We start from the raw sequence: 115,064 nt of genomic DNA on the forward strand, positions 1-115,064 counted from the left end.
TTGTCACTGACTCTGTCGCGAGTCGCAGGCGATGCCTGGGCAGTCGCTGCGTTTGTCGATCCTTGCCGTGACTCTCGGGTCGGACCCAAAGGTCAATGGCGGAGAGGGAGGGATTCGAACCCTCGATGAGGCTATAAACCCCATACTCCCTTAGCAGGGGAGCGCCTTCAGCCACTCGGCCACCTCTCCCTGATCGACGGCGCGTAGGTTACCCATTTCGCCGGGGCTTGTCCAGTCGAAGCCCAAACTTTTTTCCAAAAAAACCTCAAAGGATGAACGGGTTACCGCGAGAGGCGAGGCGTAGCGTGGGATAGAGAGCGTCGAGGAGGATTCCGAGACGAGCCCGAGCCGATAAAGGGGACGACTTCACCAGCCCAGACGGTTCCAGTATGCGCGCTGCGCTATACGCCGGGACCGCCATCTTCGTCTTCGGATTTCTCACGCTGGATGCGCTGATAGATCTCTTCGCGATGGACGGCCACATCCTTGGGCGCATTGACGCCGATGCGCACCTGATTCCCTTTCACTCCCAGGACGGTGACGGTGATATCGTCGCCGATCATGAGAGTCTCTCCCACTCGACGGGTCAGGATGAGCATTGTCTGATCTCCTTCTCAGGGCCTTCTTCCATTCTCGGGTCACGCTCTCGGGCCGCTTGCGGCGGTCGCTCACCGCCCGAGGAGCGATTATGCGTCATAAGGCCAACCAGGCCAATGACGCCGTTCCATGACAACCCTCGGCTACGTTGAAGAAGCGCTCGCTTCCTTTCACTTCGTCCAACTCACCCTAAGCGTAGAACGCCTGAGACATTCTTGAAGGTTTATTCGGTTATTCGCTTTGGATGCTGTCTTTGTCGAGGCCGAAGGCGGTGTGGAGCGCGCGCACGGCGAGTTCCATCGTCTTCTCGTCGATGACCACGGAGATCTTGATTTCGGAGGTCGAGACCATGCGGATATTGATGTTCTCCTCGGCCAGCACACGGAACATCTTGGACGCCACACCGGCGTGCGAACGCATGCCCACGCCGACCAGCGAGACCTTGGCGATGTTGTCGTCGCCGCGCAGCTCACCGCCGCCCAGTGCCGGGATGACGTCATCCTGCAGGATGCGCATGGTCTGCTTGTAGTCGCCCTTGCCCACGGTGAAGGTGAAGTCGGTGTAGTCGCCGGTCGGCGCCACGTTCTGCACGATCATGTCGACTTCGATATTGGCATCGGCGATCGGGCCGAGAATGCGCGACGCGACCCCGGGAACGTCGGGGGTGTTGAGCAGCGTCAGCTTGGCTTCGTTGGCGGTGAAGGCGATACCGGAGATCAGCGGTTCTTCCATCGATTCGATTTCCTCGTCTGCCACGATCAGCGTGCCGGGCCCTTCCTCGAAGCTCGACAGCACGCGAAGCGGTACATTGTATTTGCCGGCGAACTCCACCGAACGGATCTGCAGCACCTTGGAGCCGAGACTGGCCAGCTCGATCATCTCCTCGACGGTGATGCGCTCCAGGCGCTGCGCCTTGGAGCAGACCCGCGGGTCGGTGGTGTAGACCCCGTCGACGTCGGTGTAGATCTGGCACTCGTCGGCGCCCAGAGCCGCGGCCAGCGCCACGCCGGTGGTGTCGGAGCCGCCGCGACCGAGGGTCGTGATGTTGCCCTCTTCGTCGACCCCCTGGAAACCGGCGACCACGACGACCTGACCTTCGGCCAGGTCTTCCTTGAGGTCGTCGGTCTCGATGCGCTGGATACGCGCCTTGGTGTGCGCGCTGTCGGTGCGGATACCCACCTGCGCCCCGGTGTAGGAAGTGGCCGGTACGCCCAGCTGATGCAGGGCCATGGCCAGCAGCGAGATGGTGACCTGCTCGCCGGTGGAGACCAGCATGTCCATTTCGCGCGGAGTGGGGTCCTCGTTGATCTGGCTGGCGAGGTCGATCAGGCGATTGGTTTCGCCGCTCATCGCGGAGACCACCACCACGATCTGGTGACCGTCGTCACGGAAGCGTTTGACCTTCTCCGCGACCGCCTTGATCCGCTCGACGGTGCCCACCGAGGTCCCACCAAACTTTTGTACGTATAGCGCCATGAGTCTGTTCGTCACTCCCTAGCGTTGTGGGCCGCCCTGGGATGGCGGCCACATGTATGTCGGTTCCACCCAAATGCGTATGTCGATTCAGCCCAGCTGTTCGGCCACCCACGCATGCACGCTGTCGAGCGCCTGGGGCAGTTGGCTCGGGTCGCTACCGCCGGCCTGCGCCATGTCGGCACGCCCGCCGCCCTTGCCGCCGACCTGGGCCGCCACGTGGTTGACCAGTTCCCCCGCCTTCAGCCGCCCGGTGAGGTCGTCGGTGACCCCAGCGATGAGGCTGACCTTGCCTTCCTGCGCGGCGCCGAGCACCAGCACGCCGGAACCCAGTTTCTGCTTGAGCTGGTCGTGCAGGCCGCGCAGCTCCTTGCCACCCACCCCTTCGATACGCGTGGCGAGTACGCGCACCCCGGCGACCTCGCGCACGGCGTCGAGCAGCTCGTTGCCGGCCGCGCTGGCCACTTTGGCCTTGAGCCGCTCGAGCTCCTTCTCCAGCGTGCGCTGGCGCTCGAGCACGCTGTCCAGACGCTCGACCACCTGCTCCGGGCGCGCCTTGAGACGTTCGCCCACGGCGTTGAGCTGGCGCTCCTGGGCATCGAACCAGGCCAGGGCCCCTTCCCCCGTGACCGCCTCGATGCGCCGCACGCCGGCGGCGGTGCCGGACTCGGCGACGATATGGAACGGCCCGATATCGCCGGTACGCGCCACGTGGGTGCCGCCACACAGTTCGATCGAGAAGCCGTCGCTGCCGATGGTGAGCACGCGCACGGCGTCGGCGTACTTGGCCTCGAACAGCGCCCGCGCGCCCTTGGCCTTGGCCTGATCGAGAGTCATCTGCTCGGTCTGGGTCGGGGCGTTGGCCAGAATCTCAGCGTTGACGATGCGGGTGATTTCCGCCAGTTGATTCGGCGTCACCGGCTCGAAGTGGCTGAAGTCGAAGCGCAAACGCTCAGCGCTCACCAGCGACCCCTTCTGCTGCACGTGGTCGCCCAGGGTGCGGCGCAGCGCTTCGTGCAGCAGGTGGGTAGCGGAGTGATTGCGCATGGTGGCCTGACGCAGCGAGGCATCGACCTGCGGCGCGAGCGTCTGCCCCACGCTCAGTTCGCCCTCGAGCAGCACGCCCTCGTGCAGGTGGTGACCCGCCTGCTTGCGCGTGTCGGTGACCTGGAAGCGGGCGCCGTCGCCGTGCAGATAGCCGGTATCGCCGACCTGGCCGCCGGACTCGGCGTAGAACGGCGTGCGGTCGAGCACCACCACGCCTTTCTGGCCCGCTTCGAGGCGCTCGCGCTCGTTGCCCTGGGCGTCGACGATCGCGGTCACCCGGGCCTGATCCTCGAGCCGGTCGTAGCCGGTGAACTCGGTGCTGCCCTCGAGATTCAGCGCGGCCTCGTAGTCGCCGCCGAACTGGCTGGCGGCGCGGGCGCGCTGGCGCTGCGCTTCCAGCTCGCGCTCGAAGCCGGCCTCGTCGAGGGTCACACCGCGCTCGCGGCAGACATCGGCGGTCAGGTCATAGGGGAAGCCGTAGGTGTCGTAGAGCTTGAACACGGTTTCACCCGGGAGCACATCGCCGTCGAGATCGGCGAGCGCCGCCTCGAGCAGCCCCATGCCGTGATCCAGCGTCCGCGCGAACTGCTCTTCTTCCTTGAGCAGCACGCGTTCGATCTGCTCGCGCGCCTGACGCAGCTCCGGGTAGGCCTCGCCCATCTCGGCATCGAGCGCTGCCACCAGCTTGTGGAAAAAGGTGCCGCTGGCGCCGAGCTTGTGCCCGTGGCGGATGGCACGGCGGATGATCCGCCGCAGCACGTAGCCGCGCCCCTCGTTGGAGGGCAGTACGCCATCGACGATCAAGAAGGCACAGGAGCGGATGTGGTCGGCGATCACGCGCAGCGACGGCGTGGTGGTATCGGCATGGCCGGTGACCTCGGCGGCAGCTGCCAGCAGCGCCTGGAACAGATCGATCTCGTAGTTGGAGTGCACGCCCTGCATCACTGCCGCCATGCGCTCCAGGCCCATGCCGGTATCGATCGACGGCTTGGGCAGCGGGTGCAGCTCGCCGCTGGCATCGCGGTCGAACTGCATGAAGACCAGGTTCCACACCTCGATGTAGCGGTCGCCATCCTCTTCCGGGCTTCCCGGCGGGCCGCCCCACACTTCAGGGCCGTGGTCGTAGAAGATCTCCGAGCACGGGCCGCACGGGCCGGTGTCGCCCATCTGCCAGAAGTTGTCCTCGTCGAGCCGCGACAGTCGCGCCGGGTCGACCCCGATCTCGTCGACCCAGATGGTCGCCGCCTCGTCGTCGCTGTGGTGCACGGTGACCCACAGCCGCTCCTTGGGCAGCCCCAGCACCTCGGTGATGAAGGTCCAGGCAAAGCGAATGGCATCGGCCTTGAAGTAGTCGCCGAAGCTGAAGTTGCCCATCATCTCGAAGAAGGTGTGGTGACGCGCGGTATAGCCGACGTTATCGAGGTCGTTGTGCTTGCCACCGGCGCGCACGCAGCGCTGGGCCGAGGTCGCTCGCACATAGGGCCGCGGGTCGCGCCCCAGGAACACATCCTTGAACGGCACCATGCCGGCGTTGGTGAAGAGCAGGGTCGGGTCGTTTTCCGGCACCAGAGAGGCAGAAGGCACGATGGTGTGTCCGCGCTCCTCGAAGTAGTTCAGGAAAGCCTGTCTGATAGCTGCGCTTTTCATAAACAATCCGTAGCGAGAGTCCGTGGCAAAAATCCGTGACGACGGATCTTGGCGAAAGTCCGTGACGATAGGCGTGCCCACGGCGGCAAACGGACCACGTGGCGACGCGCAGACGGCCGTCTCGGCAGCGATGCGCTGCTCCTGCGGCCATCGCAAGGCGCGTTAGTATAACGTGGTCGACTGTGAGTCTGTCGAGTGCGACACCCATGTCGCCGACATTCGCCGCCCTCGGGCGGATCGGACCACCCGGCCCGGTAACGCCAGAACGGGTCCGCCAGGGTCGGGTGTCATGGGGAATCCGGAACGAAGGCAAGAGAAAAGAAGAGCTAAGTAAGCGGGATCTGATGAAGAAAGGACGGAAAGGGAGCCGGAAATAGAGAAGCGCGTGCCGCGGGCGCAACGAGGAAAGCGCGGCTGTGAAGCGTCAGGGTGAGAAGTCTCGCGGTTCGGTGCGCTACGCTGACAGCGCGACGCACCAGGGGTGCCGCCAGGCTCGGCAAGGTCGAAGATAAAGCCCGAGAACTCAATCCTCCCAGGCGTGGCGCATGGCGTGGCGCACCTGGTCGAAGCCGAACCCGCGTCCGGCCATGAAGCGTTCGCGCTTGGCCCGCTCGCGGGGCGTGCTGCCGGGCCCGGCGAAGCGCTTGGCCAAAGCCTGACACGCCAGGTCCTGCCAGTCCGGCGCCTCCGCCTCGAGTGCCAGCGCGGCCAGCGCATCGTCGATGCCGCGCTGGGCCAGATCGCCGCGAATCCGCACCGGGCCGTGACCGAGCTGCACCCGGGAACGCACGAAGATCTCGGCGAAGCGGGTATCGGACTGCAGCCCTTCTGCCGCCAGCGCGTCCAGCGTGACGGCGATCTCATCACGCTCGACGCCCTTGGCCGCCAAGCGCTGTTCGAGCTCGGCGCGACTGTACTCGCGGCGTGCCAGCAGGGCGATCGCCCGCTCCCGGGGCGGGATCTCCGCAGCGTCAGCCATGGCGTGTTCTCCTCCTCGGCAACGCCCTGAACATCGGGCGCGTCTTCAACCCAACCGCCTGCCCCGCCTCGCGCTACAGCAGCGAGTCGTTGGCGTCGTCGGCCGCAGCCTCGGCTTCCTTCTCTTTTTCCTTCTCCTTGGGCGCGGCGACGGCCAGCAGCTGGGCGCGAATCTGATCCTCGATCTCGGTCATGATCGCCGGATTCTCTTCCAGGTACTGGGCCGCATTGGCCTTGCCCTGGCCGATCTTGCTGCCCTTGTAGCTGTACCAGGCACCGGCCTTGTCGACCAGGCTGCACTGCACGCCCAGGTCGATCACCTCGCCGGCATGGTAGATGCCCTTGCCGTAGAGAATCTGGAACTCGGACTGGCGGAACGGCGGCGCCACCTTGTTCTTGACCACCTTGACCCGGGTCTCGTTACCGGTGACCTCGTCACCCTGCTTGACCGAGCCGATGCGGCGAATGTCGAGACGCACGCTGGAGTAGAACTTCAGCGCGTTACCGCCGGTGGTGGTCTCGGGGCTGCCGAACATCACCCCGATCTTCATGCGGATCTGGTTGATGAACACCACCATGCAGTTGGCGTTCTTGATGTTGCCGGTGATCTTGCGCAGTGCCTGCGACATCAGACGTGCCTGCAGGCCGACGTGGGAGTCGCCCATCTCGCCCTCGATCTCGGCGCGCGGGGTGAGCGCCGCCACCGAGTCGATGATGATGACGTCGACACCGCCGGAGCGCACCAGCATGTCGCAGATCTCCAGCGCCTGCTCGCCGGTATCCGGCTGCGACACCAGCAGCTGGTCGAGGTCGACCCCCAGCTTCTCGGCGTAGCTCGGATCGAGCGCGTGCTCGGCGTCGATGAAGGCGCAGGTCTTGCCCTGCTTCTGCGCCTGGGCGATCACCGACAGGGTCAGGGTGGTCTTGCCCGAGGATTCGGGGCCGAAGATCTCGACCACGCGGCCGTAAGGCAGACCGCCCACCCCGAGAGCGATATCCAGCCCCAGCGAGCCGGTCGAGACCACCGGGATGGCGGTGCGTGGCGTATCGCCCAGACGCATCACGGTGCCTTTGCCGAATTGGCGGTCGATCTGCGACAAAGCCGCGCTGAGTGCCTTGCTGCGATTTTCGTCCTGTGCCATGAAAGTCTCCTGTGAGTGCGTCGAAGACGAGCCTTGGAAAGCTGGCGTCGTGGGATGGCGGCCGGAAAAGTGAGCCCGCCGCATAGGGCCACCCCGTGGGCGAGGCGTCCTTGGCGACGGGCGAGGCGGCCAGGCCGCCCGATCACTGTATGATTAGCCAGTAGTATGGCGAAAAAAATCGCCCGCGCCTATATCCTCGCGTCGATTTTCCGCCTGCGTCGCTGCATTTTCCGGGATCGCGCCGGGAGAGGCCAGCGCCAAGTGCCGCTCAGGCCTCGGCGACGAGCGATTCGAGCAGCCCCGCCAGGGCGATCGCCACCGCCTGGGCGCGCACCGCGGCACGCTCCCCCGGCAGCCGAAAACACGCCACTCGCTGGGCCTCGGCATCGCCCCAGGCGAACCACACCGTCCCCACCGGCTTCTCGGCACTGCCGCCGCCGGGGCCGGCCACGCCGCTGATCGCCACGCCGAGCTCGGCGCCGCTGTCGCGGCAGGCGCCGGCGACCATCTCGCGCACGGTGGCCGCGCTGACCGCCCCATGCGCCTCCAGCGTCTGCGCCGACACCCCCAGCATGCGCTGCTTGGCGGCATTGGCGTAGGTGACATAGCCGCTGGCGAAGTAGCCCGAGCTACCGGCGATCGCGGTGATCGCCTCGGCCACGCCGCCGCCGGTACACGACTCGGCGGTGGTGACGAAGCAGCCGGCGGCCAGGCACGCCTCACCCAGGCGCCGGGCAAGCACCTGCGGGTCCTGATCGCTGCCAGGGGGCAGCGGATGGTCGGTGGGCAAGTTCATGAAGACTCCTGCGACTTTTGCGCCGTACCGGTACCCTCCCCGGCTGGGCGCGTCCTGTCATGCCGCTGATGGCGCGTCACTGATGGCACGTACGTATCGGCCTGCGAGTGATGGCATAGCGAGGTGGCATATGCGAGGTGCCAGATACGTAGTATGCGAGCTTTGCGCGTCGACGCAACGCGCGCGGCCAATGCACGTCACAAGCGCGCCCCGGCGGGCGACTATTCAGTGTCACGCGGATAAGTGGGCGGCAACGGCTGCGCGTGCCCCCCGGCACACAGATCGGCGACCGCGATCTCGAGCAGGATGACCGCCAGTTCGCTGACGTTGACGTTGCGCCGGTTGGCCTCGATCGAGAGCAGCCTGAACGTGGAGTCGCTGAGGTGATTGAGCACCAGCCGGGCCATGAGGGGGTCCTCGGATGCCGATTTCACCCACTGTAACGATTCGCCCGCCGCGGGCGAGACTGAAAACACTACACCTCGGGCATGAACCGGCGTCACCCCGGCACGGGCGATCGGCGATGCAGCAACGCTGACCCCCGTGGTAACCTTCGGCCTTTCTCCATGTTTCATGTTTCATGCTTCGCCGGCCCCGGCGAGGCGCGTGCCGCCATGATGCCCCACGATACCCAGAGAGCCTCGTAACGCCATGCAGGATACGGCCGCCAGCAAAGCCCAGCAGCATACGCCGATGATGGCGCAGTACCTCAAGATCAAGCGCGAGCACCCCGAGGTGCTGCTGTTCTACCGCATGGGCGATTTCTACGAACTGTTCTACGACGACGCCAAGCGCGCCGCCAAGCTGCTCGACATCACCCTGACCGCACGCGGTCAGTCAGCCGGTTCGCCGATCCCCATGGCCGGCGTGCCCTACCACAGCGCCGAGTCCTATCTGGCGCGGCTGGTGCGCTCGGGCGAGTCGGTGGCGATCTGCGAGCAGATCGGCGACCCCGCCACCAGCAAGGGGCCGGTGGAGCGCCGGGTGGTGCGGATCGTCACCCCCGGCACGCTGCACGACGAGGCGCTGCTCGATGAGCGCCGCGACAATCTGCTGGTGGCCATGCACCGCCACGGCGAGCGCTGGGGCATCGCCTGGCTGGAGCTATCCAGCGGCCGCTTCGCCGTGCTCGAGGTCGACGGCGAGGCCGACATGCAGGCCGAGATCCATCGCCTGCAACCGGCCGAGCTGCTCGCCGCCGAGACCCAGGACCTACCCCCGGCGCTGGCCGAGCGCACCGGGCTGCGTCGCCAGAACGACTGGCACTTCGACCTGGAGACCGCCAACCGCCTGCTGTGCGACCAGTTCCAGGTGGCCGATCTGCGCGGCTTCGGCTGCACTCATCTGGAGGTCGCGCTGGTCGCCGCCGGGGTGCTGATCGACTACGCCCGCGACACCCAGCGCTCGCGCCTGCCCCACGTCAACGCCCTCGGTATCGAGAGCCGCGACGACGCGGTGGTGATCGATGCCGCCAGCCGCCGCAATCTGGAGATCGACATCAATCTCGGCGGCAGCGGCGACAACACCCTGGCCAGCGTGCTCGATACCACCACCACGCCGATGGGTTCACGCCTGCTCAAGCGCTGGCTCAACCGCCCACTGCGCGATCGCGCCCAGGTCAGCGCGCGCCAGGCGGCGGTGCAGCTGCTGCTGGAACAGGACGACCATCTGGCGCTGCGCGAGATCCTGGGCGAGGTCGGCGACGTCGAGCGCATACTCGCCCGGGTCGCCCTGCGCAGCGCCCGCCCTCGGGATCTGGCCCGCCTGCGCGACGCGCTCAATGCGCTGCCCCAGCTGCAAAGCGCGCTGGGCGCGATCGAGGGAGAGAGCGTGCTCGATGATCTGGCCCGGCACATTCGCCCCTACCCGGAGACGGCGGCGACCCTCAGCCAGGCGCTGATCGACAACCCGCCGGTGGTGATCCGCGACGGCGGCGTGATCCGCGAGGGCTTCGACGCCGAGCTCGACGAGTACCGCGGCCTGGCCGAGCACGCCGGCGACTATCTGGTGCAGCTCGAGCTGCGCGAGCGCGAGCGCACCGGACTGGCCGGGCTCAAGGTCGGCTACAACCGGGTCCACGGCTACTATATCGAGATCCCCCGGGCCCAGGCCCGCGAGGTGCCGGTGGACTACATCCGGCGCCAGACGCTGAAGAACGCCGAGCGTTTCATTATCCCCGAGCTCAAGGAGTTCGAGGACAAGGCGCTGTCGGCCAAGTCGCGCGCCCTGGCCCGCGAGAAGCTGCTCTACGAAGGGCTGATCGAGACCCTCAACGCCGAGCTCGACGCGCTGCAGGCCACCGCCCGGGCGCTGGCCTCGCTGGACGTGCTGTGCACCTTCGCCGAGCGCGCGCGGAGTCTCGACTTCGTGCGCCCGCAGCTCGGCGAGACGCCCGGCGTCGAGATCATCGGCGGCCGCCACCCGGTGGTCGAGCACGTCAGCCAGCACCCCTTCGTGCCCAACGATCTGGTACTCGACGACGCCCGCCGCATGCTGGTGATCACCGGCCCCAACATGGGCGGCAAGTCGACCTACATGCGCCAGGCAGCGCTGATCGCCCTGCTCGCGCATACCGGCAGCTTCGTGCCCGCCGAGCGCGCCGAGATCGGCCCGGTGGATCGCATCTTCACGCGGATCGGCTCCAGCGACGATCTCGCCGGTGGCCGCTCGACCTTCATGGTGGAGATGACCGAGACCGCCAGCATCCTGCACAACGCCACCGCCGAGAGCCTGGTGCTGATGGACGAGATCGGCCGCGGCACCAGCACCTTCGACGGCCTCTCGCTGGCCTGGGCCAGCGCCGAGCATCTGGCCCGCGCGCGCGCCTTCACCCTGTTCGCCACCCACTACTTCGAGATGACCGCGCTGGCCGAGCAGCAGGAGACGGTGGCCAACGTCCACCTCACCGCCGCCGAGCACAAGGATGGCATCGTCTTCATGCACCGGGTCGAAGAGGGGCCGGCGAGCCAGAGCTACGGGCTCCAGGTGGCCCAACTGGCCGGCGTGCCGCAGCCGGTAATCGCGCGTGCCCGCGAGAAGCTGGCCAGCCTCGAGCAGCCACCGAGCGCCCCCGCCGAGCGCGGCGCGGCCACCCACGCCACCGCGCCGCAGCAGGCGGACCTGTTCGCGGCCCCGGTGCATCCGCTGGTCGAGGCGCTGGCGTCGCTGGACGTCGACGCGCTCACCCCGCGCGCGGCGCTGGAACTGCTCTACGAGTGGAAGGCCAAGCAGTAGCCCCGCGGCGGGCCGGCCCGGCCCGCCGTGGCATAACGCCATTCCCAGACGTTCCCAGCCTCAACTTGCCGCTGCCGCCGGGCGACGCCTAGAATATGGCGCCATTCCAACGTGGCATCCGCGTGCGCATGGCGGATACCCGGGCACGACCGGCGTGGGTGGTCGTGAGCGGGCAGCAAACGCAAGAACAGCGGCCGGCAGAGGCCGCGACCCAGTGACCGTGACCGAGAAAAAGAGGGGCCAGCCGCGCATCCGCCCCGGCAATAGGAGAGATCACCCATGACGTTCGTCGTCACCGAGAACTGCATCAAGTGCAAATACACCGACTGCGTCGAAGTCTGCCCGGTGGACTGCTTCTATGAGGGCCCGAACTTCCTCGTCATCCACCCGGACGAGTGCATCGACTGCGCCCTGTGCGAGCCGGAGTGCCCCGCCGAGGCGATCTTCTCGGAGGATGAGCTGCCGGCGGGCCAGGAGAAGTTCATCGAGCTGAACGCGGAGCTTTCCGAGGTGTGGCCCAACATCACCGAGCAGAAGGACCCGCCGGAGGATGCCAAGGAGTGGGATGGCAAGCCCAACAAGATCGAGCTGCTCGAACGCTGATTTGCCATTACGCTTGGCCATACTGTGTTGAAATCAATCTCAAAGTGCTCATTTACACCTCGTAAACTCCGCTTTTTCGATTGATTTCGCCTTGTCTGGCCTGCGCTCATGACGCAAATCGGACTCCATCGGACGCTTACTGCCGAAGAACGCAAGAAGGCCGCTCATCGAGCGGCCTTCTTGCGTTGGGTCCTGCGTCGGGCGGACCGTGTCCGATCACAGGCACTGTGGCGAGCCGGGCCGTCCGGAACGTGCCCGGCTGAGGAGCGTTACTGGCCCTTGATCGCCTTCAACCCCGGATAGGCCGCCTTGCCTTCCAGCTCCTGCTCGATCACCAGCAGGCGGTTGTACTTGGCCACGCGGTCGGAGCGGCACAGCGAGCCGGTCTTGATCTGGCCGGCGGCGGTGCCCACGGCGAGGTCGGCGATGGTGGTGTCCTCGGTCTCGCCGGAGCGGTGCGAGATCACCGCGGTGAAGCCGGCGTCCTGGGCCATCTTGATCGCATCCAGGGTCTCGGAGAGCGAGCCGATCTGGTTGAACTTGATCAGAATCGAGTTGCCGATCTGCTCGTCGATGCCGCGCTTGAGGATGCGCGTATTGGTGACGAAGAGATCGTCGCCGACCAGCTGCACGCGGTCGCCGAGCTTCTCGGTGAGGGCCTTCCAGCCGTCCCAGTCGGACTCGTCCATGCCATCCTCGACCGAGACGATCGGGTAGGCGTCGCACAGCTCGGCCAGGTAGTCGGCGAAACCGGCGGCGTCATAGGACTTGCCTTCGCCGGAAAGGTCGTAGGTGCCGTCCTTGTAGAACTCGCTGGAAGCGCAGTCGAGGGCCAGGGTGACGTCCTTGCCCAGGGTGTAGCCGGCGTCGGAGACCGCCTGCTTGATCACCGCCAGCGCCTCGGCGTTGGAGGCTAGGTTGGGGGCGAAGCCGCCCTCGTCGCCCACCGAGGTGGAGAGCCCCTTGGCCGACAGCACCTTCTTCAGCGCGTGGAAGATCTCCGCGCCCATGCGCAGCGCCTCGCGGAAGTTGGGCGCGCCCACCGGCTGGACCATGAACTCCTGGATGTCGACGTTGTTGTCGGCATGCTCGCCGCCGTTGAGGATGTTCATCATCGGCACCGGCATCAGGTAGTGGCCCGGCTGGCCGTAGAGCTCGGCGATGTGCGCGTAGAGCGGCACGCCCTTGGCGATCGCCGCCGCCTTGGCCGCCGCCAGCGACACCGCGAGGATGGCGTTGGCGCCCAGGTTGGCCTTGTTGTCGCTGCCGTCGAGGTCGAGCATGGCCTGGTCCAGCGCACGCTGGTCGCTGGCATCCATCCCCACCAGGCGCTCGCGGATCTGACCGTTGACGGCCTCCACCGCCTTGAGCACGCCCTTGCCCAGGTAACGGCCCTTGTCGCCGTCACGCAGTTCGAGCGCTTCCCGCGAGCCGGTGGAGGCACCGCTCGGCGCGCAGGCGCTGGCGCTGATGCCACCGCTCAGCACGACCTGAGCCTGAACGGTCGGGTTACCTCGGGAATCGAGCACTTCGAGGGCGCGGATATCAACGATCTCAGCCATGTTACGTCGTCCTGTCGGTTGAAAAACTCAAGCAGTGAGCGTGAAGCGTCCGGCACGGCGTGCGCCGGATGCGGAAAAGCGGATTCATGTTACCAGCTTTCGCCGGCGCGACGAGACGCCGCGTGGCGTTTCATGCTCCCGTACGCGTACCGACAAGAATACGCATCCCGAAAAGGCAGCACGGGTCCGGAAAGAAGGCAGCATGGGCCCGGAAAGGCAGCACGAGTCCAGACGAAAGAGTATGAGCCCTGCACAACGAGAGCGGGGGATGAATCGCTTCATCCCCCGCCGTGGTCACTCCTGGTGGCTCGCGCCCTGCTGCCGCTGGCGGCTCGCCTTGTGCTCCAGCGCCGCATTGACGAAGCCGGTGAACAGCGGATGGCCGTCGCGCGGCGTGGAGGTGAACTCCGGGTGGAACTGACACGCCACGAACCAAGGGTGATCGGGCAGCTCGATCATCTCCACCAGCGACTGATCGCCGCTCTTGCCGGAGATCACCAGACCCGCCTGCTCAAGCTCGCCAATGAACTGGTTGTTGACCTCGAAGCGATGGCGATGGCGCTCGGTGATGGTGTCCAGGCCATAGATCGCCTGCGCCCGCGAGCCGGAGGCGAGCTGGCACTCCTGACCGCCCAGGCGCATGGTGCCGCCCAGGTCGGAGGCCTCGTCACGCAGTTCGATCTGACCCTCGGCGTTGATCCACTCGGTGATCAGGCCGACCACCGGGTGCTGGGTATCACGGGTGAACTCGGTGGAGTTGGCATCGGCCCAGCCGGCCACGTGGCGGGCGAACTCGATCACCGCCACCTGCATGCCGAGACAGATGCCCAGGTACGGAATGTTGTTCTCGCGGGCGAAGCGGGCGGTGGCGATCTTGCCCTCGACGCCGCGCTCGCCGAAGCCGCCGGGCACCAGAATGGCGTCCTTGCCGGCCAGGCGCTCGGTGCCGTGGCGCTCGATCAGCTCGGAGTCGATGTACTCGACGTTGACCTTGACCCGGGTCTGGATACCGGCGTGGGTCAGCGCTTCATTGAGCGACTTGTAGGCGTCGAGCAGCTCCATGTACTTGCCGACCATGGCGATGTTGATCGACTTGAGCGGGTTGAGCTTGGCGTCGAGCACGTGGACCCACTCGGCCAGATCGGCGGCCGGCGCGTCCAGGCGCAGCTTGTCGCAGACGATGTCGTCGAGGCCGTGCTCGTGCAGCATCAGCGGAATGCGATAGATGGTGTCGGCATCCTGCAGCGGGATGACCGCGCGCTCTTCGACGTTGGTGAACAGCGCGATCTTGCGCCGCTCGCTCTCCTCCAGCTCGACTTCGCTACGGCAGATCAGGATGTCCGGCTGGATACCGATCGAGCGCAGCTCCTTGACGCTGTGCTGGGTCGGCTTGGTCTTGGTCTCGCCGGCGGTCTTGATGTAGGGCACCAGGGTCAGGTGCATGAACAGCGCACGGCTGGCCCCGACTTCGCTGCGCAGCTGGCGGATCGACTCCAAAAACGGCAGCGACTCGATGTCACCGACGGTGCCGCCGATCTCCACCAGCGCCACGTCGTATCCCTCTCCCCCCTTGATCACACGGTGCTTGATCTCGTCGGTGATGTGCGGGATCACCTGCACCGTACCGCCGAGATAGTCGCCACGGCGCTCCTTGCGCAGCACGTGCTCGTAGACGCGGCCGGTGGTGAAGTTGTTGCCCTGGGTCATCTTGGTGCGGATGAAGCGCTCGTAGTGGCCCAGGTCGAGGTCGGTTTCCGCGCCATCCTCGGTGACGAACACCTCGCCATGCTGGAACGGGCTCATGGTGCCCGGATCGACGTTGATGTACGGATCCAGCTTGAGAATGGTCACCTTGAGGCCGCGGGCCTCGAGAATGGCCGCCAGCGAGGCCGCCGCAATGCCCTTGCCCAAGGAGGACACAACGCCGCCGGTCACGAAGATATATCGTGTCATGGAAAACCTGTCGAATCGTGGTCGTAAAGCCGTGAGAAAGACCCGGGGGAGAAAGTCGGGCCAGGATGGGACGCCAGACTACCAGAGAGCGGCCGCCGGCTCAATTTGCGCTGCGCGAAAGCGCGGCCACCGCAGCGCTCAGCCGTGCACCGCCCGCTGCAGCCGCTCCAGACGATGATCGCGAATGCCCAGGGCGTGGAGATCGCTGACCGTGTTGTCGAGATACTCGCGGCACGAGCCGAGCACACCTCGGCCGGTACGCAGGAGCCGGATCACCGTCTCGTCCGACTGACGCCCGATGTAACGGTCGTGGGCCGGATTGATCACGAAAGCGATGCCCCACAGCGCGCCGATATCGCTGCTCAGGCGCACCCAGCGCGGCTGATAGGCCCCGGTGAGCATCTCACGGCGCCACACCAGGGTCAGCTCGCGCTCGAGATTGGCCGCCGGTACCCGCAGCGCCACCCCGCGGCACGAACCGCCCGGCGCCAGCGCCAGCATCAGCCCCGGCGATTCGGGGGTGCCACGTCCGTGCTCGAGCTTGAGGCAGAAGTCGCGGTGGTAGCCGTAGAGCCGGCAGGTGTGGCGCTCGGCGACCTCGACGCAGGGGTTCCAGATCAGCGAGCCGTAGGCGAACAGATAGACACCGTCGAGGTCGCGGGCGGGCTCGGGCACGTTCGCCAGCATCTCGCGCACGGAGGCGTCGAGCGCCGCCGGCGAGGTCAGCGGCACCTCGGGATAGGTGCGCTCGAAGTAGCGGCGCAGGCGGTCCTGTTCGAGCACCTCGCGGGTCATCGCGAGCGACTGCTCGCCGGACTGCGGGTCGCTGGCTTGGGAATCTCTCATGCGGGTCACCCCTGGCAGTGATCGAGCGGCCGCCGGCAAGGCGGCCGCAGCGGGCCGGCTTGGCGTATCGATTCTAGGACTGGGCGTCGGGCTGGCGTCCGCCCACGCCATAGCGCAACAGCGCATGCAGGGCGATGGCGCCGAAGGTGGCGGTTCCGATGCCGTCCAGGGTAAAGCCCCCCAGGGCCAGCGAGAAGTTGCCCGCACCCAGCACCAGCGTCACCGCCACCACGATCAGGTTGGTGGTATCGCCCAGATCGACCGCGTTCTGCACCCAGATGCGCGCGCCGGCCACCGCGATCAGCCCGAACACCACGATCGAGGCCCCGGCCAGCACCGGCCCCGGGATGGTCTGGATCAGCGCGCCGAAGCGCGGCGAGAAACCCAGCAGGATGGCGAAGCCGGCGGCGGCGACGAAGATCAGCGTCGAGTAGACCTTGGTCACCGCCATCACGCCGATGTTCTCGGCATAGGTGGTGACGCCGGTGCCCCCGGCGCTGCCCGAGACCACGGTAGCCACGCCGTCGGCGAAGAAGGCGCGCCCGATGTAGGGGTCGAGATCGCGCCCGGTCATCGCACCCACCGCCTTGATATGCCCCAGGTTCTCGGCCACCAGGATCACCGCCACCGGGGCGATCAGGACCATGGCGTGGGGGTCGAACTGCGGCGCGCTGAAGCTCGGCAGCCCCAGCCAGGGGGCGGCGCCGATCACCGAGAAATCGATCGGCGTGCCCCAGCCGAAACCGTTGGTGACCAGGGCATAGATCGCATAGGCGGCGATCAGCCCGATCAGGATCAGCAGCCGCTGCAGCATGCCCCGGGTGAGCACCGCCGCCAGGCCGATGCACAGCACGGTCACCAGCGCCATGAGCGAATCGAAGGTGGAGCCGGCGACGCTGGACACCGCCACCGGGGCCAGGTTGAGGCCGATGGTCATGACGATGGCGCCGGTCACCACCGGCGGCAGCAGCACGTCGATCCAGCGCGTGCCCAGCGCCATCACCACCAGCCCGACCAGGGCGTAGAGCGCCCCGCAGGCGATGATACCGCCCAGCGCCACGCCGATATTGGGGTTGGCGCCGCTACCGGCATAGCCGGTGGCCGCGATCACCACACCAATGAAGGCGAAACTGGAGCCCAGATAGCTGGGCACCCGACCGCCGACGACGAGGAAGAACAGCAGCGTGCCGATCCCCGACATCAGGATCGCCAGATTGGGATCGAAGCCCATCAGCAGCGGCGCCAGCACGGTGGAGCCGAACATGGCCACGGCGTGCTGGATCCCCATCAGCAGGGTCTGGGGGGCGGCTAGGGTCTCGTCGGGGGCGACCAGGGCGACGCGCTTGGCGTCGACGCGGCGCCAGTGCGGAAACCAGGATGACATCGGGTTTGTTCTCCAAAGCAGCGGCCGAGGGCGCCGGCGGCGTTCGACCGCGCGAAAGCGATTGTTGTCGGCGTGGCCGGCGAATCGACGGGCCGGCGCGCATTCTAGCGCAGTCGTGGGTCGCTGCCTCTCCCCCGTGGCTTCACGCCAGGCCGGCACAGGTGAACTACGCTGAGGCTATCGGTACCGTCACGCGGCCCGAGCGCGAGTTTCCGGCGTCACCATCGGGGAAGGATGGGACGCCCGCCACCAGCCAACCAGGGAGTGGATATGCAACGCTACGACTATCTCATCGTCGGCGCCGGCATGGTCGCCGCCAACGCCGTCGACGGCATCCGCGAGCGCGACAGCGAGGGCAGCATCGGCATTCTGGGCGCCGAGCCGCGCGGGCCGGTGACCCGCCCGGCACTCTCCAAGAAGCTCTGGACCGACCCCGAATTCGGCTACGACAAGATCTGGATGCAGCCGGAGCAGGACCCCGGCACCACGCTCCATGTCGACACCCGGGTCAGCGCCATCGACCGTCAGGCGCGAAAGGTCACCACCAGTGCCGGCGAGACCTTCGGCTACGGCCAGCTGCTGCTCGCCACCGGCTGCGAGCCGATCCGCCTCGATCTGGCCGAGAGCGAGCGGGTGCGCTATTTCCGCAGCGTCGACGACTACGACCATCTGCGCCGGCTGGCGGGCGAGAACCGTCATATTGCGGTGGTCGGCGGCAGCTATATCGGTAGCGAGCTGGCCGCGGCGCTGATCCAGAACGACTGTCGCGTCACCCTGATCTGCCCCGAGCCGGTGCTGGGCGGCGGCATGCTGCCGCCCGAGGTCGCCGACCGCCTGCACCAGACCTATCTCGACCACGGCGTGGCGCTGCTCAGCGGACGCAAGGTGAAGGCGGGTCGCGAGGCCGATGGCACGGTCACGCTCGAACTCGACGACGGCAGCGAGCTGGCCGCCGACGGCGTGATGTTCGGGCTCGGGGTCGAGCCCTGCACCGAACTGGCACAGGCGGCCGGACTCGAGATCGACGGCGGTATCCTGGTCGACGAGCGGCTACGCACCGCCGACGCCGCGATCTACGCCGCCGGCGACGTCGCCACCTACCCGGATCGCATCCTCGGGCGCTGGCACGCCGAGCACGTCGACAACGCCAACTGTCAGGGCGCTGCGGTCGGGCGCATCATGGCCGGCAGTGACGAGGCCTACACCCACACGCCCTACTTCTACTCCAACGTCTTCGATATCGCCTGGAAAGCGCTGGGGCGGCTGGACGCCACGCTCGACATCGTCACCGACAGCCACGCTGACAAAGGGGTCTACTACTATCTGGAGTCAGGCCGCGTGGTGGCGGTACTACTGCTCGGCTTCGACGAGGCCCCGCTCGACGCCGCGCGCGAAGTGCTCGCCGAACCCGGGCCGCAGGACGCCACCACGCTCAGCGGACGCATTCCGCTGGCCTGAGCGTCGTCGGCGCGCGAGAAGCGCGCCGCGGACTGCCGACGGCTCAGGCCGTCGGCAGGCGAGCGGCCATCACCCGGGAGCGGCGCTCGATCTCTTCGAGCATGCCGGCGCACTCGTCGGACATGCCGCTGTCGCGGGTCTTGCCCAGCGCCAGCAGCGCTTCCAGCTGGCGGCATACCGCGCTCGCCTGCTCGGCATCGTCGACGTCGCTGTCGAGCACGTGATCTTCCAGCGTGCGCATCAGCGTGTTGGCCTGGTCGAGAATGTTGCGTTCGAGTCGGATCATGCGATCACCTCTGGGGTTTGCGATGCAGGGAAAGCGCGCCACTCTAGCGATTCGAGGCCGCCGACACCACCCCATGGGGCCATTCGCCGCGCCGCCGGCGCACGCGCTCTACCATCATACCCTGAGCTCTCGCCATCATACCCTGAGCTCTCGCCATCAGACGTCGAGCTCAGATCTAGAGCTCAGACCTTGAGATAGTCGAGAATCCCCTCGGCGGCCTGACGCCCTTCATAGATCGCGGTGACCACCAGGTCGGAGCCGCGCACCATGTCGCCGCCGGCAAATACCTTCTCATTGCTGGTCTGGTAGGCGAAGCGCTCCATCTGCGCCGGAATCTCCGGCGCCAGCACCCGGCCGCGCTCGTCGACCTCGATCTGGTGGGTGTCGAACCACTCGATCTCGCTGGGCTGGAAACCGAAGGCGATCACCACCGCGTCACACGCCAGAATCTCCTCGGAGCCAGGCACCACCTCGGCGCTGCGACGACCGTTGGCGTCGGGTTCGCCCATGCGCGTGCGCACCAGCTTGACCCCTTCGACCTTGCCCTCGCCGACCACCGCCACCGGCTGGCGGTTGAACAGGAAGTCGACCCCCTCCTCGCGGGCGTTGGCCACCTCGCGCTTGGAGCCGGGCATGTTCTCCTCGTCGCGCCGATAGGCACAGGTGACGCTGGCCGCGCCCTGGCGGATCGAGGTGCGGTTGCAGTCCATGGCGGTGTCGCCCCCCCCCAGCACGACCACCCGCTTGCCGGCCATGGAGACATGGTCCGCGGGGTCCTTCTCGAAGCCGAGGTAGTGGTTGGCGTTGGCGATCAGGAAGTCGAGCGCCTTGTAGACCCCTTCCATCTCCTCGCCGGGGAAGCCGCCGACCATGTACTTGTAGGTGCCCATGCCGAGGAACACCGCATCGTACTCGTCGTGGAGCTGCTCGAAGGTGACGTCGCGGCCGATCTCGGTACCCAGCCGGAACTCCACACCCATCTCCTCGAACACCGCGCGGCGGCGCTCCATCACGTGCTTCTCGAGCTTGAACTCGGGGATGCCGAAGGTCAGAAGGCCACCGATCTCCGGGTAGCGGTCATAGACCACCGCCTTGACCCCGTTGCGCACCAGGATATCGGCGCAGCCGAGACCCGCCGGGCCGGCACCGACGATGGCGACGCGCTTGTCGGTCCAGCTCACCTTGGACATGTCCGGGCGCCAGCCCATGGCGAAGGCGGTATCGGTGATGTACTTCTCCACCGAGCCGATGGTGACCGCGCCGAAGCCGTCGTTGAGGGTGCAGTCGCCCTCGCACAGGCGATCCTGGGGGCACACCCGTCCGCACACCTCGGGCAGCGAGTTGGTGCGATGGGAGAGCTCCGCCGCCTCCAGGATGTTGCCCTCGCTGACCAGCTTGAGCCAGTTGGGGATGTAGTTGTGGACCGGACACTTCCACTCGCAGTAGGGGTTGCCGCAGTGCAGGCAGCGGTGCGCCTGGCTGGCCGCTTCGCTGGGGCGGAACGGCTCGTAGATCTCTGCGAACTCCTTGGCGCGGCTGCGGGCATCCTTTTTCTGCGGATCGCGTCGGCCGACGTCGATGAACTGAAAATCGTTGCTCAAACGGTTTGCCATGATCTCTCTCCTCACTCCCGCTGCCGATAGGGCGGGATCGGGCGCCGCCGCGTCAGGCGGGCGGCGCCGGGGCTTGTTCGGGCTTGCGCCGGCTCACATGCTGGCTGACGCCGCTGCTTATTCCGGCTGGCGCCTGGACTGGGCCAGCAGGCCGTTGAGGCTCGCGGCCTTGGGCTTGACCAGCCAGAAGTGGCGGATGAAGTCGGAGAAATCCTCGAGGATCTCGCGCCCGCGCCGGGAGCCGGTCTCTGCCACGTACTCGGTGATCACCTCGCGCAGATGGCGGCGATAGGCCTCCATCGACTCGGTGTTGATGCGATGGATCTCCACCAGCTCGTGGTTGTAGCGATCGACGAAGCCGCGATCCTCGTCGAGCACATAGGCGAAGCCGCCGGTCATGCCCGCGCCGAAGTTGATCCCGGTCTTGCCCAGCACGCAGACCAGACCGCCGGTCATGTACTCGCAGCAGTGATCGCCGGCACCCTCGATCACCGCGTGGGTACCGGAGTTGCGCACCGCGAAGCGCTCGCCGGCGGTGCCCGCGGCGAACAGCTTGCCGCCGGTGGCGCCGTAGAGACAGGTGTTGCCGATGATCGCCGTCTCGTGGCTGTTGAAGCGGCTGGCGCGCGGCGGCGTGATCACCACCTTGCCGCCGTTCATGCCCTTGCCGACGTAGTCGTTGGCGTCGCCTTCCAGGTAGAGATGCAGGCCGCGGGCGTTCCACACCCCGAAGCTCTGCCCCGCCACGCCGGTGAAGCGCGCCGTGATCGGCGCATCCTCGAGCCCCGCCTCGCCGTAACGCTTGGCGATCTCGCCGGAGACACGGGCGGCCACCGAACGGTCACAGTTGGTGATCGTAAAGCTGAACTCGCCGCCGGACTTGGCCTCGATCGCCCCGATCAGGGCGTCGTAGAGCTCCTGGTTCTTGGCGCCGGGGTCGTGGGGCACGTTGCGGCTGACCTGGCAGAACTGCGGCGCATCCGCGGGGACGAAGTCGTTGGCCAGCAGCGGCGTCAGGTCGAGCTTGCGCTGTGCCGCGGTCTCGCCCTCGAGGCACTCGAGCAGATCGGTACGCCCGATCAGATCGGTGAGCTTGCGCACACCGAGCAGCGCCATCAGCTCGCGCACTTCCTCGGCGATGAAGCGGAAGTAGTGCTTGACCATGTCGACGGTGCCGCGGAAGTGCTCGTCGCGCAGCTCCTGGTGCTGGGTGGCGACCCCGGTGGCACAGTTGTTGAGGTGGCAGATCTTGAGGTACTTGCAGCCCAGCGCGACCATCGGCGCGGTGCCGAAGCCGAAGCTCTCGGCGCCGAGGATCGCCGCCTTGACCACGTCGAGGCCGGTCTTGAGCCCGCCGTCGGTCTGCAGCCGGATCTTGTCGCGCAGGCCATTGATGCGCAGCGCCTGGTGCACCTCGGGCAGGCCCAGCTCCCACGGGCTGCCGGCGTGACGGATCGAGGTGATCGGGCTCGCCGCGGTACCGCCGTCGTAGCCGGAGACGGTGATCAGGTCGGCATAGGCCTTGGCCACACCGGTGGCGATGGTGCCGATGCCCGGCTCGGAGACCAGCTTGACCGAGACCTGGGCCGCCGGGTTGACCTGCTTGAGGTCGAAGATCAGCTGCGCCAGATCCTCGATCGAGTAGATGTCATGGTGCGGCGGCGGCGAGATCAGGGTCACGCCGGGGACCGCATAGCGCAGCCGCGCGATCATCTCGTTGACCTTGCCACCGGGCAGCTGACCGCCCTCGCCGGGCTTGGCGCCCTGCGCGACCTTGATCTGCAGCACCTCGGCGTTGACCAGATAGGCCGGCGTGACACCGAAGCGCCCAGAGGCGATCTGCTTGATCTTGGAGGAGCGGATGGTGCCGTAGCGCGCCGGATCCTCGCCACCCTCACCGGAGTTGGAGCGGCCACCGGTCTCGTTCATCGCCTGGGCCAGCGCTTCGTGGGCCTCCGGCGACAGCGCGCCGAGCGACATGCCGGCGCTGTCGAAGCGCGGCAGCAGCGCCTCGACCGGCTCGACCTCGTCGAGCGCCAGCGGCTCGGGGGCCGGCTTCAGGCGCAGCAGATCGCGCACCGTGGCCACCGGGCGCTCGTTGACCAAGCGTGCGAACGCCTTCCACTGGGTATAGTCGCCCTGCTGCACCGCCTGCTGCAGCTTCATCACCACATCCGGGTTGTAAGCGTGGTACTCGTGGCCATGGACGAACTTGACCAGCCCGCCCTGCTTGAGCCCCTTGCGCGGAATCCAGGCATCGCGGGCGGAGAGCTCCTGCTGCATCTGCAGCTCGCTGAAGCCGGTCCCCTCGATCCGCGACATCATTCCGGTGAAGCAGGTCTGCATCACCTCGCTGCCGAGCCCCACCGCCTCGAACAGCTGCGAGCCGCGGTAGGAGGAGATCTGCGAGATCCCCATCTTCGACAGAATCTTGTAGAGGCCTTTCTGCATCCCCTTGCGATAGTTCTCGCGAGTATCCGCCGGGTTGCCCACCAGCTCGCCGGTGCGGTGCATGTCGGCCATCACCTGATAGGCCAGGTAGGGGTAGATCGCGGTGGCGCCGACACCGAAGAACACTGCCATCTGGTGGGCGTCACGGGCGTAGCCGGTCTCGACGATCAGGTTGACCCGCGGGCGCAGCGCCAACCGCGACAGATGGTGATGCACCGCGCCGGTGGCGAGCAGCGCCTGGATCGGCAGCTTGCCCTGCTCCAGCTCGGCATCCGACAGCACCAGCAGCACCTTGCCGTCGCGGGCGGCCTGCTCGGCGCGCTGGCACAGCGCGTGCAGCGCCTGGCGCAGCGTGGTGGTCTCGGGGTCGTAGTGCAGCGGCAGCCGCACCGCGGCGAATGCCGGGTCCTCCTGCTCGACGAGCGCGGTGAACTTGCGCGGCGACAGGATCGGCGTGGTCAGGATCAGCCGGTTGGCGTGCTCCGGGGTCGCCTCGAAGACATTGAGCTCGGCTCCGCAGCAGGTCTCCAGCGACATCACGATCGCCTCGCGCAGCGGGTCGATCGGCGGGTTGGTGACCTGAGCGAACTTCTGGCGGAAGAAGTCGGTGAGCAGGCGATTGTGGCGTGACAGCACCGCCATCGGCGTGTCGTCGCCCATCGATCCCACCGCCTCCTGGCCACTCTCGGCCAGCGGGCGCAGCAGCTGATCGCGCTCTTCGAAGGTCACAGAGAACATCTTCTGGTAGACGTTGAGCTCGTCGAGGGACATCGGCTGGAAGCGCGCCAGCTCGGTCAGCGCCGACTCGAGATAGTGGGCGTGCTCCTTGAGCCAACGCTTGTAGGGGTAGGCCGACTTGAGCCGCTGGTCGATATCGTCGGTGTGCAGCACCTCGCCGGTCTCGGTATCGACCGCCAGGATCTGCCCCGGGCCCACGCGACCCTTGGCCACCACCGACTCGGGGGCGTAGTTCCACACCCCGATCTCGGAGGAGAGGGTGATATAGCCGTTGTCGGTGATCACCCAGCGCGCCGGACGCAGGCCGTTGCGGTCGAGCATGCACACCGCATGGCGGCCTTCGGTCATGACGATGCCGGCGGGGCCATCCCACGCCTCCATGTGCATGGAGTTGTACTCGTAGAAGGCGCGCAGGTCGCCATCCATGGTCTCCACGTTCTGCCACGCCGGCGGCACCATCATGCGCACCGCGTTGTAGAGATCCATGCCGCCGGTGAGCAGCACCTCGAGCATGTTGTCCATGCTCGACGAGTCGGAACCAGTGGTGTTGACGACCTCGTCGAGACCTTCGATATCCGGCAGCAGCGGGCTGACGAAGTTGGCCTTGCGCGCATTGGCCCAGCCGCGGTTGGCCTCGATGGTGTTGATCTCGCCATTGTGCGCCATGAAGCGGAACGGCTGCGCCAGCGGCCAGCGCGGCGCGGTGTTGGTGGAGAAGCGCTGGTGGAAGACGCAGATCGCCGTCTCCAGCCGCGGATCGCCCAGGTCCTTGAAGAAGGTGGGCAGATCGGCGGGCATCATCAGGCCCTTGTAGGAGACCACCTTGGACGACAGCGAACAGACGTAGAACTCTTCATCGCCGCGCAGCGCCTGCTCGGCCAGACGCCGCGCCATGAACAGCTCGACGTTGAAGGCCGCGTCCGACTGCGAGGGGTCGCCCTCGACGAACACCTGACGGATGCGCGGCAGGCAGTCGAGCGCCATCGGGCCGCACACGCTGGGATCGGTGGGCACGTCGCGCCAGCCTTTGACGGTCAGGCCGCGAGCCTCGAGTTCGCGCTCCAGCACCTGGCGCGCCTCGGTCTCACGCGCATCGTCATCGGCGAAGAACACGCAGCCAACGGCGAAGCGCTCACCCAGCGCCACGCCCAGCGCTTCCTGGGCGACTTCACGCATGAAGCCGACCGGCATCTTGAGCAGCAGACCGCAGCCATCGCCGGTCTTGCCATCGGCGGCGATACCGCCACGGTGGGTCATGCACGTCAACGACTCGATCGCCGTCTCGAGCAGATCGTGACTGGCCTGCCCCTCCATGTGCGCAATCAGTCCGAAGCCGCAGTTGTCGCGGAATTCGCCGGGCTGGTGAAGACCTCTCATCATGGGCGTGCCTCACAGAACAGGGGAACTTGCGTTCGGTAAAATACAGGGAGATAATGCAAGGTTTTTTATTATTCTTAACCGGGCTGAAAGCCGGTTTTCAGCGTCACCCCGCGCCGACGCTGGCGCCACGAAACGGCGTCAAAAGGCCGCCCAGAATAGCCACTCCCCCGCCCCAACGCAATCGCGCCCTGGCCTGACCCAGGCAACAAAACCATTGAAAATCTGTGACTTATATTTATAACTAAAAAAATACCCTGACAGCTCAACGGCTTAGCGAGGCGTTTTAGACCAAAGTCTAAAGCAGGAGCCTGTTACACATTGACACCCCAAAACCGCTCCATCACCCCATGCCGATACGACATAGAGCATGCCAATTACAGGCATACCCCACCCCGACACCGATACCCCAACCGCCACCAACCCTCTCGCGTCGCACGCTTGAGCGCGCTCGTGGCGCGGCGGCACGGACAGCATCGGCTTCAGTCACAACGAGCGTCACGGCGGCAACGGCAGCGCAGCGCAAATTTGGAGCGACGGAGAGCTTGGAGCGGCGAAGCGTTTGACGCGACGGGGAGTTTGACGCGACGGGGAGTTTGACGCGACGAAGACGATAGCGCGATGAACGGGCGCCACCGACGGGGTCGGACCCGAAGCGAACAGGTCGCGGGGTGGCGCGCGTCACAACAGGCCGGGCAACGCCTCGGGCGAGACAGACGCATCGTCGCGGGCGAGACAGACACACCGTCTCAGGCAGACGCCCGCCCCGTCGGACGGGCGCGTGATGCAAGCGCCTGATGGCAGATATGTGGCGTGGCGCCCTCAGGCGCGCGGGAAGCGCGTGGTAGGCGAGGCGTAGGGCTGGCTATTCGTCATGGCGCCCTCAGGCGCGGGGGAAATGCTCGATCAGGCGTTCGAGCATGGCCGGGTCGGTATCGTCGTGGATCGCGGCGCGCCCCAGCGCTTCGAGCAGGATCAGCCGCAGGCGGCTGTCGAGATTCTTCTTGTCCAGACGCATGCGCTCGAGGAAATCGGCGACACCCATGGCGGCAGGCGCGGTCTGCGGCAGCCCCGCCGCCGTCAGTAGCGCCCCGATGCGCTCGACCTCGGCCGCGCTGAGCCAGCCACGCTCGGCGGAGAGCGCCGCGGCCATCGCCATGCCGGCCCCCACCGCCTCGCCGTGCAGCCAGTTGCCGTAACCCTGGTGCGCCTCGATGGCGTGGCCGAAGGTGTGGCCGAGATTGAGCAGCGCACGCACGCCCTGCTCGGTCTCGTCCTCGGCGACGATCTCCGCCTTGATCTCGCAGCTGCGGCGAATGGCATGGCGAATCGCCGCGGCGTCCAGTGCGCGCAGCGCCGGCATCTCGCGTTCGAGCCAGTCGAGAAAGGCCGCATCCCAGATCAGGCCGTACTTGATCACCTCGGCCAGCCCCGCCGAGAGCTCGCGCTCGGGCAGTGTCGCCAGTGTCTGGGTATCGATCAGCACCGCGCGCGGCTGCCAGAAGGCGCCGATCATGTTCTTGCCGCGCGGGTGGTTGACCCCGGTCTTGCCGCCCACCGAGGAGTCGACCTGGGCCAGCAGCGTGGTCGGCACCTGGATGAAGGCGACCCCTCGCTGGTAGCTCGCCGCGGCGTAGCCGGCCATGTCACCGATCACGCCGCCACCCAGGGCGATCAGGGTGCAGCGGCGATTGAAGCCGGCCGCCAGCAGTGCATCCCAGATGCGCTCCACCGAGGCCAGGGTCTTGGTCGCCTCGCCGTCGGGCAGGATCACCTCACAGACCTCGAGATCCGCCCCGCTCAGGGCGTGGCGGAGCCGGTCGAGATAGTACGGCGCCACGGTGTCGTTGGTGACGATCATCACCTGACGCCCGGCCAGATAGGGCAGCAGGCAGCCCGGTTCGTCGAGCAGCCCAGCGCCGATGTGGATGGGATAGGCGCGCTCGCCGAGCGCGACGTCGAGCGACTCCATGGCGGCGGAAGAAGACTGCGTCATGACGGGTAACCCTTTTGCGAGTAAACGAAGCGGCACGCCGATAGTGGCGCAACGGTTGTAGCGACACGACTCTCTTAGCGACACGACTCTCTTAGCACCACGCCTAGCGCGGCGGCGAGACCTCGGCCTGGAGCGGCTGACTGAGCCGCGTGACCCGGCGCACGATGTCCGCCACCACGCTCTTGGGGCTGCGGCGGTCGGTGCGCACGACGAGATCGGCGGTGGCACGATAGAGCGGGTCGCGCAGCGCGAACAGATCACGCAGTACCTGCTCGGGGTTGGCATTGCGCAGCAGCGGGCGGTTGCGGTCGCGGGCGGTGCGCCGGATCTGCTGTTCGACCGTGGTCGCCAGGTAGATCACGGTGCCGCGCTCACGCAGGTACTGGCGGTTGAGCTCGCGCATCACCGCGCCGCCGCCGGTGGCCATCACCACCTCGCTGCGCTGGGTCAGCTCGTCGATCATCGCCGTCTCGCGGTCGCGGAACCCCTGCTCGCCCTCGACGTCGAAAATCCACGGGATATTCGCCCCGCATCGCGCCTCGATCTGATGGTCGCTATCCAGGAATTCACGCTGCAATTCGGCCGCCAGAAGGCGGCCGATCGTGCTTTTGCCGGCCCCCATGGGGCCGATGAGAAAAAGATTGGGAAGCGACCGCATCAGCGAATGGCCAGTCTGTCCTCGATGATCTTGGGCGTAATGAAGATCAGCAATTCTACCTTTTCATTGCTCTCCTGGGTATAGCGGAACAGCTGCCCGATCACCGGGATGTCGCCGAGGAAGGGCGTCTTGAACAGCGTATGCAGCTGTTCCGAGGTGAGAATGCCGCCGAGCACCACGGTCTCGCCGTTGTCGACCAGCACCTGGGTCTGGATCTCGTTGGTATCGATCGCCGGCGCGCCATCGAAGCGGGTGTCCGAGATGTCGTCGTTGTTGACCCGCAGATCCATGATGATGCGGTCGTCCGGGGTGATCTGCGGGGTCACCTCCAGCGACAGCACCGCCTCCTTGAACTCGGTGGTGGTGGCACCGCTGGAGGACGCCTCCTGGTAAGGCACCTCCTGGCCCTGCTTGATCACCGCGGTGCGCTGATTGGCGGTGATCACCTTGGGCTGGGAGATGGTCTGGCTCTTGCCCTCGCTCTCCAGCGCGCGCAGCTCCAGGTCGATCAGCACGTCACCGGAGAGATAGCCGAAGCTGAAGGCGCTGGCGGGCTGAGTGGCGTTGCCCAGATCGACCGCCAGACCGCCGCCATAGGACTGCGGGTCGTCACTGGTGGTGGGCACGCTGGAGGGGTCGCCATCGGCGGCTCCGCTGAGATTGAAACGCCCGCCGGCCGGCGACGACATGCCCCAGTTGACCCCCAGCTCGCGGGTGGCGCTGTCACGCGCGATGACGATGCGCGCCTCGATCTGGACCTGACGCACCGGCACGTCGAGCTGCTCGATGGTGCGCCGGATCGCCTCCAGCTGGTCACGGGTGTCCTGCAGGATCAGGGTATTGGTGCGCACATCGACGGTCACCCGGCCGCGCTCGGACATCAGCCCCACCCCCTCGCCACCGCGCAGCAGCCCGGCCAGGGTGTCGGCCTTGGCATAGCGAATCGGTACGAACTCGGTGACCAGCGGCGCCAGCTGCTGCGACTGCTCGCGGCTCTCCAGGGTCTGGCGCTGCAGGCTGGCCAGCTCGCCCGCCGGCGCCACCACCATGACATCGCCGGTGCGCCGCGCCGCCAGGCCACGACTCTGCAGCACCAGATCGAGCGCCTGATCCCAGGGCACGTCGACCAGATTGAGGGTGACGTTGCCCTGGACGCTATCACTGGCGACCACGTTGAGCCCCGAGACCTGGGCGATGATCGAGAGCACGTCACGCACCGGAATGTCCTGGAAGTCGAGCGTCACCGGCTTGCCGCTGTAGCTCGGCGTCGCGCCGCCGGCGCTGTTGCTGGTCGCGGCGCGCGGGCTCTGCTCTTGCGGCGCGAGCTCCAGGCGCAGCTCGCGTCCGTTCTGGGTCACCAGCGGCTCCACCGCCCGCGTCGCGCTGATCTCGAAGCTCACCCCTTCGGCATCGCGCCGCGGTACGATACGAGTCACCGCGGTGCCGAAGTCGCTCACGTCGAGGGTCTGATACTGGGCGTCCGGCAGCATCACGCCAGGTAAGGTCAGGGTGACCTGACGCCCGCTGCCGGAAACCGAGGCTGCCACCCCGGATCGGTCGAGGGTCACCAGCAGCTCGCCGTGGTCGGTGTCGCTACGGCGAAAATCGAGCGCCTCCACCCGCGGCCGACTGGTAGAAGTAGCGGAAACGTGGCTCACGCCTGGCGCTTCGCGCCCGGCTTCGGCGACGAAACCCGGCGCGGGTGTCGCCGCGTTAGTACTGGCCGCCGGCGCGGCGCCCAGATGCACCACCAGACGATCCGCAAGACGCTCCAGGCGGTAGTCGAGGGCCTCGTCGAGTGCGAACACCAGCCGCGTACGCCCCGGGGCGGCCAGCACGCGCAGCGACTCGACCCCACCACTGGCGAGCGCGAAGCGGTTCTGCGCCAGCGCGCTGGTGGTATCGAGCAGATCCAGCGCCAGCCGCGGCGGCGCGGCAGTCTGGTAACCGTTTACCTGCGGCACCCCGCCGCTGAAGCGCAGCTCGACGTCGAGGCGTCCGGGCCCCCGTTCGGTGAAGTCAAGCGCGGTCAGGCTTGGCGCCGCCCAGGCTGGCGTGGCCAGCCCCAGTAAAAGCCAGGCCAGCAGCCCGCTCATCCACCGCCGTCGACGCGTCATGCTCGTTCTCCTGCTGATCTGCTTGGCTGGCACCGCCTCGGCGGCTGGCGCTCGGCAAAGCACCTGCCTGGCGAACTCATTGCGCCCCCCGTGGCGCGCCGGCATCCTGCGTGGCTGCCAGATTCAACTGGCGGGTACGCTCGCGCCACGCCCCCTGGGTGTCGCGCACACGCTCCACCAGACTCAGGCTGCGCCGCGCGATCTTCACGACGCGGCCTTGGTCGCGCCCCAGATAGTCACCGACGAAGACTCGATAGAGACGCCCGTCCGGTGCCCGAATCAGCCCCGACGGCGTGTCGCCGACGCTCAGCGTGCCCACCAGCGCGAGATTCTCCAGCGCAAATGCCTCGAGCGGCTGACGCTCGCGCTGTTCACGGGGCTCGGCCGGTGGCGGCAGCGCCTCGAGGGCCTGCCCGGCGGGGGCGAAGGGACTGCGCATGGCGCTGCCGTGGTAAGCGGCCACTGCGTAGCTGGGCATCTCCGGCAGCGCCGCAATCTTGCCTTCCGGCTTCTGGCGCAGCGTCTGCAAATGCTGCTCGAGCGCATCCAGATGGGCATCGCTGCAGCCCGCCAGCAGCGCGATACCGGCCAGCGCCAGCCCCAGGCGCACAGGCCACCGCCTCCGTGCGCCCGACGTCATGAGCCAGCCCCCGCGCCGGCGGCGTCATCCGTCTCGCGATAGCGGTAGGTCTTGGCCAGCATCGTCAAACGCAGCGTGGGCGAGCCCGCTACCGGCGCCAGGGTGAAGTCGTGCAGCGTGACGATCCGCGGCATGGCAGCGACCTCGGCCAGGAAGGCAGCGATCTGGTGATAGCCGCCGCGCACCTGGATATCGAACGGCTGCTCGAAGACGAACTCGCGTGCCACCGCCGGCTCGAGCTTGATGCTGTCGATGCTCAACTGCTGTTCGCGGGCGGCATCGCTGATCGCATCGAGCAGCGCGGGTACCTCGGCGTCGCTCGGCAGCTGTTCGAGCACGCGCTGCATGCGCACCTTCAGTTGGCCCATCTGCTGACGCATCATCGGCAGGTTGACCGCCTGATAGGAGAGCGTCTCGAAGCGCGAAAGCGCCTGCGTCTCTTGCGCCACCAGACGCGCGTCCTGCTCCCGCGGCGATGACGCCAGCAGCCACTGCACGGCCAGCAGGGCCAGCGTGAATACCGCCAGCGCGATCAGCGCCTGCAGGCTGGTGGGCCAGGAGCCCGACTCCTTGAGATCCAGCTCGCGCCAGGGCAGCTCGCGCAACTGACGCGCCTGCTCTTGCACCCAGCCACGCAGGCGCTGCCGGCACCACCGCAGCCCTCTCATGGTGCCGACGCCGCGTTCACGTCGGTGGCGTCCGCCGCCTGCTCCTCGACACTCATCTGGAAGCGCCGCGGTGCATCGGCGCCGTTACCGGCGCTGACATCGGACAGTAGCGGTACGCCCAGCGCAGGGCTCGCCGCGAGACGCCGCATCTGTTCGGAGACCTGACGATTGGAGGCGGCCACACCATCGAGCTCGAGCGTGTGGTCGTGGCGCACGAGCTTGGTGTAGTGGACGCCATCGACCAGCGTCGCGGTGAGCTGGTCGAACACCTCGACGGTGAGCGGCCGGCTCGCCTGCAGCTTGCCGATCAGGTCGATCTGCTCGAGCATGCGTTCGCGCAGGTGACGAAAGTCGCGCACCGACTCGATGTCCCGGGTGAGTTGTTGGGTATGGCGTTCGATCATCCCCAGGCGGGCCTGTTGCGCGCGCACCAGCGCCTGCTGGTGCAGGGCGATCAGCCCACCTGCGACCAGCCCCAGCAACAGCGCCAGCAGCACGCCCTTCTGGAAACGCCGGGTGCGCTGCTGGCGCTCGCGCTCACGCCACGGCAGCAGATTGATCTCGATACTCATGCACGCACCCGCATGGCCAGACCGCAGGCGGTGAGCATCGCCGGCGCGTCGGCGGCCAGCGCATCGACATCCAGGCGCGGATGCACGCGCATGCCGCAGAACGGATTGGCCAGTGTCGCCTCCAGCCCACTCTGAGCGCGCAGTCGGTCGACGAAGCCCGGCAGCACGCAGGAGCCGCCGGCGAGCACCAGTTGGCGAATCTCCTGCTGGCCGGCGGCGGTATAGTAGAGCTGCAGCGAACGGCTGATGTGCTGGATCAAGGTATCGATGAAGGGGGTCAGCACCTGCTGGCGATAGTCATCGGGCAGGCCGCCACGCTTCTTGGCCCGCCCCGCCTCCTCGAAGCTGATGCGATAGCGACGGCTGATGGCGTCGGTGAGCTGGCGCCCGCCGCACAGGTTGTCGCGGCTATAGACGATGCGGCCGCCCTTGAGCACGTGGAAGGCGCACAGGTTGGCGCCGATATCGACCAGCGCCACGGCGTCGGCGCTGTCGAACTGGCTCGCCATGTCGCCCCACATGCGCTCCAGCGCGAACCCCTCGACGTCCACCGCCACCGCCTCGAGACCGGCCTCGGACAGGGTCGCGGTGAGCTGCTCGATATCCTGCACCCGACAGGCCACCAGCATCACCTCCTGCTGGTCCTCGTAGCGCCGGTTGGGTCCCAGACGCTGGAAGTCGAAGGCGACCTCGTTGAGCGGGAAGGGGACGTACTTCTCCGACTCCATCTGGATGCGCGCCTCGATATCCTCGTCGCTGAGCGAGGCAGGCAGTGTCAGCTTGCGCGTGATCGCCGCCGAATTGGGCACCGCCACGACCGCCCGACGCGACTTGAGCCGGCCGTGCTCGACCGCCCGCTTGAGGGTATCGACGACCTCGCGCTGATCGCGGATACGCCGCTCGACCACCGCCCCCTCGCGCAGCGGACGCACGGCATAGCTGTCGATGCGCAAGCGCCCGGCGTGGCGCTCCAACTCGAGCAGTTTGACCGTGGCGGAGGTGATATCGACCCCGACCAGGCCTCTCTGAGATCGTTTCAGGCGTAACACTTCAGGGACCTTTTCGGGCGCAACACTGTCTTACCTCGCCAGGAAACCCAATGGAAACGCTGCATAAATGCCTGCGCGAGCGAATCGCTTCGTTGCGTGGTACTCGAAAACTCGCCTAACTTCATGTTATGTCTCGTTTTCTGCGCTCCATGCGCCTCGCGCTTCATCTCGCTCGTCGATTTATTCAGCATTTCCCTAGCGGGCAGCGAAAGTAGGGGACGCGACCATCCTAATCCCGTTTAACGGCGGGTCCGCGGCCGACTTGAGACATTTCGTTACATAGATTGCGCGCTGCTTGCAGGAACCGAGGGGGTGGAAACTGGCCCCGATTCGGTCGCGTCCATATAATGCCCGCTGGATAACGCTCACTGGTTCGACATCCTCAAGGCCAGGGATGGCTGACGCGCGACCGGCCGCACCGACCTCCGTCAAGGAATTGCACTCTGCCCATGAAGCTCTTTACCCGACTCCTGTCCACCGCCTTCTGGCTGCTGCTCTCGCTCGGCGCCGGCGCCCTGCTGGCGGTGGTCGGTGCCGCGCTCTACTTCGCCCCGGGGCTGCCGGATGTCCACCAGCTGCAGAACTACGAACTGCAGACGCCGCTGCGCATCTATACCGAGGATGGCAAGCTGATCGGCGAGTACGGCGAGGAGCGCCGCATGCCGGTGAGCTTCGACCAGATTCCCAAGCCGCTGATCGATGCCCTGCTGGCGGCCGAGGATGCCAGCTTCTTCACCCATCCCGGGGTAGACCCCAAGGGGCTGGCACGCGCCGCCGTCGAGCTGGCCTCCAGCGGCGACATCCAGTCCGGGGGCAGTACCATCACCATGCAGGTGGCGCGTAACTATCTGCTGACGCTCGATCAGACCTTCACCCGCAAGATCCGCGAGATCCTGCTGGCGCTGCAGATGGAGCAGATTCTGAGCAAGGACGAGATCCTCGAGCTCTACGTCAACAAGATCTATCTGGGCAACCGCTCCTACGGCGTCGCTGCCGCCGCCAACACCTACTACGGCAAGCCTCTGAACGAGCTCACCCTGCCGCAGTACGCGATGATCGCCGGCCTGCCCAAGGCGCCCTCCAGCTTCAACCCGCTGGCCAACCCCGAGCGCGCGCTGATCCGGCGCAACTGGATTCTCTATCGCATGCGCGATCTCGGCTTCATCGACCAGGCCGCCTACGACAAGGCGGTCAAGGCGCCGATCACCGCCAGCCGGCATATCGCCCAGACCGAGGTCGATGCGCCCTACGTCGCCGAGATGGCGCGCAGCTACGCGGTCGAGCGCTTCGGCGACAAGGCCTATACCGACAATATCCGCATCACCACCACCCTCGACAGCCGCCTGCAGACCGAGGCCCGTAATGCCCTGGTGCAAGGGCTGATCGACTACGACACCCGCCACGGCTGGCGCGGGCCGGAGGAGAAGGACGTCCCGCCGAGTCTGGTCGAGGCCCAGGATCGCACCGAGCGCAAGGGTCTGGAGGAGGAGCTGTCGGAGTCTCCCGAGGTGATCCAGACCGCACGCCAGGCCGCCCAGAGCAGCCAGGCCACGATCCAGGGCGTCGAGGGTGACGTCAGCAACTGGCTCAAGGTGCTCGAGCGCACGCCGGCCTACGGTCCGCTGCAGCCGGCGATCGTGGTTTCCACCGAAGGCAAGCAGATGCGCGTGCTCGACGCCGACGGCAAGGTGATCACCCTCGACTGGGACGGACTCAAGTGGGCGCGGGAGTATCACAGCGCCAAGTGGCGTGGCGGCGTGCCGGCCAATGCCGCGGCGATCGCCAGCCGCGGCGATCTGGTGCGCATCCTGCGCGATGGCGATCATTGGCGTCTGGGCCAACGCCCGGGTGCCGAGGGCGCGATCGTGGTGCTCGACCCCAACACCGGTGCGATCGAAGCGCTGCAGGGCGGTTTCAGCTTCTCCGCCAGCAAGTTCAACCGTGCCATCCAGGCCCAGCGCCAGGTCGGCTCCAACTTCAAGCCGTTCGTCTATCTGGCCGCGCTGGAAGAGGGCGGCATGACCGCGGCGACGATCATCAACGATGCCCCCATCGTGATGGAGCAGTTCGGCGCCGACGACTGGCGCCCGGAGAACGCCGAGCAGCGCTTCCTCGGCCCCACCCGGCTGCGCGTAGGTCTCTACACCTCGCGCAACCTGGTGACGATCCGCGTGCTGCAGTCGCTGGGACTGGACAACGCGCTCAACTTCCTCGAGCGTTTCGGCTTCTCCCGTGACCGCCTGCCCCACGGCCTGTCGCTGGCGCTGGGCAGCGCCTCGTTGACGCCGCTGGAGATCGCCAACGCCTACGCGGTGCTGGCCAACGGCGGTTTCCAGGTGTCGCCCTGGTACATCGACAAGATCACCCAGGGCAGCCACAACACCGTGGTCGAAGAGGCCAACCCGCTGGTCGCCTGCCGCGACTGCGCCGCCGACGCCACCCAGACCGAAGTCGACGGCGAACCGCGTCGCCTCGCCCCCCGGGTGGTCGAGCCGGATGCGCTCTACATCCTGCGCAGCATCCTGCGCGACGTGATCGAGAAAGGCACCGGGCGCGGCGCACTGTCGCTCAATCGCGCCGACATCGTGGGCAAGACCGGCACCACCAACGATCAGCGCGACGCCTGGTTCTCCGGCTTCAACAACTCGCTGGTGACCACCGTCTGGGTGGGCAAGGACGACAACTCGACCACCGCCGAGTACGGCGCCCAGGCCGCCCTGCCGATCTGGAAGGCGTTCATGGGCCCGGCGCTCAAGGGCACCCCGCAGGTGATCCCCGAAGCGCCGGCGGATATCGTCAGCGTGCGTATCGACCCCGATACCGGCAAGCGCCTGCACGACGACCAGCCCGGTGGCATCAACGAGATCTTCCGCAAGCAGAACGTGCCCGACTACCAGCCCCGCGGCATCAAGCCGGAGCTGGAAGACCAGAGTGGCTCCCAGGGTACCGGCACCTACGAGGCGATCTTCTGAAGCATCTCGGGCGGCGTCACTGCCGCCCCGCCGCAGGCCCCGCCGCGCCCGTCGTGGCGGCCCCCGGGTCGGATCCGAGGGCCGTTTTCAGTGCCACCGTTCGTCGCCCCCATGCCGGGAGAGATGTCATGCCCCTGCCCCGCTGCCGCTGCCGCTGGCTGCTGCTAGCCACCTGCCTGCTGGCCTCGAGCGCGTCCGCCGATCTGTTCTACGCGCCGCCGGCGCCCGATGACGACACGCCCAATTTCAGCGGCAGCGCGGAGCTCGGCTATACCCGTCTGACCGGCAACAGCAATACCCAGACGCTGCTGGCCAAGGGGCGCCTGACCTGGCTGACCGGGCGCTTCACCCACACGTTTCGCGCCGAGACGCGCAGCGTGCAGGACAACGACAACACCACCAGCGAGCAGTATCTGGTCGCCGGACGCGAGCGCTACGAGCTGAGCGACGACAACTATCTGTTCGGCTTCGCCCGCTGGGAGCGCGACCGTTTCAGCGGCTACGCCTGGCAGTTCACCACCATCGGCGGCTACGGGCGCCAGCTGCTCCACGGCCCCACCCACACCCTCTCCGCCGAGGTCGGCCCCGGCTATCGCCACGACGACTACGCCGACAAGAGCAAGGCCAGCGACGACCTGCCGCTGGCCTACTCGGCGCTCGACTACACCTACAACTTCAGCGAGGACATCTCCTTCGATCAGGAGATGTCGGTGGAAGCGACCCATATCAGCGTCACCACGCGCTCGCTCTCGACCATCACCTCGCAGCTCAACTCGCACCTGGCGCTGCGTGTCGCCTACGACGTCAAGAGCAACACCCATCCACCGCCGGATGCCGACGCCCGCACCGACACCACCACCTCGGTGTCGCTGTTGTACAGCTGGTGAGCGCATAGCTGGTGATCGTATAGCTGGTGAGCGCACAGCGGTTCAGCGCATAGCCAGTAGGCGAATGCCCCAAACGACACTGCCGCCCATTGGGGCGGCAGTGATGTCATCTAGAACGCCACGGCGGTCGCGTTCAATCGCTCAACCGTAGATCTCATTGACGCTCTTCAGCGGATAGTGCGCCGGATAAGGCTTGCACGCCACGCCACTGTCGATGGCGGCCTGGGCCACGGCGGCCGGGATGCGTTCGAGCAGGCGAGAATCCACCGGCGTGGGGATGATGTAACCCCGGCCGAAGGAGAGCGCGTCGAGCTCGTAGGCGTCGAGCACCTCCTGGGTCACCGGCTCCCGCGCCAGATCCTTGAGCGCATGCACCGCGGCGATCTTCATCGCTTCGTTGATCGTGGTGGCGCGCACGTCGAGCGCTCCACGGAAGATGAACGGGAAGCCGAGGACATTGTTGACCTGGTTGGGGTAGTCGGAGCGCCCTGTCCCCATGATCACGTCGCTGCGGGTCTGGCGCGCCAGGTCCGGGTGGATCTCCGGGTCCGGGTTGGAGCAGGCGAACACCACCGGATCGGCGGCCATCCGGCTGAGCTGCTCGGCGTTGAGCAGGTTGGGGCCGGAGAGCCCGACGAAGACGTCTGCCCCCTCGATGGCATCGTCCAGGGTGCGGCGATCGGTCGGAGTGGCGAACTGCGCCTTGTAGGCGTTGAGATCGTCACGCCCGGCATGGATCACGCCCTTGCGATCGAGCATGTAGATGTTCTCGGCGCGGGCACCACACTCCAGCAGCAGCTTCATGCAGGCGATCGCCGCCGAGCCGGCGCCGAGACAGACGATGCGTGCCGCGTCCAGGGTCTTGCCGGCGATGTCGAGGGCGTTGAGCAGCCCCGCCGCGGTGACGATGGCGGTGCCGTGCTGGTCGTCGTGGAACACCGGAATGTTGCAGCGCGCCTTGAGCGCAGCTTCGATCTCGAAGCACTCCGGCGCCTTGATGTCCTCGAGATTGATCCCGCCCCAGCTCAGCGCGATGTTGGCGACGGTATCGATGAACTCCTGCGGCGAATCCGCCTCGACCTCGATATCCACCGAGTTGATGCCGGCAAAGCGCTTGAACAGCACGCCCTTGCCCTCCATCACCGGCTTGCTCGCCAGCGGGCCCAGATTGCCCAGCCCCAGAATGGCGCTGCCGTCGGACACCACGGCGACCAGGTTGCCCTTGCCGGTGTAGAGATAGGCATCCTCGGGGTTGGCGGCGATCTCGCGACACGGCTCAGCGACGCCCGGGCTATAGGCCAGCGCCAGATGCTTGGCGGTCTGCGTCGGCTTGGTCAGCTCGACCGAGAGCTTTCCCGGAAAAGGCTTGGCGTGGTAGTCGAGCGCAGCCTGGCGCTTGTCGTCACTCATGGGCTTTTTCTCGTATCCAGGTCATTGGGTGGCGCCAGCCTAACGGAAAACCCCGCCTTGGACAACGCGAACACATTGCTGGAGCTTGGCGACCATTGAATACGTTTTTGGCTCATATCGCAGCCATTTGCTGCAACTTATATCTGGGCGACCAGCCATAGAGCATCCCTTATCAAGACGCGCACGCGCCTTGGGTCGCTGCGTCGGCACCGGCAAAGGGCGCTACACAGAAGGGCAAGAAGAAGGGAGGTGAGAGGCGCAAAGCCAAGCAGAGAGACAACGCCTGCGAAGAGACGCGGATCGAGCCAGGGACGAGTAGAGCCAGGCAAGACAGGTGGGCCAGAACGACAATGCCCCGGCCAGGGCCGGGGCATTGCTGTCGGTCAGCGACGTTTGCGGTCAGCGACCGGGCCGAGCGCGAGCGCTCGGCGTGGCGTCGTTCAGCCGCGACGCACGGCAGCACCGAAGCGCTTGTTGAAGCGCTCGACGCGGCCACCGGTGGTCGCCTGCTTCTGCTTGCCGGTGTAGAACGGGTGGCACTGGGAGCAGACGTCGATATGGAAATCTTCGCTCGCCGTGGTACCGACGCTGTGAGTCGCACCGCAGGAGCAAGTCGCGGTGACCTTCTTGTATTCGGGGTGAATAGCCTGTTTCATCGTGAAGCCTCGCTGGCAGTGTACCGCCACCTGATCGTTTGCCAGGCACCGTACACGGATAGGGATTAGCGGTTGACTCCCGCGCGACCGGAACGCCTGGAATCCCGAAGTTTCGCGGCACCGGACTTGCCCGGCGGCGCCACCTCGGATAAAAGACGCACCCTACGTCGGAAGGCGCAGCATTCTAGCACTGTTCTGGATGGAGGCCAATTGGCAGATTTCAAGCCCGACGCCGCAGCGCCGGCCACGCAGGCGCGCGTGCTGCGGGTCGCCGTACCCACCCCGCTGCGCCGGCTGTTCGACTACCGCCCCGCCGGTGCCCCGCCTGCCGGCGGCTGGCGCGCGGGCATCCGAGTCAAGGTCCCCTTCGGGCGCCGCGAGCTGGTGGGCATCGTCATCGCCTGCGCCGCCGAGAGCGATTTGCCGCAGGGCCAGCTCAAGCCGATCGTCGCCTGCCTCGATGCCGAACCGCTGCCGGCGGACTGGCTGTGGCTGTGCGAATTCACCGCGCGCTACTACCAGCATGCGCTGGGCGACACCCTGCACAACGCCCTGCCGGGCCCCCTGCGCCAAGGGCGCCCGCTGGAAGCGCGCACCCGCGAACGCTGGCGCCTGGAGACCCCGGAGGCGACGGCACTGGAACAGCTCGCCCGCGCGCCGCGCCAGCGCGAGCTGGTCACGCTGCTCGCCCAGCATCGCCACGGCCTGGTCACCAGCGCAGTCAGCGCCCAGGGCTTCACCCGGGCCCAGCTCCAGGGCCTGGCCCGGCGCGGCCTGGTCAGTTGCCACGAAGAGCCGCTGACCGCATCGGCGGCGCCCTCCGGGCCGCTGCTGGCGACCCCGGCACTGACCCTCAACCGCGAGCAGGCGGCGGCCCTGGCGGCCCTGCACGAAGGGCTCGATCGCTACCACCCCTGCCTGCTCCACGGCGTCACCGGCAGCGGCAAGACCGAGGTCTATCTACAACTGATCGAAGCCGTGCTCGGCCAGGGCAAGCAGGCGCTGGTGCTGGTGCCGGAGATCGGCCTCACCCCGCAGACCCTGGCGCGCTTTCGCAAGCGTTTCCGGGTGCCGGTGGTGGCGCTGCACTCCGGGCTCACCGACCTCGAGCGCCTGGACGCCTGGGAGGCCGCGCGCAGCGGCCGCGCGCCGGTGATCATCGGCACCCGCTCGGCGATCTTCACCCCGCTGGCGCGGCCCGGTGCGATCATCGTCGACGAGGAGCACGACGGCTCGTTCAAGCAGCAGGATGGCCTGCGCTACCACGCCCGCGATCTCGCCATCGCCCGCGCCCACCGCGAGGGCATCCCGATCCTGCTGGGCAGCGCCACGCCGTCACTGGAGAGCCTGGCCCAGGCGCGCAGCGGGCGCTACCGCCATCTGCGCCTGACCACCCGCGCCAGCCGCCACGCCCCGGCGCGGCTGGAGCTGACCGATCTGCGCGGCCGCGTGCGCCAGGGCGGGCTGATCCCGCCGGTGATCGAGGCGATCCGCCAGGCCCTGGCGGCGGAGGGGCAGGTGCTGGTGTTCATCAATCGGCGCGGCTTCTCGCCCTCGCTGGCCTGTCATCAGTGCGGCTGGATCGCCGAATGCAGTCATTGCGACTCACGTCTCACCTTGCATCGCCAACCGCCACGCCTGGTGTGCCACCACTGCGAGCACCAGCAGCCGCAGCCGGACGCCTGCCCCAGCTGCGGCAGCGCCGACCTGCGCCCCCTGGGCGCCGGTACCGAGCGCACCGAGGAGACGCTGACGACACTCTTCCCCAAGACGCCGATCTATCGCATCGATCGCGACAGCACCCGGCGCAAGGAGGCACTCGATCAGGTGCTCGGCGAGATCCGCCGCGGCGAGCCGAGCCTGCTGGTCGGCACCCAGATGCTGGCCAAGGGCCACCATCTGCCGCATGTCACGCTGGTGGTGGTGGTCAACGCCGACGCCGGGCTCTATGCCAGCGATTTTCGCGCCCTGGAGCAGAGCGCCCAGCTGCTGATCCAGGTCGCCGGGCGCGCCGGGCGCGCCGAGCGTCCCGGCCGCGTGCTGGTACAGACGCTGCACCCGGACGACCCCAACCTGCGCCTGCTGGCAGACAGCGGCTACGACGCCCTCGCCTACCAGCTGCTGGAAGAGCGTCGCCTGGCCGCGCTGCCGCCCTATCGTCACCTCGCGCTGGCACGCTTCGAGGCGGTCAAGGAGGCCGACGCCCAGGCCACCGCCGAGGCCGCCGGCGAAGCGCTGCGCGAGTGGCTAGCCACACACGGCTCGCCGGTGCACGCCCTGGGGCCGGTGCCGGCACCCATGGAGCGGCGCCAGAACCGCTACCATGTCCAGCTGATGCTGAGCGCCGAGCGCCGCAGCGCGCTGCACGAGGCCGCCGCCTGGCTGGTCGCGCGACTGGAGCAGGAGAGCTCGCGCCGGGTGCGCTGGTCACTGGATGTCGACCCGATGAGCCTGAGCTGAGCGGCCGCGTATTCGCTCGACATCTCGCCGATGGCCGGCGCATCAGGGTTTAAAGCCCGTGCGCAATCATCGATAATGGCGGCCTTTTACCCGCGCCAAGCTCGGGTGACCATGCCCCGGGCGACAGGCCCCACGACTACGAAGCAGGCCATGAAAGAGACGATCATCCAACTGCTCGACGACGCCGTCGCGGCACTCAAACAGCGCGGCGAGCTGCCGGCCGACGTCAGCCCGGCGATCAAGGTCGACCCGGCCCGCGACAAGGCCCACGGCGACTACGCCACCAACCTCGCCCTGGTGCTGGCCAAGCCGGCCGGCCTCAAGCCGCGCGAGCTGGCCGACAAGCTGGTCGCGGCGCTGCCGGCGAGCGACGCCGTGCGTCAGGTGGAGATCGCCGGGCCCGGGTTCATCAACTTCTTCGCCGCCACCGACGCCATCGCCGGCGTGGTCAGCGCCATCCTCGACGCCGGCGACACCTTCGGTCGCAGCCTCAAGGGTGGCGGCGAGAAGGTGCAGGTGGAGTTCGTCTCGGCCAACCCCACCGGCCCGCTGCACGTCGGCCACGGCCGTGGCGCGGCGATCGGCGACTGCTTGAGCCGTCTGCTCGAGGCCACCGGTTACGATGTCACCTCGGAGTTCTACTACAACGACGCCGGGGCCCAGATCGACAACCTGATGCGCTCGGTCAAGGCACGCGTCCACGGCCTCACCCCGGAGGATGCCGAGTGGCCGGCGGACGGCTATCGCGGTGACTATATCGCCGATGTGGCCAAGGCCTACCTGGCCGGCGAGACGGTGACCGCCGACGATCGCGAGGTGACCGCTGCCGCCGACCCCGAGGACGAAGCGGCGATCCGCGCCTTCGCCGTGGCCTACCTGCGCCGCGAGCAGGATCTCGACCTCAAGGCGTTCGAGGTCGAGTTCGACGTCTACTTCCTCGAATCCTCGCTCTACGCCGAGGGCCGGGTGGAGGAGACGGTCGAGCAACTGATCGCCAACGGCCACACCTACGAGGCCGATGGCGCCCTGTGGCTGCGCACCACTGCATTCGGTGACGACAAGGACCGGGTGATGCGCAAGTCCGACGGCAGCTACACCTACTTTGTGCCCGATGTCGCCTACCACCACAACAAGTGGCAACGCGGCTTCACCCGGGTGATCGACGAGCAGGGCGCCGACCACCACTCCACGGTGACCCGGGTGCGCGCCGGGCTGCAGGCGCTCGAGGTCGGCATCCCCCAGGGCTGGCCCGACTACGTGCTGCACCAGATGGTGCTGGTGACCCGCTCCGGGGTCGAGGTCAAGCTCTCCAAGCGCGCCGGCAGCTATGTCACCCTGCGCGATCTGATCGACGAGGTCGGGCGTGACGCCACGCGCTATTTCCTCGCCGCGCGCCGCGCCGATTCGCAGCTCACCTTCGATATCGATCTGGCCCGTTCGCAGACCAACGACAACCCGGTCTACTACATCCAGTATGCCCACGCCCGGGTCTGCAGCGTGCTGCGCAAGGCCGAGCGCGATGGCCTGGCGTTCGACCACGCCACCGCCATGGCCAATCTGGAGCGTCTCGACGCCGAGCAGGAGAAGGCGCTGATGAACCGCCTGGCGCGCTATCCCGACACCGTGGAGCGCGCCGCCGAGGCCCGCGAGCCGCACCAGATCGCCCAGTACCTGATCGATCTGGCGAGCGATTTCCACACCTGCTACAACGCCCAGAAAGTCATGGTCGACGATGCCGGACTGCGCAACGCGCGCCTGGCCCTGGGTCTGGCCGCGCGCCAGGTGATCAGCAATGGATTGGCGCTGCTCGGCGTCAGTGCTCCCGAGGAGATGTAGAGGATGGCCAGACGCCCCGCGCAGAACTCACGTGCCGCGCCCAAGGGCGCGACCACCCGCGCCCGCGCGCGCAGTTCAGGCAATAGCCAGGGGGTCAGCGGTATCCCCGGCTGGCTGTGGGCGATCGCCGGCCTGATCGGCGGTTTCGCACTGTCGCAGTATCTCGACCACACCTCGCCGGAGCCGGTGGCCGCGGTGGTGCCCAAGCCGGCCAGCCAGTCGAGCAGCAGCGCGGCCAGCGGCGGCGGCAGCAGCGAAAGCGGCAAGGCGGGCACCAGCAGCGCCCAGCCGGCCACGCCCACCTTCGAGTTCTACACCCTGCTGCCGGAAACCGAGGTGATCGCGCCGAACAGCAGCAGTGGCAGTAGCAGCAGCCCCGAGGCCAGCGCCAAGGCCAGCCAGGAGGCGGCGGCCGACGACGCCGCCAACCAGACCAAGCAGCCCGCCGCGACCGGCAGCTACATGCTGCAGGCGGCATCGTTCCGCGATATCGCCGATGCCGAACGGCTCGCCAACCGGCTCAAGGATTTCGGTCTGCTGGCCAAGATCACCGACGTGCGCGCCAACGGCAACCAGATCTGGCACCGGGTCCAGGTCGGCCCCTATCGCGATACCCGCGAGCTCAATCGGGCCCAGGATCTGATGGTGACACAGGGTATCGAGCCGCTGATGATCCGGCTGCAGAACTAAGAGGGTGTTTACAAACTGTCTGCGCTCGCCAATACGGCGTTAAAATCGGTCTCAAAATGCTCATTTACCCCGTGTAAACTCCGCTTTTTCGACCGATTTTGCCTTGTCTTGCCTTCGCTCGCCGAATTTGTAAACACCCTCTAAGCACTGCCTGAGAAACGGTGCGCTCGCCTGCCCGGATCGGTCACTCACACCGATCCGGGCAGGCGCCGACGCTTTCGCCCACCCCTCACAGCGTTGCCCCGCGCTTCCTGCATAGCCGCGTGTTTCCTGTATAGCCGCGTGTTTCCTGCACCGCCGAGATCGACGGCCTGTCACCTTAGATAGCCCGCCTCGCTTGATTTCCGTACCGACTGCCCGCACCTCTGCCAGCACGGCGCATCGCGATCTCGCGATGCCGCGCGTCTTTTTCGGCGCCGTCGGGTGGTTGCCGGCCGCCCGACCCACAGCGGTCGCGGCGGATCGTTTCAGATCGGCTCCCGATGGCGCGCCACAAGGAGTAGCTTGATGACCACAATCGTATCCGTGCGCCGTGGCGACCAGGTCGCGCTGGCGGGAGATGGCCAGGTATCGCTGGGCAACACGGTGATGAAGGGCAACGCCAGCAAGGTCCGCCGGCTCTATCGTGGCCAGGTGCTGGCCGGTTTCGCCGGCGGCACCGCCGACGCCTTCACCCTGTTCGAACGCTTCGAGGCCCAGCTCGAGAAGTACCAGGGCCACCTGACCAAGGCCGCGGTGGAGCTGGCCAAGGAGTGGCGTACCGACCGTGCCCTGCGCCGCCTCGAAGCAATGCTGGCGGTGGCCGACAAGAGCGCCTCGCTGATCATCACCGGCAACGGCGACGTGGTCGAACCGGAGCGCGGCATCATCGCCATCGGCTCCGGCGGGCACTTCGCCCAGGCCTCGGCCCGCGCACTGCTCGAGAACACCGAGCTCGGCGCCCGCGACATCACCGAGAAGTCGCTCAACATCGCCGCCGACATCTGCGTCTTCACCAATCACCACATCACGCTCGAAGAGCTGTGACGAGAGCGAGTGCCATGACCCAGGATACCCAGAACGCCCTCCCGGCACCGACCGACACCCAGTCGGCGATGACCCCACGCGAGATCGTCCATTCGCTGGACCAGTACATCATCGGCCAGCACGACGCCAAGCGCGCGGTGGCGATCGCCCTGCGCAATCGCTGGCGCCGCATGCGCCTGGACGCCGACATGCGCGGCGAGATCGTGCCCAAGAACATTCTGATGATCGGCCCCACCGGCGTGGGCAAGACCGAGATCGCGCGACGCCTGGCCAAGCTCGCCGGCGCCCCCTTCCTCAAGGTCGAGGCGACCAAGTTCACCGAGGTCGGCTACGTCGGCCGCGACGTCGAGTCGATCGTGCGCGACCTGATGGAAATGTCGATCAAGATGGTGCGCGAGCAGGCCAAGACCGAGGTCCGCAACAAGGCCCAGGATGCCGCCGAGGAGCGCATTCTCGACGCCCTGCTGCCGCGCCCCCGGGGCAGCGAGTACGACAGCGGCCGCGACGACTCCGGCACGCGCCAGGTATTCCGCAAGAAACTGCGCGAAGGCCAGCTCGACGACAAGGAGATCGATATCGAGGTCACCCCGGCGAGCCAGGGCATCGACATCATGACCCCGCCGGGTATGGAGGAGATGACCAACCAGCTGCAGAGCCTGTTCGCCAACATGGGCAAGCAGAAGACCGAGAGCCGCCGGGTCACGGTCAAGGAGGCGTGGAAGCTGCTGCAGGACGAGGAAGCCGCCAAGCTGGTCAACGAAGAGGAGATCAAGCAGCGCGCGCTGGAAGCGGTGGAGCAGAACGGCATCGTGTTCCTCGACGAGATCGACAAGGTCGCCAAGCGCGGCGAGTCCGGCGGCAGCGGCGGCGATGTCTCCCGCGAGGGCGTGCAGCGTGACCTGCTGCCGCTGATCGAGGGCTCCACCGTCTCCACCAAGCACGGCATGGTGCGCACCGATCATATCCTGTTCATCGCCTCCGGCGCCTTCCACCTCTCCAAGCCGTCGGACCTGATCCCCGAGCTGCAGGGGCGCCTGCCGATCCGGGTCGAACTCACCGCCCTGACCCCGGACGACTTCAAGCGCATCCTGACCGAGCCCTCGGCGGCGCTGACCAAGCAGTATCAGGCACTGCTCGGCACCGAAGGGCTGGAGGTGCAGTTCACCGAAGACGGCATCGCGCGGATCGCCGAGATCGCCTGGCAGGTCAACGACGGCACCGAGAACATCGGCGCACGCCGCCTGCACACGGTGATGGAGCGGCTGCTCGAGGAGGCCTCCTACCAGGGCGGCGACTTCGCAAGCCCCTTGGTGGTGGATGGCGCCTACGTCGACGCCCAGCTCGGCGAGCTGGCGGTGGACGAGGATCTGTCGCGCTATATTCTGTAATCCCGAGCGCCGCGGGCATGCCAAGCGCGTGCCCGCGGAGGCGATCATGACGCTGGTCTCGACGCCCGCTGGACTCGATACACATAGCGCCTATTTCCAGACCCTCTGACGATGGGCACCGGGGGCAGGGTACAGCGAGGGTCCTTTGCCAGGGATGGCAAAGGTAGCGCCCAGGGAGGGGTTCACAGCGCCCTCGCGACGCCCTGCCACCGGATGGGCCCACGTCTTCTAGCGGTTGTGAAAGGCGTTTTATGGCCTGCGACGTCTCGGAGCCTGCGGGCGTCGTGCATCGCGCCGCTCGCTTTCTTCCCATCGGCGCCTGCCCCGCGCCAGGAGGTTTCGCCATGTCCGCCCCCGTCCCCACCCGTGTGCACTACCACAAGCGTAACCGTGAGCTCGAACTCGGCTATGCCGACGGCAGCAGCTACCGCCTGGCGATCGAGCTGCTGCGGGTCTACTCGCCCTCGGCCGAGGTCCAGGGACACCACCCCAGCGAAGCGGTACTACAGACCGGCAAGCGCCACGTCGGGCTGCTCGACGTCACTCAGGCCGGGCGCTATGCGCTCAAGCTGCACTTCGACGACGGCCACGACAGCGGCCTCTATACCTGGGACTACCTTTACGAGCTGGCGACCCAGCAGGAGGCACGCTGGGCCGACTACCTGGCGCGGCTGGCACAGGCCGGGGCCTCGCGCGAGCCGAGCACGATCCAGATCCATCAGGTGTGAAGGCGCGGCGCCGCGGCGCAAAGACAAGGCCCGGGCCAGACGCTACAATGCACCATCGACCGAGTCAGCGAAGACTCGACCCGCCTGCCCTCGCCGCGGCCGCCGTCGACGGCGTTCGCGCAGCGATCTACAGCGTCTTTTCGGGGAGAAGCACATGGACAAGCGCACGACCGACTTCGGCTACGAGCAGGTCGCAGTCGAGGAGAAGGCCGCCCGGGTGGCGGACGTCTTCCATTCGGTGGCCGCGCGCTACGACGTGATGAACGACCTGATGTCGTTGGGTATCCATCGGCTGTGGAAACATCTCACCCTGGAACGCAGCGGCGTCCGTGCCGGCCACCGGGTGCTCGATATCGCCGGCGGCACCGGCGACCTGACGCGCCAGTTCGCCAAGCGTGTCGGCCCCAGCGGCCGAGTGGTATTGGCCGATATCAACGCCTCGATGCTGCGGGTCGGGCGCGACAAGCTGATCGACAGCGGCGTCGGTGACAACGTCGAGTACGTGCAGGCCAACGCCGAGAGTCTGCCGTTCCCCGACAACAGTTTTCACTGCATCACCATCGCCTTCGGCCTGCGCAACGTCACCGACAAGGACGCCGCGCTGCGTTCGATGACCCGCGTGCTTAAGCCCGGCGGGCGCCTGCTGGTGCTGGAGTTCTCCAAGCCGGTCAACGGCCTGCTCTCCAAGGCCTACGACCAGTACTCGTTCCGGGTACTGCCGCAGGTCGGGCGGCTGGTCGCCAACGACGCCGACAGCTACCGCTATCTGGCCGAGTCGATCCGCATGCACCCGGACCAGGAGACGCTCAAGGGCATGATGCAGGCCGCCGGACTCGAACGCGTCGAGTACACCAACATGACCGGGGGCATCGTCGCCCTGCACCGCGGCATCAAGCTCTGAGCATGGCTGGCGTGGTCGACAACTTCACGCTGGTGGCCGCGGAGCGGGCCATCGCGCGTCTGCTGGCGCGGGATCCGGCGACGCCTGCGCGCCTGCGCGCCCTTGACGGCCGCAGCCTGCGCCTGGTGAGCAAGGCACCGCCGCTGGCGCTGCGGGTGAGCTTCACCGACACCGGCATACGCCTCTCCCGTGTCAGCGACTGGCAGCAGCACGACGACCTGGTGATCGGCGTCGACCGTCGCGTGCTCGAGCGCTGGGTCGCCGGCGATTCGCTGGAACGGCTGCTGTTCAACGGCGATCTCGACGTTAGCGGCGATACCGGCATGCTGGCGCCACTACAGGCGCTGCTGCTCGATCTCGACCTCGACTGGGAGGGCGCGCTGGCCCAGGCCCTCGGCGCCACACCGGCCCACGGCCTGGCCCGCGCGCTCGGCTACCTGACCCGCCAGGCGCGAGCCAGCGCCGGCGAGTGGCGGCAGGACTGGCGCGAGTATCTGTTCGAGGAAGCGCGGCTGATGGCCGGGCAGGATCAGCTCGAGGTTGCGCGTGATGCTCTGAGCGCACTGCGGCTGCGCGTCGATCGGCTCTCGGCACGGGTCACCCGTCTCGAGCGCCAACACACGGCCAGTGCCGCACAGGAGCCGCGCCCATGAGTCTGCGGCTTTTGCGTATCGCCTGGACCGTCTCACGCTACCGTCTCGATACCCTGGTGCCCCAGGAGCGCCTGCCGCCGGTGCTGCGCTGGCTGTGGCGCTTCGCTCCGGCGCGGCTCATCCCCACCGGCAGCCACACCCGCGGCGAGCGGCTGCGGCTGGCGCTGGAGTCGTTGGGGCCGATCTTCGTCAAGTTCGGCCAGATGCTCTCGACCCGGCGCGATCTGCTGCCGCCGGACATCGCCGACGAGCTCAAGCGGCTGCAGGACCAGGTGCCGCCGTTCCCCGGCGAGACCGCCCGCGCCATGGTCGAGAAGGAGCTGGGCAAGCCGGTCGCCGAGGCCTTTGCCAGCTTCGATACCGAGCCCATGGCCTCGGCCTCGATCGCCCAGGTACATGCCGCCGAGCTGCACAGCGGCGAGCGGGTGGTGGTCAAGATCATCCGTCCGGGTATCGAGCGCACCATGCGCGAGGACATCGGCCTGCTCTATACCTTCGCTCGGCTGCTGCGCCGGGTGCCGGAGGCGCGCCGTCTGCGCCCGGTCGAGGTGGTCGAGGACTACGAAGCGACGCTGTTCGACGAGCTCGACCTCAACAAGGAGGCGGCCAACACCTCGCAGCTCAAGCGCAACTTCCAGAGCTCACCGCTGCTCTACGTGCCCAGCATCTACTGGTCGCTGACCCATCGTCAGGTGATGGTACAGGAGCGCATCGAGGGCATTCCGGTGGCCGACGTGGAGGCGCTCAAGGCCCAGGGCACCGATCTCAAGAAGCTCGCCGAGCGCGGCGTGGAGATCTTCTTCACCCAGGTGTTCCGCGACAACTTCTTCCACGCCGACATGCACCCCGGCAACATCTTCGTCTCCCGCGAGAACCCCACCGAGCCGCGCTATATCGCCATCGACTGCGGCATCGTCGGCAGTCTCACCCGGGAAGACCAGGACTACCTGGCGCGCAACCTGCTGGCCTTCTTCCGCCAGGACTACTACGAGGTGGCGGTGCTGCACATCGAGTCCGGCTGGGTCGGCGAAGGTACCCGGGCCAACGAGTTCGCCTCGGCGATCCGTGCGGTGTGCGAGCCGATCCTGGAGAAGCCGCTCAAGGACATCTCCTTCGGCCAGGTGCTGCTGGGCCTGTTCCAGACCGCGCGGCGCTTCCACATGGAGGTGCAGCCGCAGCTGGTGCTGCTGCAGAAGACCCTGCTCAATATCGAAGGGCTGGGGCGCCAGCTCTATCCGGATCTCGATCTGTGGAGCACCGCGCGGCCCTACCTCGAGCGCTGGATGCGCGAGCGTGCCGGTCCCAAGGGCTTCTGGGAGACGCTCAAGAAGCACGCCCCGGAGTTGGCCCATCAGTTGCCGGAGCTGCCGGTGCTGGCGCATCAGGCGCTCTCCGAGCGCGACGAGCAGCGCCGCCAGCGGCGCCAGCAGACCGCCGCGCTGAGTGGCCTGCAGCAGCGCTTCGAACGTGCCAGCGCGCGCGCCCGACGGCTGCGCCTGGGGCTCTTGATGCTGGCGCTGGCGCTGGGCTGGCAGCCGATGCTCGGCTGGGCCGAACAGCAGCCGTGGCCGGTGGTGGTCGCCGCCGTGCTGGGGGTGGCGCTGCTCGCCTGGCGCTGAGCGCGGGCCGCCCACGGCGGCCGCGCCTGCGAACCGCTTATTCAGACTCAGGATTGTCATCTCATGAGTGATACTCTCGAACGATTGGCCGCCGTGCTCGCCGAGCGCCGTGACGCCGACCCGCAAAGCTCCTACGTCGCACAGCTTCATCACCGGGGTCTCAACAAGATCCTGGAGAAGGTGGGCGAAGAGGCCACCGAGACGCTGCTTGCCGCCAAGGACGTCAAGGCCGATGATGAGCAGAGTCGGCAGGCACTCGTCGGTGAAGTCGCCGATCTGTGGTTCCACAGTCTGGTCATGCTCTCGCATCTGGAGGTCGACCATCGTGCCGTGCTCGACGAGCTGGCTCGACGCTTCGGCGTCTCCGGCCTGGACGAGAAGGCGGCGCGGCAGCCAAGCCGGTAAGCTCTATCAAGCATCAATCGTGTAAGCGCCTCGGCGCACGCCTCAAGGAGTAAGGTTATGTTGGGTGGTATCAGTATCTGGCAGCTGCTGATCGTGCTCGGGATCATCATCTTGATCTTCGGCACCAAGAAACTGCGCAACGTCGGCAGCGATCTGGGCGGCGCGGTGAAGGGGTTCAAGAAAGCGATGCACGACGAGGACGACAAGGAGAAGGCGGACAGCACCTCTCAGCAGCGCATCGACCACTCCCAGCAGGCGTCCCAGGACAGCCGCTTCGATAGCGACGAGATCAAGTCGGGCGCCGACGACAAGGCCGAGCGCAAGTAAGCGGCGATGTTCGATATCGGCTTTTTCGAACTGCTGCTGATCGGCATCGTCGGCCTGCTGGTGCTGGGGCCGGAGCGCCTGCCTATCGCCGCCCGCACCGCCGGGCTGTGGATCGGCCGCATTCGCCGCAGCGTCACCAACATGCAGCGCGAGATCACCTCCCAGCTGGAGGCGGAAGAGCTGCGTCAGAAACTCGCCGAGCAGCAGCGCAAGCTCGACGAAGGGGTCGGCCGGGTCAGGCAGGAGGTCGAGCAGGGCCAGCGCCAGCTCGACGAGGGCGTGGGCCGGGCTCGTCACGCGGTCGAGAAGTCCCTCGACAGCGGTACAGCTCACCGCAGCAGCGACGAAGCCCGCCCCGGTACGGCACTTGCCACAGCAACCGATTCGACGCCGGCCGACGCCGCGATGCCCCCGGCCGATTCGCCGAGACCCGCCGATCCCTCGCCGCCAGCCGCGGACGAACCGCACCCGCCGGCGAGCGGTACCGAGGACAAGGATTCGAGTAGCCGATGAGTGACGCCTCACGCCCACCGGAGGAAGAGCAGCCGCAGGCCCCGCTGATCGAGCATCTCATCGAACTGCGCTCGCGCCTGATGAAGGCGGTGATCGTGGTGATCGCCATCTTCGCCGTGCTCTACGCCTTCTCCAACGATATCTACCGTTTTGTCGCCGAGCCGTTGATCGCGTTGCTGCCGGCGGGCTCGCGCATGATCGCCACCGAGGTGACCTCGCCGTTCCTGGCGCCGTTCAAGCTCACCATGGTGGTCTCGATCTTCGCCGCCGTACCGGTGATCCTGTATCAGGCCTGGGCCTTTATCGCCCCGGGGCTCTACCGCCACGAGAAGGCCATCGCCTTTCCGCTGCTGGCATCGAGCATCGTGCTGTTCTATTGCGGCGCGGCCTTCGCCTACTACGTGGTGTTTCCGCTGCTGTTCAGCTTCTTTGTCCACACCGGCCCGCAGGACGTGCAGGTGATGACGGACATCAACGCCTATCTCAATTTCGTGCTGAAGATGTTCTTCGCCTTCGGCGTGGCGTTCGAGATCCCCATCGCCACCTTTCTGCTGATCTGGACCGGCATCACCGACGTCAAGAGCCTGACCAAGAAGCGTCCCTACGTGATCCTGATCTGCTTCGTCGTCGGCATGCTGCTGACCCCGCCGGACGTCATCTCGCAGAGCCTGCTGGCGGTGCCGATGTGGCTGCTGTTCGAAGTCGGCATTGTGTTCGCACGCCTGGTACGCCGGCGCCGCGCCCACGTCGACGCAGACGCCTAGCGCCGACCTGGCGGTCCGATCACCGCCCGGGACTCGATGGCCGTGGCCGATGAGTCCCGCGCGGCCGCTCTCTCCGTTTACTTCTCTCCACCCCGTTCTCTCCGTTTCATTCTCTCCGCCCGGTTCTCTCCGCCCTGTCCGGCACAGGGTTGTTATACTGGGCAGACCCCATGATGCTCATGTCATCGTTTTGTCATTCGACGCTGATAGCGTTGCCTTCGGCGTCGCGGGGCGGTGTCACACCCGTCTCGTCGCTTCTGTGGAGATTCCCATGCGTCATTCTCTGTCCCGTCAGTACCCCGCCACCCGGATGCGTCGACTGCGCAAGCGTGAGTTCTCCCGCCGCCTGGCGCGGGAGTCGGCCCTGACCACGGACGATCTGATCCTGCCGGTGTTCGTGCTCGACGGCGAGAATCGCCGCGAGGCGGTCCCCTCGATGCCCGGCGTCGAGCGGCTATCGATCGACGAGCTGCTGCGCGAAACCGAAGAGCTGGTGGCGCTGGGAATTCCGGCGATCGACCTGTTTCCGTTCACCCCGCCGGAGAAGAAGAGCGCCGACGGTGCCGAGGCTTGGAATCCGGACGGGGTCATCCAGCGCGCCATCCGCGCGCTGCGCGAGCGCTTCCCCGAGCTCGGCATCATCACCGACGTGGCGCTCGACCCCTACACCACCCACGGCCAGGACGGCATTCCCGACGAGCACGGCTACCTGCAGAACGATCGCACCATCGAGGCGCTGATCAAGCAGGCGCTGTCCCACGCCGAGGCCGGCGCCGACGTGATCTCGCCGTCCGACATGATGGATGGCCGCATCGGCGAGATTCGCGCCACCTTCGAGCGTGAAGGGCTCCACGAGACCCAGATCATGGCCTACTCGGCCAAGTACGCCTCGAAGTACTACGGCCCCTTCCGCGACGCCATCGGCTCCAGCGGCAATCTGGGTAAGGCCGACAAGTTCAGCTACCAGATGGACCCGGCCAACACCAACGAGGCGCTCCACGAGACCGCCCTCGACATCCAGGAGGGTGCCGACATGGTGATGGTCAAGCCGGGCATGCCCTATCTGGACGTGGTCCAGCGGGTCAAGGAATCCTTCGGCGTGCCGACATTCGTGTATCAGGTGAGCGGCGAATACGCGATGCACATGGCCGCCTTCGAGAAGGGCTGGCTCGACGCCGACAGCGTGATCCTGGAGTCGCTCACCTGCTTCAAGCGGGCCGGTGCCGACGGCATTCTCACCTATTTCGCCAAGCGCGCAGCGCAACTAATCAACGCCTGACCACCGCGGGCGCGTCCGCCCGGGTGCGGGACATCATTGTGGAGAGCAGTCGATGACGGACACCCAGGACACGCCCGGCCCAGGTCGAGAACTCGCCAGCCCCGCCGGGCTGGTCGACGACGGCAGTTCGCCGCCCCTGCGGGTCAACCGCACCCGCAAGGGCATCCATGCCAAGGCGACCCCCTCGCCACAGGCGGACCTGAGCGACCCCACGCTCTATTTCAACCGCGAGCTGTCGCACCTGCAGTTCAATATCCGCGTGCTCGAGCAGTCGCTGGACCCCTCGCATCCGCTGCTCAACCGGCTGATGTTCCTGCTGATCTTCTCCTCCAATCTGGACGAGTTCTTCGAGATCCGGGTCGCCGGCCTCAAGCACCAGCTGGCGCTGGCCAACGAAGAGGTGGGCGCCGACGGCCTGCCCCCGGCGCGCACGCTGGAAGAGATCTCGCGCATCGCCCACGAGCAGGTCGACCGCCAGTACCATATTCTCAACGACGCTCTGGTGCCGGCGCTGGAGGAGCAGAACATCCGCTTCCGCCGCCGTTCACAGTGGACGCCGGCCCAGGCGGCCTGGGTCGCCGACTACTTCGAGGAGGAGATCGCGCCGGTGATCAGCCCGATCGGGCTGGACCCCTCGCACCCCTTCCCGCGGCTGGTCAACAAGAGCCTCAACTTCATCGTCGAACTCGACGGCACCGACGCCTTCGGCCGCGAGGGGGGGCTTGCGATCCTGCCCGCGCCGCGCTCGCTGCCGCGCCTGATCCGCCTGCCCGAAGCGCTGTGCGAGGCGGGCTTCACCGATTATGTGTTCCTGTCGTCGATGATCCACGCCCATGCCCATGAGGTGTTCCCGGGCATGGAGGTGGAGGGCTGCTATCAGTTCCGCCTGACCCGCAACGCCGATCTCTCGGTCGATCCGGAAGAGGTCTCGGACCTGGCCTCGGCGCTGCGCGGCGAGCTCTTGGCGCGGCGCTACGGCAGCGGCGTGCGTCTGGAGGTGGCCGACAACTGCCCGGACAACCTGATCGACTTCCTGCTCAAGCAGTTCGAGCTCGGCGAGGCGGATCTCTATCGGGTCAACGGGCCGGTCAACCTGACCCGGCTGATGTCGGTGCTGGATGACGTCCAGCGCCCCGACCTGCGCTACCGCTCCTTCACCCCGGGGCTGCCCAAGCAGGTGCGTGGCGACGTCAATCTGTTCTCGATGATCAGCCAGGGCGATATCCTGCTGCACCACCCGTTCCAGTCGTTCACCCCGGTCGAGGAGCTGCTGCGCCAGGCCGCCCGCGACAGCGACGTGATGGCGATCAAGCAGACGCTCTACCGCACCGGCGCCGACTCCTCGATCGTCAGCGCCCTGGTAGAAGCGGCGCGTGGCGGCAAGGAAGTGACCGTGGTGATCGAGCTGCGGGCACGCTTCGACGAGGCCGACAACCTGGCGCTGGCCTCGCGCCTGCAGGAGGCCGGCGCCATCGTCATCTACGGGGTGATGGCCTACAAGACCCACGCCAAGATGATGCATATCGTGCGCCGCGAGAAGGGTGAGCTGCGCCACTACGCCCACCTCGGCACCGGCAACTACCACGCCAAGACCGCCAAGCTCTACACCGACTACAGCCTGATGACCGCCAACGAGGCGCTCTGCGAGGACGTCCACCGCGTCTTCCAGCAGCTCTCCGGCATGGGCAAGCCGCGCAAGATCAATACCCTGCTGCACGCGCCCTTCACCCTCCACGACACCCTGGTGGCGATGATCGAGCGCGAGGCCAAGCTGGCCGAGAGCGGCAAGAAGGCGCGCCTGGTGATCAAGTGCAACGCCATCACCGAGCCCAAGCTGATCCGCGCCCTCTACCGCGCCTCCCAGGCTGGCGTGCGCTGCGATCTGATCATCCGCGGCATGTGCTGCCTGCGCCCCGGCGTCCCGGGCATCTCCGAGAACATCAGCGTGCGCTCGATCATCGGCCGCTTCCTCGAACACACCCGGGTCTACTACTTCAGCAACGACGGTGCCCACGAGGTGTGGTGCTCCAGCGCCGACGCCATGGAGCGCAACATGTTCCACCGCGTCGAGACCTGTTTCCCGCTGCTCGACAAGAAGGTCGCCCAGCAGGTGCGCAAGGATCTCGACACCTACCTGCTCGACAACTGCCAGAGCTGGGTGCTCGACAGCGAGGGCCAGTACCACCTGCAGGAGAGTGGAGACGCCGAGCCGATCAGCGCCCAGGAAACCCTGCTCTACGCTTACGCCAGCCAGGCCTGAGACGACAGTCGCCGCGCCCGCCGGCGCGGCGACCGGCCTGCCACAACGCGTCCGCCAGCCAGCCACTCGGCAAGCCTGTCACAGCCGATAGCCGAAGTCGGCTTATCCGGCGCCAGGGGGCGGGGTTGGCAATGGGCGCTCAGCCCTCGCCCGATCCAGCACCATCGATCATCTCTACCGCTCGTCAGATCGATCCGCCTGTGTTCTCACGTCGGTGTCGCCACGTCTGTGTCATCAGGTGTGTGTTCTGGCGCCGCCGTTCCTCTCCGCTGCTGCTCGCGTCGCGAGCACTCAGATCCCGCCTCCCCGGACCATCGGGTCACGCTGAATGCGCGCCCTGAACGAAAAAGGGCCGCGCAGTGCGCGGCCCTGGGCTCGAACGACGAGCGAGTTGCGTGACGGTATCTCCGCAGATCAGACCGCGATCTCGCCGCCATCACGCTTGCGGATCACCACGGTGGCGGCACGCGCGCGCACGCTGCCCGACTCCGGAATGGCGACCGTGGCATCCTGCACGTTGGCGTCAGGATCGGCCGGCCAGTTGCCCGGGTGCTGGATGTTGATGAACAGCGAGGTCTTGTCCGGCGTGGCGAAGATACCGGTCACTTCGCAGCCGTTGGGACCGACGGCGAAGCGCTTGAGCTGGGCCTGGTCGGCGGCATCGATCACCGCCTTGTCCCCCGGGCCGCGGCTGACGTTGCCCGGCACCACCGCCAGCACCTGGTCGTTGGTGTAGTCGGTGACACCCTCGTAGCCGTTGTCGGTCTCGATCCACAGAATGCCGCGGCCATCGCCGCGATCGTCGTACCACAGGCCATCGGGGCTGGCGAACTGGTTGAGCTCGGTGAGCCCCGAGAAGTTGTCGGGATCATTCTCGGCGGCGCCGAACACGAACACTTCCCACTCGAAGTTGGTGCCAGCCGGCGACGGCTCGCGCCAGCGAATGACCTGGCCGCCCTCGTTGTCGGGCCGCGGGTTGGCGGCGTTGACCGGGGCCGTGGCGTAGCCCACGCCGAGCGCCTCGATGTCGCTGCCCCCGTTGGTGTAGGTGGCGGCGGTGCCCTCGGCGGTGCGCTTGGAGTTGTTGGTGAGAGTCATGTAGACCTCGCCCGAGGAGGGGTCGACGGTGCCCCACTCGGGGCGGTCCATCGGCGTCGCGCCCATGAAGTCGGCGGCGTCACAGGTGTTGATGATGACCCCGGCGAGATCGCGCTCGTTGGCCAGATTGAGCGCCTGCCACAGCGGCCGCCCGTTCTGGGTGGTGGCGTCCGGGGTCAGCGGCAGCCAGTCGCCGCTGCCATCGGCGTTGAAGCGCGCCACGTAGAGAGTGCCCTCATCGAGGTACTTGGAGCCGATCGCCAGGCGGTCGTAGTCCTGGCCCGGGCGATTGGCGTCCTGGGGGTCCCACTTGGCCTTGGAGACGAACTTGTAGATGTACTCGTTGCGCGAATCGTGGCCGGAGTAGAACACCACCGGCTCGCCCTCGATCACCTTGCCCGGCCAGCAGCCCTCGTGGCGGAAGCGGCCGATATGGGTGCGCTTGAGCGCGGCAGCCTCGGTGCCCACGCTGGCGGTGTTGCCGTAGGGGTCGATCTCCACCACGTAGCCGAAGGTGCGCGGCTCGTTGCGGTAGTCGCCGGCGGCGGAAGCCGCGCTCGGCGTGGCATTGAAGCGTGCGAATTCACCGTTGGTGCCGCCCTGGGCGGTCTCCCAGCCGTAGCGCCCGCGGCCCTCGGGCAGGCCCAGGCGCTCGTCGTCAGGATAACGGTCGCTCGACTTGGTGAAGACCTCGGGCCAGTTCTCCTCACAGGTGAGGTAGGTGCCCCAGGGGGTGTAGCCGTTGGCGCAGTTGTTGTTGGTGCCGCGGGTGCGGGTGCCGTTGGTGGAGTAGGCGGTGACCACGTAGTCGCTGCCGCGCACCGGGCCGGCGAGTTCGATCGGCGTGGCCGAGGTGATACGACGGTTGTAGCGCGAGCCGCGCTCTTCACGCCACTGGCCGTTGGCATCGAGCATCAGCTTGACCAGGGTCACGCCGTGGGCGTTGATCTCGGTGCGCACCTCGTCGGCCGGGCGCGCGCCTTTATCGGCATTGGTCGGGCCACCCTGAGGCGCCCACAGCGCACCCTGGTCGATGTATTCGTTGTTGAGCGCCATGATGAATTCGCGCGAGGCGCTCTCTTCGCTCAGCGCGAAGTTGTGCATGCCGTCGTGGTTCATGCCCACGCTGGCCGCCTGGTAGTCGGGCGTCACGCGCAGATCGGCCGACCAGGCGCCGACGCTGTTGTCGAGCGGCGTCCCCCAGGGGATCACCACCTGGGCGACATAGCCTTCGGGCACCACCACCCCATTGGTGCGCGAACCGCGAATCGAGGCGAACGCCAGCGCCAGCGGCGTGGCTTCTGAAGAGCCGCCGCCGGCGCTGCCGTTGTCGTTGCTATCGTCGCTGCTGCAACCGGCCAGACCGAAGCCCCCGAGCAGGCCCATGGCGGCCAGCCCGGCGCCCCCCTGCATGATGCCGCGACGCGAGACACGGCGGGAGAGTACCGACGAGAACGGCTCGTTGGTGCTCTGGTTGAGAACGCGATGATCCTCGATTTCCTTGCTCATGGGGTGTCCCCTCTCTGTGAGTGATCCACTAATGACGGTCGACTGATGCCATGGCGCCCGAGCCGGCGATGCGCGCCGCCGGCCACTTGGCGTCCCGGTGAATGCGGTCACCGGGCTGCGTTACCCGGAGGCAACTTAGAGCAGCAACGTGACAACCCCATGACGACTTGGCGGCAGCGCCGCGCCCGCTCCACGGTCACGAAACCGTCATCTCCCAGTCATTAGGATGCCGAGTCCGGCGGCGGCGAAGACCGTGCGCCGCGTTGGATCATTCGCGGGAGCCCCATGACCGATCCCCTCTCTATCAATGCTCCGGCCATCGACGCCCCGGCCATCAATGCCCCAGCCATTGAAGCTCAGGCCACCGGTGGCCGGCGACCCGACCCGGCCCGCCGCCGCTTGATCGGCGCCCTACTGGGCGCGGGGCTCGGTGCCGGTGTGGGTGGCGTGCTGAGCGGCTGCGCCACGCCGCTGACAGGCGCCGCGCGCGCCTCGACACCCGGACGCCAGGTCGAGCTGCTCTATCTCGCCGATACCCTGGAGTGTCTCGGACCCACGCGCATCGTCGCCCCCGCCACCTATCTCGGCCCGGCGGAGCTGCTCGGGGCCGCCCCCTGGGCCACCGCGGACGGCGTGACCACGCTGGCCGGCAGCGCTGGCGCCGCATGGGCCGACCTCTATACCCCACACCGCGCCGCGCGGCGCCATACCGCCGGCTATGGCGGCCTGGCCGCCCAGCTCGCGCGGCTGCGGCGTGAACTCGGCGCCGAGCGCACCCTGACGCTGGAGAACGGCCAGTGCTGGAGCGGCAGCGGCCTGGGGCATCTCGCCAACGGCAGCGCCGGCGTCGCCGCCAGCCGTCTGCTCGCCAGCGATGCCCGGGTCAGCAGCGACGAGCGCGTGCTCTGGCCGCAGCGTGCCCCGGCGCTCTACCGCGACTACGCGCGCCCGGTGCTGGGCAATCTGGCCGCGCCGCCCGCCGGCGTCAGCGCGGCGACCCGCTTCGAGCGCGACGGCGTACGGGTGGCGGTGGTCGGCGCCAGCGACCCCAACGCCCTGGATGAAACCCGCCCGCTCGATCGGTGGTACCAGGCTCTGGCCGAGAGCGTGGCCAAGGCCGCCGAAGGCGCCGATCTGGTGGTGCTATTGGCCGATACCGGCAGCGCCACCGCACGCTGGCTGGCCGGACGCCTGCCGCGGGTCGATCTGGTGCTGGCCGCCCGCGGTCAGGATTTCTGGCCCGCGCTGATCGCGGTGGACAACCCCCACGGCGCCCCGGTGCCGCTGTGTCTGCCCGGCAGCCACGCCAGCGGCTTCTTCCATCTCAGTTGCCGCAGCACCCGGAGCGGCTGGCAGATCGACGCCGAGTTCCAGCGCAACGACGTCACCCCGGACGCCGCGGCTGGCGAGCTGCAGGCGCGCTTCGACGCCCTGCGCGCGCCCTACGCCGGCTGGCTCGACCGCCCGCTGGGCAGTGCCCCCGGCTGGCTGTGGCGCCGCGACAGCGTCGGTGGCAGCTGGGACGGCCTGATCGCCGCCGCCCTCAGCGCGGATAGCGACGCCACCCGCGCGCTGCTCCCGGGGCTGCGCCACGATACCCTGCTGGCCCCCGACGAAACGATCACCCGCGATCATCTGTGGCGCCTGAGCGGCGGCCATCCGGCGCGGGTCGTCGATCTCACGCCGGACCCCGGCGCGCTGAAGCGCCTGCTCGAACGCGCGCTGGACAGCAGTCTGGGCCTGCCGCTGATTCTCAATGACAGCCGCGACCTGCCACGCCTCTCGGCGACCCGTTGGGGTCTCGACTACGGCGCCGCCGCGGGAGAACGTGCGCATCTCGACGCGCTGCCAGCGGGGCTCACCTGGCGCAGCTTCAGCGCCCGCCCCCAGGCCGGCGGCGAACCGCTGTGGCAGCGCCTGGAGCGCTATCTCGGCGACCACGGCGGCACGCCGCCGGCTCCCACGCCGCCGAGCGTCGAGGCGCGCTACGTCGAGGGCCATCCCGGCTGGCATCCGCAGGCGCGCCTGAGCGTATGACGCCCCCGGCCTGGCTGAGTGTCACTACCCGGTGGCTGGCGCTGTGTCTGCTGGCGTGGCTGGCGGCACAGGCGCTGAGCGGCATGGCGCGTCTGCTGGCCCCCGCGGCCCCCGTCGCGGCATCGACATCCTTCATTCTCGACCCCGCCGCGCTGCCACCGCTGCCCGCCGCCTGGCAGCCGCAGGCCACCATGGCGGACCGACGCATCCCGCTCACCGACCTGCCCTACCAGGTGGTCGGCCGGGCGCTGAGCCAGGGCGCGAACTCGCTGGTGGTGCTGGCGACCCCGGACGGCCAGCGCGCGCTGATGCCGGGGGATCGCATCGCCCCGGGCATCAGCCTGGCGCGTATCGATAGCGAAGGCGTGGTGCTCTCGCGCGGCGGGCGCCTGGAGCGCCTGGCCTGGCCCGAGCCTGACGCCCCGCCACGCGGGGCCATCGTCCGCGTCGAGCCGGGCACACCGGCCGCCGTTTCATCCACGCTTTCGGAGTCATCCCCATGAGGCCCCTGCCCTATCGACTGGTGGTCACGCTGCTGCTGGCCCTGCTGCTCCCGACCCCGGCCCTGGCCCAGTCACAGCCCCAGGCGCCCACGGATGACACCAGCGCCACGACGACGGACGCCACGCCGCGCTACGACGTCGACTTCCAGCAGACCAGCCTGCGCGAATTCATCGACAGCGTGGGGCGGATCACCGGCCACGCCTTCATCGTCGACCCGCGGGTGCAGGGCAACATCTCGTTGACCAGCCAGCGTCGGCTGAGCGCCGACGAGCTTTACCGTCTGTTCCAGAACGAACTGCAGATCAACGGCTACGCCACGGTACCGCTCGCCGACGGCCAGGTGCGCATCGTGCCGGCCCAGGCCTCGCGCACCCAGCCGCTGCCGCTCGGCGACAATGCCCAGGGGGCCAATGTCGCCACCAGCGTGATCGCCACGCGCAACCTCGACGCCGCCACCCTGGCCGGCGTGCTGCAGCCGCTGGTCGACAGCCAGGTGGGTACGGTCACGCCGTGGCCGGAGAGCCACCTGGTGGTGGTCACCGACTGGCGCGACAACCTGCGCCGGCTGACCCAACTGGCCGAACGCCTGGACCGCCAGCGCGATCTCCAGGCCGCGGTACTGCCGCTCGAGCACGCCGCCGCCGACGAACTCGCCGGCACCCTGGATACGCTGATGCAGCGCGAGGGTGGCGGCCAGGTGAAGGTGGTGGCCAACCCCCGCGCCAATGCTCTAGTGGCCTACGGCGATCCCGCCGGGCTGGCGCGGGTGCGCCAGCTCGCCGCCTCGCTGGACAAGCCCCAGGCCGAGGCGCAGCAGCGCAACACCCGGGTGATCTATCTCGACAACGTCAGCGCCGAATCGGTGGTCTCGGTGCTCGGCGGGCTGACCGGCGACCGCGCCCAGAACGCGGGCAGTGCCAATCCCCAGAGTCAGGTTCAGCAGCTACTGCAGCGTGCCGGCGGCGGCGGTGGTGGTTATAGCGCGCTGCAGGGCGGCAGCCTCGCCAGCGCGAGCAGCGGCATGGGTAGCCGCGGCGGGCTGCCTGCGCTACCGGACGCCACCAGCCGCAATGCCGCGCTCGCCGGCACCCTCGGCAGCGGCGACGACGCGGTCGGCTTCGCCGTCCATCCCTCGACCAACGCCCTGGTGCTGATCGGCCCGCCGGCGCGGCTCGACGCCTACGCCAGCATCATCAAGAAGCTCGATATCCGCCGCGCCCAGGTGGCGGTGGAGGCGATCATCGCCGAGATCACCGAATCCCGCGCCAAGCGCCTGGGCGTGCAGTGGCTGTTCGGCGATCTCTCCGGCAGCGGCACCGTGCCGGTGGGCGGGTTCAACTACGCCGCCGACGGCCAGCCGGGGATCAACGCCATCGCCGGCGCCGCCGCGCGCAACGACACCAGCCAGCTGGCGCAGTTGCTCGGCAGCATCACCGGGGTCAGCGCCGGCGTCGGCCGGGTCAGCGACAGCGGCGTGAGCTTCGCCGCCCTGCTCGGCGCGCTGCAGAGCGACAGCGAGACCAATCTGCTGTCGACGCCCTCGCTGACCACCCTCGACAACGCCCAGGCCTATATCCTGGTAGGCCAGGAGGTGCCCTTCGTCACCGGTTCCACCACCTTCAACGAGAACCCCTACCAGATCATCCAGCGCGAGGACATCGGGGTCAGCCTGCGCATCCGCCCCTCGATCAGCTCCGACAACACCATCCGCATGGATATCGTTCAGGAGGTGTCGTCGATCGACCCCAACGTCCAGGCCTCCGACGTGGTCACCAACAAGCGCGAGATCGAGACCTCGGTGATCACCCGCGACGGCGGCATCGTGGTGCTCGGCGGGCTGATCAGCAACGCCGGCAACTCGAGCTCGGCCCAGGTACCGCTGCTGGGCGACATTCCGCTGCTCGGCAAGCTGTTCCAGTACAACCGCGACGAGCAGGAGAAGCGCAACCTGATGGTGTTCATCCGCGCCCGGGTGCTGCGCGACGCCGCTCAGATGGACAGCGCCACCGCCGACAAGTACCGCTACATGCGCGCCCAGCAGCTGCTCGCCGGCTTCGACGACGACCAGGCGCTGGCGCCCTGGGAGACGGCCAGCAGCGCATCCGGCGGCACGGCGGCGTCTGGACCGGGGATGGCGAGTGTGGCGCCGAGCACGCCGGGCCAGCCGCGCTGGAGCACCTTCTTCCCCGACCAGCGCAGCCGCCTGGGGAGCCTGGCGCCATGACCGCGACCGCGGCCTTCAGCGCCAGCGACGATCTCGCGCCGCTGCCCTACCGGCTGGCCAAGCGCGCCGGAGTGGCGCTGGCGCCGGGCAAGCATGGCTACCGCCTGCTGTGTCGCGACACGCCGTCGCCGCTGCAGCTTGAGGTATTGCAGGATATCCAGCGCCGCCTGGGCCGCGCCGAGGGCTGCGAGTGGCTCGACGGCGATACCTTCGAGGCGCGTCTGGCCGCGCTGCACGACGGCGAGCGTGCCGACAACGCGGCGCTGCTGGAGGGGCTGGCCGAGCACGTCGACCTCGACAGCCTGATGCAGGAGCTGCCGCGGGCCGAGGATCTGCTCGAGAGCGAGAACGAGGCGCCGGTGATCCGGCTGATCAACGGCGTCTTCTCCGAGGCCCTGCGCCTGGCCGCCTCGGACATCCACGTCGAGCCGTTCGAGCGCGAACTGGTGATCCGCCTGCGGGTGGATGGTGCCATGCGCGAGGCGCTGCGGCCGCCGCGGGTGCTGGCGCCGGTGCTGATCTCGCGGATCAAGGTGATGGCGCGGCTCGACATCGCCGAGAAGCGCCAGCCCCAGGATGGCCGCATCACGGTGCGCGCCGCCGGGCGTGACGTCGATATCCGTGTCTCCACCCTGCCCGGCATCCACGGCGAGCGAGTGGTGATGCGTCTGCTCGACAAGCACGCCGCGCTGCTCGACCTCGACCGCCTGGGCATGCCGCCGGCGGTGCTCGAACGCTATCGCCGGGTGCTCCAGCAGCCCAACGGTATCCTGCTCAACACCGGGCCCACCGGTTCGGGCAAGACCACCACGCTCTATGCCAGCCTCAATGCGCTCAACGACCGCAGCCGCAATATCCTCACCGTCGAGGACCCGGTGGAGTACGCCATTCCGGGTATCGGCCAGACCCCGGTCAACCCTCACGCCGGGCTCACCTTCGCCCGCGGCCTGCGCGCCATCCTGCGCCAGGACCCGGACGTGATCATGATCGGCGAGATCCGCGATCTGGAGACCGCCGCCACCGCGGTGCAGTCGAGCCTGACCGGCCACCTGGTGCTCTCGACCTTGCACACCAACAGCGCGCTGGGGGCGATCGCGCGGCTGCGCGACATGGGCATCGAGCCGTTCCTGCTGGCGACCAGTCTCAAGGGGGTGATGGCGCAGCGCCTGGTACGCCGGCTGTGCCCGGCTTGCAGTGAGTGGCGCCCACGCCGCGCCGACGACGCCCAGTGGCTGCCCGGCCTCGAGACCTTACCGCGGCTGGCCGAGCCCCGGGGCTGCGAGAGCTGCGACCACAGTGGCTATCGCGGGCGCCTGGGCCTTTACGAGTTCATCCCCATCGACGCCCACCTGGCCAGCCTGATCCACGAACGCGCCCCGGAGGCGACGCTGGCCGAGTACGCCTTCGGCCAGGCCGGCGCCCAGAGCCTGGCGCAGGCGGCGCTGGCGCGGCTGGCGGCGGGCGAGACCGCCCTCGACGAGGTACTGCGTGCGATCCACCGCTGAGCTTGCCCCCCGCGCTGACCTCAAACTGCCATCGAGCGTGAGTCAGACTACGGCGCCATCGATGCCCGTCATGACCGTCGCGATGCGTGACCAACGTCATATCGACCTAGCTGCTGGAGCTGGTTCATGCCCACCTATCGCTATGTCGCCCTGAGCCCCGACGGCCGCCGTCAGCGCGACGTGCTGCAGGCCGAGAGCGAACGTCAGGCGCGCCAGCTACTGCACGAACGCGGTCTGTTCCCGCGCCGCCTGGCGCTGGTGCGTGGCGCCGAGGCCCCGGGTCGCAGCGCGGGCCGCGGGCGCCTCGATACCACCAGCCTGGCGCTGCTCACGCGCCAGTTGGCGACCCTGATCGATGCCGGCATCCCGCTCAGCGACGCCCTCGACGCCCTCACCCGCCAGGCCGAGCGCCAGCGCGAGCGCGCGCTGCTGCTGGCGGTGGGCAACCGGGTGCGCGAGGGCCACTCGCTGGCCGACAGCCTGAAGCCCCACGCGAGCTTCGATCTGCTCTACCGCTCGCTGGTCGCCGCCGGCGAGCGCGCCGGGCGCCTGGCGCTGGTACTCGAACGCCTGGCCGACCACCTCGAACGGGTCCAGGCGCAGCGCCAGAAGGCGCGCACCGCGCTAGTCTATCCGCTGGTGCTGGCGGGAGTGTCGCTGGCGGTGGTGAGCGGGCTGATGACCTGGGTGGTGCCGCGCCTGGCACAGCAGTTCGAGCGCTCCGACATGGCGCTGCCGTGGCTGACCCGGCTGATGATCGGCCTCTCCCATCTGATGCTGAGCCTGGGCCCGTGGCTGCTCGCGCTGCTGCTGCTGGGCCTGCCGCTGACGGCGCGGGTACTGCGCCGCCCGGCGCCGCGGGCGCGGCTCGACGCCCTGCTGCTCGGCCTGCCGCGCCTGGGCGAGCTGATCCGGCTGCTCGATACCGGTCGCCTGACCCGCACCCTGGCGATCCTCACGCGCAGCGGCATCGCCCTGCTGGAGGCGCTGCGGGTGAGCCGCGACACCCTGGGCAACCACGGCATGCGCGAGGCGGTGGCGCTGATCGAGCAGCGCGTCGAGAGCGGGATCAGCCTGCACCGGGCGATGCAGGAGTCGGGGCGCTTCTCGCCCTCGCTGCTGCACATGGTCGCCAGCGGCGAGGCCAGCGGCACCCTGGACCGCATGCTCGAACGCATCGCCGACGCCCAGGAGAGCACCTTCAACCGCCGCGTCGACATGGCCCTGGCGCTGTTCGAGCCGCTGATGATCCTGGTCATGGGCGCGGTGGTGCTGACCGTGGTGCTCGCCATCCTGCTGCCGATCATGCAGCTCAACAGCAGCGTGGCGCTGTAGCCCCCGGCAGGCTCGCAAGCCATGACGCAAACGACTGATACGACAACGACGAGAGAGGCAACGGCATGACACGCGCTCCCCGCCCCGGCCACCAGTCCGGTTTCACCCTGCTCGAGATCATGGTGGTGATCTTCATCATCGGTCTGCTGGTGGCGATCGTCGCCCCCAACGTGCTCAGCAACCAGGACGACGCCATGCAGCAGAAGGCGCGCGCCGATCTCTCGACCCTCGAGCAGGCGCTCGACATGTACCGTCTCGACAACTACCGCTACCCCACCACCCAGCAGGGGCTGGCGGCACTGGTCAGCCCTCCCAGCAGCGACCCGCAGCCGGACAACTACCGCGAAGGCGGCTATATCCGGCGTTTGCCCGAGGACCCCTGGGGCCACCCCTACCACTACGCCAGCCCCGGCCAGCACGGGCGGGTCGATCTCTACAGCCTGGGCGCCGACGACCAGCCCGGCGGCGAGGGCATCGATGCCGACATCGGCAACTGGATGCTGTGAGCGCGCGCGCGACCCAGGGCTTCTCGCTGATCGAGCTGCTGGTGGTGATCGTGATCATCGCCCTCGGCGCGAGCCTCGCCGTGGCCTGGCTGGCGGGCACGCGCCCTGGCGAGCGGCTCGAGCGCGAGGCGCGCGACCTGGCCGGCACCTTCCGCCTGGCCGCGGACGTCGCCCGCGCGCGCCAGCGGGTGATCGGCTGGCAGCCGCAGGGCGACGGCTATCGCTTCGTCAGCTGGCAGCCCGGCCACGGCTGGCAGGCCTTCGGCGAGCGCCTGGGACTGGCCGCCCAGCGCTGGGACCCGCCGCTGCAGCCCAGCCGTCAGCCGCCGGCCGCCGATACCACCACGCCCTGGCTGGTGTGGCTGCCCGACGGCGAGGTGGTGGGTGCGCATATCCAGCTGGCCAGCGACGGCGCCCGCCGCACCCTGGCGGTGGACGCGCTCGGGGTCAGCGTGACAGGCCGTGGGCGATGAGCACCAGGCCCGGCGACCACGAGGCCCCATGCCAGCGCGGCTTCACCCTGCTCGAGGTGATGGTGGCGCTGTTCATCCTGGCGCTGATCGCGGCGATCGTCGCCCAGGGGGTGCAGCAGCGCGTACGCATCGCCGAGAGTGCGGCGCGCCGCGCGCCCATGCTGCTGTGCGCGCGGGAGTTCGAAAGCCGTGCGGCGCTCGACCACTACTGGCCGCGCCTGGGGACCCAGCAGGGCGAGCTGAGCCAGGCGGGGCACACCTGCTGGTGGCGGCTGACGGTGAGCGCCACGCCGATCCAGCGGCTGCGTCAGGGCCGCCTGGTGCTCTACGACACCCCGGCCCGCGCACATCCGGTGCTCACCTTCACGCTCTATCTGGCACCGCCATGACAGGGCCGGCCACAACGACGCCGCACCAGCGCGGCTTCACCCTGCTCGAGGTGATGATCGCCATCGCCCTGACCGCGCTGGTCGGCATCGGCGTGGCGGCGCTGGTCGAGCAGTTGGTGAGTGCGCGCGAGCGCTTCGCCGAACCGGCGCCGCTGGACGCGGAGATCGATATCAGCCGCCTGCTCTCGCGGCGTCTGGAGGCGCTGGTGCAGCGCCCGATACACGCAGAGGGTCGTCGGCTGTTCAACCTGCCGCTGACCTATCGTGCCGACCTGGCACGGCTGGAGTGGGTCTCGCTGGGCGCGGTGGCGCTGCCGGTGGGTGATTTCTATACCCGTCTGCGCCGCCAGCGCCTGCAGTGGGATCGCGATAGCGCCACCCTGATGCTCGATTCCAGCGGGCTGCTCGACGCCGCCGGTGAGCCCGAGTGGCAGCGGGTGGCGGCACTCGACGGCGTCGACGCCGTGACGTTCGCGTTCTTCGTCGCCGGGCGCTGGCTCGCCGCGCCGCCGCCGAACGGCATCGCCCAGGGCGTACGCGTGCAGTGGCAGCGCCATGGGCGCCCGGTGACGCTGACCGTGGTCCTGCCGGAGCTGCTGCCATGAGCGTGTCACCGCCAACCCGGCGTGAGCCCGCGTGGGCGCCGCGCCAGCGCGGGGCGGCGCTATTGATGGTACTGCTGGCGCTGGCGCTGGTGAGCATCACGCTGAGCGCGCTGACGCTGCAGGGGCGGCGCGAGCTGACCCGTCTCGAACTGCTGCAGCAGGAGACCCAGGCCGAGTTCTACGCCCGCGGCGCGGAGATCATCGCCCGCCGTGCGCTGACCGATGCCGCGGTGCGCCACGCCGACCTGTGGTGGCAGACCCTGGCCGGGCGGCCGCTGCGCTACCCCACCGACGCCGGCGAGCTGCGTCTGGTGGTGCACGACCTGCGCACCTGCTTCAACCTCAACACCCTGGGCGGCAGCCAGGCGGCGCTGGCCCAGCAACAGCTGCGCTACTGGGTGGCGACCTATGCCAGCGAGCGCCTCGCCGGCATGACGCCGGATACCTTCGTCGCCCGCCTCGCCGACTGGATCGATCCCGATAACATCGCTCGGGTCGGCGGCATGGATGGCGCCGACTATGCGCGCCTCGACCCGCCCCGGACGAGCGCCGACACCTGGCTGCGCGATCCCAGCGAGATCAACTGGCTGGCGCCGCTGGACAGTCGCCGCGCCGGGCGTTTCGACGAGCTCTGCACGCTGCCCGACGACGGCCCCTGGCGGCTCGATCTCAACGCCTTGGGCCCCGGCGATCTGCCGCTGCTGGATGCGCTGTTCGTCGGCCAGGTCGACCGCGGCGCCCTGGCCACGCTGCTGCGCGCGCGCCCGCCGGGGGGCTACACGGACCTCGACGCGGTGCGCCAGGCGCTGGGCGGCGATGCCCCCTGGCTCGAACGCTACGCCAACCGCCTGCGCCTGACCCCGGACTATGTGGCGCTGGATATCCGCATCCGCCTGGCGGATCGCCACTACGACTTCCAGCGCCTGCTGCTGGCCGAGGGCACCAGCGCCTTCTATCCCCGCCAGCCGGCGGCGCGGGTACGGGTGCTGAGCCGCCGCAGCGGCTACCCCAGCGCTCGGCTCGACGCTATTTCGACCGATGCCATCTCTACCAGCGCTGTCTCGACCAACGCCTTCTCCACCGACGCCGCCGGGCCGGCGGCGGACAACGTCTTTACCCAGGAGTCACCCTGATGCGCCGATCCGCACGCCCGGCGCGCGCCGCTACCCGCCTGCTGGTCGCCCCGCGCCAGCGCCTCGCGCCGCTCATCGATGCCAGCGCCGACACAGAGACGGACGCCGACACCCGGCTCCGTGTCGACTGGTGCCTGGAGGGCGCCACGCCGCACACCCTGAGCGACACCAGCCCTCCTGAGGCGTGGCAGGCGCTGACGCGGCTGGCCGCCAGCCACCCGGTCACCCTGCTGCTGGCGGCGGATGCGGTCAGCCACTTCCATCTCGCCGCACCGCGCGGGCTCAAGCGCCGCGAGTGGCCGCTGCTGCTGGAAACGGTTACCAGTGAGGCGGTCGACCAGCTCCACCTGAATCCGCTGCAGCGCGGTCGCGGCCACCTGGAGCTGATCGCCCTGCCGCGGGCCGAGCTCGCCGCCTGGCGCGCCTGGGCGCGGCGCCTCGGCCTAGCGCCGACGGGCTGGAGCTGCGCCTTCCTGGCGCTGCCACGGCCGGCGACGCCGGATCAGATCACCACGCTCGACGACGGCAGCCACCGGCTGTGCCTGGGGCTGGCCGCGCCCGTGGCGCCGGGCGCGCCGGAGGCTCGCCAGTGGCTGGCGTGGCCGCGCGACTGGCCGCTGCCGCCGGCCTGGCGCGAACGCGACTGCCAGGTAGTCGATGGAAATATCGATACCGGTCCCGATACCGATGCCCATGGCGACACCGGCCAGCCACGACAGCACGACGGCGAACGCGGCGATGGCGATGGCGATGGCGAAAGAGACGATGACGAACGGCAAGATGGCGGCGAAGCGGCCGCCGCGCAGGCCCGGCTCCGCAGCCTCACCTGGCTGGCGGATCAGCCCCCCGCCGCGCTGCCATTCGCCGATGACAGCGGCGCGCGCCGGCAAGGGATCACCTGGCAGCCGCAGCGACGTACGCGCTGGCTGGCGGGGGCCATCGCCCTGCTGGCGCTGCTCGACGCCTCGCTGTGGCTGGCCACGAGCTGGCGCGAAGACGCCGCGACGAGCCAGCGTCAGGCGGCGGCACTGGCCGCGCGCTTCGTCGGCCCGCCACCGGCCGACGCCCGGGCGGCGCTGGCCAGCCGCGCCGATGCCATCGACGCCCTGGCCCAACGCAATCGGCAACTCAGCGAGGCCCTGGCAACGGCCACGGCACAGCTAGCCGCCACACCCTGGCAGCTGTCACGGCTGGCGGTCAGCGGCAATCGGGCGACCCTGGCCTGGCGCTACCCCGAGCCGCCGGCGCCGGTGGTGCTGAACCGGGCCCGCCAGGCCCTCGCCACGCTGGGCGAAGCGCAGTGGCAGGCGTTGCCGGGCGAGCTGAGCCTGAACCTCCCCCTCGCCGCCGACACTCCGGAGCCCAAGCCATGAGCCGATTCCCCCCTCGTCTGCCCGCTCGCCTGGTGCCGCTGTGGACGGCGCGTTCGGGGCGGGAGAAGGGGCTGCTGATACTAGCGCTGGTCGGGGTGCTGGCCTACGCCGGCCACGCCGCGCTGACGCATCTGCCTGCGGGTGGCGAATCGTTCATCGCCACGACGTCCGTCACCACGCCCGATCCGGGCCTGCAGCGACTGCCACCAATCTCGCCCGTAAGCGTGGAGCAATGGCGCAGCGCCGCGGTGGAACAGGGTCTGGCGCTGACCCGTATCGAGGTGACGGCGCACGGCGTCACGACCCACGGCGAGGCGGCCTCGCCCGAGGCGTTCAGCGACTTCGCGCGCTGGGCGGCGCAGCACGGCTGGTGGGCGGTGGCGTGGCAGCTCGAACGTCGCGAGGGGCAGAGCCTGGCGCTGGCAGCGCACTGGCGTAGTCAGCTCGAAAGGCCAGGGCCGGAAGCGGGATCAGCGCCGCTGGATACCACCGTGACCGCGACGGAGAGCCGCTGATGCGACGCGCAATCGGTGTGCTGGGCATGCTCGGCGCGGGGCTGACGGTGGCCCTCGTCTTCGTCTCGACGTTGGCCCTGACCTGGCCACTGACGACCCTTGGCCCGCGGGCGGCGGTGGCCCGGGACATCACCCTGGCCGCCCCCTCGGGGACGCTGGCGGCGGGCCGCGTGGCGCGCATCGCCTGGCGCGCCGCTGGCTGGCCGCTGGCCCTGGGCCCCCTCGACTGGCAGCTGGCCTGGCCCGAGCGGCTGACGCTCACCCTCGGTGAAGGCAGCGGCGCCTGGCATGCCCACGGCGTCTGGCACGGCCTCGACACCCACTGGACGCTCAGCGGCGGCGACCTCGACGCGCTCGATCTCTCACGCCTGCCGCTGGCGCTGGCGGGGCGCTGGGAGGGGCAGCTCGAGGTCACCCTGCGCGGCACCCGCTGTCTCGCCAGCCACGGAGCGCTGACAGCCCCCAGCGTGACCTTGCTCGCCCCGACCCGGGTCGAACTGGGTCACGCCAAGCTGCAGCTCAAATGCCGTGGCGGCACCCCCGAGCTGCGGCTCAATCTGGAACAGGGCCAGGCCCTGGCGCTCGCGCTGACGCTCGACCCCGACAGCGGCCAGGGCGAGCTGCGCGGGCGCATCGCCGATAGCCATCCGCTGGCCGAGTGGCGCCGGCGTCTCGACCCCGACGCCCGCGGCGAGCGCATCGAGCAGCGCTTCCGCTGGTAGCGGGTCAGCCGCGCAGACGCTCGGCGGCACGCATGAGCTGCTGCGCGGTCGTCTCCCAGCCCAGGCAGGCATCGGTGATCGAGACGCCGTAGCGCAGCGCGGCCGGGTTGAGCGGCTGCTTGCCCTCGAAGAGGTGGCTTTCGAGCATCACCCCCATCAGCGCGCGCTCACCGGCCAGGCGCTGGTCGACAACGCTGTGCAGCACCTCGGTCTGGCGACGGTGATCCTTGCGCGAATTGGCGTGGCTACAGTCGACCATCAGCCGCGGTGTCAGCCCGGCGGTCTCCAGCGCGCGGCGGCTGGCGGCGATGCTGGCGGCATCGTGGTTGGGTCCGTCCTGCCCCCCGCGCAGCACCAGATGGGTGAAGGGGTTACCCGGGGTCTCGATCATCGCCGGCGAGCCCGCGGCGGTGACCCCGAAGTGGCGATGCGGGTGCGCCGCCGACTGCATCGCCGCCACCGCCACGTCGACATTGCCCTGGGTGCCGTTCTTGAAGCCGACACAGGCGTCGAGCCCGCTGGCCAGCTCGCGGTGAATCTGCGACTCGGTGGTGCGCGCGCCGATCGCGACCCAGCTCAAGAGATCGTCGAAATAGGCCGCGGCCATCGGCTGCAGGAGCTCGGTGGCCACCGGCAGACCCAGCGCGGCGACGTCGCGCATCAGCCGCCGAGCGCTGGCCAGCCCCGCCGCCATGTCATCGCTGCCGTCCAGGTGCGGGTCGTAGGCGAGCCCCTTCCAGCCCACCGTGGTGCGCGGCTTCTCGACGTAGACCCGCATCACCAGCAGCAAACGATCGGCCACGCTGGCCTGCAGCGCGGCCAGGCGTTCGGCGTACTCCAGCGCGGCGTCGGGGTCATGGATCGAGCACGGGCCGACCACTACCAGCAGGCGCTCGTCGCGCCCGGCGAGGACATCACGAATGGCTTCGCGCTGACGCTCGACACGCGCGGCGAGCACGCGCTCCAGGGGGATCGCCGCGCGCAGTTCGGCGGCGCTGGGCAGGGTCAGTTCACGCCGGCGCGGGGCGCTCTCGGCGGCGGGCTTCAGGGCAGATGTCACGGCGTTCATCATCATCTCATTCCAGGGTTGAGGCCTGAAACGCGAGAACCCCCGGAGGGCTGCTCCGGGGGTTCTCGATACGCGGAAGGCAGCCCTGGTGGGGCGTGCCTCGCGGGTTCAGGTCATGTCGACCGACCGACGGGCACGCCAGTCCTAAACCAGTAGCCATAACCGAAACCAAAGCCCGCATACGCGACGACACCGCCGAAGAGATCGGCAGTAGCGGCAGCGTGAATGGCGGGGTTGGCGGTCATGGGCTCTCTCGCGTAGATCGTGCCTCTATCCTAACGCCTCGTCGGCATTTGACAAGCACCGAGTGGGAACACGTTGCACCTGGCGCCGCGAAGAGTCCCTGGCGGCGCGCGAGACACCGCGCGTGAATCTGTGGTAAACCCCGGGCAGGGATCGCACGAGCCAGAAAAATCAAAGGATAACGATGACCTACCCGCCCCCCGACACCCTGGCCAGCCAGCTCGCGGCGTGCGCCCGCGGCGACGACCGCGCCTTCGCCAAGCTCTATCGCGCCACCAGCCCGCATCTCTATGCGCAATTGCTGCGTATCGTGCGTCAGGAGGCCGCCGCGCAGGATTGCCTGCAGCAGGTCTATCTGCGCGTGTGGCAGGCCGCCGGGCGTTATGATGCCAGCCGCGCCCAGCCGATGACCTGGCTGTCGACGCTGGCACGCAACGCCGGCATCGACTGGCTGCGCCGCCAGCGCCCGAGCGCGCCGGACAGCGAGGCCCTGATCGAGGCGCTGCCCAGCGAGGATGACATCGAGCACGCCAGCGACATGGCGGGCCAGGCGGAGTCACTGAACGCCTGCCTCGACGAGCTCACGCCGCAGCAGCGCCAAGCGCTGGAGCTGGCCTATTTCGAAGGCATGACACATCACGAGCTCGCCCAGCAGCTGACGGCACCGCTGGGCACGGTCAAGAGCTGGGTCCGCCGCGGGCTGGAGAGGTTGAAGGCATGCATGACACGCTTCGCTTGAGCGATCCCGAAGCCCGCGAGCTGGCCGCCGGCGAGTACGTACTGGGGACCCTGACCCGACGCCAGCAGGCCGAGTTCGAAGCGCTGCTGGCGGTCAGCCCCGAGCTGCAGCAGAGCGTCGAGGCCTGGCGCGAGCGGCTGCAGGCGCTGAATGCGCGGCTGGCGCCGGTCGACCCGCCCGCGGCGCTGTGGCCGCAGATCGCCGCCCGGGCCGGGCTGGAACGCCGCTGGTGGCGACGCCTGGGGCTGTGGCAGGGGATCAGCGCCCTCTCCACCCTGGCGGCGCTGGTGCTGGCGGCACTGCTGATCGCCGCCCCCGCGCCGCCGATGATGGACGGCGACTATGTGTTCGTCGCCAACGCCGAGGGTGGCCGCCCGGGATGGCTGGTCAGCGCTTCCGACAGCGGCGAGATGCGCATCCAGACCCTGGCCCCGGGTCCGATGCCGGCGGGCATGGCCTGCGAGCTGTGGATGATGGACAACGGCAAGCCGGTCTCGCTGGGCATGCTGCCGAGCAGCGGGCAGAAAAGCATGCGCCTGCCCGAGCCGATGCGCGCCCAGTTGCGCAGCGCCGACCTCGCGGTCAGCCTGGAGCCGCGCAGCGGCGCCCCGGCGGGCAAGCCCAGCGGGACCATGCTCGATCACGGGAAGTTGGTGCCGATGCGCAGCGAGCCGTTCTCGCTCTAGGCTTTGTATGAAAACTACCTGCGCTCGGCAATACGGCGTTAAAAATCGGCTGGAGCGCCAGCCCGGTCAAAAATGCTCATTTACACCCCGTAAACTGGAGCGCCAGCCCGGTCCGTTTTCGCCGATTTTTGCCTTAGCTACGCGCCCCGGTCTGGCCTTCGCTCGCTGACTTTTCGTAAAAACCCTGGACGTTGACGGAATCAGCCCGCGCCCAGGGATTCGCCACCATCCACCGCGATCACGGTGCCGGTGACATAGTCGTTGTCGAGCAGATAGCGCAGGGTCTGGTAGACCACCCCGGGGCCCGGCACCCGCCGGTTGGTGTGGGTAGCCTCGCCGAGCATCACCAGCCCCGGCGCAATGGCGTTGACCTGGATATGCGGGGCGAAGCGCGCGGCGAACGACAGCGTCAGACTCTCCAGCCCGGCCTTGCTGGCGGCGTAGGCGGCCTGCTCTGCGGCGCCACGGCGCACCACGCTGTCGGTGATATGGACGATGTCGCGCTGCGGCTCCTGACACGCCTCGAGCAGCTCGCGCGCCGCCAGATTGATCAGGTACGGCGCCTGCATGTGGACCTGGAACAGCCGTTCGAAGGTCTCCCCCGCAGCCTCGGGGTCGGGGTCCGCCAGCCACTCGCTGGCGTTGTGCACTACCGCGCGCAGGCTGCGCGTCTGGGCCTTGAGCCGGACGATGAACGCCTCGATACCGCCACGGGTGGCGAAATCCGCCTGCAGGGTGAGCGCCCCGCGGGCACGCAGCGCGGCCACCGCCTCGCGTTCGCGACGGTAGGTGACGATCACCGGATGGCCGTCGTCGAGCAGGCGCTCGGCGCAGTGCAGGCCCAGGCGCTGGGCGCCACCGGTGATCAGGATCGGCGACTGGCTCACGGGCGCTCGTTCTCCTCGCCGGGGCTGAGCGGCGCCGTCTCGGGGTCGGCTTCCGGCAGCGGCAGGAAGGGCACGCGGGGGGCGTAGCTGAAGACGTCGGAGTGGACCTGCTCGGCCACCAGCCCCAGCGGCGCCAGGGTGTCGACGCAGGCGTACACCATGCCGGGGGAGCCGGCCAGATAGATCTCGACGCCGTCGAGCGTCTGGATCTCGGCGGCCAGCACCACATCGATGCGCCCGGCGTGCCAGATCACTCCCGGAAGCGCCTCGATCTGATCATCGAGGTTCTCCACCACGGCGTGGAAACTGACGTTGGGGTGCTCGCTGGCCCAGCGGCGGGCAAGGCTCTCGGCGTAGAGATCGCGACGCTCGCGCACCGCCCACCACAGTGCCAGCTCGCGCGCGGGGTTCTCCGCCAGCGCGGCCTCGGCGATCGCCTTCAGCTGGGCGAAGCCGGTACCGGCACCGATCAGCAGTAGCGGCGCGCGACTCTCTGCCGGCAGGGTGCACTCGCCGTGGGGCAGGCGCACCGAGAGCCGCGCACGGTGGGTCAGCATCTCGCGCAGGCGCGAGGAGTGCGTGCGCTCGGGCCAGTGCTGGATATGCAGCTCCAGGCGCCCTTCGCCGTTCTCGGCACAGGCGATCGAGAACGGCACCCAGGTGTCTTCGTCCACCGCCAGCTCCAGATACTGGCCGGGGGCGTGGGCGATCGCCTCGGCCCGCCCCTCGAGCATTACCCGGAACACGTCGGGAGTCAGATCCTCGACCGATTCCACCTGGCAGGTCAGGGTTCTGACCGTCATGTTCACCTCTCTAGTTCGACTGCCCACTATTTTGTATGCCGCTTGTTCGACTGCCGTTCGCTCGCCTACCTATCGCTCGACTACCTATCGCTCGACTACCTATCGCTCGACTGCCGATTGTTCGATGCCCACTGTCTGCCTGGGCGCCGAACCGTAACCTCAGTCGGGTGCCTTGCCCGAGCGCACCGCGGGTGGCGCGATATCGATGCCGTACTCGTCCCAGCGCGCCTCGACCTGCGCCTTGACCGCCGGGTCCATGACGATCGGCTCACCCCACTCGCGGGTGGTCTCACCGGGCCACTTGTTGGTGGCGTCGAGCCCCATCTTGGACCCCAGCCCCGCGGTGGGCGAGGCGAAATCGAGATAGTCGATCGGGGTGTTCTCCACCATCACCGTGTCGCGTGCCGGGTCCATGCGCGTGGTGATGGCCCAGATCACGTCCTCCCAGTTGCGCGCGTCGACGTCGTCGTCGAGCACGATCACGAACTTGGTGTACATGAACTGACGCAGGAAACTCCAGACCCCCATCATCACCCGCTTGGCGTGCCCCGGATACTGCTTCTTCATGGTCACCACCGCCATGCGGTAGGAGCACCCTTCCGGCGGCAGATAGAAGTCGACGATCTCCGGGAACTGCTTGCGCAGGATCGGCACGAACACCTCGTTGAGCGCCAGCCCCAGGATCGCCGGCTCGTCCGGCGGACGTCCGGTGTAGGTCGAATGATAGATCGGATCGCGGCGGTGGGTCAGGCGTTCGACGGTGAACACCGGGAACTGCTCGACCTCGTTGTAGTAGCCGGTATGGTCGCCGTAGGGGCCCTCCGGCGCCATGTCGTCGGGATAGATATAGCCCTCGAGCACGATCTCGCTGGAGGCCGGCACTTCCAGATCGGCATGGCCGCACTTGACCAGCTCGGTACGCGAGCCTCTGAGCAGCCCGGCGAAGGCGTACTCGGAGAGGGTATCGGGCACCGGGGTCACCGCGCCGAGGATGGTCGCCGGGTCGGCGCCCAGTGCCACCGCCACCGGGAACGGCTCGCCAGGATGGGCGGCCTGCCACTCCTTGAAGTCCAGCGCCCCGCCACGGTGCGACAGCCAGCGCATGATCAGCCGGTTGCGCCCCAGCTTCTGCTGACGGTAGATCCCCAGATTCTGGCGCGTCTTGTGCGGGCCCTTGGTCACCACCAGCGCCCAGGTCACCAGCGGCGCCACGTCGCCCGGCCAGCAGTGCTGAATCGGCAGCTGGTCGAGATCCACGGCATCGCCCTCGAGCACCACCTCCTGGCACGGCGCCGAGCGTCGTGTCTTCGGCCCCATGCTCATGACCTGCTTGAAGATCGGCAGCTTGTCCCAGGCGTCGCGCAAGCCCTTGGGCGGGTCAGGCTCCTTGAGGAAGGCGAGCAGCTTGCCCACCTCGCGCAGCGCCTCGACGCTCTCCTCGCCCATGCCGAAAGCGACCCTGCGCGGGGTGCCGAACAGATTGCCCAGCACCGGCATGCGGCTGCCCTTGACGTTCTCGAACAAGAGCGCCGGCCCGCCGGCGCGCAGGGTGCGGTCGCAGATCTCGGTGATCTCGAGGTAGGGGTCCACCTCGACGCTGACGCGCTGCAACTCGCCGCGCGCTTCCAGCGCCGCGATGAAGTCGCGCAAATCGTGATATTTCATGCCGTTGCCCGCATCCTGGCGATCAAGAACGCAAAAAGGGCAGCATAACATGCTGCCCTTTCATTGCATCTGCGCTCGATGTCCCAATACCGACCGTTTGCGGCCTGGCATCGGAACGAGCGCTGGCAGGACAAGGCGAATCGGCGTTCAACGCCTTACTGCCGAGCGCAGATCGATGTTATCTACGCTTCATGGCCTCGAAGAACTCCAGATTGGTCTTGGTATCCTTCAAGCGGTCGATCAGGAACTCGGTAGCCGCCACGTCGTCCATCGGGTTGAGCAGCTTGCGCAGGATCCACATGCGCTGCATCTCGTCCTCGGAGGCGATCAGGTCCTCGCGCCGGGTGCCGGAGCGGCGAATGTTGAGGGCCGGGTAGACGCGGCGCTCGGCCAGCTTGCGGTCGAGGTGCGCCTCCATGTTGCCGGTACCCTTGAACTCCTCGAAGATCACCTCGTCCATCTTCGAGCCGGTGTCGACCAGCGCGGTGGCGATGATGGTCAGGCTGCCGCCCTCTTCGATGTTACGCGCGGCCCCGAAGAAACGCTTGGGCTTCTCCAGCGCGTGGGCGTCGACACCACCGGTGAGCACCTTGCCGGAGGAGGGCACCACGGTGTTGTAGGCGCGCGCCAGACGGGTGATGGAGTCGAGCAGGATGACCACGTCCTTCTTGTGCTCGACCAGGCGCTTGGCCTTCTCGATCACCATCTCGGCGACCTGCACGTGGCGTGCCGGCGGCTCGTCGAAGGTCGACGCCACCACCTCGCCGCGCACCGTGCGCGACATCTCGGTCACTTCCTCCGGGCGCTCGTCGATCAGCAGCACGATCATGTGGCACTCGGGATTGTTGCGCGTGATCGAGGTGGCGATGTTCTGCAGCATCAGTGTCTTACCCGCCTTGGGCGGCGACACGATCAGGCCACGCTGGCCCTTGCCGATCGGCGCGGTGAGGTCGATCACGCGGGCGGTGATGTCCTCGGTGGAGCCGTTGCCGATCTCCATCACCAGACGCTCCTGCGGGAACAGCGGCGTCAGGTTCTCGAACAGGATCTTGTGCTTGGCGTTTTCCGGCTTGTCGAAATTGATCTCGTTGACCTTGAGCAGCGCGAAATAGCGCTCGCCCTCTTTCGGCGGCCGGATCTTGCCGGAGATGGAGTCGCCCTTGCGCAGGTTGAAGCGCCGGATCTGCGACGGCGAGACGTAGATATCGTCCGGGCCGGCGAGATAGGAAGAGTCGGCGCTGCGCAGGAAACCGAAACCGTCCTGGAGAATCTCCAGAACCCCATCCCCGTAGATGTCTTCACCGCTCTTGGCGTGCTTCTTCAGGATCGCGAAGATAATGTCCTGCTTGCGCGAACGGGCAAGATTATCGATGCCCATTTCCCGGGCGATATCCAGCAGCTCAGGAACGGATTTTTGCTTGAGTTCGGTTAGATTCATGAGTTCGGTCAGAAATGGCTCGTGTCGCAGGCAATGGCGGTTGCCGAATGAAGAAAGAAAGGACAAGAGGCGGTCAGTGCATACGCCGCGCGGCGCGTTCAGTCGTCCCAGAAGCCGGGCTGTTCGTCTGGATGGCCGGTCACCGTGACTTGGAGGGACCGGTTGGCCAAAGATGCCGGGAGAGCGGTTCGATTCGCCTGTGATCTTTCGGACGGTCGTCCGATAGACGCAATGTCGATCCGGTGATCGGAACTGGGGTGACTGACGACTTGGGGGACCGCGAGGCGGTCGAGAAGCATTCGGAACAGGCGAACGTCCCGATGGTAGACAAGCCGCCCGGCGAACGCAAGTCATTCGATGGTGGCAAGGAGTGACCGCAGCAGGGTGGCAAGCATAGTGGCAAGTCATGGCGGCGGGCGCCGCTCGGCATTCAGCTGCGCGTGGCCTCGTCGCACAGTTGCGAGAGCTGGCTCGGCGAGAGCGCGCCCACCCGCGAGGTACGCGCCTCGCCGTTGACGAACAGCGTCAGCGTGGGCGTGCCGCGAACGCCGTAGCGCTCGGCCAAAGCAGGCTCGCGGTCGACGTCGATCACCCCCACCGGCTGCTCCAGCCCCAACCCGTCGCCGCTCGTGGCGAGCGTTGCCAACAGGCTCTCGCAGGGCTGGCACCAGGCGGCCACGAACACCGCCAGCCGCGCCCCGCCGGGGCGCTCGCGCCAGGCGTCGAAGGTGTCACCGTCGAGCTTGAGTCTCTGCACCATGGCTGCCTGCCTGAAAGGATCTATGGGGGCAGCATGCAGAGCGGCGGGCCGATTGACAAGCCCGGGAGGGCAACGCAACCTTGCACTCACCTTTTACCGCCGCGGGACGCCGGCGGCCGGCTCTCGAGGGCGCCGGCGGCTACGTCCCGCGCCTTGTTCAGATCGCCGTCGAGGACGCCACGCCATGAGCGGTAAGCCGACCGCCACCGAGACCACCCGTCGCCTGGCAGCCATCGATCTCGGCTCCAACAGTTTCCACCTGCTGGTCGCCAACTATCAGGATGGCCGCCTGCAGGTGGTCGCCAAGATGGGCGAGAAGGTTCAGCTCGCCGCCGGCCTGGATGCCGACGAGAACTTCACCCCGGCGGCGATGGAGCGCGCCCTGGGCTGTCTCGAGCGCTTTGCGCCCTTTCTCGCCGAAGTCGCGCCGGGTGACCTGCGCATCGTGGGGACCAACGCTCTGCGCGCCGCCCACAACGCCCACGCCCTGATCACCCGCGCCGAGGCGCTGATCGGCCACCCGATCGAGATCATCGGCGGCCGCGAAGAGGCGCGTCTGATCTATCTGGGCGCTGCCCACGCGCTGGCCGAAGTGCACGGCCGGCGGCTGATCGTCGATATCGGCGGCGGCTCCACCGAGTTCATCATCGGCGAGGATTTCGAGCCCCAGGCGCTGGAGAGCCTGCACATGGGCTGCGTCGCCTATACCGGCGCCTTCTTCGCCAACGGCGACATCAGCGAGAAACGCTTTCGCCGCGCCGAGATGGCGGCACTCTCCGAGCTCGCCAACATCCAGAATACCTATCGCCGTCTGGGCTGGCAGGACCCGATCGGTTCCAGCGGCACGATCAAGGCCGCAGCCGCGGTCATCGCCGCCCACGGTGAGGGCGATGCCGGGGTCATCGAGCGGGACGCGCTGCTGGCGCTGCGCAAGCGGCTGATCAACTGCGGCCACCTGGACAAGGTCGCCATGGAGGGGCTCAAGGAGGATCGGGCGCGGGTGTTCCCGGCCGGGATCGCGATTCTGTGCGCGGTATTCGAGGCCTTCGAGCTCGAGCGCATGCGCTACTCCGACGGCGCCCTGCGCGAGGGGGTGCTCTACGATCTGATCGGGCGCAACACCCCGGAGGATTCGCGCCGCCACAGCGTCGAACAGATGATGCGCCGCTACAGCGTCGACCTGGCCCACGCCGACAACGTCGAGCGCAGCGCGCTGCACGCCTTCGATCAGGTGCGCAAGGCCTGGGGGCTCAACCCAGAGCAGCGCCTGTTCCTGGCCTGGGCGGCGCGCCTGTGCGAGATCGGCCTGGCCATTTCGCACAGCCAGTTCCATCGCCACGGGGCCTATCTACTGGAGTACTCCGACATGCCCGGCTTCTCGCGTCCGGAGCAGCAGGCGCTGGCGTTCCTGGTGCGCGCCCACCGGCGCAAGTTCCCGCACAAGGAGCTCGAGGCGCTGCCCGAAGCGGCGCGCCCGGCCTACGCTCGGCTGGCGCGGCTGCTGCGCCTGGCGGTGCTGCTCAATCATTCGCGCCCGGAGCAGGCGATCGACGACTTCCAGCTCGATGCCGAGGGCGAGACTCTGAATCTGACGCTGCCGGCGGCACGTCTACATCCGCTGGTGCTCAACGATCTCGAAGAGGAAGCCGGCTACCAGCGCAGCGTTGGGCTGGCACTCAACTACAACGAATAGCGCCGCGGGCTGGCGACACCCCGCACGCTATCACTCCGCCGCGGGCAGCGGCATCTGCCGCCAGCCCGCGGCGGTTGCCACCCCCAGCACCGCTACCAGCGTGTCGTCGTGCCACACCAGCGGCACGCGCTCACGCTCCCACGGCGGCAGGCCGGCCTCCTGCAGCAGCCGCTTGACGTCGCGGCTGCCACGGCCGGCCAGACGCAGGCGCTCGCCGCCGCGGCGCAGGGTCACCCGCAGTGTCAGCGCCTCGTTAACGCTCTCTTCGTTAATACCCTCTTCGCTGACACCCTCTTCGCTGACACCCTCTTCGAGAACCCCCTTCTGGGTAGCGCTCCCCTCGGCAGCGCTTTCATCGGGGTCGGGTTCGCGGATCACGCGATAGCGGTAGGCTCCCCAGGGCGTGACCAGCCCCTCGCGGCCATCCCAACGGGTGCACCACTGCGGGTCCAACGGCACCGGCGTCGGCAACAGATAGAGTGAGCCGCGCCATACCCGCGCCTGCGCCCCGGGCCACACGACCCTGACCATCCGGTCGTGGTTCGCCTGCCACTGGCGGCGCAGCTCGGCCAGGCGCGCCGCCGGCGGTGCCGGCAGGCCCAGGCGAGCCAGGGCGTGGCGCACCAGCAGGCGTTGGCGTGCGGCGCTCAGCGGCGTCAGCAGCGCCAGCGGCAGGCACTCGGGGTCCCCGCCGGCGCGGGCGAGATCGCTCTCGGCCAGCTCGGCGAGCAGCTCATCCGCTTCCGCCAGCCAGGCCGCACTGCGCCCCACCGCCGCGGCCGCCCCGGGCCAGCGCTCGCTCAGCGGCGGCACGACCCGGTGGCGCAGGAAGTTACGGTCGTGCTGGAGCGCGTGATTGGAGGGGTCTTCGCACCAGGCGAGCTCACACTGTTCGGCGGCGGCGCGCAGCGTCGATCGCGACACCCCGAGCCAGGGCCGCACGATCTCCAGGCCCCGCCAGTGCCGCCGTAACGGCATGCCGGCGAGCCCGGTCACGCCGCTGCCGCGCAGCGCGGCGAGCAGGAAGGTCTCGAGCTGGTCGTCGGCGTGCTGCGCCAGCCACAGCAGGTCGCCTGGCGCCAGAGTGGCGGCGAAGGCGGCGTAGCGCGCCTCCCGAGCCGCCGCCTCGAGCCCCTGCCCGATCGGCGTCACCGCAACCGGCACCACGCTCAGCGGCACCGCAAGCGCGGCGCACAGCGCCCGGCAGTGGTCGACGAAGGTCGCCGCCGCAGGCTGCAGGCCGTGGTCGATATGCACCGCGCTCAGGGTAATCCCCTGCGCGCGCGCCGCCGGCGCCGCCCGGCTCAGCAGCAGCGAAGAATCGAGACCGCCGGAGAGCGCCACCCATAGCCGTCGCCCCGGGGCCAGTGGCGCCAGGGCTTCAGTGATGAGGGCATCGAGTACATCGAGAGGAGGACGAGAGTCGGCCACCGGGAGAGCTCCTGAGCGCGCCTCGGTCATGGAGAGCGTGACGCGGCCAGGCGTGACCTTACTGCGGGGCGCCGTAGGACATCAGGCGTTCGTAGCGGCGCGCCAGCAGCGCGTCGGTGTCCATCCCCTGCAGCCGGTCGAGGCTTTCGAGCAGCGCCGCGCGCACGCTCTCCGCGGTCTTGTGGGGATGACGATGGGCGCCGCCCAGCGGCTCGTCGATCAAGGTGTCGACGAAGCCCAGCTCCTTCAGCCGCTCGGCGGTGATGCCCATCGCATGAGCCGCTTCGGAAGCCTTCTCGGCGCTCTTCCACAGGATCGAGGCGCAGCCTTCGGGCGAGATCACCGAGTAGGTGGAGTACTGCAGCATCTGCAGCTCGTCGCAGACGCCGATGGCCAGCGCCCCGCCGGAGCCGCCCTCGCCGATCACGGTGGCGATGATCGGCGTCTTGAGCCGCGACATCACCGCCAGGTTGTAGGCGATCGCTTCCGACTGGCCGCGCTCCTCGGCGTCGATGCCCGGATAGGCGCCCGGGGTGTCGATGAAGGTGAGCACCGGCATCTTGAAGCGCTCGGCCATCTCCATCAGACGGCACGCCTTGCGGTAGCCCTCCGGGCGCGGCATGCCGAAGTTGCGGCGCACCTTCTCCTTGACGTCGCGACCCTTCTGATGGCCGATCACCATCACCGGCTTGCCGTCGAGCCGCGCCACGCCGCCGACCAGGGCGGCGTCGTCGGCGAAGTTGCGGTCACCGTGCAGCTCGTCGAACTCGGTGAAAATGCTGTCGAGATAGTCCAGCGTGTAGGGACGCTGCGGATGCCGCGACAGCTGCGTCACCTGCCAGGCGGTCAGGTCACGGAAGATCTGCTCGGTGAGCTTGCGGCTCTTCTCTTCGAGCTTGCCGATCTCGTCGCTCAGGCTGATGCGGCTGTCGTTCCCGACCAGGCGCAGTTCTTCGATCTTGGCCTGAAGTTCGGCGATCGGCTGTTCAAAGTCCAGATAGTTGGGATTCATAGGGCGTCTACTGTGATGTCCTGGCAACCTGAAGCGTGCGGCGTACGCTGCGGCGAAAACGCGTCATTATCGCACCCTCACGAGTGTTGGCAACCGCCGTCAACCGCCGCGGTAGCGCAGGGCGACCGATTCGTGGCCCTCGACGTCGCGCAGCGCGGTGATCAGCTCGTCGCTGGGCGACACTCGCCACGCCTCGGCGAGCTCGAAGCAGCCGCTGGCACTGGCGTTGCGATAGCGCACCCGCACCGGCAGCCCGCGCTCGCTGAGCCACGGCGTCAGGCTGTCATGGAGCGAGCGCGAGAAGCGCCCATTGAGACGTGCGCCATCGACCGAGAGCTCGATCGCCTCGCCGAAACGGGCACGCGCGTCCGCCATCAGCGTGACCTCCTTGCTGCGCAGGCGCAGACCGCCGGAGTAGTCGTCGCTGGAGACCTCGCCTTCGATGATCAGCACCTGATCGGCATTGAGCTGGCCGCGCACCTGGTCGAACAGCTCGCCGAACAGCGACGCCTCGATGCGCCCGGTGCGGTCGTCGAGGGTGACGAAGGCCATGGTGTCGCCGCGCTTGGACTTCATGGTACGCATCGCCACCACCAGCCCGGCCACGCGCTGCGGCTCCCGCGACGGCTTGAGATCGACGATCCGGGTAGCCACGAAACGCTTGAGCTCGTGCTCGTACTCGTCGATCGGGTGGCCGGTGAGATAGAGCCCGAGGGTATCCTTCTCGCCGGCCAGGCGCTCCTTGTCGCTCCAGTCGCGGGCATGGCGATAGTCGGCGTAGACGTCACCATCGGCGGTATCGACGAAAGCCTCGCCGAACATGTCGATCATGCCCAGGTTCTGGTTGGTCTGATTCTGCGACGCGGCCTTGAGCGCGGCGTCCAGCGAGGCCGCCATCACCGCCCGCGACGGCCCCAGGTTGTCGAGCGCGCCGGAGCGGATCAGCGCCTCGAGGGTGCGCTTGTTCATGCGCTTGCCGTCGATGCGGCGGCAGAAGTCGAACAGATCGGTGAACGGCCCGTCGGCCTGGCGCGCCTCGACGATCGCCGCGATCGGGCCCTCGCCCACGCCGCGGATCGCCCCCAGGCCGTAGACCACCCGAGCGCTGTCATCGACGGTGAACTTGTAGGCGCCGACGTTGACGTCCGGCGGGGTCACCGTCAGCCCGATGTGGCGGCACTCCTCGATCAGCGGCACCACCTTGTCGAGGTTGTCCATCTCGGTGGAGAGCACCGCGGCCATGAACGGCCCCGGATAGTGCGCCTTGAGCCAGGCGGTCTGATAGGAGACCAGCCCGTAGGCCGCCGAGTGCGACTTGTTGAAGCCGTAGCCGGCGAACTTCTCCACCAGGTCGAACAGGTTGCCGGCCAGGTCCTTGTCGATGCCGTTGTTGGCACACCCCTCCATGAAGCCGGCGCGCTGCTTGGCCATCTCCTCCGGCTTCTTCTTGCCCATGGCACGGCGCAGCATGTCCGCCTGGCCCAGGGTGTAGCCGGCCAGGACCTGGGCGATCTGCATCACCTGCTCCTGGTAGAGGATGATGCCGTAGGTGGGTTCGAGCACCGGCTTCAACAGCTCGTGCTGGTAGTCCGGGTGGGGATAGGCCAGCTCGGCACGGCCGTGCTTACGGTTGATGAAGTCATCCACCATGCCCGACTGCAGCGGCCCCGGACGGAACAGCGCGACGAGGGCGATCATGTCCTCCAGCGAGTCGGGCTGCAGGCGCTTGATCAGCTCCTTCATGCCGCGGGATTCGAGCTGGAACACCGCCGTGGTCTCGGCCTTCTTGAGCATGTCGAAGGTCGGCTTGTCATCGAGCGGGATGGTGCTGATATCCAGCGGCTCCTGCCCTTCACGCCCGCGCACCACATCGACCATCTCCAGCGCCCAGTCGATGATGGTGAGCGTGCGCAGGCCGAGGAAGTCGAACTTGACCAGCCCGGCGTCCTCGACGTCGTTCTTGTCGAACTGCACCACCAGCCCGGAGCCATCCGGCTCGCACAGTAGCGGCGAGAAGTCGGTGAGCTTGGTCGGTGCGATCACCACCCCGCCGGCGTGCTTGCCGGTACCGCGGGTGATGCCCTCGAGCTTGAGCGCCATCTCCCAGATCTCGGCGGCCTCCTCATCGGCCTCGAGATACTCCTTGAGCTGCGGCTCCTGCTCGATCGCCTTGGCCAGGGTCATGCCGACCTCGAACGGGATCAGCTTGGAGAGCTTGTCGCCCATCGAGTAGGGCTTGCCCTGGGCGCGCGCCACGTCGCGCACCACCGCCTTGGCCGCCATGGTGCCGAAGGTGACGATCTGCGATACCGCGTTGCGGCCGTAGCGGTCGGCCACGTAGTCGATCACCCGGTCGCGCTTCTCCATGCAGAAGTCGACGTCGAAGTCGGGCATCGAGACGCGCTCGGGGTTGAGGAAGCGCTCGAACAGCAGGTCGTACTCCAGCGGATCGAGATCGGTGATCTTGAGCGCATAGGCGACCAGCGAGCCGGCCCCGGAACCACGCCCCGGCCCCACCGGGATATCGTTGTCCTTGGCCCACTGGATGAAGTCCATCACGATCAGGAAGTAGCCGGGGAAGCCCATCTTGAGAATGATGTCGAGCTCGAAGTCGAGGCGCTTGCGATACTCGGGCTCGTAGTCGGCGAGTACGCGCCCGGGGTAGATCGGATTCTCGCCTGAGAACAGCTGGTTCAGGCGCTCGCTGAGACCGTCATGGGAGATCTTGCGAAAGAAGGTGTCCTGGGTCATGCCCTCGGGGATCGGATACTCCGGCAGGAAGATCTCGCCCAGACGCACCGTGGCGTTGCAGCGCGCCGCGATCAGCACGCTGTTCTCCAGCGCCTCGGGGATATCGGCGAACAGCGCAGCCATCTCCTCGGGGGTCTTGAGATACTGCTCCTCGGTGTACTTGCGCTCGCGCCGCGGATCCTCCAGCGCCTTGCCCTCACCGATCGAGACCCGAGTCTCGTGGGCCCAGAAGTCCTCGCGGGCGAGGAAGCGCACATCGTTGGTGGCCACCACCGGAGTGCCGGTCTCGCTGGCCAGGCGCACGGAGTGGTAGACGCACTCCTCGTCGTACTGGCGCCCGGTGCGCTGCAGTTCGAGATAGAAGCGCCCGGGGAAGTACTGGTTCCACTCCGCCAGCAGCGTGCGCGCGGTGTCGACGTGCTCGGCGATCAGAAAGCGCCCGATCTCACCCTCGCGCGCCCCGGAGAGGGCGATCAGCCCGTCGCTCTGCTCGAACACCCACTGCTTGTCGAGGATCGCCTGGTTCTGGCGCTGGCCGTCGGTCCAGGCGCGCGAGATCAGCTCGGTCAGATTGCGGTAGCCGGTGTCGTTCATCGCCAGCAGCGTGAGCCGATAGGGATGGCTCTCGTCATGGGCGTTGTGGAGCCAGAAGTCGGCGCCGATGACCGGCTTCAGACCGGCCCCCTGGGCCGCCTTGTAGACCTTCACCAGGCCGAACAGGTTGGTGTCGTCGGTGACCGCCAGGGCCGGCATGCCGGCCTCCACGCTGGCATTGATCAGCGGCTTGAGGCGCACCAGGCCGTCGACCAGGGAGTACTCGCTGTGAACACGGAGATGAACGAAAGGTGTAGTCATGACGAACTCGAGATCGGGCGGCGAATGAGTGACCGCGACAGGATACCAGCTTGGCCCCGGGCAAGCAGAGACTCCGGGAATGGGACAGGGTGCCGCTCAGGAGAACAGCGCCAGCTGCTCGCGCACCGGGGCGAACGAGCGCCGGTGGGCCGCCAGCGGCCCCCAGCGGACGAGCGCATCGAGGTGCTCACGGGTGGGGTAACCCTTGTGGCGGGCGAAGCCATACTCGGGATGGCGCGCATCCAGCTCGGCCATCTGGGCGTCGCGCGCCACCTTGGCCAGAATCGACGCGGCGCTGATCGCCGGATGGCGTAGATCGCCCTTGACCACCGCCTGCCCCGGACAGGCGTGGCCCGGCAGGCGGTTGCCGTCGACCAGCAGATACTCCGCGGCCAGCGGCAGCGCATCGATGGCGCGGCGCATCGCCAGATGCGTGGCGTGATAGATATTGAGCCGGTCGATCTCCTCCGGCGTGGCCTCGGCCACCGCAAAGGCCAGCGCTTGGTCGCGGATGCGCCGGTCCAGCGCCTCGCGGCGGGCCGCACTCAGCCGCTTGGAGTCGGTCAGCCCGTCGATGGGGCGCGCCGGATCGAGGATCACCGCCGCCGCCACCACCGCACCCACCAGCGGGCCGCGCCCGACTTCGTCGACACCGGCGAGGCGCTCGCCGGCATAGTCGATCACCAGTTCGGGATAGGTCTGAGGGGCGCGCTTGGCGGGCATGGCTGAACTCTCAAGAGGAGCTGACTTTAGAAGCACTGGCGTTAGAGGCGGTGACACTGAGCGCACCGTGCTCGACCAGTTCGAGCACGGCACTGGCGGCGCGCTCGCTGGCACCGCGCTGCAACCCGGCGTGCAGCTCGACGAAGCGTGTCTCCAGCGCCTCGCGCCGGGTGCTGTCGGCGAACCAGGGTGTCAGCGTCTCGACCAGGCGCTCGGCATCCACCGCGTCCTGGATCAGCTCCGGCACCAGTTCCTCCTGGGCGATCAGATTGGGCAGCGAGATCCAGCGTGTCTTGACCAGCCGCTGGGCCAGCCAGTAGGTGGCCGGCGCCATGCGATAGGCGACCACCATGGCGCGGTGGCAGAGCATGGTCTCCAGCGCTGCGGTGCCCGAGGTCAGCAGCACCGCGTCGGCGGCGGTCATCGCCTCGCGCGAGCGGCCATCGCAGAGCGTGACCCGCTCGGCCAGCTGCGGAAAGCGTTCGAGCAGTGCCTCGAGCTCCTCCCGGCGCTGCGGCGAGGCCGCGGGGATCACCACCTGCAGCTCACCCAGCCGCTCGCGCAGCGCGGCGGCGGCGCGTAGGAAGATCTCGCCCTGGAAGCGCACCTCGTTGCTGCGCGAGCCGGGTAGCAGTGCCAGGGTCGGCGTGGCCGGGTCGAGCCCCAGCGCCTCACGCGCGGCGCCGCGGTCATTGACCAGAGGCAGCTCGTCGGCCAGCGGATGGCCGACATAGGCCACCGGCACCCGGTGCTCGGCGTAGAACGCAGCCTCGAACGGCAGAAAGGTGAGCATGGCGTCGACCGCGCGGGCGATCTTCTTGACCCGGCCCTGGCGCCAGGCCCAGACCGAGGGGCTGACGTAGTGGCAGGTGCGGATGCCGCGCTGGCGCAGCTTGAGTTCGAGGCCGAGATTGAAGTCCGGGGCGTCGATACCGATCATCACGTCGGGCCGCCAGGCGAGCGCATCGCGCTCGAGATGGCGACGCACCTTGATCAGCCCGGGCAGGTGCTTGAGCACCTCGAACAGCCCCATCACCGACAGCGTCTCCAGCGGGTAGAGCGATTCGAGCCCCTGGGCCTGCATGCGCGGCCCGCCGATACCGCGGAACTCGACATCGGGGCGACGCCGGCGCAGCGCCTGCATCAATCCGGCGCCGAGGATGTCACCGGAAAGCTCGCCGGCCACCAGATAGACGCGCATGCTGACCTCGCTCGTCGATTTATTCAGCGCTTCCCTAGCGGATGATGCCGCGCTGGGAAACCTTGAGCGAGTCGACGAAGCGCTGGGTCTCCTCGAGCGCGAAGCGGCTCTCGATCTCGGCGACCGCCTGCTCCAGGGTCAACCCCTTGCGATAGACCAGACGGTACCCTTCGCCGAGGGCCTTGATCGCCTCGGCGGAGAAACCGCGGCGCTTGAGTCCGATCGAATTGAGCCCGTGGGGCGCGGCCGGATTGCCGCTGACCATGATGAACGCCGGGATGTCCTTGGTGATCGCCGAACAGCCGCCGACCATGGCATGCTCACCCATGTGGCAGAACTGGTGGATCGCCGACAGCCCACCGAGGATGGAGAAGTTGCCCAGGGTCACGTGGCCGGCCAGGGTGGCCTGGTTGGCCAGGATGCAGTCGTCGCCGATCAGGCAGTCGTGGCCGACGTGGGAGTAGGCCATGAACAGGTTGCGGCTGCCGATGGTGGTGACGCCGCGATCCTGCACCGTGCCGCGGTGAATGGTCACGCTCTCGCGGATGACGTTGTCGTCTCCCACCTCCAGCCGGGTGGGCTCACCGGCGTACTTCTTGTCCTGGCACTCCTCACCCACGGAGGCGAACTGGAAGATACGATTGCGCTGGCCCAGGCGTGTCGGCCCCTTGATCACCACATGCGGGCCGATCACGCAGCCCGCATCGATCTCGACATCGGGACCGATCACACTGTACGGGCCGACCTCGACGTCAGCGGCCAGACGCGCAGCGGGATCGACGATGGCGGTGGGATGAATCAAGCGATTTTCCTCTCGGCGCAGATGATTTCGCCCTCGCAGGCCAGCTCGCCGCCGACGCTGGCGCGGCAGGCGAATTTCCAGATGCCGCGCTTGCCCTTGATCACGTCGGCTTCGAGCTTGAGCTGGTCGCCCGGCATCACCGGACGCTTGAAGCGCACGTTGTCACTACCCACGAGATAATAGACATAGCCGTCGGCGGGCAGCTTGTTGACGGTCTTGAAGCCGAGAATACCGCAGGCCTGGGCCAGTGCCTCGATGATCAGCACGCCCGGCATGATCGGATGATGGGGGAAGTGGCCGTTGAAGAAGGGTTCGTTGATGCTGACGTTCTTGTACGCCACGATCGATTCGCCCAGCGTGATATCCGTCACGCGATCTACCAGCAGAAAAGGATAACGATGCGGTAGATACTCACGAATCTGGTTGATGTCCATTATCATCAATACGACCTCTGAAATAACGAAATGCCTGCCGAAAAGGCAGGCACACGGAGGTAAAGCGGCGTTCACCCATGTGGGCGGGCATTATACAGGCGCACTACAGGGCTGCCAGCCTTTCGCCCCCGCGCCGGTTGCCGTGCCCCTCCGTTCACGCATCGCGTCGGCCACGCTCGAGTCGCGTCAGACGCTTGGCGATCTCGTCCAACTGCTTGAAGCGTACCGCGTTCTTGCGCCACTGACTATTCGACATCGAGCCCGTTCCGGAGGAGTAGACGCCCGGCTCGAGGATCGAATTGGTGACCAGACTCATGCCGGTCACCTGGACCCCGTCGGCCAGGGTCAGATGGCCCGAGAGCCCCACCCCACCGCCGAGCAGGCAGTGACGGCCGACCTTGGTCGAACCGGCGATGCCGACACAGCCGGCCAGGGCGCTGTGATCACCGATCTGCACGTTGTGGGCGATCTGCACCTGGGAGTCGATCTTGACCCCGTTGCCGATCAGGGTGTCACCCAGCGCGCCGCGGTCGATGCTCGAACAGCTACCCACCTCGACATCGTCACCCAGACGCACGCCGCCGAGCTGAGCGATCTTCTCCCAGGATGCGCCGTCGTGGGCGAAACCGAAACCATCGCCGCCGATCACGCAGCCGCTGTGGAGAATCGCCCGCTGGCCCACGCTGACGCCGTGATAGAGCGTGACGTTGGCGTGCAGGCGCGAGCCCTGCCCCAGGGTGGTGTCGGCGCCGATGAAGCTGCCGGCACCGATCACGCAGTCGTCGGCGATCTCGACTCCGGCCTCGATCACGCAGTGCGCGCCGATCTCGACCCGCGCTCCGATCACCGCATCGGGGGAGACCACCGCACTGGGATGGACACCCTGCGAGTCGCGGTTGTCCAGCGGATCGAACAGCCGCGACAGTCGCGCGTAGCCCAGATAGGGGTTGTCGAGCTCCAGCCGCGGGCACGGGCAGGTCTCGCCGTGGGCCGGGTGCACCAGCACCGCGCTGGCGCGGGTATCGGCCAGATACTTGAGATAGGCACGATTGGCGAGAAAGGCCAGATCGCCCGGACCGGCATCGGTCAGGGTCGCCAGGCCGCTGACGCGGAGGTCGGGATCACCGACCAGGCGAGCATCGATGCGCTCGGCGAGTTCGCCGAGCGTGTAGGAAGCGGGGGCAGCACTCTTCATGAACGGGGGCCGTTCTCGATCGTCAGTTGAGTGAGTTGAAGATCTTGGTCACTTCGTTGGTGATGTCCAGGCTGTCGCCGGAGTAGACCACCGCGTCGCGATCCACGACCATGTCGAGCCCACGCTGCTTGACCACACGCTGGATCGCCTGGTCGAGCTTGGGCTTGGCACCCTTCAGATACTGCTGTTCGGCCTGCTGCTGAGCCTGGGCGATCTGGCCGCGCAGCTGCTGGAACTGGCCGCCCTTCTGGCGCAGCTGCTGGGTCACCGCGTTGCGCTCGGACTCGGACATCACGTCGCCGTTCTTCTGCAGTTTCTCCTGCAGCTGCTGCAGCTGCTGACCGAGCGCCTCGGCCTGCTTCTGCTGCGGCCCGATGCGGTTCTTCAGCTGGTTCATCGACGCCTGCGCCGACTGCGAGGACATCAGCGCCTGACGCCAGTCGAGCACGCCAACGTCGGTGGCCATCGCCGGCAGGGAAACCAGCGTCATGAGTCCTAGCCCGAGGGCACCTATTACCTTGCGCATCCGCGCCTCCTTGAGCATACGCTCTCGATGAATGGAGCTTGATGAGTAGAGCTTGGTGAATGGAGCTTGATGAACCTCACCCCGGCAGATACCACCGTGGCGCTTCGCGGGAGTCGCCCTGCCCCCGGTGCGCCCGCTGAGAGGCGACACCGGGAGCGACGATCGGCGAAAGCCTCCCGTCAGAAGGTCTGACCCAGCGAGAACTGGAACACCTGCGGGTCGTCGCCATCCTTCTCGTTGAGCGGCTTGGCCACGCTGAAGGTCAGCGGCCCCACCGGGGTCAGCCAGGAGAGCCCCAGGCCGACGCTGTAGCGCAGATCGCCCAGATCGACACCGCTCTTGCAGCTCGAGGTCATGCCCTCGGGCACATCGTAGCAGTCGGTCAGGAAGGTATTACCACCGTCCAGGAAGATACTGGTCTGCAGCGAACGGCGATCCTCGACCCACGGGAACGGGTAGATCAGCTCCGCCGACCCTTCGACCAGCACGTTGCCGCCCAGGGTGTCGTCGTCACCGTTTCCACGCTTGGTGGTCTTCGGCCCCAGCGTATTGCCGGTGTAACCGCGTACCGAGCCCAGACCGCCGGCGTAGAAGTTCTCGTAGAACGGATACGGGTCGTTGGAGCCCAGGGTATCGGCGTAGCCCAGGTTGCTGCTGAACTTGAGCGACCAGTCCGGGTTGAGCTCGAACAGCTTCTGGCCGCGATAGCGCAGCTTGTAGTACTCGGCGTCGGAGCCGGGTACCGCGGTCTCCAGCGAGACGCGCTGATAGCTGCCCGCGGTGGGCATGATGCCGCGGTTGAGATTGTTGCGGGTCCAGCTCGCAGTGAGCTTGTAGTTGAGGAAGTCCTCACCCTGGTCATCGACGTACTGGACGATCTCGGCGGGCGTGTCGTCGTAGGTGTCGATCGACAGGTTTTCGAGGCCGACGCCGAAGTTCAACCGCGACAGATCGTTGATCGGGTAGCCGAAGTTGATGTTGCCGCCGTAGGAATCGGTGGAGTAGGTCGAGATATCGGAGTCTTCGTAGTTGGTCTCGCGGTAGAAGACGTTGTAACCGCGCGAGATACCGTCCAGCGTCCAGTACGGATCGGTGTAGCCGAAGTTGACGTTGGTGAAGGTATCACTGCGCTGGGCACCGATATTGACGCGGTTGCCGGTACCCAGGAAGTTGTTCTGGGCCAGCGCCGCACCGTAGATCACCCCGGCGCTCTGCGAGAAGCCGACGCTGGCCGAGATCGAGCCGGAGGGCTGCTCCTGGACGTTATAGGTGACATCGAGCTGGTCCGGCTCGCCGGCCACCGGGCGCGTGTCAACGTCGACCTGCTTGAAGAAGCCGAGCCGTTCGAGCCGCTGACGCGACTGCGAAATCTGGTCGGTGGAGGCCGGCGCGCCCTCCATCTGCACCATCTCGCGGCGCAGCACCTCGTCCTGGGTGGTGGTGTTGCCTTCGAAGTTGATCCGGCGCACGTAGGCCCGGCGACCCGGGTCGACGCGGAAGGTCACGTCGACGGTATCGCTGCCGTCGTGCACCGTGGGCACCGCCTTGATGTCGGCGAAGGCGAAGCCCTCGGCGCCGAGCTTCTGGCGCAGCGCCTCGGAGGAGGCGGTGAGCTTGCTCTGGGAGAAATACTCGCCGGGCTTGGCGGTCACCAGCGAGCGCGCCACCGACTCGTCCATCTTGAGATCGCCGTCGAAACGGATCTGGTCGAGCTTGTAGCGCTTGCCCTCGTCGACGTTGATGGTGACGAAGATGCGCGACTTGTCGGGGCTGATCGAGACCTGGGTCGAGGTGATACGGAAATTGACGTAGCCGCGGTCGAGATACCACGAGCGCAGCGTCTCCAGGTCACCGGAGAGCGCCTCGCGGGAGTACTTGTCGTCGGAGAACCAGCCGAAGAACCAGCCGGGCTTGTCCTCCAGCTTGAACAGATCGCGCAGGGTATCGTCGTCGTAGGCCTGATTGCCGACCACGTTGATCTGGCGAATCTTGGCGACCTCGCCCTCGTTGATGTCGATGTTGACGCGCACGCGGTTGCGTTCGAGCTGCTCGACCGAGGTCTCGATGTTGGAACTGTAGCGGCCCTGGGACTGATAGAGGCGCTCGAGCTCGCGCTGCATCTCCTCAAGGGTGGAGCGCTGCAGCACCTGCCCCTCGGCGATGCCAGCGTCACGCAGCCCCTTGCGCAGGTCGTCGTCGGAGATCTGCGAGTTGCCCTCGATGTTGATCTCGGCGATCGAGGGGCGCTCGACCACGTTGATGATCAGGACGTCGCCGTCGCGCGAGAGGCGAATGTCGTCGAAGAGCCCGGTCTGGAACAGTTTCTGCGCGGCGTCGCCCAGTTGCTGATCGTCGACCCGCTGGTCGGCGCTGACGGGAAAGGCGTTGAAGACCGAAGCCGCCGAAACGCGCTGCAGCCCCTCCACGCGAATATCCGAAATCTCGAAAGGTGCAGCCAGCGCCACAGGCGAGCTGGCCAGCAACAGTCCTGCCAATCCGATGGTCTTGAGTTTCATGCAATCAGTCGCTTCTCTGGGGTCCGCCCGCGTATCGAACAGGCACCTTATACATTTCCCTCAGTGACTGACAAGGCCAGGCCCGTCGATCACCGAGGTCTTCCTTTCGTCGTCCGTCGCCATCCCTCGGCGGGCGCAGTCCTTTTCGGCCATTGCCCAGAGCCGCATCTCGGCCAGCGCCTAGAGCCGCATCAGATCGAAATAGAGCGCCATCACCATCAGACAGCCGACCAGCGCCACACCGATCTTGAGCCCCATGGCCTGGGCATTCTCCGATACCGGCCGCCCGCGCACCAGCTCGATCAGGTAGTAGACCAGATGCCCGCCATCGAGTACCGGAATCGGCAGCAGGTTGAGCACCCCCAGGCTGATCGACAGGTAGGCAAGAAAACCGATGAAGGTCTCGACCCCACTGCGCGCCGAGTCCCCCGCGATCCGCGCAATGGTGATCGGCCCGGAAAGGTTGGAGGGCGAAATCCAGCCCACCACCATCTTGCGAATCGAATCGGCGGTGAGCCAGGTCATCTCGCCGGTCTTGTCGAGCGCCTGGCCCACCGCGGCCAGCGGCCCGTAACGAATCTCGCGGCGGTACTGTGCCGGCCACTCGACCGGCTCGGACGCCGCACCGACATATCCGATACGTGCACCATCCTCGGCCTCGCGGCTGTCCGGCGTCAGGGTCTGCGTGCGCGTCTCGCCGTCCCGCGACAGGGTCACCTCAAGCGGCTGGCCCGGATGCGCGCGCACAGCCTCGACGAAGCCCGCCCAGTCGTCGAGCTCACGCCCGTCGACGCGCAGCAGGCGGTCACCGGGCTGGAGCCCGGCCTTGGCCGCCGGGCCGCCCTCGAGCACCTGCCCCAGCACCGCCGGCGCCGTCGGCCGGAACGGCACCACGCCGAGCGTGGCCAGCGGCTGCGGCGGATCCTGACGCACCAGCCAGCCGCTGACCGGCACGCGATGGTCGGTGGTCGGGCCGTCGGCGCGCTCACGGGTGGTCACGCTCAGCGCGCCGTCGGCGCCGATCGCCGCGATCAGCTGCAGATTGACGTCGTTCCAGGAGGGCGTCGGCTCGCCCTGCACGCTGACGATCTCCTGACCCTGACGCAGCCCGCCCTCGGCCGCCGGCGACCCCGGCACCACCGCGCCCACCACCGGCGCCACCGTGGTGGTGCCATAGACGAACAGCGCCCAGTAAGCGACCACCGCCAGCAGCAGATTGGCGATCGGGCCGGCAGCGACGATAGCGATGCGCGCCCACACGCTCTTGCGATTGAAGGCGTGCTCACGTTCGGCCGAGGCCACCGGGCCTTCGCGCTCGTCGAGCATCTTGACGTAGCCGCCGAGCGGGACCGCGGCCAGCGCGAATTCGGTGCCGTGACGATCGCGACGCGACCACAGCGGCTTGCCGAAGCCGACCGAGAAGCGCAGCACCTTGACCCCGCAGCGACGCGCGACCCAGAAGTGGCCAAACTCGTGAAAAGTGATCAACAGGCCGAGCACGACGATGACGGCCAGCACATTCTGGAGCGCATCCATCACGCCCGTCCCCTATAGCAGGATCCGGCCAGCCGGATCATTGTGGCAGCAGCGATTCGGCGGTACGCCGGGCGCGTGCATCCTCGCACATTATCACGTCGAGCGAATCGGCTGCGCGCACCTCGAGCGCCTCGAGGGTCGCTGCCACCACCCGGGCGATGCCCGGGAACGACAGCCGGCCGGCCAGAAACGCCTGCACCGCGATCTCGTTGGCAGCGTTGAGAACCGCCGGCGCGGTGCCGCCGGCCACCATCGCCTGGCGCGCCAGGCGCAGGCAAGGGAAGCGCTGCTCGTCGGGCGGCTCGAAATCGAGCCGCCCGACCGCGAACAGGTCGAGCGCCGCGACCCCGGCATCGATACGCTCGGGCCAGGCCAGGCCGTAGGCGATCGGCGTGCGCATGTCGGGGTTGCCCAACTGCGCCAGCACCGAACCATCGCTGTAGCCCACCATCGAGTGGACGATGCTCTGGGGGTGGACCACCACCTCGACCTGGGCCGGGCTGGCATCGAACAGCCAGCACGCCTCGATCAGCTCCAGCCCCTTGTTCATCAGGGTGGCGCTGTCGACCGAAATCTTCTGCCCCATCGACCAGTTGGGGTGCGCGCAGGCCTGGGCCGGCGTCACCCTGTCCAGGTCGGCGCTGGCCCATTCACGGAACGGGCCGCCGGAGGCGGTCAGCAGCAGGCGCGAGACGCCGAGACGCTCGAGCCCGCCGCGATGCTGCATAGGAAGACACTGATAGATCGCATTATGTTCCGAATCGATCGGTAAAAGTGTCGCCCCGGCGCGCGCTACCGCCTGCATGAACAGGCTACCGGACATCACCAGCGCTTCCTTGTTGGCGAGCAGCACGCGCTTGCCCGCCTCCACCGCCGCCAGCGTGGGCAAAAGCCCGGCGGCACCGACGATCGCCGCCATCACCACGTCGGCGTCGGGATCACCGGCGACCTCGATCAGCGCCTGCTCGCCGCTGCTCACCTCGGTGGCGACATGGCCGGCGGCGCCCAGCTCGGCGCGCAGCCAGGCGGCGTCCGCGGCACTGCCGATCACCGCCCGAGCCGGCGCCCATGCCAGACACAGCTCGAGCAGCGCCTCGCGCGAGCGCTGGGCGGTCACCGCATGCAGCCGGTAGCGCTCGGGGTGACGCGCCAGTACGTCGAGGGTGCTGCGTCCGATGGAGCCGGTCGCGCCGAGCACGCTGACCTTCAGGGGGGGAGATGCACTCATGCGGGGTTATCCCAGCCAGGGGCTGATCAGCGCGAACAGCGGCACTGCCGCGGTCAGGCTGTCGATGCGATCGAGAATGCCGCCATGCCCGGGAAGCAGACGGCTGGAGTCCTTGAGGCCGCAGAAACGCTTGAGCATGCTCTCGAACAGATCCCCCACCACCGACACCAGTGCCACCAGCAACGCCAGCAGCAACAGACCCAGGGCCTGACCGGCGTCGAGCGGCAGCCACAGCGCGTAGGCCAGCGCCAGCAGCGCCACCGCCACCCAGCCGCCGTAAACGCCCTCCCAGGACTTGCCGGGGCTGACATGCCGGGCCAGCTTACGCCGGCCGAAGCGGCGCCCGGAGAAGTAGGCACCGATGTCCGCCAGCCACACCAGCAGCAGCACGAACAGCAGCCACTCGCTACCCTCCTGGCGCAGCTGATAGAAACCGACCCAGCACGGAAACAGCACCCATACGCCCATGGCCAGGCGCACGCCGGGGCGCTGCCACTCGTGAGTGGCATCCGGGTAGCGAATGACCCAGCGGGCATTGGCCAGCCAGCCGAGCACGCCCAGCCATAGCGGCCAGTGGGCGGACGCCCAGCCGGCGAACCACGCCACCAGCAGCGCCACACCCAGCGCCGCGGTATAGGCCAGACGCGGCGCGGTGGCGGCGAAGCCGGCCAGACGCGCCCACTCCCAGGCACCGAGCAGCAGCACCAGGGCGGTGAACAGCGCAAAGGCGCCGCCGTCGAGCCCGAACAGGCCGGCCAGCGCCAGCGGCGCCAGTACCAGTGCGGTCAGAATCCGTTGCCTAAGCACCATGCGCCTCGACTTGCTGTTGACTCATGCCGAAACGGCGCTGCCGCTGCTGGAAATCTTCCAGCGCGGCATCGAACGCGGCGGCGTCGAAATCGGGCCATAGCTGCGGCGAAAACACCAGTTCGGCGTAGGCCAGCTGCCACAGCAGGAAGTTGGAGATACGCTGCTCGCCGCTGGTGCGGATACACAGATCCACCGCCGGCTCGCCGGCCAGGCAGATCTCGCTATCGAGCAGCGCCTCGTCGATCTCTTCCGGAGCCAGTTCGCCGTCAGCCACCCGCCGGGCCAGCCGGCGCGAAGCCTGGGCGATGTCCCAGCGGCCGCCGTAGTTGGCCGCCACCACCAGATGCAGCCCCGGGTTGTCACGGGTCTGCGCCTCGGCGCGCGCCATCTGCTTCTGCAGCGAACTGGAGAAGCGCCGACGGTCGCCGATGATCGACAGCCGGATGCCGTTGTCGTCGAGTTTCTTGACCTCGCGCTTGAGCACGAGCATGAAAAGCTCCATCAAGGCACTGACTTCGGCCGAGGGCCGGCGCCAGTTCTCGCTGGAGAAGGCGAACAGGGTGAGGGTGCCGACGCCGAGTTCCGCCGCCCGGCGGATCACGCTGCGTAACGACTCGACCCCAGCGCGATGTCCCTGCGCGCTGGAGAGCCCCCGGGCGCGCGCCCAGCGATTGTTGCCGTCCATGATGATCGCCACATGGCGAGGCACCGACGACATCGCCAGGGCGTCACGCGACTGCATGTCTGTCATGATATCTCGCAAGCCGGATGGGCGACGGCGGCACGCGCCTCATGCCCGTGCCGCCGTCGAACCTCACACCTGCATCAGGTCGTGTTCCTTGGATTCCAGAAGCTTGTCGATCTCGCTGACGTACTTGTCGGTCAGCTTCTGGACCTCTTCTTCACCGCGACGCTCGTCGTCCTCGGTGATCTCCTTGTCCTTGAGCAGGGACTTGAGGTCGCTGTTGGCGTCGCGGCGCACGTTGCGTACCGCCACGCGGGCGTTCTCGGCCTCGGCGCGGGCCTGCTTGATGTAGTTGCGACGCGTCTCTTCGGTCAGCGGCGGCATCGGCACGCGGATGACGGTGCCCGCGGTGGACGGATTCAAGCCCAGATCGGAGGTCATGATCGCCTTCTCGATCTTCTGCACCATGGTCCGCTCCCACGGCGTGACGGCGAGCGTGCGCGCGTCCTCGACGTTGACGTTGGCGACCTGGTTGAGCGGCACGTCGCTGCCGTAGTACTCGACCATCACCGCATCCAGAATGCTGGGGTGGGCGCGGCCGGTACGAATCTTGTGGAAGTTGGTCTGGAGCGACTCCAGGCTCTTCTTCATACGCCCTTCGGCGTCTTTCTTGATGTCGTCGATCATGTCCTAAACCTCAATCAATCAGCGTGCCTTCTCGCCCACCGACCACCAGATTCAACAGCGCGCCGGGCTTGGTCATGTCGAACACGCGCACCGGCATGTCATGGTCACGTACCAGACAGATGGCGGTCAAATCCATCACCCCGAGCTTCTGGTCGAGGACGTCATCATACCCCAGGCGCTCGTACTTGACGGCGTCGGGGTGCTTGACCGGATCCTTGTCGTAGACACCGTCGACCTTGGTGGCCTTGACCACCACGTTGGCATCGATCTCGATACCGCGCAGGCAGGCGGCGGAGTCGGTGGTGAAGAAGGGGTTACCGGTACCCGCGGAGAAGATCACCACGTCGCCGGAGGTGAGATAGCGAATCGCGGTGCGGCGGTCGTAGTGCTCGACCACGCCGCTCATGGGGATCGCCGACATCACCCGCGAGCGGATGTTGGAACGCTCCAGCGCATCGCGCATCGCCAGCGCATTCATCACCGTCGCCAGCATACCCATGTGGTCGCCGGTGACCCGCTCCATGCCGGCGGCATGCAGTGCCGCGCCGCGGAACAGGTTGCCGCCGCCGATCACGATACCCACCTGCACGCCGATCCCTACCAGTTGGCCGATCTCCAGTGCCATGCGGTCGAGCACCTTGGGATCGATGCCGAACTCCTGCTCGCCGGTCAGTGCCTCACCGGACAGCTTGAGCAGAATGCGCTTGTACTTCGACTTCTCGGCGGGCTTGTTCGAACGGTCGACGACGTCGGACATGGGGATCTCTCCTGGTAATTGCGGGGCGTGTCGGCAGGACCGGCTGGAGGAACGCGATTCTCATCCAGCGGATACGCGATGGCGTGCGCTTTCGCGCACGCCATCACTGGGAGCAGTCGCGGACGCCTGGCGACCACCGCTCCCGTCGAAAATCACGGGGCTCAGCGGCGAGCCTGTTCCATGACTTCCTTGGCGAAATCGACCTCTTCCTTCTCGATGCCCTCGCCGACCTCGAAACGCGTGAAGCCGATGACTTCGCCGCCAGCGCTCTTGGCGTACTCGGCCACGGACTGGTTCGGGTCCTTGACGAACGGCTGCTCGGTCAGGCTGTTCTCGGCCAGGTACTTCTTCAGACGGCCCTGGACCATCTTCTCGGCGATTTCGCTCGGCTTGCCGGCCATGTCCGGCTGCGCCAGGATGATCGCCTTCTCCTGATCGAGCTGCTCCTGCGGCATCTCTTCCGGACGCGCGACGACCGGGTTGATCGCGGCCACGTGCATGGCGACGTCCTTGGCCACGTCGGCGTTGCCGCCCTTGAGCACGGTCAGCACGCCGATACGGTCACCGTGGACGTAGGCACCGACCACGCCACCTTCCGGCGCATCGACGACCACCGCGCGGCGCACGGAGATGTTCTCGCCGATCTTCTGCACCAGCTGGTTGCGCGCGTCTTCCAGCTCACCGTCCATGATCGCGGCGATGTCTTCGGACTTGGTCTCGAACACCTTGGCCATGACCTTGTCAGCGAAGCCCTTGAAGTTGTCGTCACGCGAGACGAAGTCGGTCTCGGAGTTGACTTCGAGCATCGCGCCGTAGCTGCCGTCGGCGGCCACGCGGGTGACGATGGCGCCTTCGGCGGCGGTACGGCCGGCCTTCTTGGCTGCCTTGAGGCCAGAGTTCTTGCGCAGATCTTCGATCGCACGCTCGATGTCGCCCTCGGCTTCGGTGAGTGCCTTCTTGCACTCCATCATGCCGAGACCGGTACGCTCACGCAGTTCCTTGACTAGAGAAGCGCTGATAGCTGCCATGTGAGTCCCTCTGAAAATCGCTGTTTCGTCTGACGAACGGCGCCCGCGGGGCACCGCTGCGGGTGTAAAAAGGGGGCTCGAAGCCCCCTCTGTCTGCGCGGATGTCGGCGATCCGGTGACCGCCCTGCGGGAGCACGCCCAACGCAGACGCGATTGCCTGCGGCGTTACTCGGCCGCGGCGTCGCTGGTCTCGCTGACTTCGACGAACTCGTCCGGACGGCCTTCCTTCGCCTTGGCGCAGGCATCGGCGATCGCCTGCACGTAGATCTGGATGGCGCGAATGGAGTCGTCGTTACCCGGGATGACGTAGTCGACGCCGTCCGGGTTGGAGTTGGTGTCGACCACGCCGATGACCGGGATGCCGAGCTTGTTGGCTTCGTTGATCGCGATGCGCTCGTGGTCGACGTCGATCACGAACAGCGCGTCGGGCAGGCCACCCATCTCCTTGATACCGCCGATGGAACGCTCGAGCTTCTCCTGCTCGCGGGTCGCCATCAGGACCTCTTTCTTGGTCAGCTTCTCGAAGGTGCCATCTTCACGCATGGTCTCGAGTTCACGCAGACGCTTGATCGACTGACGAATGGTCTTGTAGTTCGTCAGCATGCCGCCCAGCCAGCGGTGGTTGACGAACGGCTGACCGACGCGATTCGCCTCTTCCTTGATGATCTTGCTGGCGGAACGCTTGGTGCCGACGAACAGGATCTTGTTGTTGGAAGCGGCCATCTTCTCGACCACGCCAGTGGCTTCGAGCAGCGCCGGCAGGGTATGTTCGAGGTTGATGATGTGAATCTTGTTACGTGCGCCGAAGATGTACTGACCCATCTTCGGGTTCCAGTAACGGGTCTGGTGACCGAAGTGTGCACCTGCCTTGAGCAGGTCGCGCATGTTGACTTGTGCCATGGTGACTCCTGAAGAATCGGGTTGGGCCTCCACACACCCCATGGATCCGACCGTTCGGCGTTGCCGTCACGGCACCCGGGACCATGTGTCGGTGCGTGTGTGTTTTTTCCGGTGGCGCCTCGAGACGAGTGCACTCACCGCCACTGTCGCGTCGACCGCCTCCACCATCATGTGGGCATGAGACATCGCTGTCTCGCGCCGCGTCAGGACGGGAATTGCAGTCGAGCGCGCGGCTTTATACCATAGAACCCACGCAAGATGAAGTCGCCGGTCGTCGAAGCCAACGCCTCGACGCCGTTTCTGTCGTCTCTTCACCACGGCTCACCACGGCCTGCGACACCCACCGAACTCCGCTGCGAGAGCGCATGAACATTCCACGCAAGACACCCGACGAAATCGAAAAAATGCGCGAAGCCGGCCGCCAGGCCGCCGCCGTGTTCGACATGATCACCCCCCACGTCGTCGCCGGCGTCTCCACCGGCGAGCTCGACCGTCTGTGCCACGACTTCATCGTCAAGGAGCTCGGCTCGACCCCGGCGCCGCTCAACTACCACGGCTTTCCCAAGTCGATCTGCACCTCTCTCAACCACGTCGTCTGCCACGGCATCCCCGACTTCGACAAGAAGCTCAAGCACGGCGACATCATGAACATCGACATCACCGTGAAGACCGCCGACGGCTATCACGGCGACAGCAGTATGATGTTCGTGATCGGCGAGACGATCCAGGGCGAGCGCCTCTGCCGGGTGACTCAAGAGTGCCTCTACAAGGCCATGGCCGAGGTGCGCCCGGGCGTGCGCCTTTCCACCATCGCGCGAGTGATCCAGGCCCACGCCGAAGGCTTCGGCTACTCGGTGGTGCGCGATTTCTGCGGCCACGGTATCGGCGCCGGCTTCCACGAGGAGCCTCAGGTGCTGCATTATGATGGCTACGCGCCCGAGGCCGACGCCGAGCTCGCCTCCGGCATGTGCCTGACCATCGAACCGATGCTCAACGCCGGCGGCTACCGCACCAAGGTACTGCGCGACGGCTGGACCGCGGTGACCAAGGACAAGAGCCTGTCGGCGCAGTGGGAGCATACCCTGCTGGTCACCGACACCGGCGTCGAGGTGCTCACCGCCCGCGCCGACGAAGACCTGAGCTTTCTCTCCGCCTGACCGTCCCCTGCCCGCCCGGGGTCGCCTGGCGACCCCCTTCATCGATCGGGAGCGCTCGCGTTCATGCTGCTGCATCACTATCGGTTCCAGCCCGACGAATCGCTGTTCGACGTCGCCGCGTTCCGTGCCGAGCTCGCCCGTGAGCGCCAGCCCATCCCGGCGTTCAAGCACGCCCTGGCGACCCTACACGAGCGTCTCGATGCGCGCTTCCGCCAGGGCAGCGATATCCGCGACCTGGTGCACGGCCGCGCCTGGTGCCTGGACCGCCTGCTCGAAGTCGCTTGGGAGCGCTTCGACTGGCACGACGACGGCATCGCCCTGCTCGCGGTGGGCGGCTACGGTCGCGGCGAGCTGCACCCCTACTCCGACATCGACCTGCTGCTGCTGCTCGAGCACGACGACGACACCCCCTACCGCGAGGCGCTGACCGGCTTCATCACCTTTTTATGGGACATCGGCCTGGAGATCGGCCAGAGCGTGCGCTCGCTCAACGACTGCGAGCGCGAGGCGCGCGCCGACATCACGGTGATCACCAACCTGCTCGAGACACGCACCCTGGCCGGCCCCGAACGCCTGCGCGGGGCCATGCGCGAGCGCCTGTCGGCACGCCACATGTGGTCGTCGGCGGCCTTCTTCGAGGGCAAGTGGCAGGAGCAGATCACTCGCCACTACAAGCACAACAACTCCGAGTATCACCTCGAACCCAATATCAAGAGCGCCCCGGGCGGGCTGCGCGACATCCAGATGATCGGCTGGGTAGCCAAGCGCCACTTCGGCCCGCTGCGCTACGAGGACGTGGTCGCCCAGGGCTTCATGAACGACGCCGAGCTGCGCATCCTGAGCCAGGGTCAGGCGTTCCTGTGGCAGGTACGCTACGCCCTGCACATGCTCACCGGGCGCGCCGAGGATCGCCTGCTGTTCGACCATCAACGCGCCCTGGCGGCCCTGTTCGGCTATGTCGACACCCGCGAGCGGCTGGCGGTGGAGCAGTTCATGAAGGCTTACTACCGCCACGTCACCGCCCTGGCCGGCTTGAACGACATGCTGCTGCAGCACTTCGACGAGGTGATCCTGCGCGCCGGCGAAGCGCTCGAAGTGAAGCCGATCAACCCGCGCTTCGAGATCAAGGGCGGCTATATCCAGCTGCGCCATCCCAACGTCTTCGTGCGCCGCCCGGGGGCACTGCTCGAGCTGTTCCTGGTGATGGCCCAGCACCCCGAAATCGAAGGCGTGCGCGCCGACACCATCCGCCAGATCCGCGACCATCGCCATCTGATCGATGACGCCTTCCGCCAGGATCTGCGCCACCAGAGCCTGTTCATGGAGCTGCTGCGCAGCGGCGGCGACGTGCCCACCCAGCTGACCCGAATGAACCGTTACGGCGTGCTGGGCAAGTATCTGCCCGAATTCGGCGAGGCGGTGGGGCTGATGCAGCACGACCTGTTCCACATCTATACCGTCGACGCCCACACCCTGCGCCTGCTGAGCTTTCTGCAGCGCTTCCGCGAGGCGCGCGACAGTGACGAGTACAGCGTCGCCATCGAAGTGATCCAGAAGCTGCCCAAGCTCGAACTGCTGTGGATTGCCGGGCTCTATCACGATATCGGCAAGGGTCGCGGCGGCGACCACTCGCAGCTGGGTGCGGTGGATGCCGCCGACTTCGCCACTCGCCACGACCTGTCGCCCTGGGACACGCGCCTGGTGGCGTGGCTGGTGGAGCACCACCTGCTGATGTCGAAGACCGCGCAGAAGCGCGACATCTCCGACCCCGACGTGATCCACGCCTTCGCCCGTACGGTGCGCGACGAGGTTCACCTCGACTATCTCTACGTGCTCACCGTGGCCGACATCAGCGCCACCAACCCCTCGCTGTGGAACGGCTGGCGCGCCTCGCTGATGCGCCAGCTCTATACCGAGACCCGGCGCGTGCTGCGGCGCGGGCTCGACAACACGATCGACCGCCAGGACTGGGTCAGCGAGACCCGCGAGGAGGCGCTCGGCCTGCTGCGCGCCATCGGCGCCTACAGCGAGCGGGTCGAGGCGCTGTGGCAGACCTTCGGCGAGGATTACTTCCTGCAGTACACCGCCAGCGAGATCGCCTGGCAGACCCAGGGCATCCTCGCCCACCAGACGCCGCTGCCGCTGATCCTGGTCAGCGCCCCCAGCGCCGACATGACCGAGGGCGGCACCAAGATCTTCATCCATACCCGCTCGGTGGACGACCTGTTCGCCGCCACCGCCGCGGCGATGGAGCAGCTGGGGCTGTCGATCCACGACGCGCGCATCGCCACCTCCAGCGACGACTGGACGCTCAACACCTTCATCCTGCTCGACGACGACGGCGATGCGATCCGCGATCCGGCGCGTCTCGAGGAGGTGCGCCGCTATCTGGTCGAGGAGCTCGACGACCCCGACGACTATCCGCAGATCGTCAGCCGCCACACGCCGCGCCAGCTCAAGCACTTCAAGGTGCCGATCGAAGTGATCATCGAGCAGGACCCGGCCAACGAGCGCACCTCGCTGGAGCTGATCGCCCCCGACCGCCCCGGCCTGCTGGCGCGGGTGGGGCGCATCTTCATGGAGCAGAACATCGCGCTGTCGGCGGCCAAGATCGCCACCCTCGGCGAACGCGTCGAGGACGTCTTCTTCATCACCGACAAGCAGGGCCGCCCGCTGACCGACCCCGATGCCCAGCGGCGCCTGCGCGAGCGCCTGTGCGAGGCGCTCGACGTCTGACCCGGGTTCCCGGCGCCCCGGTTTGAGCCGGGGTCCCGGGACGCCTATAATCGGCGGCTTTGCGACACTGCGAGCGGCCGGCGACCATGACCACCACCCTGTATGGCATCAAGACCTGCGATACCTGCCGCAAGGCGCGGCGCCAGCTGGCCGACCAGGGCGTCGAGTACCGCTATCACGACCTGCGCGCGGACGGCCTGGATGCCGACCTGCTCGATCGCCTGCTCGCCGCGGCCGACTGGCAGACGCTGCTCAACACCCGCAGCACCACCTGGCGTGGGCTCGACGATCACGCCAAGCAGGACGTCGATGCCACCCGGGCGCGCGCGCTGATGCTGGAGCACCCGACGCTGCTCAAGCGCCCGCTGCTGGCCCATGGCGAGACGCTGATCGTCGGCTTCGACCCGGCACGCTACGCCACCCTGGGCGCCTGACCGGCACCGCCCCGGCACCACCATACATAAAGCCCCACTCACCGCCTTCATGATCAAGAGGATTTCGCGATGCTGAGCTTCGCACTAGGAACCGGCACCCAGAACACTCAGGGCGACTGGCTCGAGGTCTACTATCCGGCACCGCTCCACCAGCCCGCCGCGGCCGTGGTCAGCGCCGCGCGCCAAGCGCTCGGAGACGCCGAGGGTGAAGTGGTGAGCTTTCTGCCCGAGCACTGCGCCGACCTGGCCCAGGCGCTGCGGGAGGCCGGAGCGCCCGAGCAGGCGGAGATCGCCGAGGCGTTCGCCAGCGCCCAGCGGCCGCTGGTCGCGGTGTTCCTGGCGGAAGACCATGCGCCGGAGAGCGTGCCCGAGGTCTATCTCAAGCTGCATCTGCTCTCGCACCGCCTGGTCAAGCCGCACGGGCTCAAGCTCGACGGCATGTTCGGCCTGCTCAAGAACGTCGCCTGGACCAGCGAAGGCGCCATCGACGTCGAGGAGCTGCCCGCGCGTCGGCTCCAGGCGCGCCTGGCCGGTCGCCCGCTCTCGGTCGACTGTGTCGACAAGTTCCCCAAGATGACCGACTACGTGGTGCCCAAGGGTATCCGCATCGGCGACACCGCGCGGGTACGCCTGGGTGCCTATCTGGGCGAAGGGGTCACGGTGATGCACGAAGGCTTCTGCAATTTCAACGCCGGGGCCGAAGGGCCGGGCATGATCGAAGGTCGCATCTCCGCCGGCGTGTTCGTCGGCAAGGGCTCCGACCTGGGCGCCGGCTGCTCCACCATGGGCACGCTCTCCGGCGGCGGTAACGTGGTCATCAGCATCGGCGAGAACTGCCTGATCGGCGCCAATGCCGGCCTCGGCATCCCGCTCGGCGACCGCTGCACCATCGAGGCCGGGCTCTACGTCACCGCCGGCGCCAAGGTGACCGTGCTCGACGACCAGGGCCAGGCGGTGAAGACCGTGGCCGCGCGCGAACTCGCCGGCCAGAGCGATCTGCTGTTCGTGCGCCACTCGGTGAGCGGGCGCCTGGAGTGCCGCACCAACAAGAGCGCCGTGGCGCTCAACGAAGCCCTGCACGCCCACAACTGATCCGGCCGGAGCCACCATGTCTGACGCGTCACCGACGACCGCGCCCTCTGCCACCCAGGCCCTGGCCCTCGAGCTGCTCGCGCGGCCGTCGGTCACGCCGGACGACCACGGCTGCCAGGCGCTGATGATCGAGCGCCTGGCGCGGCTCGGCTTCGACGTCGAACGCATGACCATCGGCGGTATCGACAACTTCTGGGCTACCCGCGGCCAGCACGGCCCGGTGCTGGCCTTCGCCGGCCACACCGACGTGGTGCCCAGCGGCCCGGAGAGCGCCTGGCAGTACCCGCCGTTCGACCCGCGCATCGACGCCGAAGGCTATCTGTGCGGGCGTGGCGCCGCCGACATGAAGGGCAGTCTGGCGGCGATGGTCACCGCGGTGGAGCGCTTCGTCGCCGCCCACCCCGACCACGCCGGGCGTATCGCCTTTCTGATCACCGCCGACGAAGAGGGTCCGGCGATCCACGGCACGCGGGCGGTGGTCGAGCGGCTACGCGAACGCGCCGAGGCGCTCGACTACTGCATCGTCGGCGAGCCCTCCTCGACCCGCACCCTGGGCGACGTGATCAAGAACGGCCGACGCGGCTCCCTCGGCGGCGTGCTCAAGGTGCGCGGCATCCAGGGCCACGTGGCCTACCCGCATCTGGCGCGCAACCCGATCCATCAGGCGCTGGCGGCGCTGCAGGCGCTGGTCGACGAGCACTGGGACGCCGGCAACGAGTTCTTCCCCGCCACCAGCTTCCAGATCTCCAACCTGCACGCCGGTACCGGCGCGACCAACGTGGTGCCCGGGGAGCTGGAGGTGACCTTCAACTTCCGCTACTCCACCGAGGTGACCCATGAGACGCTACGCGAGCGCGTCGCCGCCCTGCTCGATGCCCACGGCCTCGACTACCAGCTGGAGTGGACGCTCAACGGCGAACCCTTCCTGACCCCCGGCGGGCGGCTGCTCGAAGCCGCGCGGGCGGCCTGCGAGCAGGAGGCCGGCATCACCCCCACGCTCTCGACCTCGGGGGGCACCTCCGACGGGCGCTTCATCGCCACCCTGGGTACCCAGGTGATCGAGCTGGGCCCGATCAACGCCACCATCCACCAGGTCGACGAACGTATCCGTGCCGAAGACCTCGATATCCTGAGCCGCGTCTACGAAGCGACGCTGGTTCGGCTGTTCACCTGAGGAAGCCATGCAGCGTTTTCCCGACATCGAGATCTATCTGGCCCAGGCCGACGTCGACGCCATCACCGCCTGGCTGCGCGAGGCGCTGGACGACGCCGCGCTGACGCTGGCGCGCAGCGGCAAGGGCATCTGGCGCGGCAAGGCGACGTGCGCGGCGCGCCCGATCAACATCATGCTGGTCGAGCGCGCCGCCGATCACTTCGCCAGCCTGTGGTTCGACTGCGACGCCACGCCCTGGCCCCGCGACACCGACTGCGCGCGGGACGCCGCGGCCCGGCTGGGCTGCGAGGCACGCTGCTCGCTGGGCGGCTGGCAGCCGGGGGACGACCCGGACCGCTTCTGGCAGGTCCTGCCCGACGGCCAGGAAGGCACCATCGACTGGCCCGACCCCGGCCAGTGAGCCCAAGGCCCCGCCCGGGGCCGCCGGCATCCTCTATACTCGCACAAGCGCTATCGCCACAGCGCCGCACGGCCCCGCCCGTGACGGTGCCTGAGGCGCAGGCAACCTATTCGCGCGCCGGCCCCAGCGGGCCGCGCCAGACCCGGACAAGGAGGTCCGCATGGCAGAATCCAAACCGGTCATCTTCGCGGCCATGGGCGGCAACCTCGCCATCGCCGTGACCAAGTTCGTCGCCGCTGCCATGACCGGCAGCTCGGCGATGCTCTCCGAAGGCATCCACTCGGTGGTCGACACCGGCAACCAGATCCTGCTGCTGCTCGGCATGCAGCGGGCCAAGCGGCCACCCAGCGAGCAGTTCCCGTTCGGCCACGGCAAGGAGATCTATTTCTGGAGCTTCGTCGTCGCGCTGTTGATCTTCGCCGTCGGCTCCGGGGTTTCGCTCTACGAAGGCGTGGTGCACATACTGCATCCCGAGCCGATCGAGTCACCGCTGATCAACTACATCGTGCTCGGGCTCGGCATTCTCTTCGAAGGCGCCTCCTGGGCCTTTGCGCTCAATCAGTTCCGCAAGACCAAGGGCAAGTGGAGCTACCTCGAGGCGGTCCACCGCGGCAAGGACCCGTCGATGTTCGTGGTGGTGTTCGAGGACTCCGCCGCCCTGCTGGGCCTGCTGGTGGCCCTGGCCGGGGTCGGCCTCAGCCAGTGGACGGGGCTGGCCGTGTTCGACGGCATCGCGTCGGTGATCATCGGGCTGATTCTCGGCGGCACCGCGATCTGGCTGGCGATGGAGACCAAGGGGCTGCTGATCGGCGAGGCGGCCAACCGCCACGTGGTCGACGACATTCGCCAGCTCGCCCACGACGCCGAGGGCATCGAACAGGTCAACGAGGTGCTGACCATGCACATGGGCCCGGACTTCGTGCTGGTCAATCTCAGCGTGCGCTTCGCGCGTGACGCCCGCGCCGAACGCATCGAGCGCACCATCGTCGAGCTCGACCGCCAGATCAAGCAGCGCCACGCCGCGGTCAAGCGCATCTTCGTCGAAGCCGAAGCGCGCGCCGGCGTGGACGAGCGGGAAGGCCCGAGCGGCTCCGACAGCAGCGACGGCGAGATGCCCGCCCCCGCCGGCGGATGACAGGCCGGCGTCACGCCGGGTCATGGCCACTGCCAGACATGAAAAACCGCCCCCGGCGTCAGGCGCCGGGGGCGGTTGGGGGCATCGAGACGGTGGCCGAGGCTCAGGTGATGACGGTGACGTCGTCGGCCTGCAAGCCGCGATCGTTCTCGATCACGTGATAGCGCACCTTCTGGCCCTCGGCGAGGGTACGGTGACCCTTGCCGCGAATGGCGCGAAAATGGACGAAGACATCCTCGCCGCTGGCGCGGGTGATGAAACCGTAGCCCTTGTTGACGTTGAACCACTTCACCTCGCCCAGTTCGCGGTCGTCGTTCTCGACGTCTGCCAGCATGGCGGCGGTCACCGCCTTGGGCGTCGCCGGCGACAGCAGCGACACCGTCAGCGTCGCCAGCAGCAGGACGATGAAGACCGCCAGCACCGTGGCCGCATACATCGCCGAGACTCCTTCGACGTTCAGAAACCAGGTGAGATCGGTGGCCAGAACGCTACTGATCAGGGTGATCAGCAGACCGATCAGCAGTGGCGAGGGAATGGAGAGGAGTAGACTGATCAACGTACAGCGTAGAAAGACCTTGCTATTCATGGATTCTCATATCTCTAGACGTCGGGATAGCGGAACGCGCACCGCCCGGGGGCGGGCAGGTAAGGGAAGCGCTGAATAAATCGCCGAGCGAGATGAAAGGCAAGGCGCACGGAGCACAGAAGGCGAGACATAACATGGGGTTAGGCGAGCCTTCGAGTACCGCGCAACGCAGCCATTCGCTCGTGCAGGCATTTATGCAGTGGTTCCTAAGGTTGTGATGCTGACTACTTGTATTACCAATGACCGGCCTAATATTAGCGCCGGCTGACGATCCTCGAACAGACATGCCAAAGGTGCCGTGAATGAATGATGAGACACAGCCTTCGAAGTCTAACACGGCAAATCCCGCCTCGCTCAGCTCCGCCGAGGCGCGCCTGGAGGCGCTGGAGAGCCGCCTGACCTATCAGGAGGACTGGCTGGAAACCCTGGATGCGCAAGTGCGTGAGCAGTCCGCCGAGATCGAGCGGCTGACCCGCATCAACGCGCTGATGCAGCAGCGGCTGCGCGAACAGCGCAGCGCCCTGGATGCCCTGGAGGGCGGCAGCGAGAGCATCGACGAGCGCCCGCCCCACTACTGAGCACAGCGGCCATGCGGGCGCCTATCTGCGCTCGCCGCGGTCGAGACTCGACGAGACGCCCCAGCCCAACGCAAGCGGCCCGGCAGATGCCGGGCCGCTTGTCATTTATCGCCGCGCCGTGCGCGGGGTGGACATCACTCCAGGCCGTCGAGATAGCGCTCGGCATCGAGCGCGGCCATGCAGCCGCTGCCGGCGGAGGTGATCGCCTGACGATAGACGTGGTCCATGACATCGCCGGCGGCGAAAACGCCAGGCACGCTGGTGGCGGTGGCATTGCCCTCGAGCCCGGAGTGGACGCGGATATAGCCGTTGGCCATCTCGAGCTGACCTTCGAAGATGCCGGTGTTGGGGGTGTGGCCGATGGCGATGAACACGCCCATGACGTCGAGCTGCTTGGTCGTGCCATCCAGCGTCGAGCGCAGGCGCACGCCGGTGACGCCGCTGCCGTCGCCCAGCACTTCGTCGAGGGTGTGGTTCCACTCGACCGCCATGTTGCCGTTCTCGACCTTCTCGAACAGCCGATCCTGAAGGATCTTCTCGCCGCGCAGGCCGTCACGGCGATGCACCAGGGTCACCTTGGAGGCGATATTGGAGAGATAGAGCGCCTCCTCCATCGCGGTATTGCCACCGCCCACGACCACCACTTCCTGATTGCGATAGAAGAAGCCATCGCAGGTGGCGCAGGCCGAAACACCCTGGCCCATGAACTGCTGTTCGGAGGGCAGGCCCAGGTAGCGCGCGCTGGCCCCGGTGGCAATGATCAGCGCATCGCAGGTGTAGGTGCCGTTGTCACCCTTGAGCGTGAACGGGCGCTGGCGCAGCTCGACCTCGTGGATATGGTCGAACAGCACCTCGGTCTGGAAACGCTCGGCGTGCTTGCGCATGCGCTCCATCAGCTCAGGGCCCTGCACGCCGGCATCGTCGCCGGGCCAGTTGTCGACGTCGGTGGTGGTGGTCAGCTGACCGCCCGCCTGCATGCCGGTGATCAGCAGCGGCTTGAGATTGGCGCGAGCCGCATAGACGGCCGCGGTGTAGCCCGCCGGGCCGGATCCCAGGATGATCAGACGTTCGTGACGCGCGTCGCTCATGGCTACCTCGGTTGGAAAAACGGTTGGACGATGGATACGCCGACCCTCGGCGTGATAAGGCAAAACGCCCTGTGGGATGATCCGATTAGCGAATCATGCCACAGGACGCCGGTCCCGGGCTCGCCGCGGCAAGCCCAGACGCCGGAGGCGACCCGCTGGGTCGCCTCCGACATGCTACTGCTTACAGGTTGTCGGCGTGGGCGCCGAGGTACTTGGCCACGCCTTCGGCGGTGTCCTTCATACCTTCCTGGCCCTCTTCCCAGCCCGCCGGGCAGACTTCGCCGTGGGTCTGGTGATACTTGAGCGCCTTGACCATGCGCAGCATCTCGTCGACGTTGCGGCCCAGCGGCAGGTTGTTGACCGTCTGGTGCTGAACCACGCCGTCTTCGTCGATCAGGAAGGAGGCGCGCAGGGCAACGCCGGCTTCCGGGTGCTCGATACCATAGGCCTGGCAGATCTCGTGCTTGACGTCGGCCACTACCGGGAAGCCGACTTCACCGATGCCGCCGGCATCCGGGGAGGTCTTGCGCCAGGCGTAGTGGGTGAACTGGGAGTCGATCGAGGCACCGATCACTTCCACGCCGAGCTCCTTGAACTGCGCCAGACGGTTGTCGTGAGCGATGATCTCGGACGGGCAGACAAAGGTGAAGTCCAGCGGCCAAAAGAACAGAACGCGCAGCTTGCCATTGGTGTCGGACAGCCGGAAATCGTCTTTGATGGCACCGTCGGGCATGACCGCAGCGGCTTCGAAATCGGGGGCTTGGCGTCCTACGAGTACACTCATGGGCTTCTCCTGTCGTAGCGTGGGTTGAACGTCGAGAAATCGAAGCGGATTAGACTAACGACTTACTCATTGATGCTCCAATTTAATTGCCGCAATCAGCGACATAGACAATCACTATCGAGAGAGTGCCGTCAACGGGCCTTGGGCCCTGACCTGCGTCTACAGCACGTCGTCGTCCCGGGCCAGTGTCACCGCATCCAGCTCGCCCTCGGCATCCACCTCGACGCGTAGCTGAATCGGCTGGCAGCACACCGCACAATCCTCCCAAGTCACGTGGCCGCCAGCGCTGACATCGAGCAGCAGCGTGAACGGCGCATCGCAGTAGGGGCAGTGCACCGGCCATTCGCGTAGCGCTTCATAGGCCATTACGCCTCCCCGCCTTGAACACTGAGGTTGTCGTCACTGTCTGCATCATCGCTGAGCTGAGCTAAGCTTGAACTGGTGGCGGCAAGCGTGACTTTCAAGACCCATCGCCTTCGCCGCGCAGATCCTCGTCAGGTGCGCGGGATTGAAGGGCGCGCGGGATTGAAAAGAGAAGCCATGGCGCCCATGCTTATTGTCGACAACCTTATATCGACCGCGTCATGTCGCAGAAACGACCCCACGCAAAGATTGGAAAATGTATAGAGCGCGCCGCCATGACGGCCGCCAGCCAGGAGCCCCCCGACGGCCACGTTGCCGTCGGACCGTCGCTAAGGAATCGGACCGGCAGCCACTGAAAGATCCAAGGCCGCGCCGCCCAATGAGGAGGATGATCCATGTCTAAAGCCCCCGGCCAGACGCTGACGTCGCTCGACGTCAACGGCAAGACCTTCCACTACTACAGCCTGCCCAAGGCGGCGGAGAGCCTCGGCAACATCGACAAGCTGCCGATGACGCTCAAGGTGCTGCTCGAGAACCAGCTGCGTTATGCTGACGACGAGAGCGTCGCCGATGAGGACATCGTCGCCCTCGCCGAGTGGCTGAAAACGGGCAAGTCGACCCGCGAGATCGGCTACCGCCCCGCCCGCGTGCTGATGCAGGACTTCACCGGCGTGCCCGGCGTGGTCGATCTCGCCGCCATGCGCGACGCGGTCAAGAAGCTCGGCGCCAAGGCCGAGCGTATCAACCCGCTGTCGCCGGTGGACCTGGTCATCGACCACTCGGTGATGGTCGATCACTTCGGTGATCAATCAGCGTTCAAGGACAACGTCGCCATCGAGATGGAGCGTAACCAGGAGCGCTACGAGTTCCTGCGCTGGGGCCAGAACGCC

At 67.6% G+C, this 115,064-nt stretch carries 98 protein-coding genes and 1 tRNA gene (1 of these 99 only partly in view); 45 read left to right on the forward strand and 54 right to left on the reverse strand.

Translation table 11 applies throughout. From position 1 onward, the window contains the following. Positions 1-96: 96 nt before the first annotated feature. From J0A90_RS07045 to J0A90_RS07080, 8 genes are all read right to left on the reverse strand, one after another. Positions 97-189, reverse strand: a tRNA-Ser gene (locus J0A90_RS07045). A 212-nt stretch (positions 190-401) separates the two neighbouring features. Next, positions 402-599 carry a carbon storage regulator CsrA gene (gene csrA, locus J0A90_RS07050; RefSeq protein WP_035475538.1) on the reverse strand — a complete coding sequence of 66 codons (198 nt, stop codon included), beginning with the start codon at positions 597-599 and terminating at the stop codon, positions 402-404. A 229-nt stretch (positions 600-828) separates the two neighbouring features. Next, positions 829-2,073 (reverse strand): aspartate kinase, encoded by a 1,245-nt coding sequence (locus J0A90_RS07055; RefSeq protein ID WP_035475539.1) that lies wholly within the window; start codon positions 2,071-2,073, stop codon positions 829-831. 87 nt (positions 2,074-2,160) lie between these two features. Beyond that, the gene (gene alaS, locus J0A90_RS07060; RefSeq protein WP_207033024.1) at positions 2,161-4,764 is read right to left on the reverse strand and encodes an alanine--tRNA ligase; all 2,604 of its coding nucleotides are present in this window, start codon (positions 4,762-4,764) and stop codon (positions 2,161-2,163) included. A gap of 523 nt (positions 4,765-5,287) precedes the next feature. After that, positions 5,288-5,743 carry a regulatory protein RecX gene (locus tag J0A90_RS07065; RefSeq protein WP_207033026.1) on the reverse strand — a complete coding sequence of 152 codons (456 nt, stop codon included), beginning with the start codon at positions 5,741-5,743 and terminating at the stop codon, positions 5,288-5,290. A 73-nt stretch (positions 5,744-5,816) separates the two neighbouring features. Beyond that, positions 5,817-6,884 carry a recombinase RecA gene (gene recA / locus J0A90_RS07070; RefSeq protein WP_035475546.1) on the reverse strand — a complete coding sequence of 356 codons (1,068 nt, stop codon included), beginning with the start codon at positions 6,882-6,884 and terminating at the stop codon, positions 5,817-5,819. A 268-nt stretch (positions 6,885-7,152) separates the two neighbouring features. After that, a complete protein-coding gene (locus J0A90_RS07075; RefSeq protein ID WP_207033035.1) occupies positions 7,153-7,680 on the reverse strand; it encodes a CinA family protein in 528 nt (175 codons plus the stop codon). Positions 7,681-7,901: 221 nt separating this feature from the next. Further along, positions 7,902-8,087: a hypothetical protein gene (locus J0A90_RS07080; RefSeq protein WP_207033044.1), complete on the reverse strand. Its 186-nt coding sequence runs from the start codon at positions 8,085-8,087 to the stop codon at positions 7,902-7,904. 244 nt (positions 8,088-8,331) lie between these two features. On the opposite strand from J0A90_RS07080, the gene mutS reads away from it, so the two are divergent. Together mutS and fdxA are read left to right on the forward strand one after the other, a co-directional pair. Beyond that, the gene (gene mutS / locus J0A90_RS07085) at positions 8,332-10,914 is read left to right on the forward strand and encodes a DNA mismatch repair protein MutS (protein ID WP_207033054.1); all 2,583 of its coding nucleotides are present in this window, start codon (positions 8,332-8,334) and stop codon (positions 10,912-10,914) included. Between the two features lie 279 nt (positions 10,915-11,193). Beyond that, positions 11,194-11,517 carry a ferredoxin FdxA gene (gene fdxA / locus J0A90_RS07090; protein ID WP_035475638.1) on the forward strand — a complete coding sequence of 108 codons (324 nt, stop codon included), beginning with the start codon at positions 11,194-11,196 and terminating at the stop codon, positions 11,515-11,517. Between the two features lie 269 nt (positions 11,518-11,786). Here the strand turns inward: fdxA and eno are convergent, their stop codons facing one another. From eno to J0A90_RS07110, 4 genes are all read right to left on the reverse strand, one after another. Beyond that, positions 11,787-13,079, reverse strand: coding sequence for a phosphopyruvate hydratase (eno, locus tag J0A90_RS07095; RefSeq protein WP_207033065.1), 1,293 nt, complete (start codon positions 13,077-13,079; stop codon positions 11,787-11,789). A gap of 294 nt (positions 13,080-13,373) precedes the next feature. Continuing rightward, the gene (locus J0A90_RS07100) at positions 13,374-15,032 is read right to left on the reverse strand and encodes a CTP synthase (RefSeq protein WP_207033067.1); all 1,659 of its coding nucleotides are present in this window, start codon (positions 15,030-15,032) and stop codon (positions 13,374-13,376) included. A gap of 138 nt (positions 15,033-15,170) precedes the next feature. After that, entirely contained in the window at positions 15,171-15,878 is a 708-nt protein-coding gene (locus tag J0A90_RS07105) for a gamma-glutamylcyclotransferase (RefSeq protein WP_207033069.1), read from the reverse strand. A gap of 73 nt (positions 15,879-15,951) precedes the next feature. Next, positions 15,952-17,262: a solute carrier family 23 protein gene (locus tag J0A90_RS07110; RefSeq protein WP_207033071.1), complete on the reverse strand. Its 1,311-nt coding sequence runs from the start codon at positions 17,260-17,262 to the stop codon at positions 15,952-15,954. A gap of 270 nt (positions 17,263-17,532) precedes the next feature. Here J0A90_RS07110 and J0A90_RS07115 point away from each other — a divergent pair, with 270 nt between their 5' ends. Beyond that, entirely contained in the window at positions 17,533-18,720 is a 1,188-nt protein-coding gene (locus J0A90_RS07115) for an NAD(P)/FAD-dependent oxidoreductase (protein WP_207033073.1), read from the forward strand. A 43-nt stretch (positions 18,721-18,763) separates the two neighbouring features. Here the strand turns inward: J0A90_RS07115 and J0A90_RS07120 are convergent, their stop codons facing one another. From J0A90_RS07120 to pilM, 10 genes are all read right to left on the reverse strand, one after another. Then, positions 18,764-19,006, reverse strand: coding sequence for a hypothetical protein (locus J0A90_RS07120; RefSeq protein WP_035475645.1), 243 nt, complete (start codon positions 19,004-19,006; stop codon positions 18,764-18,766). A gap of 182 nt (positions 19,007-19,188) precedes the next feature. Beyond that, positions 19,189-20,619, reverse strand: coding sequence for an FAD-dependent oxidoreductase (locus J0A90_RS07125; RefSeq protein WP_233076577.1), 1,431 nt, complete (start codon positions 20,617-20,619; stop codon positions 19,189-19,191). Positions 20,620-20,736: 117 nt separating this feature from the next. Then, positions 20,737-25,188 carry a glutamate synthase large subunit gene (gltB, locus tag J0A90_RS07130; RefSeq protein ID WP_233076578.1) on the reverse strand — a complete coding sequence of 1,484 codons (4,452 nt, stop codon included), beginning with the start codon at positions 25,186-25,188 and terminating at the stop codon, positions 20,737-20,739. An 880-nt stretch (positions 25,189-26,068) separates the two neighbouring features. Further along, positions 26,069-27,181 carry a 3-dehydroquinate synthase gene (aroB, locus tag J0A90_RS07135; protein ID WP_207033075.1) on the reverse strand — a complete coding sequence of 371 codons (1,113 nt, stop codon included), beginning with the start codon at positions 27,179-27,181 and terminating at the stop codon, positions 26,069-26,071. A gap of 103 nt (positions 27,182-27,284) precedes the next feature. Beyond that, positions 27,285-27,839 (reverse strand): shikimate kinase AroK, encoded by a 555-nt coding sequence (gene aroK, locus J0A90_RS07140; protein WP_207033077.1) that lies wholly within the window; start codon positions 27,837-27,839, stop codon positions 27,285-27,287. Beyond that, positions 27,839-29,956, reverse strand: coding sequence for a type IV pilus secretin PilQ (gene pilQ, locus J0A90_RS07145; RefSeq protein WP_233076579.1), 2,118 nt, complete (start codon positions 29,954-29,956; stop codon positions 27,839-27,841). The genes aroK and pilQ overlap by 1 nt, the downstream gene beginning before the upstream one ends. A 76-nt stretch (positions 29,957-30,032) precedes the next feature. Further along, a complete protein-coding gene (locus tag J0A90_RS07150) occupies positions 30,033-30,566 on the reverse strand; it encodes a pilus assembly protein PilP (protein WP_207033079.1) in 534 nt (177 codons plus the stop codon). Positions 30,567-30,592: 26 nt separating this feature from the next. Further along, entirely contained in the window at positions 30,593-31,264 is a 672-nt protein-coding gene (locus J0A90_RS07155) for a type 4a pilus biogenesis protein PilO (RefSeq protein WP_207033081.1), read from the reverse strand. Then, a complete protein-coding gene (locus J0A90_RS07160; protein WP_207033083.1) occupies positions 31,261-31,836 on the reverse strand; it encodes a PilN domain-containing protein in 576 nt (191 codons plus the stop codon). Before J0A90_RS07160 ends, J0A90_RS07155 begins: the two co-directional genes overlap by 4 nt. Continuing rightward, on the reverse strand, positions 31,833-32,885 hold the full coding sequence (pilM, locus tag J0A90_RS07165) for a type IV pilus assembly protein PilM (RefSeq protein ID WP_207033085.1): 1,053 nt from the start codon (positions 32,883-32,885) through the stop codon (positions 31,833-31,835). Before pilM ends, J0A90_RS07160 begins: the two co-directional genes overlap by 4 nt. Positions 32,886-33,334: 449 nt before the next feature. Between pilM and J0A90_RS07170 the strand changes: the two genes are divergently transcribed. Both J0A90_RS07170 and J0A90_RS07175 read left to right on the forward strand, forming a co-directional pair. Then, positions 33,335-35,857, forward strand: a complete 2,523-nt coding sequence (locus J0A90_RS07170; protein WP_207033087.1) for a penicillin-binding protein 1A — start codon at positions 33,335-33,337, stop codon at positions 35,855-35,857. Positions 35,858-35,985: 128 nt separating this feature from the next. Further along, positions 35,986-36,744, forward strand: coding sequence for a YdiY family protein (locus J0A90_RS07175; protein WP_207033089.1), 759 nt, complete (start codon positions 35,986-35,988; stop codon positions 36,742-36,744). 141 nt (positions 36,745-36,885) lie between these two features. Here J0A90_RS07175 and J0A90_RS07180 read toward each other — a convergent pair whose 3' ends face one another. Together J0A90_RS07180 and rpmE are read right to left on the reverse strand one after the other, a co-directional pair. After that, positions 36,886-38,154 carry a malic enzyme-like NAD(P)-binding protein gene (locus tag J0A90_RS07180; RefSeq protein ID WP_207033091.1) on the reverse strand — a complete coding sequence of 423 codons (1,269 nt, stop codon included), beginning with the start codon at positions 38,152-38,154 and terminating at the stop codon, positions 36,886-36,888. Positions 38,155-38,594: 440 nt separating this feature from the next. Further along, positions 38,595-38,810 carry a 50S ribosomal protein L31 gene (gene rpmE / locus J0A90_RS07185; protein ID WP_035475666.1) on the reverse strand — a complete coding sequence of 72 codons (216 nt, stop codon included), beginning with the start codon at positions 38,808-38,810 and terminating at the stop codon, positions 38,595-38,597. A gap of 210 nt (positions 38,811-39,020) precedes the next feature. Here rpmE and J0A90_RS07190 point away from each other — a divergent pair, with 210 nt between their 5' ends. The 15 genes from J0A90_RS07190 to ppk1 all read left to right on the forward strand — a co-directional run bounded on the left by J0A90_RS07190 (position 39,021) and on the right by ppk1 (position 55,659). Next, positions 39,021-41,270, forward strand: a complete 2,250-nt coding sequence (locus tag J0A90_RS07190) for a primosomal protein N' (protein ID WP_207033093.1) — start codon at positions 39,021-39,023, stop codon at positions 41,268-41,270. A 150-nt stretch (positions 41,271-41,420) separates the two neighbouring features. Next, positions 41,421-43,106 (forward strand): arginine--tRNA ligase, encoded by a 1,686-nt coding sequence (gene argS, locus J0A90_RS07195; protein WP_207033095.1) that lies wholly within the window; start codon positions 41,421-41,423, stop codon positions 43,104-43,106. A 3-nt stretch (positions 43,107-43,109) separates the two neighbouring features. Further along, entirely contained in the window at positions 43,110-43,796 is a 687-nt protein-coding gene (locus J0A90_RS07200) for an SPOR domain-containing protein (protein WP_233076581.1), read from the forward strand. A gap of 507 nt (positions 43,797-44,303) precedes the next feature. Continuing rightward, entirely contained in the window at positions 44,304-44,822 is a 519-nt protein-coding gene (gene hslV / locus J0A90_RS07205) for an ATP-dependent protease subunit HslV (RefSeq protein ID WP_035475675.1), read from the forward strand. A gap of 14 nt (positions 44,823-44,836) precedes the next feature. Further along, the gene (hslU, locus tag J0A90_RS07210; protein ID WP_051896335.1) at positions 44,837-46,210 is read left to right on the forward strand and encodes an ATP-dependent protease ATPase subunit HslU; all 1,374 of its coding nucleotides are present in this window, start codon (positions 44,837-44,839) and stop codon (positions 46,208-46,210) included. A gap of 344 nt (positions 46,211-46,554) precedes the next feature. Further along, positions 46,555-46,938 carry a gamma-butyrobetaine hydroxylase-like domain-containing protein gene (locus tag J0A90_RS07215; RefSeq protein ID WP_207033097.1) on the forward strand — a complete coding sequence of 128 codons (384 nt, stop codon included), beginning with the start codon at positions 46,555-46,557 and terminating at the stop codon, positions 46,936-46,938. 154 nt (positions 46,939-47,092) lie between these two features. Then, entirely contained in the window at positions 47,093-47,839 is a 747-nt protein-coding gene (gene ubiE / locus J0A90_RS07220; protein WP_035475680.1) for a bifunctional demethylmenaquinone methyltransferase/2-methoxy-6-polyprenyl-1,4-benzoquinol methylase UbiE, read from the forward strand. Between the two features lie 2 nt (positions 47,840-47,841). After that, on the forward strand, positions 47,842-48,492 hold the full coding sequence (locus J0A90_RS07225; RefSeq protein WP_207033099.1) for an SCP2 domain-containing protein: 651 nt from the start codon (positions 47,842-47,844) through the stop codon (positions 48,490-48,492). After that, the gene (gene ubiB, locus J0A90_RS07230) at positions 48,489-50,111 is read left to right on the forward strand and encodes a ubiquinone biosynthesis regulatory protein kinase UbiB (RefSeq protein WP_207033101.1); all 1,623 of its coding nucleotides are present in this window, start codon (positions 48,489-48,491) and stop codon (positions 50,109-50,111) included. Before J0A90_RS07225 ends, ubiB begins: the two co-directional genes overlap by 4 nt. 63 nt (positions 50,112-50,174) lie before the next feature. Then, positions 50,175-50,516 (forward strand): phosphoribosyl-ATP diphosphatase, encoded by a 342-nt coding sequence (locus J0A90_RS07235; RefSeq protein WP_035475685.1) that lies wholly within the window; start codon positions 50,175-50,177, stop codon positions 50,514-50,516. A 57-nt stretch (positions 50,517-50,573) separates the two neighbouring features. After that, a complete protein-coding gene (tatA, locus tag J0A90_RS07240; protein ID WP_035475688.1) occupies positions 50,574-50,843 on the forward strand; it encodes a Sec-independent protein translocase subunit TatA in 270 nt (89 codons plus the stop codon). 6 nt (positions 50,844-50,849) lie between these two features. After that, the gene (gene tatB / locus J0A90_RS07245; protein WP_207033103.1) at positions 50,850-51,356 is read left to right on the forward strand and encodes a Sec-independent protein translocase protein TatB; all 507 of its coding nucleotides are present in this window, start codon (positions 50,850-50,852) and stop codon (positions 51,354-51,356) included. Then, positions 51,353-52,120, forward strand: a complete 768-nt coding sequence (gene tatC, locus J0A90_RS07250) for a twin-arginine translocase subunit TatC (RefSeq protein ID WP_207033105.1) — start codon at positions 51,353-51,355, stop codon at positions 52,118-52,120. Before tatB ends, tatC begins: the two co-directional genes overlap by 4 nt. A 271-nt stretch (positions 52,121-52,391) precedes the next feature. After that, a complete protein-coding gene (hemB, locus tag J0A90_RS07255; protein ID WP_207033107.1) occupies positions 52,392-53,399 on the forward strand; it encodes a porphobilinogen synthase in 1,008 nt (335 codons plus the stop codon). Positions 53,400-53,451: 52 nt separating this feature from the next. Beyond that, positions 53,452-55,659, forward strand: a complete 2,208-nt coding sequence (ppk1, locus tag J0A90_RS07260; RefSeq protein ID WP_233076583.1) for a polyphosphate kinase 1 — start codon at positions 53,452-53,454, stop codon at positions 55,657-55,659. A gap of 414 nt (positions 55,660-56,073) precedes the next feature. Here ppk1 and J0A90_RS07265 read toward each other — a convergent pair whose 3' ends face one another. Next, the gene (locus tag J0A90_RS07265) at positions 56,074-58,266 is read right to left on the reverse strand and encodes a PhoX family phosphatase (protein WP_207033109.1); all 2,193 of its coding nucleotides are present in this window, start codon (positions 58,264-58,266) and stop codon (positions 56,074-56,076) included. 285 nt (positions 58,267-58,551) lie between these two features. Here J0A90_RS07265 and J0A90_RS07270 point away from each other — a divergent pair, with 285 nt between their 5' ends. The 13 genes from J0A90_RS07270 (at position 58,552) to J0A90_RS07330 (ending at position 71,587) form a co-directional block, all read left to right on the forward strand. Further along, positions 58,552-60,303 carry a hypothetical protein gene (locus J0A90_RS07270; protein WP_207033111.1) on the forward strand — a complete coding sequence of 584 codons (1,752 nt, stop codon included), beginning with the start codon at positions 58,552-58,554 and terminating at the stop codon, positions 60,301-60,303. Further along, positions 60,300-60,806 (forward strand): hypothetical protein, encoded by a 507-nt coding sequence (locus J0A90_RS07275; RefSeq protein WP_207033112.1) that lies wholly within the window; start codon positions 60,300-60,302, stop codon positions 60,804-60,806. Before J0A90_RS07270 ends, J0A90_RS07275 begins: the two co-directional genes overlap by 4 nt. Next, positions 60,803-63,031 carry a type II secretion system secretin GspD gene (gspD, locus tag J0A90_RS07280; protein ID WP_207033114.1) on the forward strand — a complete coding sequence of 743 codons (2,229 nt, stop codon included), beginning with the start codon at positions 60,803-60,805 and terminating at the stop codon, positions 63,029-63,031. Before J0A90_RS07275 ends, gspD begins: the two co-directional genes overlap by 4 nt. Further along, the gene (locus J0A90_RS07285) at positions 63,028-64,536 is read left to right on the forward strand and encodes a GspE/PulE family protein (protein WP_207033116.1); all 1,509 of its coding nucleotides are present in this window, start codon (positions 63,028-63,030) and stop codon (positions 64,534-64,536) included. Before gspD ends, J0A90_RS07285 begins: the two co-directional genes overlap by 4 nt. Before the next feature lie 126 nt (positions 64,537-64,662). Then, on the forward strand, positions 64,663-65,871 hold the full coding sequence (gspF, locus tag J0A90_RS07290; protein WP_207033118.1) for a type II secretion system inner membrane protein GspF: 1,209 nt from the start codon (positions 64,663-64,665) through the stop codon (positions 65,869-65,871). Between the two features lie 65 nt (positions 65,872-65,936). Beyond that, on the forward strand, positions 65,937-66,377 hold the full coding sequence (gene gspG / locus J0A90_RS07295) for a type II secretion system major pseudopilin GspG (RefSeq protein WP_129140232.1): 441 nt from the start codon (positions 65,937-65,939) through the stop codon (positions 66,375-66,377). Further along, on the forward strand, positions 66,374-66,850 hold the full coding sequence (locus J0A90_RS07300; RefSeq protein WP_207033120.1) for a GspH/FimT family pseudopilin: 477 nt from the start codon (positions 66,374-66,376) through the stop codon (positions 66,848-66,850). Before gspG ends, J0A90_RS07300 begins: the two co-directional genes overlap by 4 nt. Beyond that, positions 66,847-67,239 (forward strand): type II secretion system protein, encoded by a 393-nt coding sequence (locus tag J0A90_RS07305; RefSeq protein WP_207033122.1) that lies wholly within the window; start codon positions 66,847-66,849, stop codon positions 67,237-67,239. The genes J0A90_RS07300 and J0A90_RS07305 overlap by 4 nt, the downstream gene beginning before the upstream one ends. After that, a complete protein-coding gene (locus tag J0A90_RS07310; protein ID WP_207033124.1) occupies positions 67,236-67,844 on the forward strand; it encodes a type II secretion system protein J in 609 nt (202 codons plus the stop codon). Before J0A90_RS07305 ends, J0A90_RS07310 begins: the two co-directional genes overlap by 4 nt. Beyond that, the gene (gene gspK, locus J0A90_RS07315; protein ID WP_207033126.1) at positions 67,841-68,977 is read left to right on the forward strand and encodes a type II secretion system minor pseudopilin GspK; all 1,137 of its coding nucleotides are present in this window, start codon (positions 67,841-67,843) and stop codon (positions 68,975-68,977) included. The genes J0A90_RS07310 and gspK overlap by 4 nt, the downstream gene beginning before the upstream one ends. After that, complete coding sequence (locus J0A90_RS07320; RefSeq protein ID WP_207033128.1) at positions 68,977-70,350, forward strand: type II secretion system protein GspL; 1,374 nt, start codon at positions 68,977-68,979, stop codon at positions 70,348-70,350. Before gspK ends, J0A90_RS07320 begins: the two co-directional genes overlap by 1 nt. Then, complete coding sequence (locus J0A90_RS07325; protein ID WP_207033130.1) at positions 70,347-70,865, forward strand: hypothetical protein; 519 nt, start codon at positions 70,347-70,349, stop codon at positions 70,863-70,865. Before J0A90_RS07320 ends, J0A90_RS07325 begins: the two co-directional genes overlap by 4 nt. Further along, a complete protein-coding gene (locus J0A90_RS07330; RefSeq protein ID WP_207033132.1) occupies positions 70,865-71,587 on the forward strand; it encodes a hypothetical protein in 723 nt (240 codons plus the stop codon). The genes J0A90_RS07325 and J0A90_RS07330 overlap by 1 nt, the downstream gene beginning before the upstream one ends. Before the next feature lie 4 nt (positions 71,588-71,591). On the opposite strand, the gene J0A90_RS07335 is transcribed toward J0A90_RS07330, so the two are convergent. Together J0A90_RS07335 and J0A90_RS18660 are read right to left on the reverse strand one after the other, a co-directional pair. Then, positions 71,592-72,662 (reverse strand): 3-deoxy-7-phosphoheptulonate synthase, encoded by a 1,071-nt coding sequence (locus tag J0A90_RS07335; RefSeq protein ID WP_304618095.1) that lies wholly within the window; start codon positions 72,660-72,662, stop codon positions 71,592-71,594. Between the two features lie 107 nt (positions 72,663-72,769). Then, positions 72,770-72,901: a hypothetical protein gene (locus tag J0A90_RS18660; protein ID WP_255702045.1), complete on the reverse strand. Its 132-nt coding sequence runs from the start codon at positions 72,899-72,901 to the stop codon at positions 72,770-72,772. 182 nt (positions 72,902-73,083) lie between these two features. Here J0A90_RS18660 and J0A90_RS07340 point away from each other — a divergent pair, with 182 nt between their 5' ends. Next, positions 73,084-73,638 (forward strand): sigma-70 family RNA polymerase sigma factor, encoded by a 555-nt coding sequence (locus tag J0A90_RS07340; protein WP_207033136.1) that lies wholly within the window; start codon positions 73,084-73,086, stop codon positions 73,636-73,638. Then, a complete protein-coding gene (locus tag J0A90_RS07345; protein WP_207033138.1) occupies positions 73,617-74,324 on the forward strand; it encodes an anti-sigma factor domain-containing protein in 708 nt (235 codons plus the stop codon). The genes J0A90_RS07340 and J0A90_RS07345 overlap by 22 nt, the downstream gene beginning before the upstream one ends. 200 nt (positions 74,325-74,524) lie before the next feature. Here the strand turns inward: J0A90_RS07345 and folM are convergent, their stop codons facing one another. The 5 genes from folM to J0A90_RS07370 form a co-directional block, all read right to left on the reverse strand. Further along, a complete protein-coding gene (folM, locus tag J0A90_RS07350) occupies positions 74,525-75,211 on the reverse strand; it encodes a dihydromonapterin reductase (RefSeq protein ID WP_035472534.1) in 687 nt (228 codons plus the stop codon). Beyond that, positions 75,208-76,014, reverse strand: a complete 807-nt coding sequence (locus J0A90_RS07355; protein WP_207033140.1) for an FAD-binding oxidoreductase — start codon at positions 76,012-76,014, stop codon at positions 75,208-75,210. The genes folM and J0A90_RS07355 overlap by 4 nt, the downstream gene beginning before the upstream one ends. Positions 76,015-76,173: 159 nt before the next feature. Further along, a complete protein-coding gene (gene ubiD / locus J0A90_RS07360) occupies positions 76,174-77,679 on the reverse strand; it encodes a 4-hydroxy-3-polyprenylbenzoate decarboxylase (RefSeq protein ID WP_207033142.1) in 1,506 nt (501 codons plus the stop codon). A gap of 178 nt (positions 77,680-77,857) precedes the next feature. Next, positions 77,858-79,117, reverse strand: coding sequence for a transcription termination factor Rho (gene rho / locus J0A90_RS07365; protein WP_035472528.1), 1,260 nt, complete (start codon positions 79,115-79,117; stop codon positions 77,858-77,860). Positions 79,118-79,547: 430 nt separating this feature from the next. Further along, a complete protein-coding gene (locus J0A90_RS07370) occupies positions 79,548-79,877 on the reverse strand; it encodes a co-chaperone YbbN (RefSeq protein WP_207033144.1) in 330 nt (109 codons plus the stop codon). Positions 79,878-80,061: 184 nt separating this feature from the next. On the opposite strand from J0A90_RS07370, the gene J0A90_RS07375 reads away from it, so the two are divergent. After that, positions 80,062-81,570, forward strand: a complete 1,509-nt coding sequence (locus tag J0A90_RS07375) for a Ppx/GppA phosphatase family protein (protein WP_207033146.1) — start codon at positions 80,062-80,064, stop codon at positions 81,568-81,570. 30 nt (positions 81,571-81,600) lie between these two features. On the opposite strand, the gene tilS is transcribed toward J0A90_RS07375, so the two are convergent. From tilS to rpsB, 18 genes are all read right to left on the reverse strand, one after another. Next, positions 81,601-83,001 (reverse strand): tRNA lysidine(34) synthetase TilS, encoded by a 1,401-nt coding sequence (tilS, locus tag J0A90_RS07380; protein WP_233076584.1) that lies wholly within the window; start codon positions 82,999-83,001, stop codon positions 81,601-81,603. Between the two features lie 58 nt (positions 83,002-83,059). Then, a complete protein-coding gene (locus J0A90_RS07385) occupies positions 83,060-84,013 on the reverse strand; it encodes an acetyl-CoA carboxylase carboxyltransferase subunit alpha (RefSeq protein ID WP_207033151.1) in 954 nt (317 codons plus the stop codon). A gap of 99 nt (positions 84,014-84,112) precedes the next feature. Beyond that, positions 84,113-87,619 carry a DNA polymerase III subunit alpha gene (gene dnaE / locus J0A90_RS07390; RefSeq protein ID WP_233076585.1) on the reverse strand — a complete coding sequence of 1,169 codons (3,507 nt, stop codon included), beginning with the start codon at positions 87,617-87,619 and terminating at the stop codon, positions 84,113-84,115. 96 nt (positions 87,620-87,715) lie between these two features. After that, positions 87,716-88,342, reverse strand: coding sequence for a ribonuclease HII (gene rnhB, locus J0A90_RS07395; RefSeq protein ID WP_207033153.1), 627 nt, complete (start codon positions 88,340-88,342; stop codon positions 87,716-87,718). A gap of 10 nt (positions 88,343-88,352) precedes the next feature. After that, positions 88,353-89,543: a lipid-A-disaccharide synthase gene (gene lpxB / locus J0A90_RS07400; protein WP_207033154.1), complete on the reverse strand. Its 1,191-nt coding sequence runs from the start codon at positions 89,541-89,543 to the stop codon at positions 88,353-88,355. A 34-nt stretch (positions 89,544-89,577) separates the two neighbouring features. Continuing rightward, positions 89,578-90,345 (reverse strand): acyl-ACP--UDP-N-acetylglucosamine O-acyltransferase, encoded by a 768-nt coding sequence (gene lpxA, locus J0A90_RS07405; protein WP_207033156.1) that lies wholly within the window; start codon positions 90,343-90,345, stop codon positions 89,578-89,580. Further along, a complete protein-coding gene (gene fabZ / locus J0A90_RS07410) occupies positions 90,342-90,785 on the reverse strand; it encodes a 3-hydroxyacyl-ACP dehydratase FabZ (protein ID WP_207033158.1) in 444 nt (147 codons plus the stop codon). Before fabZ ends, lpxA begins: the two co-directional genes overlap by 4 nt. Positions 90,786-90,933: 148 nt before the next feature. Next, on the reverse strand, positions 90,934-91,974 hold the full coding sequence (lpxD, locus tag J0A90_RS07415; RefSeq protein WP_207033160.1) for a UDP-3-O-(3-hydroxymyristoyl)glucosamine N-acyltransferase: 1,041 nt from the start codon (positions 91,972-91,974) through the stop codon (positions 90,934-90,936). Between the two features lie 22 nt (positions 91,975-91,996). After that, positions 91,997-92,500 (reverse strand): OmpH family outer membrane protein, encoded by a 504-nt coding sequence (locus J0A90_RS07420; RefSeq protein ID WP_035472565.1) that lies wholly within the window; start codon positions 92,498-92,500, stop codon positions 91,997-91,999. A 179-nt stretch (positions 92,501-92,679) separates the two neighbouring features. Then, on the reverse strand, positions 92,680-95,016 hold the full coding sequence (gene bamA, locus J0A90_RS07425) for an outer membrane protein assembly factor BamA (RefSeq protein WP_233076586.1): 2,337 nt from the start codon (positions 95,014-95,016) through the stop codon (positions 92,680-92,682). Between the two features lie 180 nt (positions 95,017-95,196). Further along, a complete protein-coding gene (rseP, locus tag J0A90_RS07430) occupies positions 95,197-96,552 on the reverse strand; it encodes an RIP metalloprotease RseP (RefSeq protein WP_207033162.1) in 1,356 nt (451 codons plus the stop codon). 37 nt (positions 96,553-96,589) lie between these two features. After that, the gene (gene ispC, locus J0A90_RS07435; protein WP_207033164.1) at positions 96,590-97,780 is read right to left on the reverse strand and encodes a 1-deoxy-D-xylulose-5-phosphate reductoisomerase; all 1,191 of its coding nucleotides are present in this window, start codon (positions 97,778-97,780) and stop codon (positions 96,590-96,592) included. Between the two features lie 6 nt (positions 97,781-97,786). After that, positions 97,787-98,587 carry a phosphatidate cytidylyltransferase gene (locus J0A90_RS07440; protein WP_207033688.1) on the reverse strand — a complete coding sequence of 267 codons (801 nt, stop codon included), beginning with the start codon at positions 98,585-98,587 and terminating at the stop codon, positions 97,787-97,789. After that, positions 98,580-99,341, reverse strand: a complete 762-nt coding sequence (gene uppS / locus J0A90_RS07445) for a polyprenyl diphosphate synthase (protein WP_207033166.1) — start codon at positions 99,339-99,341, stop codon at positions 98,580-98,582. The genes J0A90_RS07440 and uppS overlap by 8 nt, the downstream gene beginning before the upstream one ends. Before the next feature lie 63 nt (positions 99,342-99,404). Continuing rightward, the gene (gene frr / locus J0A90_RS07450; protein ID WP_207033167.1) at positions 99,405-99,962 is read right to left on the reverse strand and encodes a ribosome recycling factor; all 558 of its coding nucleotides are present in this window, start codon (positions 99,960-99,962) and stop codon (positions 99,405-99,407) included. Between the two features lie 10 nt (positions 99,963-99,972). Further along, positions 99,973-100,719, reverse strand: coding sequence for a UMP kinase (gene pyrH / locus J0A90_RS07455; RefSeq protein WP_035472500.1), 747 nt, complete (start codon positions 100,717-100,719; stop codon positions 99,973-99,975). Between the two features lie 161 nt (positions 100,720-100,880). Then, positions 100,881-101,747 carry a translation elongation factor Ts gene (gene tsf / locus J0A90_RS07460; protein ID WP_207033170.1) on the reverse strand — a complete coding sequence of 289 codons (867 nt, stop codon included), beginning with the start codon at positions 101,745-101,747 and terminating at the stop codon, positions 100,881-100,883. Between the two features lie 165 nt (positions 101,748-101,912). Beyond that, complete coding sequence (rpsB, locus tag J0A90_RS07465) at positions 101,913-102,647, reverse strand: 30S ribosomal protein S2 (protein WP_035472496.1); 735 nt, start codon at positions 102,645-102,647, stop codon at positions 101,913-101,915. Between the two features lie 365 nt (positions 102,648-103,012). Between rpsB and map the strand changes: the two genes are divergently transcribed. The 7 genes from map to J0A90_RS07500 all read left to right on the forward strand — a co-directional run bounded on the left by map (position 103,013) and on the right by J0A90_RS07500 (position 110,775). Further along, positions 103,013-103,804, forward strand: a complete 792-nt coding sequence (gene map / locus J0A90_RS07470; protein ID WP_207033171.1) for a type I methionyl aminopeptidase — start codon at positions 103,013-103,015, stop codon at positions 103,802-103,804. 63 nt (positions 103,805-103,867) lie between these two features. Beyond that, complete coding sequence (locus tag J0A90_RS07475) at positions 103,868-106,540, forward strand: [protein-PII] uridylyltransferase (protein WP_207033174.1); 2,673 nt, start codon at positions 103,868-103,870, stop codon at positions 106,538-106,540. 86 nt (positions 106,541-106,626) lie between these two features. Then, complete coding sequence (locus J0A90_RS07480) at positions 106,627-106,974, forward strand: ArsC family reductase (RefSeq protein ID WP_207033176.1); 348 nt, start codon at positions 106,627-106,629, stop codon at positions 106,972-106,974. 69 nt (positions 106,975-107,043) lie between these two features. Next, on the forward strand, positions 107,044-108,066 hold the full coding sequence (gene dapD, locus J0A90_RS07485) for a 2,3,4,5-tetrahydropyridine-2,6-dicarboxylate N-succinyltransferase (protein WP_207033179.1): 1,023 nt from the start codon (positions 107,044-107,046) through the stop codon (positions 108,064-108,066). 16 nt (positions 108,067-108,082) lie between these two features. Continuing rightward, positions 108,083-109,240, forward strand: coding sequence for a succinyl-diaminopimelate desuccinylase (gene dapE, locus J0A90_RS07490; protein ID WP_207033181.1), 1,158 nt, complete (start codon positions 108,083-108,085; stop codon positions 109,238-109,240). A 7-nt stretch (positions 109,241-109,247) separates the two neighbouring features. Beyond that, a complete protein-coding gene (locus tag J0A90_RS07495) occupies positions 109,248-109,640 on the forward strand; it encodes a hypothetical protein (RefSeq protein ID WP_207033182.1) in 393 nt (130 codons plus the stop codon). A 160-nt stretch (positions 109,641-109,800) separates the two neighbouring features. Then, positions 109,801-110,775: a cation diffusion facilitator family transporter gene (locus J0A90_RS07500; RefSeq protein ID WP_207033184.1), complete on the forward strand. Its 975-nt coding sequence runs from the start codon at positions 109,801-109,803 to the stop codon at positions 110,773-110,775. A 103-nt stretch (positions 110,776-110,878) separates the two neighbouring features. On the opposite strand, the gene J0A90_RS18720 is transcribed toward J0A90_RS07500, so the two are convergent. Further along, on the reverse strand, positions 110,879-111,361 hold the full coding sequence (locus tag J0A90_RS18720) for a cold-shock protein (RefSeq protein ID WP_035472481.1): 483 nt from the start codon (positions 111,359-111,361) through the stop codon (positions 110,879-110,881). A 302-nt stretch (positions 111,362-111,663) separates the two neighbouring features. Between J0A90_RS18720 and J0A90_RS07510 the strand changes: the two genes are divergently transcribed. Further along, on the forward strand, positions 111,664-111,939 hold the full coding sequence (locus J0A90_RS07510) for a SlyX family protein (protein WP_207033186.1): 276 nt from the start codon (positions 111,664-111,666) through the stop codon (positions 111,937-111,939). A gap of 134 nt (positions 111,940-112,073) precedes the next feature. Here the strand turns inward: J0A90_RS07510 and trxB are convergent, their stop codons facing one another. From trxB to J0A90_RS07525, 3 genes are all read right to left on the reverse strand, one after another. Continuing rightward, positions 112,074-113,027, reverse strand: a complete 954-nt coding sequence (gene trxB / locus J0A90_RS07515) for a thioredoxin-disulfide reductase (protein WP_207033188.1) — start codon at positions 113,025-113,027, stop codon at positions 112,074-112,076. 181 nt (positions 113,028-113,208) lie between these two features. Further along, positions 113,209-113,811 carry a peroxiredoxin gene (locus J0A90_RS07520; RefSeq protein ID WP_035472475.1) on the reverse strand — a complete coding sequence of 201 codons (603 nt, stop codon included), beginning with the start codon at positions 113,809-113,811 and terminating at the stop codon, positions 113,209-113,211. 159 nt (positions 113,812-113,970) lie between these two features. Next, positions 113,971-114,177, reverse strand: coding sequence for a CPXCG motif-containing cysteine-rich protein (locus J0A90_RS07525; RefSeq protein WP_207033190.1), 207 nt, complete (start codon positions 114,175-114,177; stop codon positions 113,971-113,973). 392 nt (positions 114,178-114,569) lie between these two features. Here J0A90_RS07525 and acnA point away from each other — a divergent pair, with 392 nt between their 5' ends. After that, on the forward strand, positions 114,570-115,064 hold the beginning of the coding sequence (gene acnA, locus J0A90_RS07530) for an aconitate hydratase AcnA (RefSeq protein WP_207033192.1). Its footprint extends 2,268 nt past the window's final position; 495 of the gene's 2,763 nt are visible here — the first part of the coding sequence; its start codon is at positions 114,570-114,572; its stop codon lies off the right edge, out of view.

The sequence above is a fragment of the Salinicola sp. DM10 genome (genome assembly GCF_017306975.2).
GTDB lineage: Bacteria > Pseudomonadota > Gammaproteobacteria > Pseudomonadales > Halomonadaceae > Salinicola.

Bases quoted from the DNA above. Each gene is read 5' to 3' on its own strand.
- rpmE (WP_035475666.1), bottom strand. From the start codon at position 38,810: ATGAAACAGGCTATTCACCCCGAATACAAGAAGGTCACCGCGACTTGC.
- gspK (WP_207033126.1), top strand. From the start codon at position 67,841: ATGAGCGTGTCACCGCCAACCCGGCGTGAGCCCGCGTGGGCGCCGCGC.
- J0A90_RS07375 (WP_207033146.1), top strand. From the start codon at position 80,062: ATGAGCGGTAAGCCGACCGCCACCGAGACCACCCGTCGCCTGGCAGCC.
- J0A90_RS18720 (WP_035472481.1), bottom strand. From the start codon at position 111,361: ATGAATAGCAAGGTCTTTCTACGCTGTACGTTGATCAGTCTACTCCTC.
- csrA (WP_035475538.1), bottom strand. From the start codon at position 599: ATGCTCATCCTGACCCGTCGAGTGGGAGAGACTCTCATGATCGGCGAC.
- hemB (WP_207033107.1), top strand. From the start codon at position 52,392: ATGCGTCATTCTCTGTCCCGTCAGTACCCCGCCACCCGGATGCGTCGA.
- J0A90_RS07310 (WP_207033124.1), top strand. From the start codon at position 67,236: ATGACAGGGCCGGCCACAACGACGCCGCACCAGCGCGGCTTCACCCTG.
- ubiB (WP_207033101.1), top strand. From the start codon at position 48,489: ATGAGTCTGCGGCTTTTGCGTATCGCCTGGACCGTCTCACGCTACCGT.
- J0A90_RS07265 (WP_207033109.1), bottom strand. From the start codon at position 58,266: ATGAGCAAGGAAATCGAGGATCATCGCGTTCTCAACCAGAGCACCAAC.
- J0A90_RS07175 (WP_207033089.1), top strand. From the start codon at position 35,986: ATGCCCCTGCCCCGCTGCCGCTGCCGCTGGCTGCTGCTAGCCACCTGC.
- J0A90_RS07525 (WP_207033190.1), bottom strand. From the start codon at position 114,177: ATGGCCTATGAAGCGCTACGCGAATGGCCGGTGCACTGCCCCTACTGC.
- ubiE (WP_035475680.1), top strand. From the start codon at position 47,093: ATGGACAAGCGCACGACCGACTTCGGCTACGAGCAGGTCGCAGTCGAG.
- J0A90_RS07305 (WP_207033122.1), top strand. From the start codon at position 66,847: ATGAGCACCAGGCCCGGCGACCACGAGGCCCCATGCCAGCGCGGCTTC.
- gspD (WP_207033114.1), top strand. From the start codon at position 60,803: ATGAGGCCCCTGCCCTATCGACTGGTGGTCACGCTGCTGCTGGCCCTG.
- recA (WP_035475546.1), bottom strand. From the start codon at position 6,884: ATGGCACAGGACGAAAATCGCAGCAAGGCACTCAGCGCGGCTTTGTCG.
- rnhB (WP_207033153.1), bottom strand. From the start codon at position 88,342: ATGCCCGCCAAGCGCGCCCCTCAGACCTATCCCGAACTGGTGATCGAC.
- J0A90_RS07340 (WP_207033136.1), top strand. From the start codon at position 73,084: ATGACCTACCCGCCCCCCGACACCCTGGCCAGCCAGCTCGCGGCGTGC.
- gltB (WP_233076578.1), bottom strand. From the start codon at position 25,188: ATGATGAGAGGTCTTCACCAGCCCGGCGAATTCCGCGACAACTGCGGC.
- J0A90_RS07075 (WP_207033035.1), bottom strand. From the start codon at position 7,680: ATGAACTTGCCCACCGACCATCCGCTGCCCCCTGGCAGCGATCAGGAC.
- pyrH (WP_035472500.1), bottom strand. From the start codon at position 100,719: ATGTCCGACGTCGTCGACCGTTCGAACAAGCCCGCCGAGAAGTCGAAG.
- dapE (WP_207033181.1), top strand. From the start codon at position 108,083: ATGTCTGACGCGTCACCGACGACCGCGCCCTCTGCCACCCAGGCCCTG.
- J0A90_RS07520 (WP_035472475.1), bottom strand. From the start codon at position 113,811: ATGAGTGTACTCGTAGGACGCCAAGCCCCCGATTTCGAAGCCGCTGCG.
- gspG (WP_129140232.1), top strand. From the start codon at position 65,937: ATGACACGCGCTCCCCGCCCCGGCCACCAGTCCGGTTTCACCCTGCTC.
- alaS (WP_207033024.1), bottom strand. From the start codon at position 4,764: ATGAAAAGCGCAGCTATCAGACAGGCTTTCCTGAACTACTTCGAGGAG.
- J0A90_RS07345 (WP_207033138.1), top strand. From the start codon at position 73,617: ATGCATGACACGCTTCGCTTGAGCGATCCCGAAGCCCGCGAGCTGGCC.
- J0A90_RS07480 (WP_207033176.1), top strand. From the start codon at position 106,627: ATGACCACCACCCTGTATGGCATCAAGACCTGCGATACCTGCCGCAAG.
- J0A90_RS07170 (WP_207033087.1), top strand. From the start codon at position 33,335: ATGAAGCTCTTTACCCGACTCCTGTCCACCGCCTTCTGGCTGCTGCTC.
- J0A90_RS07120 (WP_035475645.1), bottom strand. From the start codon at position 19,006: ATGATCCGACTCGAACGCAACATTCTCGACCAGGCCAACACGCTGATG.
- J0A90_RS07475 (WP_207033174.1), top strand. From the start codon at position 103,868: ATGCTGCTGCATCACTATCGGTTCCAGCCCGACGAATCGCTGTTCGAC.
- J0A90_RS07495 (WP_207033182.1), top strand. From the start codon at position 109,248: ATGCAGCGTTTTCCCGACATCGAGATCTATCTGGCCCAGGCCGACGTC.
- J0A90_RS07055 (WP_035475539.1), bottom strand. From the start codon at position 2,073: ATGGCGCTATACGTACAAAAGTTTGGTGGGACCTCGGTGGGCACCGTC.
- rseP (WP_207033162.1), bottom strand. From the start codon at position 96,552: ATGGATGCGCTCCAGAATGTGCTGGCCGTCATCGTCGTGCTCGGCCTG.
- ubiD (WP_207033142.1), bottom strand. From the start codon at position 77,679: ATGAAATATCACGATTTGCGCGACTTCATCGCGGCGCTGGAAGCGCGC.
- aroK (WP_207033077.1), bottom strand. From the start codon at position 27,839: ATGCGGTCGCTTCCCAATCTTTTTCTCATCGGCCCCATGGGGGCCGGC.
- J0A90_RS18660 (WP_255702045.1), bottom strand. From the start codon at position 72,901: ATGACCGCCAACCCCGCCATTCACGCTGCCGCTACTGCCGATCTCTTC.
- ispC (WP_207033164.1), bottom strand. From the start codon at position 97,780: ATGAGTGCATCTCCCCCCCTGAAGGTCAGCGTGCTCGGCGCGACCGGC.
- mutS (WP_207033054.1), top strand. From the start codon at position 8,332: ATGCAGGATACGGCCGCCAGCAAAGCCCAGCAGCATACGCCGATGATG.
- J0A90_RS07065 (WP_207033026.1), bottom strand. From the start codon at position 5,743: ATGGCTGACGCTGCGGAGATCCCGCCCCGGGAGCGGGCGATCGCCCTG.
- J0A90_RS07080 (WP_207033044.1), bottom strand. From the start codon at position 8,087: ATGGCCCGGCTGGTGCTCAATCACCTCAGCGACTCCACGTTCAGGCTG.
- J0A90_RS07115 (WP_207033073.1), top strand. From the start codon at position 17,533: ATGCAACGCTACGACTATCTCATCGTCGGCGCCGGCATGGTCGCCGCC.
- J0A90_RS07200 (WP_233076581.1), top strand. From the start codon at position 43,110: ATGGCCAGACGCCCCGCGCAGAACTCACGTGCCGCGCCCAAGGGCGCG.
- ppk1 (WP_233076583.1), top strand. From the start codon at position 53,452: ATGACGGACACCCAGGACACGCCCGGCCCAGGTCGAGAACTCGCCAGC.
- pilQ (WP_233076579.1), bottom strand. From the start codon at position 29,956: ATGACGCGTCGACGGCGGTGGATGAGCGGGCTGCTGGCCTGGCTTTTA.
- J0A90_RS07500 (WP_207033184.1), top strand. From the start codon at position 109,801: ATGGCAGAATCCAAACCGGTCATCTTCGCGGCCATGGGCGGCAACCTC.
- J0A90_RS07100 (WP_207033067.1), bottom strand. From the start codon at position 15,032: ATGACACGATATATCTTCGTGACCGGCGGCGTTGTGTCCTCCTTGGGC.
- tatA (WP_035475688.1), top strand. From the start codon at position 50,574: ATGTTGGGTGGTATCAGTATCTGGCAGCTGCTGATCGTGCTCGGGATC.
- J0A90_RS07110 (WP_207033071.1), bottom strand. From the start codon at position 17,262: ATGTCATCCTGGTTTCCGCACTGGCGCCGCGTCGACGCCAAGCGCGTC.
- fabZ (WP_207033158.1), bottom strand. From the start codon at position 90,785: ATGATAATGGACATCAACCAGATTCGTGAGTATCTACCGCATCGTTAT.
- uppS (WP_207033166.1), bottom strand. From the start codon at position 99,341: ATGACAGACATGCAGTCGCGTGACGCCCTGGCGATGTCGTCGGTGCCT.
- tatC (WP_207033105.1), top strand. From the start codon at position 51,353: ATGAGTGACGCCTCACGCCCACCGGAGGAAGAGCAGCCGCAGGCCCCG.
- trxB (WP_207033188.1), bottom strand. From the start codon at position 113,027: ATGAGCGACGCGCGTCACGAACGTCTGATCATCCTGGGATCCGGCCCG.
- J0A90_RS07125 (WP_233076577.1), bottom strand. From the start codon at position 20,619: ATGGCAAACCGTTTGAGCAACGATTTTCAGTTCATCGACGTCGGCCGA.
- dapD (WP_207033179.1), top strand. From the start codon at position 107,044: ATGCTGAGCTTCGCACTAGGAACCGGCACCCAGAACACTCAGGGCGAC.
- J0A90_RS07355 (WP_207033140.1), bottom strand. From the start codon at position 76,014: ATGACGGTCAGAACCCTGACCTGCCAGGTGGAATCGGTCGAGGATCTG.
- fdxA (WP_035475638.1), top strand. From the start codon at position 11,194: ATGACGTTCGTCGTCACCGAGAACTGCATCAAGTGCAAATACACCGAC.
- J0A90_RS07105 (WP_207033069.1), bottom strand. From the start codon at position 15,878: ATGAGAGATTCCCAAGCCAGCGACCCGCAGTCCGGCGAGCAGTCGCTC.
- J0A90_RS07420 (WP_035472565.1), bottom strand. From the start codon at position 92,500: ATGCGCAAGGTAATAGGTGCCCTCGGGCTAGGACTCATGACGCTGGTT.
- J0A90_RS07225 (WP_207033099.1), top strand. From the start codon at position 47,842: ATGGCTGGCGTGGTCGACAACTTCACGCTGGTGGCCGCGGAGCGGGCC.
- J0A90_RS07275 (WP_207033112.1), top strand. From the start codon at position 60,300: ATGACGCCCCCGGCCTGGCTGAGTGTCACTACCCGGTGGCTGGCGCTG.
- eno (WP_207033065.1), bottom strand. From the start codon at position 13,079: ATGGCTGAGATCGTTGATATCCGCGCCCTCGAAGTGCTCGATTCCCGA.
- gspF (WP_207033118.1), top strand. From the start codon at position 64,663: ATGCCCACCTATCGCTATGTCGCCCTGAGCCCCGACGGCCGCCGTCAG.
- tatB (WP_207033103.1), top strand. From the start codon at position 50,850: ATGTTCGATATCGGCTTTTTCGAACTGCTGCTGATCGGCATCGTCGGC.
- J0A90_RS07370 (WP_207033144.1), bottom strand. From the start codon at position 79,877: ATGGTGCAGAGACTCAAGCTCGACGGTGACACCTTCGACGCCTGGCGC.
- J0A90_RS07235 (WP_035475685.1), top strand. From the start codon at position 50,175: ATGAGTGATACTCTCGAACGATTGGCCGCCGTGCTCGCCGAGCGCCGT.
- J0A90_RS07330 (WP_207033132.1), top strand. From the start codon at position 70,865: ATGCGACGCGCAATCGGTGTGCTGGGCATGCTCGGCGCGGGGCTGACG.
- J0A90_RS07320 (WP_207033128.1), top strand. From the start codon at position 68,977: ATGCGCCGATCCGCACGCCCGGCGCGCGCCGCTACCCGCCTGCTGGTC.
- J0A90_RS07285 (WP_207033116.1), top strand. From the start codon at position 63,028: ATGACCGCGACCGCGGCCTTCAGCGCCAGCGACGATCTCGCGCCGCTG.
- aroB (WP_207033075.1), bottom strand. From the start codon at position 27,181: ATGACGCAGTCTTCTTCCGCCGCCATGGAGTCGCTCGACGTCGCGCTC.
- J0A90_RS07180 (WP_207033091.1), bottom strand. From the start codon at position 38,154: ATGAGTGACGACAAGCGCCAGGCTGCGCTCGACTACCACGCCAAGCCT.
- frr (WP_207033167.1), bottom strand. From the start codon at position 99,962: ATGATCGACGACATCAAGAAAGACGCCGAAGGGCGTATGAAGAAGAGC.
- tsf (WP_207033170.1), bottom strand. From the start codon at position 101,747: ATGGCAGCTATCAGCGCTTCTCTAGTCAAGGAACTGCGTGAGCGTACC.
- J0A90_RS07385 (WP_207033151.1), bottom strand. From the start codon at position 84,013: ATGAATCCCAACTATCTGGACTTTGAACAGCCGATCGCCGAACTTCAG.
- bamA (WP_233076586.1), bottom strand. From the start codon at position 95,016: ATGAAACTCAAGACCATCGGATTGGCAGGACTGTTGCTGGCCAGCTCG.
- J0A90_RS07155 (WP_207033081.1), bottom strand. From the start codon at position 31,264: ATGAGAGGGCTGCGGTGGTGCCGGCAGCGCCTGCGTGGCTGGGTGCAA.
- lpxD (WP_207033160.1), bottom strand. From the start codon at position 91,974: ATGAAGAGTGCTGCCCCCGCTTCCTACACGCTCGGCGAACTCGCCGAG.
- hslU (WP_051896335.1), top strand. From the start codon at position 44,837: ATGACCCAGGATACCCAGAACGCCCTCCCGGCACCGACCGACACCCAG.
- rpsB (WP_035472496.1), bottom strand. From the start codon at position 102,647: ATGGCACAAGTCAACATGCGCGACCTGCTCAAGGCAGGTGCACACTTC.
- argS (WP_207033095.1), top strand. From the start codon at position 41,421: ATGAAAGAGACGATCATCCAACTGCTCGACGACGCCGTCGCGGCACTC.
- hslV (WP_035475675.1), top strand. From the start codon at position 44,304: ATGACCACAATCGTATCCGTGCGCCGTGGCGACCAGGTCGCGCTGGCG.
- dnaE (WP_233076585.1), bottom strand. From the start codon at position 87,619: ATGACTACACCTTTCGTTCATCTCCGTGTTCACAGCGAGTACTCCCTG.
- J0A90_RS07510 (WP_207033186.1), top strand. From the start codon at position 111,664: ATGAATGATGAGACACAGCCTTCGAAGTCTAACACGGCAAATCCCGCC.
- J0A90_RS07335 (WP_304618095.1), bottom strand. From the start codon at position 72,662: ATGATGATGAACGCCGTGACATCTGCCCTGAAGCCCGCCGCCGAGAGC.
- J0A90_RS07215 (WP_207033097.1), top strand. From the start codon at position 46,555: ATGTCCGCCCCCGTCCCCACCCGTGTGCACTACCACAAGCGTAACCGT.
- lpxB (WP_207033154.1), bottom strand. From the start codon at position 89,543: ATGCGCGTCTATCTGGTGGCCGGCGAGCTTTCCGGTGACATCCTCGGC.
- J0A90_RS07160 (WP_207033083.1), bottom strand. From the start codon at position 31,836: ATGAGTATCGAGATCAATCTGCTGCCGTGGCGTGAGCGCGAGCGCCAG.
- rho (WP_035472528.1), bottom strand. From the start codon at position 79,117: ATGAATCTAACCGAACTCAAGCAAAAATCCGTTCCTGAGCTGCTGGAT.
- map (WP_207033171.1), top strand. From the start codon at position 103,013: ATGAACATTCCACGCAAGACACCCGACGAAATCGAAAAAATGCGCGAA.
- J0A90_RS07325 (WP_207033130.1), top strand. From the start codon at position 70,347: ATGAGCCGATTCCCCCCTCGTCTGCCCGCTCGCCTGGTGCCGCTGTGG.
- J0A90_RS07270 (WP_207033111.1), top strand. From the start codon at position 58,552: ATGACCGATCCCCTCTCTATCAATGCTCCGGCCATCGACGCCCCGGCC.